The sequence below is a fragment of the Acetobacter sp. genome (assembly GCF_022483985.1).
Taxonomy (GTDB): Bacteria; Pseudomonadota; Alphaproteobacteria; order Acetobacterales; family Acetobacteraceae; genus Acetobacter.
In genome coordinates this window covers 1,093,457-1,208,799 of record NZ_JAKVME010000001.1, presented here as the reverse complement: position 1 = coordinate 1,208,799, position 115,343 = coordinate 1,093,457, and the positions used below count along the sequence as shown (strand labels likewise).

At 57.5% G+C, this 115,343-nt stretch carries 90 protein-coding genes and 3 tRNA genes (1 of these 93 cut by a window edge); 55 read left to right on the top strand and 38 right to left on the bottom strand.

Going from position 1 to position 115,343, the window contains the following annotated elements; translation table 11 throughout:
- Nucleotides 1-242: the final stretch of an SsrA-binding protein SmpB gene (gene smpB, locus LKE90_RS05335; RefSeq protein WP_173572774.1), read on the top strand. The gene continues 253 nt to the left of window position 1, outside the view; 242 of the gene's 495 nt are visible here — the last part of the coding sequence; the start codon falls outside the window, past its left edge; it ends in the stop codon at nucleotides 240-242.
- 116 nt (nucleotides 243-358) lie between these two features.
- On the opposite strand, the gene LKE90_RS05330 is transcribed toward smpB, so the two are convergent.
- On the bottom strand, nucleotides 359-1,081 hold the full coding sequence (locus tag LKE90_RS05330; RefSeq protein ID WP_291492843.1) for a cold-shock protein: 723 nt from the start codon (nucleotides 1,079-1,081) through the stop codon (nucleotides 359-361).
- A 429-nt stretch (nucleotides 1,082-1,510) separates the two neighbouring features.
- Between LKE90_RS05330 and LKE90_RS05325 the strand changes: the two genes are divergently transcribed.
- From LKE90_RS05325 to LKE90_RS05315, 3 genes are all read left to right on the top strand, one after another.
- Nucleotides 1,511-2,551, top strand: a complete 1,041-nt coding sequence (locus tag LKE90_RS05325; protein WP_291492841.1) for a lipid A deacylase LpxR family protein — start codon at nucleotides 1,511-1,513, stop codon at nucleotides 2,549-2,551.
- A gap of 212 nt (nucleotides 2,552-2,763) precedes the next feature.
- Nucleotides 2,764-2,853, top strand: a tRNA-Ser gene (locus tag LKE90_RS05320).
- A gap of 426 nt (nucleotides 2,854-3,279) precedes the next feature.
- Nucleotides 3,280-4,416 (top strand): glycosyltransferase family 2 protein, encoded by a 1,137-nt coding sequence (locus LKE90_RS05315; RefSeq protein ID WP_291492839.1) that lies wholly within the window; start codon nucleotides 3,280-3,282, stop codon nucleotides 4,414-4,416.
- A 180-nt stretch (nucleotides 4,417-4,596) separates the two neighbouring features.
- Here the strand turns inward: LKE90_RS05315 and LKE90_RS05310 are convergent.
- A tRNA-Ser gene (locus LKE90_RS05310) sits at nucleotides 4,597-4,684 on the bottom strand.
- Nucleotides 4,685-4,928: 244 nt separating this feature from the next.
- Between LKE90_RS05310 and rplU the strand changes: the two genes are divergently transcribed.
- The 4 genes from rplU (at nucleotide 4,929) to proB (ending at nucleotide 7,845) form a co-directional block, all read left to right on the top strand.
- Nucleotides 4,929-5,243 carry a 50S ribosomal protein L21 gene (rplU, locus tag LKE90_RS05305; protein ID WP_077814297.1) on the top strand — a complete coding sequence of 105 codons (315 nt, stop codon included), beginning with the start codon at nucleotides 4,929-4,931 and terminating at the stop codon, nucleotides 5,241-5,243.
- Nucleotides 5,244-5,294: 51 nt separating this feature from the next.
- Complete coding sequence (rpmA, locus tag LKE90_RS05300) at nucleotides 5,295-5,564, top strand: 50S ribosomal protein L27 (RefSeq protein ID WP_291492837.1); 270 nt, start codon at nucleotides 5,295-5,297, stop codon at nucleotides 5,562-5,564.
- 119 nt (nucleotides 5,565-5,683) lie between these two features.
- Nucleotides 5,684-6,721, top strand: a complete 1,038-nt coding sequence (gene obgE / locus LKE90_RS05295) for a GTPase ObgE (protein WP_291492835.1) — start codon at nucleotides 5,684-5,686, stop codon at nucleotides 6,719-6,721.
- Nucleotides 6,718-7,845, top strand: a complete 1,128-nt coding sequence (proB, locus tag LKE90_RS05290; protein WP_291492833.1) for a glutamate 5-kinase — start codon at nucleotides 6,718-6,720, stop codon at nucleotides 7,843-7,845. The genes obgE and proB overlap by 4 nt, the downstream gene beginning before the upstream one ends.
- A 113-nt stretch (nucleotides 7,846-7,958) precedes the next feature.
- Here the strand turns inward: proB and LKE90_RS05285 are convergent, their stop codons facing one another.
- Together LKE90_RS05285 and LKE90_RS05280 are read right to left on the bottom strand one after the other, a co-directional pair.
- Nucleotides 7,959-9,611 carry an ATP-dependent nuclease gene (locus tag LKE90_RS05285; RefSeq protein ID WP_291492831.1) on the bottom strand — a complete coding sequence of 551 codons (1,653 nt, stop codon included), beginning with the start codon at nucleotides 9,609-9,611 and terminating at the stop codon, nucleotides 7,959-7,961.
- Between the two features lie 133 nt (nucleotides 9,612-9,744).
- Complete coding sequence (locus LKE90_RS05280; protein ID WP_291492829.1) at nucleotides 9,745-11,967, bottom strand: ATP-dependent helicase; 2,223 nt, start codon at nucleotides 11,965-11,967, stop codon at nucleotides 9,745-9,747.
- 209 nt (nucleotides 11,968-12,176) lie between these two features.
- On the opposite strand from LKE90_RS05280, the gene lipA reads away from it, so the two are divergent.
- Both lipA and LKE90_RS05270 read left to right on the top strand, forming a co-directional pair.
- A complete protein-coding gene (gene lipA, locus LKE90_RS05275) occupies nucleotides 12,177-13,202 on the top strand; it encodes a lipoyl synthase (protein WP_291492827.1) in 1,026 nt (341 codons plus the stop codon).
- Complete coding sequence (locus tag LKE90_RS05270; protein ID WP_291492825.1) at nucleotides 13,202-13,675, top strand: type II toxin-antitoxin system RatA family toxin; 474 nt, start codon at nucleotides 13,202-13,204, stop codon at nucleotides 13,673-13,675. The genes lipA and LKE90_RS05270 overlap by 1 nt, the downstream gene beginning before the upstream one ends.
- A 51-nt stretch (nucleotides 13,676-13,726) precedes the next feature.
- Here the strand turns inward: LKE90_RS05270 and LKE90_RS05265 are convergent, their stop codons facing one another.
- Complete coding sequence (locus LKE90_RS05265) at nucleotides 13,727-15,736, bottom strand: TonB-dependent receptor (protein WP_291492822.1); 2,010 nt, start codon at nucleotides 15,734-15,736, stop codon at nucleotides 13,727-13,729.
- 280 nt (nucleotides 15,737-16,016) lie between these two features.
- Here LKE90_RS05265 and nikR point away from each other — a divergent pair, with 280 nt between their 5' ends.
- Nucleotides 16,017-16,424 carry a nickel-responsive transcriptional regulator NikR gene (nikR, locus tag LKE90_RS05260; RefSeq protein WP_291492820.1) on the top strand — a complete coding sequence of 136 codons (408 nt, stop codon included), beginning with the start codon at nucleotides 16,017-16,019 and terminating at the stop codon, nucleotides 16,422-16,424.
- A 74-nt stretch (nucleotides 16,425-16,498) separates the two neighbouring features.
- Here the strand turns inward: nikR and LKE90_RS05255 are convergent, their stop codons facing one another.
- The 4 genes from LKE90_RS05255 to LKE90_RS05240 all read right to left on the bottom strand — a co-directional run bounded on the left by LKE90_RS05255 (nucleotide 16,499) and on the right by LKE90_RS05240 (nucleotide 24,814).
- Nucleotides 16,499-19,456, bottom strand: a complete 2,958-nt coding sequence (locus LKE90_RS05255; RefSeq protein WP_291492818.1) for a [protein-PII] uridylyltransferase — start codon at nucleotides 19,454-19,456, stop codon at nucleotides 16,499-16,501.
- A 38-nt stretch (nucleotides 19,457-19,494) separates the two neighbouring features.
- A complete protein-coding gene (mutS, locus tag LKE90_RS05250) occupies nucleotides 19,495-22,131 on the bottom strand; it encodes a DNA mismatch repair protein MutS (RefSeq protein WP_291493029.1) in 2,637 nt (878 codons plus the stop codon).
- 128 nt (nucleotides 22,132-22,259) lie between these two features.
- On the bottom strand, nucleotides 22,260-24,227 hold the full coding sequence (locus LKE90_RS05245) for a lytic transglycosylase domain-containing protein (RefSeq protein WP_291492817.1): 1,968 nt from the start codon (nucleotides 24,225-24,227) through the stop codon (nucleotides 22,260-22,262).
- Nucleotides 24,224-24,814 carry a YjbE family putative metal transport protein gene (locus tag LKE90_RS05240; RefSeq protein ID WP_291493027.1) on the bottom strand — a complete coding sequence of 197 codons (591 nt, stop codon included), beginning with the start codon at nucleotides 24,812-24,814 and terminating at the stop codon, nucleotides 24,224-24,226. Before LKE90_RS05240 ends, LKE90_RS05245 begins: the two co-directional genes overlap by 4 nt.
- 197 nt (nucleotides 24,815-25,011) lie before the next feature.
- Here LKE90_RS05240 and LKE90_RS05235 point away from each other — a divergent pair, with 197 nt between their 5' ends.
- Nucleotides 25,012-25,716 carry a hypothetical protein gene (locus LKE90_RS05235; protein WP_291492815.1) on the top strand — a complete coding sequence of 235 codons (705 nt, stop codon included), beginning with the start codon at nucleotides 25,012-25,014 and terminating at the stop codon, nucleotides 25,714-25,716.
- A gap of 49 nt (nucleotides 25,717-25,765) precedes the next feature.
- Here the strand turns inward: LKE90_RS05235 and cysG are convergent, their stop codons facing one another.
- Nucleotides 25,766-27,184: a siroheme synthase CysG gene (gene cysG / locus LKE90_RS05230; protein ID WP_407066081.1), complete on the bottom strand. Its 1,419-nt coding sequence runs from the start codon at nucleotides 27,182-27,184 to the stop codon at nucleotides 25,766-25,768.
- Nucleotides 27,185-27,210: 26 nt separating this feature from the next.
- Nucleotides 27,211-27,768, bottom strand: a complete 558-nt coding sequence (locus LKE90_RS05225) for a UPF0262 family protein (protein ID WP_291492813.1) — start codon at nucleotides 27,766-27,768, stop codon at nucleotides 27,211-27,213.
- A 241-nt stretch (nucleotides 27,769-28,009) separates the two neighbouring features.
- Here LKE90_RS05225 and LKE90_RS05220 point away from each other — a divergent pair, with 241 nt between their 5' ends.
- The 6 genes from LKE90_RS05220 (at nucleotide 28,010) to trpC (ending at nucleotide 35,160) form a co-directional block, all read left to right on the top strand.
- A complete protein-coding gene (locus tag LKE90_RS05220) occupies nucleotides 28,010-29,089 on the top strand; it encodes an AlbA family DNA-binding domain-containing protein (protein WP_291492811.1) in 1,080 nt (359 codons plus the stop codon).
- 339 nt (nucleotides 29,090-29,428) lie between these two features.
- Nucleotides 29,429-30,907 (top strand): IMP dehydrogenase, encoded by a 1,479-nt coding sequence (guaB, locus tag LKE90_RS05215; protein ID WP_291492810.1) that lies wholly within the window; start codon nucleotides 29,429-29,431, stop codon nucleotides 30,905-30,907.
- 87 nt (nucleotides 30,908-30,994) lie between these two features.
- A complete protein-coding gene (locus LKE90_RS05210; RefSeq protein ID WP_291492809.1) occupies nucleotides 30,995-32,287 on the top strand; it encodes an RsmB/NOP family class I SAM-dependent RNA methyltransferase in 1,293 nt (430 codons plus the stop codon).
- Nucleotides 32,288-32,338: 51 nt separating this feature from the next.
- On the top strand, nucleotides 32,339-32,935 hold the full coding sequence (locus LKE90_RS05205) for an anthranilate synthase component II (RefSeq protein WP_291492807.1): 597 nt from the start codon (nucleotides 32,339-32,341) through the stop codon (nucleotides 32,933-32,935).
- 114 nt (nucleotides 32,936-33,049) lie between these two features.
- On the top strand, nucleotides 33,050-34,141 hold the full coding sequence (gene trpD, locus LKE90_RS05200; RefSeq protein ID WP_291493024.1) for an anthranilate phosphoribosyltransferase: 1,092 nt from the start codon (nucleotides 33,050-33,052) through the stop codon (nucleotides 34,139-34,141).
- 161 nt (nucleotides 34,142-34,302) lie between these two features.
- The gene (trpC, locus tag LKE90_RS05195; protein WP_291493023.1) at nucleotides 34,303-35,160 is read left to right on the top strand and encodes an indole-3-glycerol phosphate synthase TrpC; all 858 of its coding nucleotides are present in this window, start codon (nucleotides 34,303-34,305) and stop codon (nucleotides 35,158-35,160) included.
- Between the two features lie 87 nt (nucleotides 35,161-35,247).
- On the opposite strand, the gene LKE90_RS05190 is transcribed toward trpC, so the two are convergent.
- Together LKE90_RS05190 and LKE90_RS05185 are read right to left on the bottom strand one after the other, a co-directional pair.
- Nucleotides 35,248-35,952 (bottom strand): class I SAM-dependent methyltransferase, encoded by a 705-nt coding sequence (locus tag LKE90_RS05190; protein WP_291492805.1) that lies wholly within the window; start codon nucleotides 35,950-35,952, stop codon nucleotides 35,248-35,250.
- A gap of 216 nt (nucleotides 35,953-36,168) precedes the next feature.
- A complete protein-coding gene (locus tag LKE90_RS05185) occupies nucleotides 36,169-37,608 on the bottom strand; it encodes a helix-turn-helix domain-containing protein (protein WP_291492803.1) in 1,440 nt (479 codons plus the stop codon).
- Nucleotides 37,609-37,963: 355 nt separating this feature from the next.
- Between LKE90_RS05185 and pdhA the strand changes: the two genes are divergently transcribed.
- The 5 genes from pdhA to LKE90_RS05160 all read left to right on the top strand — a co-directional run bounded on the left by pdhA (nucleotide 37,964) and on the right by LKE90_RS05160 (nucleotide 43,969).
- Nucleotides 37,964-38,992: a pyruvate dehydrogenase (acetyl-transferring) E1 component subunit alpha gene (pdhA, locus tag LKE90_RS05180; RefSeq protein ID WP_291492802.1), complete on the top strand. Its 1,029-nt coding sequence runs from the start codon at nucleotides 37,964-37,966 to the stop codon at nucleotides 38,990-38,992.
- A 5-nt stretch (nucleotides 38,993-38,997) separates the two neighbouring features.
- Nucleotides 38,998-40,356 (top strand): pyruvate dehydrogenase complex E1 component subunit beta, encoded by a 1,359-nt coding sequence (locus tag LKE90_RS05175; protein ID WP_291492801.1) that lies wholly within the window; start codon nucleotides 38,998-39,000, stop codon nucleotides 40,354-40,356.
- Between the two features lie 12 nt (nucleotides 40,357-40,368).
- Nucleotides 40,369-41,610 (top strand): pyruvate dehydrogenase complex dihydrolipoamide acetyltransferase, encoded by a 1,242-nt coding sequence (locus LKE90_RS05170; protein WP_291492800.1) that lies wholly within the window; start codon nucleotides 40,369-40,371, stop codon nucleotides 41,608-41,610.
- A 66-nt stretch (nucleotides 41,611-41,676) separates the two neighbouring features.
- Entirely contained in the window at nucleotides 41,677-43,086 is a 1,410-nt protein-coding gene (gene lpdA, locus LKE90_RS05165; RefSeq protein WP_291492799.1) for a dihydrolipoyl dehydrogenase, read from the top strand.
- 172 nt (nucleotides 43,087-43,258) lie between these two features.
- Nucleotides 43,259-43,969, top strand: a complete 711-nt coding sequence (locus LKE90_RS05160; RefSeq protein ID WP_291492798.1) for an HAD family hydrolase — start codon at nucleotides 43,259-43,261, stop codon at nucleotides 43,967-43,969.
- Nucleotides 43,970-43,976: 7 nt separating this feature from the next.
- Here LKE90_RS05160 and LKE90_RS05155 read toward each other — a convergent pair whose 3' ends face one another.
- Nucleotides 43,977-45,455 (bottom strand): mannitol dehydrogenase family protein, encoded by a 1,479-nt coding sequence (locus tag LKE90_RS05155; protein ID WP_291492796.1) that lies wholly within the window; start codon nucleotides 45,453-45,455, stop codon nucleotides 43,977-43,979.
- Between the two features lie 385 nt (nucleotides 45,456-45,840).
- Between LKE90_RS05155 and LKE90_RS05150 the strand changes: the two genes are divergently transcribed.
- The 3 genes from LKE90_RS05150 to LKE90_RS05140 are packed head-to-tail and all read left to right on the top strand — an operon-like array spanning nucleotide 45,841 to nucleotide 47,735.
- Complete coding sequence (locus LKE90_RS05150) at nucleotides 45,841-46,383, top strand: RrF2 family transcriptional regulator (protein ID WP_291492794.1); 543 nt, start codon at nucleotides 45,841-45,843, stop codon at nucleotides 46,381-46,383.
- 35 nt (nucleotides 46,384-46,418) lie between these two features.
- Nucleotides 46,419-46,808 (top strand): cupin domain-containing protein, encoded by a 390-nt coding sequence (locus LKE90_RS05145; RefSeq protein ID WP_291492792.1) that lies wholly within the window; start codon nucleotides 46,419-46,421, stop codon nucleotides 46,806-46,808.
- Between the two features lie 21 nt (nucleotides 46,809-46,829).
- Nucleotides 46,830-47,735, top strand: coding sequence for an NAD-dependent epimerase/dehydratase family protein (locus LKE90_RS05140; protein WP_291492790.1), 906 nt, complete (start codon nucleotides 46,830-46,832; stop codon nucleotides 47,733-47,735).
- A gap of 136 nt (nucleotides 47,736-47,871) precedes the next feature.
- Here LKE90_RS05140 and purN read toward each other — a convergent pair whose 3' ends face one another.
- Complete coding sequence (purN, locus tag LKE90_RS05135) at nucleotides 47,872-48,498, bottom strand: phosphoribosylglycinamide formyltransferase (RefSeq protein WP_291492788.1); 627 nt, start codon at nucleotides 48,496-48,498, stop codon at nucleotides 47,872-47,874.
- 11 nt (nucleotides 48,499-48,509) lie between these two features.
- The gene (gene purM / locus LKE90_RS05130; protein ID WP_291492786.1) at nucleotides 48,510-49,607 is read right to left on the bottom strand and encodes a phosphoribosylformylglycinamidine cyclo-ligase; all 1,098 of its coding nucleotides are present in this window, start codon (nucleotides 49,605-49,607) and stop codon (nucleotides 48,510-48,512) included.
- A 119-nt stretch (nucleotides 49,608-49,726) separates the two neighbouring features.
- Between purM and LKE90_RS05125 the strand changes: the two genes are divergently transcribed.
- The 7 genes from LKE90_RS05125 to LKE90_RS05095 all read left to right on the top strand — a co-directional run bounded on the left by LKE90_RS05125 (nucleotide 49,727) and on the right by LKE90_RS05095 (nucleotide 58,254).
- Nucleotides 49,727-50,473, top strand: a complete 747-nt coding sequence (locus LKE90_RS05125; RefSeq protein WP_291492784.1) for a chromosomal replication initiator DnaA — start codon at nucleotides 49,727-49,729, stop codon at nucleotides 50,471-50,473.
- Nucleotides 50,474-50,668: 195 nt separating this feature from the next.
- Complete coding sequence (locus tag LKE90_RS05120; RefSeq protein WP_407066080.1) at nucleotides 50,669-52,948, top strand: RNA degradosome polyphosphate kinase; 2,280 nt, start codon at nucleotides 50,669-50,671, stop codon at nucleotides 52,946-52,948.
- Nucleotides 52,949-53,019: 71 nt separating this feature from the next.
- A complete protein-coding gene (locus tag LKE90_RS05115) occupies nucleotides 53,020-53,898 on the top strand; it encodes an aldose 1-epimerase family protein (RefSeq protein WP_291492782.1) in 879 nt (292 codons plus the stop codon).
- Nucleotides 53,899-53,901: 3 nt separating this feature from the next.
- Nucleotides 53,902-54,927, top strand: a complete 1,026-nt coding sequence (gene mltG / locus LKE90_RS05110) for an endolytic transglycosylase MltG (protein ID WP_291492780.1) — start codon at nucleotides 53,902-53,904, stop codon at nucleotides 54,925-54,927.
- 463 nt (nucleotides 54,928-55,390) lie between these two features.
- Nucleotides 55,391-55,762 carry a hypothetical protein gene (locus tag LKE90_RS05105; RefSeq protein WP_291492778.1) on the top strand — a complete coding sequence of 124 codons (372 nt, stop codon included), beginning with the start codon at nucleotides 55,391-55,393 and terminating at the stop codon, nucleotides 55,760-55,762.
- 67 nt (nucleotides 55,763-55,829) lie between these two features.
- Nucleotides 55,830-56,909: an IS5 family transposase gene (locus LKE90_RS05100; protein WP_011252003.1), complete on the top strand. Its 1,080-nt coding sequence runs from the start codon at nucleotides 55,830-55,832 to the stop codon at nucleotides 56,907-56,909.
- A 202-nt stretch (nucleotides 56,910-57,111) separates the two neighbouring features.
- Nucleotides 57,112-58,254, top strand: a complete 1,143-nt coding sequence (locus LKE90_RS05095; RefSeq protein WP_291491809.1) for a hypothetical protein — start codon at nucleotides 57,112-57,114, stop codon at nucleotides 58,252-58,254.
- A gap of 495 nt (nucleotides 58,255-58,749) precedes the next feature.
- On the opposite strand, the gene LKE90_RS05090 is transcribed toward LKE90_RS05095, so the two are convergent.
- Together LKE90_RS05090 and LKE90_RS05085 are read right to left on the bottom strand one after the other, a co-directional pair.
- Entirely contained in the window at nucleotides 58,750-59,637 is an 888-nt protein-coding gene (locus tag LKE90_RS05090; RefSeq protein ID WP_407066056.1) for a lipid-binding SYLF domain-containing protein, read from the bottom strand.
- Between the two features lie 116 nt (nucleotides 59,638-59,753).
- Entirely contained in the window at nucleotides 59,754-60,644 is an 891-nt protein-coding gene (locus tag LKE90_RS05085) for a hypothetical protein (protein ID WP_291491808.1), read from the bottom strand.
- A gap of 146 nt (nucleotides 60,645-60,790) precedes the next feature.
- Between LKE90_RS05085 and LKE90_RS05080 the strand changes: the two genes are divergently transcribed.
- Nucleotides 60,791-61,768, top strand: coding sequence for a bile acid:sodium symporter family protein (locus tag LKE90_RS05080; protein ID WP_291491807.1), 978 nt, complete (start codon nucleotides 60,791-60,793; stop codon nucleotides 61,766-61,768).
- Here the strand turns inward: LKE90_RS05080 and LKE90_RS05075 are convergent.
- The 6 genes from LKE90_RS05075 to LKE90_RS05050 form a co-directional block, all read right to left on the bottom strand.
- Nucleotides 61,756-62,472 carry a DsbA family oxidoreductase gene (locus tag LKE90_RS05075; RefSeq protein WP_291491806.1) on the bottom strand — a complete coding sequence of 239 codons (717 nt, stop codon included), beginning with the start codon at nucleotides 62,470-62,472 and terminating at the stop codon, nucleotides 61,756-61,758. The two genes, LKE90_RS05080 and LKE90_RS05075, sit on opposite strands and share 13 nt — an antisense overlap.
- A 279-nt stretch (nucleotides 62,473-62,751) precedes the next feature.
- Nucleotides 62,752-63,081 carry a hypothetical protein gene (locus tag LKE90_RS05070; protein ID WP_291491805.1) on the bottom strand — a complete coding sequence of 110 codons (330 nt, stop codon included), beginning with the start codon at nucleotides 63,079-63,081 and terminating at the stop codon, nucleotides 62,752-62,754.
- Nucleotides 63,082-63,566: 485 nt separating this feature from the next.
- The gene (locus tag LKE90_RS05065) at nucleotides 63,567-64,379 is read right to left on the bottom strand and encodes a type II secretion system protein GspK (protein WP_291491804.1); all 813 of its coding nucleotides are present in this window, start codon (nucleotides 64,377-64,379) and stop codon (nucleotides 63,567-63,569) included.
- 57 nt (nucleotides 64,380-64,436) lie between these two features.
- Nucleotides 64,437-65,090, bottom strand: coding sequence for a type II secretion system protein GspM (gspM, locus tag LKE90_RS05060; RefSeq protein WP_291491803.1), 654 nt, complete (start codon nucleotides 65,088-65,090; stop codon nucleotides 64,437-64,439).
- Between the two features lie 7 nt (nucleotides 65,091-65,097).
- Nucleotides 65,098-66,096: a PilN domain-containing protein gene (locus LKE90_RS05055; protein WP_291491802.1), complete on the bottom strand. Its 999-nt coding sequence runs from the start codon at nucleotides 66,094-66,096 to the stop codon at nucleotides 65,098-65,100.
- A gap of 221 nt (nucleotides 66,097-66,317) precedes the next feature.
- Nucleotides 66,318-67,112 (bottom strand): prepilin peptidase, encoded by a 795-nt coding sequence (locus LKE90_RS05050; protein WP_291491801.1) that lies wholly within the window; start codon nucleotides 67,110-67,112, stop codon nucleotides 66,318-66,320.
- 49 nt (nucleotides 67,113-67,161) lie between these two features.
- Between LKE90_RS05050 and LKE90_RS05045 the strand changes: the two genes are divergently transcribed.
- The 8 genes from LKE90_RS05045 to LKE90_RS05010 all read left to right on the top strand — a co-directional run bounded on the left by LKE90_RS05045 (nucleotide 67,162) and on the right by LKE90_RS05010 (nucleotide 75,742).
- On the top strand, nucleotides 67,162-68,886 hold the full coding sequence (locus LKE90_RS05045) for a GspE/PulE family protein (RefSeq protein ID WP_291491800.1): 1,725 nt from the start codon (nucleotides 67,162-67,164) through the stop codon (nucleotides 68,884-68,886).
- Complete coding sequence (locus LKE90_RS05040; protein WP_291491799.1) at nucleotides 68,883-70,139, top strand: type II secretion system F family protein; 1,257 nt, start codon at nucleotides 68,883-68,885, stop codon at nucleotides 70,137-70,139. Before LKE90_RS05045 ends, LKE90_RS05040 begins: the two co-directional genes overlap by 4 nt.
- Entirely contained in the window at nucleotides 70,123-70,593 is a 471-nt protein-coding gene (locus LKE90_RS05035) for a prepilin-type N-terminal cleavage/methylation domain-containing protein (protein ID WP_291491798.1), read from the top strand. Before LKE90_RS05040 ends, LKE90_RS05035 begins: the two co-directional genes overlap by 17 nt.
- A complete protein-coding gene (locus LKE90_RS05030; protein WP_291491797.1) occupies nucleotides 70,583-70,996 on the top strand; it encodes a type IV pilus modification PilV family protein in 414 nt (137 codons plus the stop codon). The genes LKE90_RS05035 and LKE90_RS05030 overlap by 11 nt, the downstream gene beginning before the upstream one ends.
- Nucleotides 70,993-71,580 (top strand): prepilin-type N-terminal cleavage/methylation domain-containing protein, encoded by a 588-nt coding sequence (locus LKE90_RS05025; protein WP_291491796.1) that lies wholly within the window; start codon nucleotides 70,993-70,995, stop codon nucleotides 71,578-71,580. Before LKE90_RS05030 ends, LKE90_RS05025 begins: the two co-directional genes overlap by 4 nt.
- A 512-nt stretch (nucleotides 71,581-72,092) precedes the next feature.
- On the top strand, nucleotides 72,093-72,368 hold the full coding sequence (locus tag LKE90_RS05020) for a hypothetical protein (protein WP_291500993.1): 276 nt from the start codon (nucleotides 72,093-72,095) through the stop codon (nucleotides 72,366-72,368).
- 196 nt (nucleotides 72,369-72,564) lie between these two features.
- Complete coding sequence (locus tag LKE90_RS05015) at nucleotides 72,565-74,412, top strand: phospholipase C (RefSeq protein WP_291491793.1); 1,848 nt, start codon at nucleotides 72,565-72,567, stop codon at nucleotides 74,410-74,412.
- Complete coding sequence (locus tag LKE90_RS05010) at nucleotides 74,405-75,742, top strand: cytochrome-c peroxidase (protein WP_407066055.1); 1,338 nt, start codon at nucleotides 74,405-74,407, stop codon at nucleotides 75,740-75,742. Before LKE90_RS05015 ends, LKE90_RS05010 begins: the two co-directional genes overlap by 8 nt.
- Before the next feature lie 506 nt (nucleotides 75,743-76,248).
- Here LKE90_RS05010 and LKE90_RS05005 read toward each other — a convergent pair.
- A tRNA-Gln gene (locus LKE90_RS05005) sits at nucleotides 76,249-76,322 on the bottom strand.
- A 191-nt stretch (nucleotides 76,323-76,513) separates the two neighbouring features.
- Here LKE90_RS05005 and LKE90_RS05000 point away from each other — a divergent pair.
- Together LKE90_RS05000 and LKE90_RS04995 are read left to right on the top strand one after the other, a co-directional pair.
- Nucleotides 76,514-77,782, top strand: coding sequence for a Ppx/GppA phosphatase family protein (locus LKE90_RS05000; RefSeq protein ID WP_291491792.1), 1,269 nt, complete (start codon nucleotides 76,514-76,516; stop codon nucleotides 77,780-77,782).
- A gap of 53 nt (nucleotides 77,783-77,835) precedes the next feature.
- Nucleotides 77,836-78,663 (top strand): RlmE family RNA methyltransferase, encoded by an 828-nt coding sequence (locus LKE90_RS04995; RefSeq protein WP_291491791.1) that lies wholly within the window; start codon nucleotides 77,836-77,838, stop codon nucleotides 78,661-78,663.
- 89 nt (nucleotides 78,664-78,752) lie between these two features.
- Here LKE90_RS04995 and LKE90_RS04990 read toward each other — a convergent pair whose 3' ends face one another.
- The 10 genes from LKE90_RS04990 to LKE90_RS04945 form a co-directional block, all read right to left on the bottom strand.
- The gene (locus LKE90_RS04990) at nucleotides 78,753-79,721 is read right to left on the bottom strand and encodes a D-2-hydroxyacid dehydrogenase (RefSeq protein ID WP_291491790.1); all 969 of its coding nucleotides are present in this window, start codon (nucleotides 79,719-79,721) and stop codon (nucleotides 78,753-78,755) included.
- Between the two features lie 75 nt (nucleotides 79,722-79,796).
- The gene (gene rsmA, locus LKE90_RS04985; RefSeq protein WP_291491789.1) at nucleotides 79,797-80,642 is read right to left on the bottom strand and encodes a 16S rRNA (adenine(1518)-N(6)/adenine(1519)-N(6))-dimethyltransferase RsmA; all 846 of its coding nucleotides are present in this window, start codon (nucleotides 80,640-80,642) and stop codon (nucleotides 79,797-79,799) included.
- 3 nt (nucleotides 80,643-80,645) lie between these two features.
- Nucleotides 80,646-82,061 (bottom strand): peptidylprolyl isomerase, encoded by a 1,416-nt coding sequence (locus LKE90_RS04980; protein WP_291491788.1) that lies wholly within the window; start codon nucleotides 82,059-82,061, stop codon nucleotides 80,646-80,648.
- Between the two features lie 99 nt (nucleotides 82,062-82,160).
- Complete coding sequence (locus LKE90_RS04975; protein WP_291491821.1) at nucleotides 82,161-84,437, bottom strand: LPS-assembly protein LptD; 2,277 nt, start codon at nucleotides 84,435-84,437, stop codon at nucleotides 82,161-82,163.
- 135 nt (nucleotides 84,438-84,572) lie between these two features.
- The gene (gene lptG / locus LKE90_RS04970; protein ID WP_291491786.1) at nucleotides 84,573-85,694 is read right to left on the bottom strand and encodes an LPS export ABC transporter permease LptG; all 1,122 of its coding nucleotides are present in this window, start codon (nucleotides 85,692-85,694) and stop codon (nucleotides 84,573-84,575) included.
- 11 nt (nucleotides 85,695-85,705) lie between these two features.
- Nucleotides 85,706-86,830: an LPS export ABC transporter permease LptF gene (gene lptF / locus LKE90_RS04965; RefSeq protein ID WP_291491785.1), complete on the bottom strand. Its 1,125-nt coding sequence runs from the start codon at nucleotides 86,828-86,830 to the stop codon at nucleotides 85,706-85,708.
- Between the two features lie 219 nt (nucleotides 86,831-87,049).
- On the bottom strand, nucleotides 87,050-88,681 hold the full coding sequence (locus LKE90_RS04960) for a TolC family protein (RefSeq protein WP_291491784.1): 1,632 nt from the start codon (nucleotides 88,679-88,681) through the stop codon (nucleotides 87,050-87,052).
- On the bottom strand, nucleotides 88,678-90,513 hold the full coding sequence (locus LKE90_RS04955; protein ID WP_291491783.1) for an FUSC family protein: 1,836 nt from the start codon (nucleotides 90,511-90,513) through the stop codon (nucleotides 88,678-88,680). Before LKE90_RS04955 ends, LKE90_RS04960 begins: the two co-directional genes overlap by 4 nt.
- Complete coding sequence (gene mdtN / locus LKE90_RS04950) at nucleotides 90,494-91,555, bottom strand: multidrug transporter subunit MdtN (RefSeq protein ID WP_291491782.1); 1,062 nt, start codon at nucleotides 91,553-91,555, stop codon at nucleotides 90,494-90,496. The genes LKE90_RS04955 and mdtN overlap by 20 nt, the downstream gene beginning before the upstream one ends.
- Before the next feature lie 3 nt (nucleotides 91,556-91,558).
- A complete protein-coding gene (locus tag LKE90_RS04945) occupies nucleotides 91,559-91,846 on the bottom strand; it encodes a YtcA family lipoprotein (protein ID WP_291491781.1) in 288 nt (95 codons plus the stop codon).
- A 165-nt stretch (nucleotides 91,847-92,011) separates the two neighbouring features.
- Between LKE90_RS04945 and LKE90_RS04940 the strand changes: the two genes are divergently transcribed.
- The 7 genes from LKE90_RS04940 to LKE90_RS04910 all read left to right on the top strand — a co-directional run bounded on the left by LKE90_RS04940 (nucleotide 92,012) and on the right by LKE90_RS04910 (nucleotide 106,327).
- Nucleotides 92,012-92,146, top strand: coding sequence for a hypothetical protein (locus LKE90_RS04940; protein ID WP_291491780.1), 135 nt, complete (start codon nucleotides 92,012-92,014; stop codon nucleotides 92,144-92,146).
- A 610-nt stretch (nucleotides 92,147-92,756) separates the two neighbouring features.
- Nucleotides 92,757-94,469, top strand: coding sequence for a 30S ribosomal protein S1 (rpsA, locus tag LKE90_RS04935; protein WP_291491778.1), 1,713 nt, complete (start codon nucleotides 92,757-92,759; stop codon nucleotides 94,467-94,469).
- Between the two features lie 194 nt (nucleotides 94,470-94,663).
- Nucleotides 94,664-98,017 carry a glycosyltransferase family protein gene (locus tag LKE90_RS04930; protein WP_291491777.1) on the top strand — a complete coding sequence of 1,118 codons (3,354 nt, stop codon included), beginning with the start codon at nucleotides 94,664-94,666 and terminating at the stop codon, nucleotides 98,015-98,017.
- Nucleotides 98,018-98,043: 26 nt separating this feature from the next.
- Nucleotides 98,044-101,043: a glycosyltransferase gene (locus LKE90_RS04925; protein ID WP_291491776.1), complete on the top strand. Its 3,000-nt coding sequence runs from the start codon at nucleotides 98,044-98,046 to the stop codon at nucleotides 101,041-101,043.
- Between the two features lie 57 nt (nucleotides 101,044-101,100).
- Nucleotides 101,101-102,090, top strand: a complete 990-nt coding sequence (locus LKE90_RS04920; RefSeq protein ID WP_291491775.1) for a CgeB family protein — start codon at nucleotides 101,101-101,103, stop codon at nucleotides 102,088-102,090.
- A 119-nt stretch (nucleotides 102,091-102,209) separates the two neighbouring features.
- On the top strand, nucleotides 102,210-103,553 hold the full coding sequence (gene lysA / locus LKE90_RS04915) for a diaminopimelate decarboxylase (protein ID WP_291491774.1): 1,344 nt from the start codon (nucleotides 102,210-102,212) through the stop codon (nucleotides 103,551-103,553).
- Nucleotides 103,550-106,327 carry a DUF4175 domain-containing protein gene (locus LKE90_RS04910; protein ID WP_291491773.1) on the top strand — a complete coding sequence of 926 codons (2,778 nt, stop codon included), beginning with the start codon at nucleotides 103,550-103,552 and terminating at the stop codon, nucleotides 106,325-106,327. Before lysA ends, LKE90_RS04910 begins: the two co-directional genes overlap by 4 nt.
- Nucleotides 106,328-106,859: 532 nt before the next feature.
- Here the strand turns inward: LKE90_RS04910 and LKE90_RS04905 are convergent.
- The 3 genes from LKE90_RS04905 to gluP form a co-directional block, all read right to left on the bottom strand.
- Nucleotides 106,860-109,475, bottom strand: a complete 2,616-nt coding sequence (locus LKE90_RS04905) for a Hint domain-containing protein (RefSeq protein WP_291491772.1) — start codon at nucleotides 109,473-109,475, stop codon at nucleotides 106,860-106,862.
- A gap of 245 nt (nucleotides 109,476-109,720) precedes the next feature.
- Nucleotides 109,721-110,404 (bottom strand): hypothetical protein, encoded by a 684-nt coding sequence (locus LKE90_RS04900; protein WP_291491770.1) that lies wholly within the window; start codon nucleotides 110,402-110,404, stop codon nucleotides 109,721-109,723.
- A gap of 46 nt (nucleotides 110,405-110,450) precedes the next feature.
- A complete protein-coding gene (gene gluP, locus LKE90_RS04895) occupies nucleotides 110,451-111,746 on the bottom strand; it encodes a glucose/galactose MFS transporter (protein WP_291491769.1) in 1,296 nt (431 codons plus the stop codon).
- A 256-nt stretch (nucleotides 111,747-112,002) separates the two neighbouring features.
- Between gluP and galE the strand changes: the two genes are divergently transcribed.
- From galE to LKE90_RS04875, 4 genes are all read left to right on the top strand, one after another.
- Complete coding sequence (gene galE, locus LKE90_RS04890) at nucleotides 112,003-112,992, top strand: UDP-glucose 4-epimerase GalE (RefSeq protein ID WP_291491768.1); 990 nt, start codon at nucleotides 112,003-112,005, stop codon at nucleotides 112,990-112,992.
- Nucleotides 112,982-113,428 (top strand): cytidine deaminase, encoded by a 447-nt coding sequence (locus LKE90_RS04885; protein WP_291501391.1) that lies wholly within the window; start codon nucleotides 112,982-112,984, stop codon nucleotides 113,426-113,428. Before galE ends, LKE90_RS04885 begins: the two co-directional genes overlap by 11 nt.
- Nucleotides 113,429-113,631: 203 nt before the next feature.
- The gene (locus LKE90_RS04880) at nucleotides 113,632-114,363 is read left to right on the top strand and encodes a trypsin-like serine peptidase (RefSeq protein ID WP_291491766.1); all 732 of its coding nucleotides are present in this window, start codon (nucleotides 113,632-113,634) and stop codon (nucleotides 114,361-114,363) included.
- 145 nt (nucleotides 114,364-114,508) lie between these two features.
- The gene (locus LKE90_RS04875) at nucleotides 114,509-115,120 is read left to right on the top strand and encodes an acetate uptake transporter (protein ID WP_291491765.1); all 612 of its coding nucleotides are present in this window, start codon (nucleotides 114,509-114,511) and stop codon (nucleotides 115,118-115,120) included.
- The last annotated feature ends 223 nt before the right edge of the window (nucleotides 115,121-115,343 follow it).

The following is a 115,343-nucleotide window of genomic DNA, read 5'->3' as shown; positions in this document are numbered from 1 at the left end:
CGCGTGCCCCACGTAAGCTTCTGTTGCACGCCAAACAGGTCGATCGTCTTCTGGGCGAAGTGGCCCGGGATGGTATCAGTCTGGTGCCGCTGGATATCCACTTCAACGCCCGGGGGCTGGCCAAGATCACGCTGGGGATCGGGCAGGGGCGGAAGAAAGAAGATAAACGTCACGCCATTGCGGAGCGTGACTGGCAGCGCGACAAGGCGCGGCTCATGCGGAACAAGGGACGCGACTACTGATTTTTGTGTCTTTGAGACAGTTTCTGTTCTGAATATAAAAATACCGCCGACCTCACTGAGGCGGCGGTATTTTTATGGAGAGACGCCTGTTTTCACAGGCGTCGTTCCGTTCGGGATCAGTCAAAAGAGACTTCAGCAGCCTCTGGACCTTTCTGGCCCTGAACGACCTTTACGTTGGTGCTCTGACCTTCGTTCAGCGTCTGGACGCCTGAGCGCTCCAGTGCGGAAGCGTGAACGAAAATGTCCTTGCCGCCGCTTTCCGGTGTGATGAAGCCGAAGCCCTTGGTGGCGTTGTACCACTTCACGATGCCGCGGATGTCCTCAGCGTTTGACAGGTCAGGAGCCGGACGCGGGGAGCGACCACCACCGAAGCCACCCGACTGACGCGGTGCGCCGAAACCACCGGCCTGACGCGGACGCTCCGGCTGAGCTGTGCTTTCGTCAACCGAAATCACTTCAGCAACCTGACGGCCTTTCGGACCCTGTCCGATGCGGACTTGGAGCGTGGCGCCGGGGCTGACACTGTCATGACCAGCCTGCGAAAGTGCGTTGGCGTGGAGGAATACGTCACCCGAGCCATCGGCGAGTTCGACAAAGCCGAAGCCTTTTTCGCCGTTGAACCACTTTACGGTGGCTTCAATTTCCGGTCCGGATGCGATTACCTGCGGCCCTGCTGCCCGACGGGGCGCCCCATAACCACCACTGTTGCCACCGCGGTCACCACCACCGAAAGGGGATGAGTTTCCACGATCATATGGCGACGGTGCAGCCATGAAATCATCGTCAAATCCGCCGCGGCGGGGGGAGCGGGAGCTGCGGTCGGTCCTGTTACTTCTCAACGGTCTTGATCCCGAGGTCTGACTGGCGAAATTTTTTGAATCGCCCTGTGAATAAAACCGGGTCGGGAGAAACAGCGCCCCAGATACGGTGCTCTGCTTTGATGTACGATGTCTCATCCTGGGTCCGGCGCCCATACCGTCGTGAGACGATCTGGACAGGAAGAAGAAAAGCATAAGGACAGAGGCGAACGCTACTGCCTTTTTGCGAATTTACCCTTCCTCGGGATGAATTTCTTGCAACGATGGCTTTTTCGGGGCTCTGAAGCCGGAAAAACGCTCCTGTTCCGCTCCCGGACAAACACGAAAACGTGAGTTTAGGGAGGCAAAATAGTCGAAAGGGCTTTTGTATTGACTTTTTTAACGGCACATACGGAGAAGAACACCCAACCATACCGTTTGCGATGAGCGGTCATGCGGAGAATCGGAAATATGCTCTCTTGTCCAGCTCGCCGTCTTTCTCTCCGGAAGCCTCTGGCGCTTCTGATAGGGACAGCTCTGGGTGTATCAGGTGTCTCCCGCGCCCATGCGGCGCCGCTTCAGGACAAGCAGGGTACATGGACGCTACAGGGCGAAAATGATGCCGTCACGACCCTGAAAGGGACGTCGGATCAGTATTACACCAGTGGGCTGCGGTTAAACTGGACATCCGGCACAGACAATCTGCCCGGTCCGTTCGCCACGATTAACAGGGCCATTCTGGGCGAGGGCATGCAGCGCATGAGTCTGGGCGTTCAGCAGCTCATTTTTACGCCGAGCAACACGCAGACCCCCAACCCGTCGCCACGTGACCGGCCCTATGCCGGACTGCTGCTGGGCACGATCAACATGATCAACGACACTGACCTTTCGCGCAGTGTGTTCGGCATCCAGTTCGGCATCATGGGGCCAGGCGGTCTGGGACGGCAGTTACAGAACGGGTTCCATAGCGCGATCGGTGACACCAAGAATCAGGGGTGGCATCACCAGCTCGCCAACCAGCCCATCTTTCAGGTTCAGATGGGGCGGATCTGGCGACTTCCTCTGGGGACGATCGGTGGTCCCAATGGACTGTCCTTCGACATGCTGCCGTCTGCCGCGGCTCGTATCGGTGACTATCGCATTGCAGGCACCATTGGTGACACGTTCCGCTTTGGTCAGGGACTCGACAGTGATTTTGGTGTTCCGACGATCGGCGCGGGGACTGACGGCACGGATGCCTACAAGCAGACCCGTCCCGTCGCGTGGTATTTCTTCGGTGGGGTGACGGGCAATGCCGTTGCCTATGACGCGACTCTGGAAGGCAACACGCTCCGGAAGAACTCGCCGCATGTGAACAAGAAGTGGGATGTTGGGGAAATTCACGCTGGCGTGGCCGTCATGTTCTACGGCCTGAGAGTTTCTTACAGTCAGGTCTGGCAGACGCAGGAATTCACGACGGCCCGCTCTGGCCTGTTCAACTATGGCTCGCTGAATGTTTCCGCCAAGTTCTGATCAAGGTAGGGACAGATACACAGCCCGTTGATACTCACACCTAATGATGTGGATATGGGGTGCGAGGCTATCGAGCTTTTCCTGTCGGCTAAGTGAAGTCTTTTCCGGCGAAAAAGATCAGGGCTCACGCGACATAATGAGCCTCTGATCAGGTTATTGCGTCTGACGGGTTTTTGTCGCATAAGCCCGTCACCGTATGGCGTTTCTTCCTTGGATGGGTGGCCGAGCGGTTGAAGGCACCGGTCTTGAAAACCGGCGAACGTGCAAGCGTTCCGTGGGTTCGAATCCCACCCCATCCGCCAAAATAATGCGAAACCCGCAGATAATTGCCAAACAAATCAGTACTTAGACAATCCAAAAACAGACTTAGATAACCAGCGCAATTTTTTCACGCTGGTTTCGGCCACCTTCTGTTGTGATGCGGCGCGCGTGTAATGACTCACTTCCGACAGTGTTTTGTGCCCCGTGATGGCTGGTATCTGTGTTGCGACCAGCCTGACAATGCCGAGGCCGATCAGTCCATATCCTACCCATGATGAGTAGGGTTTTCTGGTAACTGCGTCAGCACCGTGACGAGGGTGCCGCCAGCCTTGGTGATCTGGATGGCAGGGTGTGTGGGTGGTGTCGGGTCCATTGCCTGGCTCCAATAAAAAAGCCGCCCGGTGTAGGGCGGCTTGTGCAAAAAAGAGGCGACCATTAACCTTGCCTATAAATATAGAGATTAAGGTATGCCAAAAATAGATGTTCTTATGTCTGTCTTTAACTGCGAGAGCTACATCGCAGATACGCTAATAAGCATAAAAAAGCAGACGTTTTCGGACTATAATCTTATCATCGTTGATGATGGATCGTCTGACAAGACTGGCGAGATCGTAAAGCAGTTTGCTATAAATGATGCACGCATCCGGTATTGTCGGCAGGATAACGCAGGAATCGTTGCAGCTCTAAACTACGGCTTGAAATACTGTTCTGCACCATTCATCGCGCGACACGATGGCGACGATATCTCCTATCCTGAGAGATTTGAGAAGCAGCTAGCCTACCTGAAAGCGAATCCAGACTGCGTAGCTGTAAGTTCTGTTGCACGCCACATAGATGAAAATGACATACCAACAGGGTTTATAACTAAAGTGAAGGATATGGCTTTGGTGAATTGCTGGTCGTTACCGGCAATTGAGCCTTACATTATGCAGCCATTTATGATGATAAGAAAATCTGCATTTCTGGATGTTGGAGGCTACCGCAATTTGGCAGTCGCTGAAGATGCTGATCTAATGTGGCGGCTCAATAGCATTGGACTAATGCACATACTCCCTGAACCATTAGGCGATTATCGTGTTCATGCCGATAGTATATCCAGTCAATCCATCATTAAAGGACGCTGTCTCGCTATCTGGTCTCAGTTGGCTGCAATATCAGAACAACGTCGCGCTACCAAACGTCCCGACATCGATTTTTCAACCAGCCTGTTATGCCGCATTAACTCATCTGTTTCGTTGAACCAAATGGTTGAGGCGGCCAAGAAACATCTCACCGAAGCAGAACTCATTTGGCTACGATCTGCGGTTTCCGCCAAGCTTTTGGCGCTTTGTTACTACCGCCCATATGAAGCCGATCTTTCAGACATTAGATTTATTTTAGACGCCAAAGTTAAAGACCTTATCATTAAAGAACGACCGGGTTACGCTGCTTTCCAAGAGGCGATAATGTCCGCTGCTTTACGTATGGTTGCAGCGGGGCGCATCAAAACTGCTTTATATCTTTTGCCGTCTTCGCAATGGATCATTTTACTTGGGCGTATTATATTTCGGGTGTGTTTCCCTCCTGCAATAAAGGATAAGATTAAAAATCTTTTGAAAAGATGAAACCACTGAGCCATGCTTCACTAATTCCCACACACTGCCTTCAGTGCCGGTTAGTGAAGCTGCCCGGTGTGGGCGGCTGTCCGAACGGACGGGCCCACCTCTGGCTGGCACGTATGCTCTGCCTTTAACTGGTAGGGGCGGCAGCTATACTCGTGATTTATTGAGAAAATCTGGAATTTCTGGCGGAGAAGGTGGGATTCGAACCCACGGTACGTTGCCGCACAACGGTTTTCGAGACCGCCCCAATCGACCACTCTGGCACCTCTCCGTAACGCCTTGCAGCGTTCGCAGCGCGCTTTTAGGCAAAGTTTTTATCCGGCACAAGAGGGGAATTTCTTTCCTGTCTGATTTCGGTTGACGAAAAACCCGTCTCCCGCGTAAAAGCCCCTCTCCACCGCCATAAGGTGGGGCAGACTGCGCAAAAGTGGTCAACGAAAAAAAGCGACTGGACTGATCGCCTGCGTGAAAAGCGCCGCGAGATGTCGATTGATCGGAAAGAGACGAGTTTCATTATGTTCGCAGTTATCCGCACCGGCGGTAAGCAGTATCGCGTTACGCCAAACAGTGTGCTCAAGATCGAGAAGCTTGAGGCTGAAGCTGGTTCGACCATCACATTCTCCGACGTCCTCGCCGTCGGCGGTGAAGCAGGCACGACGATCGGCGCTCCGCTGGTTGCCGGCGCTACCGTGACAGCCACGGTCATCGCTCAGGACCGCCTCGCGAAGATCATCATCTTCAAGAAGCGTCGCCGTCAGAACAGCCGCCGCAAGAATGGTCACCGTCAGCCGGTCACCGTTGTTCGTATTGGCGAGATCAAGGCCGCCTGATCTCTCTTCGTGAGGTTGATCACAGGCAGGCATTAAGCAGGAGTAAGATTCATGGCACAAAAGAAAGCAGGCGGTTCATCGCGTAACGGACGCGACAGTGCAGGCCGTCGTCTCGGTGTGAAGAAGTTCGGCGGCGAAGCCGTCGTTGCCGGTAACATCATCGTCCGTCAGCGCGGCACGAAAATGCGCGCTGGTGCGAACGTCGGCGTTGGCCGCGACCACACGCTCTTCGCGCTGTCAGACGGCAATGTGCGCTTCCAGCGTCGTGGTGATGACCGCGTTCATGTTTCGGTCGAAGCTCTGCCGCTCGCGGCTGAGTAAAGGGCCCTGCGCGGGACACCCCGCGTCTAGACGCAAGACAGGGGCCGATCCGGTTTGGATCGGCCCTTTTTGTATCCCTGCCGAGACTTCCGCCTCCCGCAGGATACCAGGTGACAGTGATGAAGTTTCTCGATCAGGCCAAAATCTATGTACGCTCCGGTGACGGAGGTGACGGCGTCACCGCTTTCCGGCGCGAAAAATATATCGAGTTTGGCGGTCCCGATGGCGGCAAGGGTGGCCGGGGCGGGGATATCATCTTCGAGGCTGTCGATAATCTCAATACGCTGATCGACTTTCGTTACACCCAGCATTTCCGGGCGCGTAAAGGTGGCAATGGCGCTGGTTCCGACAAGACCGGCGCTGCCGCACAGGACGTTGTTATTCAGGTGCCGGTTGGCACCCAGATTATGGATGATGATCGGGAGACATTGCTCGCGGATCTCGACACGGCGGGCAAACGCATCCTGCTGTGCAAGGGTGGGGACGGCGGCTTCGGTAATGCGCACTACAAGACCAGCACCAACCGTGCGCCACGTCGTTCCGACAAAGGCTGGCCGGGTGAAGAGCGATGGGTGTGGCTGCGTCTGAAACTGATTGCCGATGTGGGGCTGGTAGGTCTGCCCAATGCCGGGAAATCGACTTTCCTCTCCGTCGTCTCGGCCGCGCGTCCCAAGATTGCGGATTATCCGTTCACAACCCTGCATCCGCAACTCGGCGTCGTCCGCCTGTCGATGACGGAAGAGTTCGTGCTGGCGGATATTCCCGGCCTGATTGAAGGCGCTCATGAAGGTCACGGTCTGGGCGACCGTTTCCTTGGCCATGTGGAGCGCTGCGCCGTTCTGCTGCACCTGATCGACGGCGCGGCGGGGGATGTGGTTGACGCATGGCGCACGATCCGGACCGAGCTTGATGAGTATGGCGGCGGGCTTGCCGACAAGCCGGAAATCATCGTTCTCAACAAAGCCGATGCGATGACGCCGCAGCAGCTTTCAGGCCGCAAGCGTGCGCTTGAAAAAGCATCTGGCGCAAAGGTCATGGTCATGTCCGGCGTGGCCCGTCAGGGTGTCGATGAGGTGCTGCGGGCGCTGTATGACGTGGTCGCAGAAGCCCGCGCCGAGCGTCTTGAGAACCCTGAATTGGATGACTCTTCGCTATGACGGACGCAGCCACACCCTCTCTGGCGCAGGCACGGCGTGTGGTCATCAAGATCGGCAGCGCCCTTCTTGTCGATCCGGAACTGGCGGCTCCCCGTGAGGCGTGGCTGGCCAGTGTTGCCGATGATATCGCGGCCCTGCGCGCTTCCGGCACCGAGGTCGTGCTGGTTTCCTCCGGGGCTATTGCTCTGGCGCGTCATGCGCTGGGGATGCCGCAACGCGCGCTTCGTCTGGAAGAAAAACAGGCGGCGGCGGCTGTTGGGCAGATCAGACTGGCTCAGGCATGGAGCAGTGTGCTGTCCGAGCGTGGCGTGACTGCGGCCCAGTTGCTGCTGACACCCGATGATACGGAAGATCGTCGTCGTTATCTGAATGCGCGAGCAACGCTCGACACGCTGCTCAGCCTTGGCTGCGTGCCGGTCATCAACGAGAATGACACGGTTGCGACGGCGGAAATCCGGTTTGGCGATAATGATCGTTTAGCAGCTCGTGTCGCGCAGATGATTGATGCGGATCAGTTGATCCTGTTGTCCGACATTGACGGACTCTACACCGCTGACCCCAGAAATGATCCGGACGCGCAGCATATTCCGGTGGTCGGCGCGATGACTGCCGAGATTGACGCCATGGGGGGAGCGCCGCCGCCGGGCTATTCTTCCGGCGGTATGCGGACAAAGCTCGTCGCGGCGCATATTGCTACGGACTCGGGCTGTGCGATGGCCATTGCGCTCGGCAAGCGGCCGCATCCGCTGGCGGCTCTCCGTGATGGGGCACGGTGCACATGGTTCCTGCCGGGAACGGACAGTCGCTCGGCCCGCAAACGCTGGATTGCTGGTGGTCTGACGCCCATGGGTGACATCACCATCGATGACGGCGCGATACGGGCGCTGGTGCAGGGTGGTTCGCTTCTGCCTGCTGGCGTGACGTCCGTGGATGGAGAATTCAGTCGCGGTGATCTGGTTCGGGTGATCAGCAAAACCGGTGATGAACTGGCGCGGGGGCTGTGCGCCTATACCGCCGAGGATGCGCGGAGGATTGCGGGACGGCGCTCGGAGGAGTTTGAGAGCGTATTGGGGTGGCATGGGCATGATGAGTTGATTCATCGGGATAATCTGGTTCTGCTTTGAAGGGGAGGGGGTAGGTCTGCTTTCGCCCCTCATCTCGGTCGTTTAAAGGCTCAGGCGGGACGTCTGAAACCGGTCATCGAGAATTACCGCAAGCCTACATGAGGGTCGCACAGCTACTCCATACCTTTTCTGGCGGAGTTTTTGATCCACGCAACAATCTTCTCGAGGAATGCCCATACGTCATCCTCAGTTGGCCGGATATAACTCATGTCGTTAGTATCCGACCCAAGACGTTCCAGCATGGCTACAGTCCAGTCAGTCTTCTTTCCTGGTACGTTCAGGTGAGGAAGCCAGTTCTCGACTTCTCCTCGACGAACAGGAAACACTCCGAAGGATTCAAGGCTGTCAAAAAACATGTCGGCCGCCAGCCGATCATCTTTATCTAACAATTCCAATCCACCATCGATCTTCATGTTTCTTCCCGTGCTTTGTAGCGCGTTGTTGACTGAGGATCGTTGTTGTCCGAAGCTCGTATATGAAGCTTTTGGAAGCTTTACGGCCTTTAGCCAATTTGTCCAAGTATTGCCACCGTCTTTCACGATATCAATATCTGTTATTGCCGCTGCAGGAACACCAAATTCTCTCAGTGGACCGATGATTTCCTGAATGGTCTGTTTATTCTGTGCATTTATGAAGAGAATGGATGGGTAATCCGGTTTGCCATCGGCCAAGCGATTGAATATCTCACTATAAAAAGCGCGGTCGTTGTCGGACTCCGTGACTATAACGCCGTCGTGAAAGAGCCCAGATATGACGTTGGCGCTCCTCATCAGCGGTCGATTAAGGAAGGTTTTCAAACTCTCTGGATCAATCGACTTTGCTCGTGATTTACCTTGGCTATATTCGAGCCTCACGACTTTTACTGACTGTGATGCCTGTAAGCACCCCATAAGAAAATCGGGACTGTGGGTAGAGGCCATTAGCGCTCCGTTACGCTCAGAGGCTATGGTCGCCAGGCTCTTGCCGAGCTTGCGCGCAAGCGGCGGGTGAAGAAAGGCTTCAGGTTCATCAATAAGAATCGTGTGGTATTCTCCCGACAGGATTGCCGCGACAATGCCCGTAAAGGCTTGCACACCATCGCTGGCATCTTTGATGTGCGTAGCACCACGGTAGAACTCCCTAGCGACGGCGTTCAAAGACTGCTCATCGGTTGGAATCTCTCCATCCGCCAGTTTTATTCTGAGTTGTCCCAGGTTGGTAGGATCAACGTACAAGTTGACGTTGAATGCATCTTTGACGAGTGCTCTGACACTCGCCCGGGCTACTTCATCTTGAAAAAGGTTAGCCAAAACGTTTTGTGGCGGTTTTTCGAGGTCTCCGCCCTGCTGATCGTTGGTAAGGTTAAACCTTGACCGACCATCAAGACGGATAACTCCCCATCTAATAAGGTATTTGGTTACCCAACCTTTCTGCGTTTTTTGGCTCACAAAGTTCTTCAGATGCTCGATGGGAGTATTTTCTGCGTCCCGCCTGCCATTAGGATTTAATCGCTTGAATTCGACGTGTCCTGATGGGACGCCAGAAGGCGTATTTGCTCTGGCCGCTTCAATCAGCTTATCTAAGGTTGTCGCATCCGGCCATTCGATATCGAAATTGGTAATAATCTTGAGATTATTGGGCGGTGTATCGGTACTCGCAATCGTTTCGATCTCACGTAGGAGTAGACTTTTCCCTGAATTATTTGGTCCGACAAAGAGCGTAATACCCTTCACTTCAAGATCAAAACTTCCAGTCTCGCTGAAGTTGACCGTCACTGATTGCAGCATGTAATCTTCCTTACAGCTAAAATTAGCTTCCTGCTTTAAGCCACCGTATTTGTTACCCTACTATATACACGGACGTCTGTTTATCCTGCTCGGTGTCTAAAAGCGGTCAGGCCGCAATCCCCCCAAACCAGACTCACTCCCCCGCCACCTGCAAATAAGACCCCATAACCCGCTTCGTCCCGCTCTTCTCGAACGCCACTTCGGCCGATCCACGGTCCGCGCCAATCACCACGCCGTAACCAAACTTCTGGTGAAAGACCCGTGCGCCGACTTCGATTTTCGGCAGGCTTTCCGCAAGCTCCTCATTAACCGAGCGGCGCTTTTTTGCGACCAGCGGCGACATTGAGCCGGTTACATCATCGGAAAACACGCTGGGGCGGAAAAAGCCGGAATAGTCCTGTCGAGCCTGCCTTGTGGCAGTCTCACCGTCGCGGTCAACATATTCGTTCGGGAGTTCGTCGAGAAAGCGGCTCGGCATGGACTCCTGCCAGTTGGCGTAAATCCGGCGATTGGCCGCGTGCAGGATCGTGGCGCGATGGCGGGCGCGGGTGATGCCGACATAGGCGAGACGGCGCTCTTCCTCGATGCCTTTTTCGCCGCCTTCATCCACCGTGCGTTGGGAAGGGAACACACCTTCTTCCCATCCGGGGAGAAAGACCGTATCGAACTCCAGTCCCTTCGCGCCGTGCAGGGTCATCACGGAGACGCGCTGCTCTTCAGCCGTGCCTTCAGCGTCCATGACAAGCGCGATATGTTCGAGAAATTCTCCGAGTGTGCCGAAATCGGCAAGGGCGCGGACCAGTTCCTTCAGGTTGTCGAGCCTGCCGGGGGCTTCGGGAGACTTGTCCTCGCGCCACATCTCCAGATAACCGCTTTCTTCCAGCAAAGCGCCGACGGCAACGACATGGCCTTCCTTTTCCAGAAGGGCGTGTTGCTGTGTAAAACAGTCCTGAAAGGCCGAGAGTTTTTCTCCTGCTTTTCCCTTGATCTCCTTGGTTGCAAGGAGTGTTTCCAGAGCAGCATAGAGCGATGCCTGCTGGCCACGCGCCTGCACATGCATTTTCTGGAGAGCGGCGGGGCCGACGCCTCTTTTGGGCACGTTGACGATGCGTTCGAAAGCCAGATCATCAGCCGGGTTGATCAGCAGCCGCATATACGCAATGGCGTCGCGGATTTCGGCGCGTTCGTAGAAGCGGAGACCGCCGACGATCCGGTAGGGGATGCCGGTCTGGACCAGACGTTCCTCGAAGGCGCGGGTCTGGAAGCCAGCGCGGACGAGGATAGCGAATTCGCCGAGAGGATGTCCGTTACGGCGGAGGTCTTCGATGCTGCTGCATACTTCCCGGGCTTCGGCGTCGGAATCCCAGACGCCGATGACATGCACCGGCTCGCCCTGCGCGTCGTCCCGACCGGGACGAAGGGTCTTGCCCAGACGCCCTTCATTGTGGGCGATCAGGCCTGCGGCGGCTCCCAGTATCTGGGCGGTGGAGCGGTAGTTCCGTTCCAGACGGACGATCTTCGCGCCGGGGAAATCCTGCTCGAAGCGCAGGATATTTTCCACTTCCGCGCCGCGCCATGAATAGATCGACTGGTCGTCGTCGCCGACGCAGCAGATGTTGGCCGGTTCGCCCTCACGGCGTGCGAGCAGGCGCAGCCAGAGATACTGGATCGTGTTGGTGTCCTGATACTCGTCGACCAGAATATAGCGGAACAGACGCTGATACTGTTCCAGCACATCCGGACGGGTGCGCAGGATTTCCACCACATGCAGCATCAGGTCGCCAAAATCGCAGGCGTTCAGTTCACGCAGGCGGGTCTGATAGGCGGCGTAGATGGCGCGGGCGTGTCCATCGGCGTATTCCGTGTTTTCGGCCGGAGTGACGCCGTCCGGGGTCAGGCCGCGATCCTTCCAGCGCTGGATGATCCCGAGCAGCCCGTTCAGGGGCCAGCGTTTGACGTCGATCCGCCATGGTTCGACGACCTGCTTGAGCAGGCGCATCTGGTCATCGGTGTCGAGGATCAGGAAGCCGCTGGTCAGGCCGACATATTCGGCGTGACGGCGCAGCATCCGGGCGCAGAGGGCGTGGAAGGTGCCCAGCCAGAGGCCTTCCGCCGGTTCACCGAGAATACGCCCGATACGCTCCCGCATCTCCCGTGCGGCCTTGTTGGTGAAGGTGACGGTCAGCACCTGCCACGGTTTCGCCCGGTGGGAGAGCAGGATATGGGCGAAGCGGGTGGTGAGAACCCTTGTCTTGCCTGTGCCTGCGCCGGCGAGAACCAGCAGCGGTCCCTCGGTCGTCTCGATGGCGGCGAGCTGTTCGGGATTGAGGCGATCAAGGTGGGAAGCTATGGTCACGCAGAAGGTCTTTGTGTCTCTGTTTCATCACGGGGGCAGGGGATGAAAGAAGCAGTATCCGCTGGTCCCGTGCCTGCGGAAAAGGGTTACACCTGTTCCGGTGTTTTGTCTTGCTCGCGAAAGCTTGCCCGTGATCTGCTGACAGAGCGCTTGACGTGGGCGTCATGTCGTCTCACTTCTGAGGCTGGACGAGACCAGGACAGGAACCAATGAGCGTTCGCGTTTTGATTGATCACCGCAAGACGGGGCAGGAAAAGACCGCACAGGCGGCGCGCCATCCGGAAAAAGCGCATCGTCCGGACAACCCGATTGCGCGCAAGCCGGACTGGATACGGGTCAAGGCTCCCAATCATCCGGTGTATCACGAGACACGCAGGCTCATGCGTGACAACAAGCTGGTGACAGTCTGTGAGGAAGCGGCCTGTCCCAATATCGGCGAGTGCTGGTCGCAGCGTCATGCCACCATGATGATCATGGGCGAGATCTGCACCCGCGCCTGTTCGTTCTGCAACGTGACCACCGGCCTGCCGCATGCGCTGGATGCCGATGAGCCGAATCGCGTGGCGGATGCCGTGGCGCGGCTTGGTCTGCGGCATGTGGTGATCACGTCCGTTGACCGTGACGATCTGTCTGATGGTGGAGCCCGGCATTTCGCTGAGGTTATCGGTGCTGTCCGCAAGGCGTCCCCCGAGACGACCATCGAGGTGCTGACACCTGACTTTCTGCGCAAGCCCGGCGCTCTGGAAGTGGTGGTGGAAGCCCGTCCGGACGTGTTCAACCACAATATCGAAACGGTGCCCCGCCTCTACACCACCATCCGCCCCGGCGCCCGCTACTATCAGTCGGTGCGCCTGCTGGATCGGGTCAAGCAGCTTGATCCGTCGATCTTCACGAAATCCGGCCTGATGCTTGGTCTGGGGGAGGACAAGGCGGAACTGGCGCAGGTGATGGACGATTTCCGCATTGCGGATATCGACTTCATCACGATGGGCCAATATCTCCAGCCTACGGTAAAACACGCTGCGGTTGCCCGATTTGTGACGCCCGAGGAATTTGCCGACTATGCCACGATGGCGCGTGTGAAAGGCTTTCTACAGGTCAGTGCAACGCCTCTGACGCGTTCGTCCTATCATGCGGACGCTGATTTTGCTGCTCTGCGTGAAGCCCGCGAGACGCAGCTTCGCAATCGTGGCGCGGTTGGGCATGGACAGAGTGACAAGGTGAAGACTTCCTGATGCCAACCCATTCAGAACGCCGGGTCCTGAATTATACGCCTGAGCAGATTTTTGACCTTGTCGCGGATGTTGGCAGCTATCCGAAGTTTCTGCCCTGGTGCGCGAATGTCCGGGTCGTGTCGTCAACGTCCAGTGAACTGCTGGCCGATCTGACAGTGGGGTTCGGTCCTTTTCGGGAAACCTTTCGCTCCCGCGTGACGCTTGACCGACCGAAAACCATTCGTGTCACCTATGAAAAAGGTCCGTTCAAGTATCTGAACAATGTCTGGACCTTCACGCCGGACGCCAATGGCTGTCTGGTCGATTTCTTTGTCGATTTCGAGTTCCGCTCACGGCTTCTTCAGGCGGCGATCGGGGTCGTGTTCAACGAGGCCGTTCGTCTGATGGTTTCGGCCTTTATCAAGCGTGCGCGGGAGATTTATGGTCCGCCTGCTTTCGGAAGGGCGACGCCCGCGGCGGGCTCGGGTGCGTGACTGACTGGCGTATCCAGTTTGAATGGCCTCATTTAAACTGGTGAAAAGACACTAAAGCGTCAGGCTGAGAGCAAATCGTGCGGAGACTGGCTCCAGCGGATGGATGCTTGCGCCAGTCGTGGGTTTTGCGGTCGGTGTTATGCGGTAGTTGTAGCCATATTCGATTGCATTGTCATGAGAATTTGTAAGGTTGAAGACTGATACGGTCAGTTTCAGGTTTTTGCTAAAACGGTAGCCGATATCCAGATTGACCTCACGATAGCCTTTTGAGCGCAGACTGTTATTTTCAAGTAACGGATAACCTCCCAGCCATCTGACCTGAAGCCCGCCAAACCAGGGGCCTCTGTTGTCGAGAAGAATCCCAAAAGACCAGATCATATTGGGAGCATTGGCAATATGGGTGCCGTCTATTCCATAGTAGGCAGGGTCATGTGTACGATAACGGGCATGGGAATAGGCCACGTCCGTATTGAGTTCCAGCCAGGGTAGGGGATTATACTGAGCTGAAAACTCCATGCCCTGTCTGCGGCTTGCAGGACCGGCTTCATTGACGCCTTCGTCAGGCGCGTAAGTCAGCTCTGAGTTGAAATCAATGCGCCAGAAGGAAAGCTGTGTCTCAAGATGGTTTATCGGATTTGACCGGATTCCGATTTCTTCCGAAATCGCCTTTGTCATCAATGGTGTCTTGACGGTCCCTGCGCTGAAACGGTCTCCGGCGAAAGTTCCGACAACGCCACGAAGATCGTTGGAATGAAACCCGCGTCCCACACTCAGGTAGAGTTCCGTTTTCCTCCATGGTCCGAAGATCAGGCTGCCTTTGGGCTGGAACAGTGTCTGTCCGATACGGCCTGAAATTCCTGTGACGAGACTGTGATCATTTCCATGATAATATTCTTGGCGCAGGCCGAATACAGTCCGCATCCAGGGCAACCAGTGCGTTGTGTTCTGAAGATAGCCAGCTATGCGTCCTTCCTGCACCGTATCGGCATTGCACACATAGAGGCCGCCGCCGTAAGGACTGTCGGGACAACTGGAGAGGACAGTGCGCTGATGTGTGTGCCGACGATCGATAAAAACGGTGTCATAGCGGCCATCAATTCCAAAAATAGACTCGCTGGACAATCGTCCGAAGAGCATATCGGTGCGTGTATAGGAAAGCGTACCACCGACTTTGGTGCGGGTTTCGTCCTGCTCGAACTGGTCTCCCTCAACCGGGTCGGTAAGATAGTGGGTGAAATTGTTCCAGAGCGAGAGGCGGCTGTGATCAGCGTAAAAGCTCGCGACCCATTTCTGGTGCCCCGAACCCAATCGGTAATGACCCGAAAGACTATATCTCTCTGTAAAGCCTCCATCGGTGGGATCGAGTGATCCATAACGACCGATCAGATGCTGCTGTATTGCCTCTAGTGGCTGGTCATTGGTTGCGCGCCACTGACCGCGATAATACATCCCTGTCAGATCAAATCCATTCGAGGAGGTTCCATGCAGATAACGGGCCATGGATTTGATAGCGCGGAAGTTGTCAGGATATTTCCATGGACCATCGGCGTGATCGGTCTCGAAAACGCCGAGGAGCCTGTCGTTATTATGAAAATGAGCCGTGCCGCCAGTGACAAGCCGTTCATTCTCCAGTGTATCGACGCTGCCACTGATCATGGTGGGCAGATTCCTGACAAGATGAATGCGGTCTGACCCCGCAACCCCGAAATCACCTGTTGCGGCATTGAAGGGGCCTTTAGTGTAGTCAATGGTTCCCATCATTTCGGGTATGAGAAAGTTAAGGTCTGTATAGCCCTGTCCATGTGCGTGCGTTACTTCATTGATCGGTATGCCATCGACAAAAGTGGCAAGATCGGTGCCGTGGTCGAGATTGAAACCCCGCATCAGAAACTGATTGGCTTTTCCTTCGCCAGAATGAACTGTAGCGACCAGTCCGGGTACCGCTTCGAGCAGTTCTCCGACACGATAGGCTGGTCTCAGTCGTAGTTCCTGCTCCGTGATGGAGCCCTGTGAGGCTGTTGTGGCGTGTCCAAGAAGGTTAAGATGAGACGCGGTTACCACGATGTTTTCATCAGAAGCTTGTGTTGCCGCTTTTATGATCTGTGGGCCTGAGAGCGAGGATTTTGCTGTCTTTGATGTGCTCTGCCCAGCCAGGGCGGCAGGCGCTGAAAGAATCTGGAAAAAGCAGAGGATAGAAAGGGGCCGTGATAATTGCATGAAGATATGCCTGTGAGACCTGTGAGTTCCAGAAGTTCGGCCGAACCGGACGCGTAGCGCCCTGCGTCACAGGAATCATACCTTTTTGTAAATAGGTCATACTGCGTAGTCTGAAGGAAAAGATATGGAACGGATCACGATCACCATCGGTGCGGATTTGCTGAAAATTGTGGATACCGTGATGGAGCGCCGGGGCTACACCAGCCGTTCCGAGGCCGTTCGCGACATGATTCGTGACGTTGCCTCGCGAGAGGAAGCCCTGTCAGAAGACGGAGCCTGTGTCGCGGTTCTGGATTATGTCTATGACCACAAGACACGGGAACTGGCGCAGCGTCTGACCGAACAACTGCATGATCACCACGACCTCTCGGTGGCCAGCATGCATGTTCATCTTGATCGGGAGCATTGCCTTGAAACGACGGTCTTGCGGGGACCGACGAGTGCGCTGCGCCAGTTATCAGATACGATCACCACCCAGCGCGGCGTCCATAACGCGCATCTGCATGTCATTCAGCTACCGGTAAAGAAGTGACAGACCGACTTCCGCCTCTGTGTCGCATCGTTAAGCTGGCACAGAGGCACGCTCAGGGCTGGTAAAACCGGGAGCTATTCGGGTTGGTCAGCCGTCAGTTCGGGTTCATGAAAGCCTGAATTCAGGGTGGCTTCGACTTTTTTCAGGCCCGCCATCAGTCGGTCGCGGATTTTTTTCAGACGGTTTTCGTCAGTCACCTTCATGCCGGACAGATCCTTGACATAAAAGACGTCAACAGCGCGGACGCCATATGTGGTGATGTGCGCGGAATAGATTTGCAGACGCATCTCGTTCAGAGCACTGGCGACGTCGTGCAGCAGACCTGAACGGTCACGTCCGTTGATTTCGATCACCGTGTGCGAGTTGGAGGCGCGATTGTCGATGACAACGCGCGGTGGCACATGGATGGCCCGCGTCCGTGAGAGCAGTTGCCCGGACGCATTCGTTTTCGCAATCTCGGCAGCGATATCCAGCCGACCGCTCAGGGCGCGTTCCGTGATGGAAAAAAGCTTCGTCAGACGATGCGGCTCGTCAAAGGCTTCTCCGGTTGCGTCCTGAATCCAGAGTGTGTCCAGCGCCATGCCATTGCTGAGCGTGTGGATGCGGGCATCCACGATGGACGCGCCAGCCAGCGCCATGGCTCCGGCGATCTGGGCGAACAGGCCGGGATGATCCTGTGTGTGGATGGTGACTTCCGTGACGCCACGGGCGGGCAGGGGCTGGGTTTCGATCACAAATGGCGCTGACCGGGACTCAGCTTCCCGGATCAGGCGGGCATGACGCAGCAGTGTGTCCTGATCAAAACAGAGCCAGTAACCGGCGTAACCCAACTCAAGGAAGTGGTTGATGTCGGCCTGATTGAAACCTTCTTCTTCCAGACTTTCGGCGATGATCGCCTTGCTGTGAGCCACGCGCATGTCGCGTTCAGGCGTCGCCAGACCGCCCTCCAGCACTTCGGCGACACGGGTATAAAGCTCGCGCAGCAGCGTCGCTTTCCACGCGTTCCACACCCGGGGACTGACCGCCCGCATGTCAACGATGGTCAGCAGCAGCAGCAGGCGGAGCCGTTCCGGCGACTGCACGACGTCAGCCACGTCCAGAATGGTCTTGGGGTCGTCAATATCACGCTGGAACGCTGTATGGCTGAGCAGCAGATGCTGGAGCACCAGCCATGAGACCGTCTCGGTCTCTTCGCCGGACAGCCCCAGCTTCGGGCAGAGTTCAAGAGCCAGATCCGAGCCAAGCTCCGAGTGATCGCCGCCGCGTCCCTTGGCGATGTCATGCATCATGACGGCCATATAGAGCGCCCGACGTGACTGGATGTCCCGTGCGAGATCGTAGGCCACGGGGATTTCATCCGCCATCGTGCCGGTTTCGACGCAACGAAGGATGCGCAGGGCCTCGATCGTATGCTCATCGACCGTGAAGATATGGTACGTGTCGAACTGCATCTGCCCGACGATGCGGGACCAGTCGGGGATCAGCGCGCCCCAGAGACCGGTTTCGTTGAGAATACGAAGCCAGTGCACATACTCAAGACGCCGGTTGATGTCGGTTTCGACAGGATGGGGGCCTTGGGCGTCCGTGCGGCTCGCGACTGGTCGGCGAGGCTTTGTCGCGGGCCGTTCGTCACAGAGCAACTCAAGGAAAATCTCGGCGGCGCGCGGGTCTGAACGCAGTGTGGCGACCCGACGCTCCCAGCGGATCAGTTGCTGACGGGCGAGAGGATGGATCGGGATGTGACGGCTGCGCGACAGTTCGAGAAGCTCGAACATCTTGATCGGTTCGTCGTTGAACGAGATGCCCTTCGCGGGGAGAATCTGGCCGTCGAGCAGGGTGAACCCTGCCTCACGTATGGCGTCGTCGGCCTTGAGGACATGCGCCGCCGCTCCCAGGGCGATACGCATGATGGTCGGCTCAAGAATGTGGGTCAGGCGCATGACTTCCCGGACGGTCAGGAAGTAGTGACGCATGAACCTCTCGACGCCGTTCTGCTGCCCGTGACGGGTATAGCCCATGCGACCGCCGAGGACGGGCTGCATGTCGAAGGTCAGGCGGTCTTCACCGCGACCGGCGACGTAGTGGAGATGAAAACGGACAGTCCACAGGAAATCCCATGACCGGCGGGCGCGGGCCGCTTCCTGTTCGGTGATGAAGCCGAGGCGGGTAAATTCCGGAGCAAGCAGGTCTGAAACATGGCGCGTGCCGAAGGCGTAGCGACACATCCAGTAGAGGGTCTGCATGTCGCGCAGACCGCCCCGGCCTTCCTTGATGTTGGGTTCGACCAGATACGGGCTTTCACCAAAACGCCGGTGACGCTCTGCACGCTCGGCGCGCTTGTCGGTGATGAAGCGGGCTGATCCGGCTTCCACGCAGGCGACGATGAAGCGAGCCTCGAACATGGCGAACAGGCTGAAGCTGCCGACCAGCAGGCGGGCGTCGAGCAGGGCGGTGCGTACTGTCGTGTCCGCTTCCGCCTGCGCAATGCAGTCATTGATGGAACGGGTCGCGTGGCCGACCTTGAGGCCGAGATCCCACAGAAAATACAGCACGTACTCTACAAGGGAGAGCACATCCTGTGAGGGTTCTTCCGGGGTCAGAAAAAGCAGATCGATATCACTGAAAGGAGCGAGCAGCCTCTTGCCGTAGCCGCCGGTGGCCGCAATGCTGATCTGGTTGAGAAGCGCCTCTCCACCGCCGATGGCCTGTGATGCGAACACGACAAGCGAGCGGACCAGTTCGTCCGTAAAGGCAGCGAGCGCTTTGCCCGCCTGAACGCCTCTCAGCGTGCGTTTTTCAAACCGCTGCCGCACATCGGTCTGATACCGTCCAAGATGTCGTCGGAAGATCGCCAGAGCGACATCACGTTCAGCAATGCGGCCGTTTCCGTCTGCATATCCGGCCAGAGCGTCCCTGATCTGCAATCCCAGATTCTCGGGAGAAAAGGCGCTTTCCGTCAGGTCGTGGGGTGTCGTATCAGGAATGTCTGACAGCACTGGATTGATGATACCTTCGACCTTGAGACTGGGCATGATAACGGGGGCTGCTCGACAAAAAAGCTAAAGGGAAATCATTCTGTTACAGAAAGGTCCTGTGTTTCAAGCGTCAATTTACGCAGATCATACAAAGCTGCGAGAGCTTCCCGTGGCGACAGGGCGTCAGGATCACACTTTCTGATCGTATTAAGGATTTCTTCATACCGTGATAGATCAGGCGCGTGTTCTGCCTCGGGCACATGGGGCGCGGAAGGGGAAGGCAGGTCGTCAAACAGGGGCAGGGGAGCAGGCCCCGCTGCATGATCCTTTTCAAGTTCCCTGAGAAGTCGGGAAGCGCGTTCAACAACGGGCGCGGGAACTCCCGCCAGTTTCGCGACATGTACGCCCCAGCTTTTACGGGCCGAGCCGGGGATGACTTCGTGCAGGAAAACCACCTGTCCCTTCCAGTCCCGCACGGCCATCGTGTGCGGTGAAAGGCGGGGAAGGCTGCCGGACAACTCGGCAAGTTCGTGGAAGTGTGTTGCAAAAATGGTACGGCATCGCAGAGTGGAATGCATGGCTTCCAGAACGGCCCACGCGATGGAAAGGCCGTCCAGAGTCGAAGTGCCGCGTCCGATTTCATCGACGACAACGAGCGAGCGTGGACCGGCCTGATTGAGGATGGCCGCCGTTTCTGTCATCTCGACCATGAAGGTGGATCGACCCCGGGCGAGATCATCCGCGGCTCCGACACGGGAGAACAGCTTGTCCACGATGCCGATATGGGCGGATTTCGCAGGAACCGGCAGACCGGCCTGCGCGAGAATGACCGCCAGCGCATTCTGACGCAGGAAGGTCGATTTGCCGGCCATGTTGGGGCCGGTGAGCAGCATCACGCGATGGTCCGGGGCGAGCGAGCAGCCATTCGCCGTGAAGCGCACGCCCGATCCGAGAGCGGCTTCCACGACAGGATGACGGCAGGCGGTCAGGGTGAACGCCTCGCTGTCGTCCACGGTGACCCGGCACCATGTTTCTCCGACGGCGAGGGAGGCGCAGGACTGCATCACGTCGATAAACGCGAGGGCCCGGGCCAGAGGGGGCAGATGTTCGTCTTCCAGCGCCCGGTTGACGAGCAGGTTGAAAATCTGTCGCTCGCGGATCGAGGCGCGTTCGGCTGCTTCCGCAATGCGGGAGTCGAGTTCCGAGAGTTCTTCCGTCGAGAAACGGGCGGCGGTTGTCGTGCCCTGTCGGAAGCTGAGATCCTCGTTGGTGCGGAGCTTGGCCCCGGACGCTGTCGGCACTTCAATCACGTAGCCAAGCTGGGCGTGGTGACGGATTTTCAGGCTCGCGACACCAAAGCGCTGGGCATAGTCGTTCTGGAGCGTGGCGATGACGCGGCGGGAATCATCGCGGAGCGTGCGATAGGCGTCCAGTTCGCCGTCATAGCCCGTGGCAATGACGCCGCCGTCATCGAAGCGTGCGGGAAGCTCATCCGCCAGCGCGCGTTCGAGTTCCTCATGAAGGCCGCCGCATTCACCAAGATGCTTCAGGAGTGTGGCGATCACCTCCGGCCTTGTGTCCGGTGCGATGATGGCCAGTTCTTCCGTGATTCTGTGAGCCGCAGCGACGCCATCGCGCAGAGCGGCGAGATCACGTGGCTGACCGCGTCCCAGCGAAAGCCGTCCGAGCGCCCGGTCGATATCCGGCACGCTCCGCAGGGTCTGGCGCAGCAGATCGACACGGGGTGTGTCGCTTTTCAGCCAGTCCCAGCAGGCCTGCCGGGCGCTGATCTTCTCCGGGATGGTTAGCGGGGCTGCGATCCATGACGCCAGAAGTCTTGCGCCGGGTGCGGTGGCGGTGCGGTTCACGGCAGAGAAAAGCGTGTGCTCGCTGCTGCCGTCGCGGGCCCGGAGAAGATCAAGGCTGGCGCGTGTCGCCGGATCAAGGCCGAGGGTGTGGCTGTCTTCCTGCGGGACCGGATGCGCCAGCCGGGGCAGGGAGCCTGCCTGTGATTTCCGGACGTAATCCAGCGCCATGAGACCGGCGGCGGCCTCGGCGTCACTGAAGGTACCGAACGCATCCAGACTGGCGACACCGAAGGCTTCCGCCAGACGGGCGCGGGCCGTATGCGCTGATGGCGGCAGTTCGCCGGGAGCGCGACGCAGATCGAAATCACCGAGGTCACGATCAGGTGGCGCGAGGATTTCGGCGGGGTCGAGACGGGCCAGAAGGTGGCCGAGTTCGGCGTCCGCGCAACGGGCCGTTTCAAACAGGCCAGTGGAAATGTCGATCCACGCGGCGCCCCATTCAACGGCGCCACGCCGGGCGGGATGGGCGGCGAGCGCCATCAGAAGATTGGAGCGACCGGGTTCGAGAAGTTCGTCCTCGGTCAGCGTGCCGGGGGTGACCAGCCGCACGACCGCGCGGGACAGCGGGCCTTTCTGGACGGTTTTCTTACCCGGCAGTTTTGAAGGGGGTGTTGATGTCTGTTCAGCGATGGCGACACGGAAGCCACGTCGGATGAGGCGGGACAGATAGGCCTGCGCGGCACTGACCGGCACGCCGCACATGGAGACCGGCTCGCCCGCGTGTGAGCCACGGGCCGTCAGGGCGATGTCGAGGGCGGCTGCGGCTGTGATCGCATCGTCGAAGAACAGCTCGTAGAAATCACCCATCCTGAAGAACAGCAGAAAGTCCGGATTTTCTGCTTTCAGTGCGAACCACTGCGCCATGGCGGGCGATGCGCCTTCAGGTGAGAGACGCTGTTTGGTGGAGCGTGCTGTTGCGCCGGTCTGCTGATCGGTCGTGTCCAAAACTGTCTCCGGAACTGTTTCTGTCAGAGGTATTGAGGCGTGTCGGCTCAGTGCTTTCGCTGCGTTGCATACACGGCTATGCTTTCCCAGACGCGCTGCACGTAATTGCGCGGCTCTTCCAGCGGAATCTGCTCGATCCAGTCGATGAAAGCGTCCTGATCTGCGCCGGTGCGGGCCGGATCGCCGCGTGTTTCCAGCCACTGGCTGACGCGGTGCGGCCCCGCATTATACCCGGCGGCGGCATATTCGACCACGTTGCCGAGCCGGTTATAGACCCTGCTCAGGTAGGCCGTGCCAAGCTTCATGTTCAGTTCAGGCTGGTGCAGGGCAGGGATGGTGACGGAGCCTGCGCCGACCTGCTGCGCTGTTTCTCGTGCTGTGGCGGGCAGCAGCTGCATCAGGCCGATGGCGTTTGACGAGCTGACGGCATCCGGGTTGAAGTTGCTTTCCTGCCGCATCAGGGCCAGCGCAAAGCCGTAAGGCAGGTCCAGAGAAGGCGGCTGGAAGGGCTCCGGCCAGCCGTAACCGGGCAGGCTGACGCCGTCTTTGCTGGCCTTACGCGATGCCGCCACACCGATGTCGGGAAGACCGAGGCGTGTCGCCAGCGCGGCGATGGCTTCGCGGTCCTGTGGATCGTTATCCTGAGCCAGAAGCAGGGTCAGAAAATCCCGCGCGTGGGTGGCGTCATTCCACGAGACGAGAATTTGTGCGGCGCGGGCGAGTTCGCTGCCGTCCAGACGGGTGACGATGGCTGTCGCCGCATGTTCGTTGCCAGCGCTCGCTGCCCGCCACTGGCGCAGGGCCGTGACAAGGGCTTCGGGGACTTCCGTTGGAGCGAGAAGCGTGTTGCCCGCACCGGAAAGCTTCGCAATCGCCATCTGGCCGTAGAAGGTTTCCGGCGCTTCCGCCGCCTGTCGCCAGTTGGCTTTTGCGGAGGTCATGTCACCCGCCTGAGCCCGTGCCTGACCGAGCCAGTAGAACCCGCGTGCGCGGCTCAGTATGGAGGGTGTCTCGGCGAGTTTCCGGAAATACGGTTCGGCGGTGGCAGGATCATGCAGGGCGCGAAGAGCGATCCAGCCGCTCAGGAAGAGCGCATCTGCCCGGTTACGGTCGCTGGTTTGTCGCGTGTCATCGGCCAGAATGAGGGCGTCCGCCGGACGGTTCTGGTCGATCAGGTCACGGGCCAGTCTGTCGCGCTCTGTCCAGAACCGTCCGCGTGCGTCCGGTGCGACAGTCTCTTCGGCCCGGAAGCCGTTTGTTCGCCACAGAGCCAGAGCCTCATCGGTGCGGCTGCTCTTTTCCAGCCAGTGTGCGTGGTCGAGAACGAGTGTGGCGTCGTTCGCGAGCGCAGGCGGAACCTGCGCCAGAAGCGTTTCGGCGGAGGCGTCATTTCGCCGCAGGGCGAGGCGGGCGGAAGCCAGTGCGGCGTGCTCACTATCCAGATACGGAATTGTCTGGGCGGCGGCCTGAAGTTGTCCACGGCGTTCTTCACGCTCGAAACGCGCCCAACTGTCGGCGGGTGTAAGAGCTGACCCGAACAGTGACTGAAGTGTGGACGCATCCTGCTGCGTGTCGTTGCCGTCACGCCATGCCGCGATACCGGCTGTAAGGAGGGAGCCAGCCCCGCCCATTGCCTGCGCGCAACGACTGAGTGCGGACGCGGTGCGGGGTGTCTGTGTGCGGCACAGGTCGGCGACGGTTCTGCTGTCCGGTTCCGCCGTCAGGGCGCGTTCATAGTGAGCCTGAATGACGGACCAGCGTGGCCAGACAGGGCGGGTTGCGAGAAAATCGGCGTAGGTGCGGGCAGGGATGGCGGCGTCGTAGGACGCGACCAGTTGAAGCCATGTTGTCAGCCGCCCCGCGACAGCATCGACCTGACCTGTACCCGCCGCCTGCTGTTCGCTCGGCCAGGGACTGGGTACGCCAGACGTTTGGGACAATGCGTGAGGGGATGTCGAGCAGGCGGACAGGAAGACTGCCATGCTGACCGGGAGAAGCTGGCGGACTCTGTTCATGAGAACTGCCCCAGCACTTCGCCGCCACCCTTGTAAATCAGTTCCACGGCGACGCCGAAGACGACCAGCAGCCCGATCCACGCGATCCAGCGGAAGCGTTCGAGCAGCTTTGCAATCATTGTCGCGGCGAAGGCCATGAGCAGGATCGAAATGGCCAGCCCGCTTACCAGCACCCACACATGCTCGCCCGCGGCGCCCGCCACAGCGAGCACGTTGTCGAGGCTCATCGACAGGTCAGCGATGATGATCCGGGTGATGGCCGAACGCAGTCCACCGGGTGTGGGGGCGCTGTCTTCTTCATGATCTTCGGGGGTCTGCAACTCCCGATACATTTTCCAGCAGACCCAGAGCAGCAGCAGCCCGCCCGCGAGACGCAGGCCGATGATTCCGAGAAGCTGTGTGGCGATGAGCGCCAGACCCAGACGGATCAGGGCGGCGGCGGCGACGCCGATAAGAACGGCGATTCTGCGCTGTTTTGCCTCAAGTTTCCTGACTGCCAGTCCGACAACAATGGCGTTGTCACCTGCCAGAGTAATGTCGATCAGGACGACCTGTAGCAGAGCCGTCAGGGAAGAGAGCGAAAGCATGGACCCGCTATAGCGCGGGAAAGGGGAAAGAGGCCAGTGTAAGCAGAGGTATTTTTCCATGAAAACTCGAGATGGTATGGGATACCTGAACGGGCTTTATGCCTGATTGAGAGGCTTGATGATTCCAGATTTTTTAATGGGAGCATTGTTTGATTGTGGTATTTTTTGCTAAATAATCTTGCAATATAATTTTCATTGTGAGTCGATCTGGTCTTGAGTTAGCTCCCTTAAAAAAGGAAAATGAATATATTTATATAAGTGATGGTGGTTGCGTATTTGATTTATCAAAAGTATCTGATAAAAACTTAAAATTAAGAATTGTACAAATTATTGATTTAGGTTTTTCTGTAAGAAAAAAATCTTCAGAGCTTGGTATGGCGTGCGGTGTTCTGGAAAAAAATATTGATCCAAGATTAAGAATATTTGATGATCTTAATAAATTTTATGCACCATTTTCTCCGCCATTTTTAGGTAATGCAACTAATGGTGCAAGTGTTTGGGTTGCACCTGATTGCGATTATATTCTAAAGAGAAAAAATACAGATAAAAATAAAATAATAAGTGATCATGAAAAATGTCGTTTAACCTCCTCTCCGCTTAACAGGCTTGAACGTAAATTGTGGATAAATCTTTATGGAGGAAGGCTCTTTATATCAGACGATGTTTTTGCGTATGGTGCTCTTGTTAATATTGTGTGGCATGAAATACATCATTTAACTACAAGAGAGCATCATTTGACAGAGTCTGCCCCTTATTTGATGCCGGGTGATCCTTGGCCTGTTGCCATAAAAAATATCGCAGAAGCTTTTCCTGAAAAAGTCAGAGATCCTGTTACAGGTGAAGAGGTGTCAACAGGAAAATCATCATGGTCTTTTCTTGATCAAGAAAAACATCTTCTGTGATCTTCTCAACGCCACATAATGTATTTTTATTTCTTATGTCGCTCTGATTTTAAGCCGTGGGCGACACAACGCGGTGTTTCACCACCTCACCAACAATGATCAGTGCCGGACTACGGAAATCCTGTTCAATGGTCAGGCGGGGCAGGGATGTCAGATCGGCGGTGATCACGCGCTGATCGGGCTGTGTGCCTTTTTCAATGACGGCGGCTGGCCATGTGGGGGGCAGCCCGTGCGTAATCAGTTGTTCACACAGGGAGGCGATGCCGCCCAGCCCCATATAGATCACGACTGTCTGGCCGCGCAGGGCGATAGTGTGCCACGGCAGATTCAGCGTGCCGTCCGCGCGGGCATGACCGGTCAGGAACAGACATGACTGGGCGCAGTCCCGATGTGTGAGCGGTATTCCTGATGAGGCGGCGCACCCGTTGGCGGCGGAAATGCCCGGCACGACACGGAATGGGACGCCCGCTTCCATAAGCGCCTCTATCTCCTCGCCGCCACGCCCGAAGATAAAGGGGTCGCCGCCTTTCAGGCGCAGCACGCGTTCGCCCGCTTTTGCGCGGCGGATGAGTTCGTCATTGATGGAAGGCTGCGGGAGGGCATGGTTGCTCTTCTGCTTGCCGACGAAAATCCGTTCGGCGTCGCGGCGGACCCGATCCAGAATATCCGGCGGCAGCAGATGGTCGTACAGCACGCTGTCCGCGTTCTGCATCAGTCGAAGCGCTTTCAGCGTCAGTAGGTCAGCGTCGCCCGGGCCTGCACCGACGAGCCAGACTTCGCCGCCGCCCTTTTCGTCCGAGGCGAGACGATCAAGTGTCGCGGAGGCGGCAGTTTCGTCTCCCGCCAGAGCCTGTTCCGCGCCCTTGCCGTCGAGAAAATTCTCCCAGACCCGGCGGCGTGTATCCGGCGTGGGGTGTATCTGCGCCATTTTTCCGCGTGCGCCCTGCATGAAGCGGGAGAGACGACTGAGTCCCGCGGGCAGCAGCGCCTCTATTTTCTCACGGATGCGTCGGGCGAGCACTGGCGCCGCGCCGGAGGTGGAAATGGCCACCATGACCGGGCCGCGTCGTACGATGGCGGGCGTGATGAAGGAGGAGGGATCGGGATCGTCCACGGCGCAGACCGGAATGTTCATCTTCTGCGCGAGTTCCGCCGCCAGATGGTTGACCGCTCTGTCATTGGTGGCGGCGTAAACAAGTCTTGCGCCCGGCAGGTGTGCTTCCAGCACAGCGCGGGTGGCCTCCGTGGCGATATGTTCCACGCGCCCTGCGTGCAGTTCTCTCTGAAGCTCACCGCAGAGAGTCGGGGAAATCACCACGATCCATGTGTCTGTCGCCAGCAGCAGCGAAACCTTGTTCGCGGCGACCTCGCCCCCCCCGATGACCAGTGCTCTTGTCGTATTGTCGAGGCGAAGCACGACCGGAAACCAGATATTTCCTGATTCTGCCAGAAAGTCGTTCGCGCTCATGAGGCTCCGGTCGGGAAGGTTAAAGTTCAGCCTCGCTGGCTCAGGAGGCACATCAGAGTGAACAGACGGCGGGCTGTCGGCAGGTCCATGGCGATCTTGCCGGTGAGCCGTTCGACCAGCAGGTCTGCCGCCTCATCATGAACACCGCGTCGCCCCATGTCGATAGCCTGCACCTTGGTACGGTTTCCTTCCTCCATCGCGGCCTCGAAACTGTCGATCATCAGGGCGTAGTCCTTGATGAGACGACGGAAGGGCGAGAGGGAGATTACGTGGGCGTAGAGAGGCATGTCCTCCTCGTTGCGCACGTCGAACACCAGCCCTGACAGCCCCTGCACGGCGATGTGCAGGATGAAGGGGCCGGTAAGGCCTTCAGGGCGGAAATGCGCCGTCTGGCAGAGGTCGAGAATGGCCTGTTCGCGATCCTTGCGGCGCTCGGGGTGGGCATCGGTGGCTGGGTCGAGCGCGCTGTCCAGCACAACGGCCATCAGGGCGTCCGGGCGGTCCGAAGGAAGGGTGGGTTCGTCCCGCTGGCCGCGGGTGTGAAGAAGTTTTGTCACGCCTGATGGCGTTTCGGAATCTGTCATGGTTGCTTTCCGATTCGTGGGTTGCTCCCACGTTGCTTTTGTTGCGATGCTGATCGTCCGGAGGCGAAGGCAGGGCGGTCGATGGTATAGCCGAGCAGGGTGACACGAAAAAACCGGCAAATCTTGCGAATATTTGCGAATCTCTTTCCGGCTTTTGCGAAGGCCCCTGTCTGCGTCCCAATTGGGTAGCCAAGGCTAAAAATGGAAAGTCCGTTTTTTATCTCAATCCCGTGGAGAGATCATGTCCCGCGCACTCGATCTGTTTAGAGAATTTGAAGAAAAAAAAGAGGCTTTCATTAAAGAACTTCTGGAAAATAAAATATCGGAAGAGCTTTTCCTTGATTACAAAAATGTGTCTACGTCCAATGGCGCGGGGAAACTCAGTGACGATGACAAAAAGAATTTTGCAAAGGCTGTGTCCGGTTTCGGGAATTCTGACGGAGGCATCATAATCTGGGGAATAGACTGTCGGCGTGATGAGGATGGCAGCGATACTCCTCAAGGCTATCAGTCTGAACATCCTCGCCTTTCGGCTTTTTCTCCCGAATGGTTTAAATCTCTTCTCGAAGGGATGACTTCAGGTGTGACAGTGCCCCCGCATGCGGGGGTGAGGCATGACTTCTGTCTGCGTGAAAACAAGACAGAGGAAGGCGTCGTCGTGACGTATATTCCTGCGGGAATGAGCGTCCCTTTTCGGGCGATCGTGGATCAAAAAGAGATATTCTATATTCGGTCCGGTTCCAGTTTTACGCCAGCGCCGCACGCTGTTGTCGCGGCGCTTTATGGCCAGCGACCGCAGCCGGTGATCGAGATTGTTGACTACAGATTTGAGAAGAGTAACGGTAGCAGCATTCAATTGACTCTTTTCCTGAAAAATGTCGGGCGAGGGATGGCGGAGGATGTGTTTCTTCTGTGCGATATCGAAAATAGCCCTTTTGAATGCGACTGGTCTTCGTTGCAGCACGATCTATGGCAAATAAGCCTTGACGAATTACACGATACGCACTGGCCGGTTATGGCCGTCACGAAACCGCAAGCCCGTCGTCTGCCGCCCGGGGGGCGCTTGGTACTCCGCTTTATTGTAAGCTTTCGCCCACCCTATATATTGTCTCATCTGTCAGACTATTTTCTACAAATCACCGCCGGGAGTCCGGGAGGGCCGGGCTGCTCGATGCGTTATTGCCTGAGCAAAGCCCGTATGGATGAGATTAATGCCGTTTATGAAAGCGGAGAGAGACCCTCGTTTACCAAACGCAACGCCGTTCTGCGGCTGCTGAATGCCGAAGCGGGTCATGATGAGGCGGACGCTCCCACGGCATGACCCGCCGGGAAAAGCCGCTCGTACAATCCTCAATAAAATCAAAAATTTTTTGGTGAAGCTTTTTTAAAAAGCTTCAAAATTCGTTGCTATTTTGAAAAAAGGAGCTTCCCGTCCAACGAGAGCCGACAGGTTCTCCTTGTCAGCGTCCGGCAGAGTGCTTATGAGGAGCCGCCAACGGTGGGGAACCCGCGGCAGAATGTGACGACGGCCCTTCAACTGACCAACAACGCGGCTGACGCGGTGTGGTGTCGAGTCCCGGCATCCGGTTTGGGGAAGCGGTCTGGTCAGAAAGTCAGGACGCCGGGAAGCCCGCAACACAGATGAGGGGTTCTGCGCGCCATGGCCATTTCACTTTACGATCGTATTACAGACGCCCTCGCATTCGATGACGTGCTGATGGTGCCCGCGGCGTCCGACGTGCTGCCCGCGCACGCCGACACCCGCACCCGGCTGACCCGCACCATCGACCTGAACATCCCGCTCGTTTCCGCTGCGATGGACACCGTGACCGAATATGCCATGGCGATCGCCATGGCGCAGCACGGCGGCATGGGCGTCATTCACAAGAATCTGGAAGCCGAGGAGCAGGCCGAGCAGGTCCGTCGCGTCAAGCGCTTCGAATCCGGCATGGTCGTGAACCCGGTGACCGTCGGGCCGGATCAGACTCTGGCCGAAGTCCGCGCGATCATGGCCCATCACGGAATCAGCGGTCTTCCAGTTGTGCAGCCCGCTACGCAGGAACTGATCGGCATCCTGACCAACCGTGACGTCCGTTTCGCGACCGACCCGGCCAAGAAGGTCAGTGAACTGATGACGCGGGACAATCTTGTCACCGTCCGTCATGGCGCTGACGCCAACGTAGCCCGTCAGCTTCTGCATACGCACCGGATCGAGAAGCTGCTGGTCGTTGATGACGCGAACCGCTGTGTCGGCATCATCACCGTCAAGGACATGGACAAGGCTGTTGCGCACCCACTGGCCATCAAGGACGGTCTGGGTCGTCTGCGTTGCGCTGCCGCGACAGGTGTGGGTGATGACGGGTTCAAACGGGCGCAACTGCTGATCGAAGCCGGTGTGGACGTTCTGGTCGTTGATACGGCGCACGGCCATTCCTCCGGCGTGCTGCGGGCTGTCGAGCGCATCAAGGCGGCCAATGGTGAAGTGCAGGTCATCGCCGGTAACGTGGCGACGCCGGAAGCCGCCCGCGCCCTGATCGAAGTCGGCGCGGACGGCGTGAAGGTGGGAATTGGTCCGGGCTCGATCTGCACCACGCGCGTTGTCGCGGGCGTCGGAGTGCCGCAGTTCTCGGCCATTCTGGAAACCTCGGCCGCATGCCACGAGTACAATGTCCCGGCCATCGCTGATGGTGGCGTGAGGACATCGGGCGATCTGGTGAAGGCGCTTGCCGCTGGTGGCGATGTCGTGATGGTCGGCTCGCTGCTGGCTGGCACGGAAGAAGCGCCGGGCGAGGTCTTCCTGTATGACGGCCGTTCCTACAAGTCCTATCGCGGCATGGGCAGCCTCGGCGCGATGGCGCGGGGGTCGGCGGACCGCTACTTCCAGCAGGAAGTGAAGGACACGCAGAAGATGGTGCCGGAAGGCATTGAAGGCCGCGTGCCTTACAAGGGCGCGATGGGCGCTGTGGTGCATCAGTTGGTCGGTGGTCTGAAGGCTGGCATGGGCTATACCGGTTCGGCCAATATTCAGGCGTTGCAGACCAACACACGCTTCCGCCGCATCACCAACGCCGGTCTGCGTGAGAGCCACGTCCATGACGTGTCCATCACCCGGGAAGCACCGAACTACCGCCGCGACTAAGGCGACGTTTTATGGTGGAGAGGCTGCGGTCTCTCCATTTTTTGACTCCATTATTTCCGGACTTCGGATCAGGACGCAGGATACCCGATGACGCCTTCCGCCCGGCTTGCGGCCGCGATCGACCTTCTGACCGCAATGGATGCCGCGCCGCGCCGTCCTGCTGATGCGACAGCCAACAGTTTTTTCCGTGAGCGACGCTTTATCGGTGGTGGTGACCGTCGCGCGATTTCCGCCATTGTCTGGGATGTGCTGCGTCAGTGGCGTCAGGCCGAGTGGCTGATCGCACAGGTTGGCGGCGAGGCGACGCCGCGTCTGCGTGTTGCGGTCAGGCAGCTTCTGGCCGGCGACAGTTTTGGCGACATCGCCCAGTCTTTTGTCGAGGGAAAGTTTGCTCCCGGCGCGCTGGCTCGGGATGAACGTCGTTTTCTGGAGACACTCGCCGCCAACAGACCCGATGAGGCGACCATGCCGCGCGCCGTGCGTCTGGAGGTGCCGGACTGGCTGCTGCCGCATCTGGAGGCGACATTCGGTGAGACGCTGGAGGCTGAACTGGCTGCGATGGCCGGGGAAGCGACTCTCGATCTGCGTGTGAATACCCTGCGTGGCGATCGGGAAGCGGCCCGGAAAGCCCTGTTACGGGATGGTTTCCGTGCCGAATTGACCGAGCTTTCTCCGTGGGGGCTGCGTCTGTCAGGGCGTCAGCCGATAACGGCGAGTGCGGCGTTCAAGGAAGGACTGGTCGAGATTCAGGATGAGGGCAGCCAGTTGGTTGTCGCCATGCTGGGTGCGCGCCCCGAGATGCGGATTCTGGATTACTGCGCGGGAGCAGGCGGCAAGACGCTCGCCATCGCGATGATGATGCAGAATCGCGGGCATATCGTGGCCTGCGATGTGTCGGTGCCGCGCCTTGAGGGGGCAGTGAAGCGTCTGCGTCGTGCGGGCATTCATAATGCGGAGCGGCATCTGCTGGTGCCGGGCGACAAGTGGACCAAGCGCCGTGCGAAGTCGTTCGATCGCGTGCTGGTGGACGCGCCCTGCACGGGGACCGGGACATGGCGGCGTAATCCGGATGCGCGGGTCAGGCTGGAAGAAAACGATCTGAAGGAGTTGACCGTCAAGCAGGCGGAGATACTGGATCGTTCGGCAGCGCTTGTCCGACCCGGCGGACGGCTGGTCTATGCGACCTGCTCGATCCTGAACGCCGAAAATAGCGACCAGATCACGGCGTTCCTTGCCCGTCATCCTGACTTTGTCTCGGTTGTGCCGGATGCGCCGGAAGTGCCGGCGTCTCTGGCTGGTTCATCCATGCTCTCACTGACACCGGGTAGAAATGGCACGGACGGCTTCTTCGCGGCCGTGCTGGAACGGAAGGAGGGGTGACGCTGCGCTGTTCCGTTTGACCGGAACGGCTGGTGACGTCATCATGACGACATGATCCTGCTGATCGACAATTATGACAGCTTCACCTTCAACCTCGTCCATTATCTCGGCGAGTTGGGGGAGGAGTGTGAGGTCCATCGTAACGACGCCCTGAGCGTCGAAGAGGTGGCTGCCCGCAAGCCGGAAGCCATCGTGCTTTCGCCCGGTCCCTGCACGCCGAACGAGGCGGGCATCTGCTGTGACGTGATCCGTGCGCTTGCGCCAACGACCCCCATTCTGGGTGTCTGTCTTGGGCATCAGGCCATCGGTCAGGTGTTTGGCGGCAGGGTGATCCGTGCGCCGGAGCCCGTGCATGGCAAGGTCTGGCCGGTCTATCACGAGAATACGGACGTGTTCGCGGGATTGCCGAACCCGGTGAACGTCACCCGCTATCACAGTCTGATTGTGGAAGCGTCCACGCTTCCGGATGTGCTGGAACGCACGGCGTGGACAGATGATGGAATCATCATGGGGCTGCGTCATCGTCAGTATCCCGTGCATGGCGTGCAGTTTCATCCCGAAAGTATTGCCTCCGAGGGCGGTCATGACATGCTGCGGAACTTTCTGAGCATGGCGCGCACGTGGAATAATACGCGACGGGCGGCGTAGGACTGTTCCGATGACTACAGGATATGGAAAATGAACAGTCCTTCAGTCGCTTCTTCTGAACGGACAGAATTGCTGGCCGAGGCTAAAAGGCAGACTGCCCAGATTATCAGGACCATGCAGGGCGATGATCCTGCCACAAGGCAGGAGCGTCTCCGGTCGATCCTGCGTCATGTTGCGACAGGGGCGGCCCTGTCCGAGCCGGAAGCGGAAGAAGCCTTTGGCCTCATCATGGATGGCGTGGCTGACGATGTGCAGATTGCCGGTCTTCTGATGGGTATGAAGGCGCGGGGAGAAACACAGGACGAGCTGCTGGGTGCGGTGAAAGCCGTCCGGTCCCGGATGAAAGCCCTGCACGAACCTCCACCGGACGCCATCGACGTCTGTGGCACGGGGGGAGACGGTCATGGCACGCTCAACGTGTCCACATCCGTTGCTTTCGTGCTGGCGGGGCTTGGCGTGCCGGTGGCCAAGCACGGCAACCGGGCGCTGTCGTCCAAGGCTGGAGCCTCTGATGTGCTCACGGCGCTGGGCGTGCCGCTGAAAGACGATGTCGTCACGCTGGGAGCAGATCTGCGTGAGAGAAATCTGACGTTCATGGCTGCCCCGCACCATCATCCCGCCATGCGGCACGCTGCGGGCGTGCGGCGTGCGCTCGGTGTACGGACCCTGTTCAATTTCGTGGGGCCATTGGCCAATCCTGCCTGCGTGACCCGTCAACTGGTCGGTGTGTCCGATGCGGCATGGCTGGCGCCGATCGTCGATACGCTGGCGAAGCTCGGCTCGACGCGGGTGTGGGCGGTCTGTGGTGAAATCGCCGGGTCTTCGCTGCGCTGGATTGATGAAATCACGCTGGCTGGACCGACGCATGTCGAGGCGCTTCAGGACGGCGTGCGTCATCGGTTCATTCTGGAGCCTGAGATGGCAGGACTGTCACCGGCGCCTGTCTCGGCGATTGCCGGAGGCGGACCGGAAGAGAACGCGCAGGCGCTTGAGGCCTTGCTACGGGGATCTCATGGCCCATATCGTGATACGGTGCTGTTCAATGCCGCCTGCGGACTTCATGTCGCGGGCAGGGGGCAGGTTCTGGATGCTGCCGGTCAGGTGGACGGGACTGTTCTGCGTGAACTGGTGAAACTGGCGGCATCTTCCATTGATAGCGGTGCGGCCTTCGCCTCGCTGGAAGCCGCGCGCGGAGTTACTGGATAAAACCGCGAGATCACTTTATAGGGATATCCTATCCCGCAGCGGTACCATTCCGCTGCACAGGGCGCGTCATTATAGCGGCGCGTGAAGTGGCTCTGACTATCGCATGAACACGCGCAGCCTGCGATGAAGTTATCCATTTTCATTTACGAGACGGAGACATGATGAACGAGACATCGGATCAGATGCCAGTTGCGACCAGTGCCGAGGCATGCTCCGGGCCATCGGATGTTCTCGCCCGGATTGTGGCGCGTACGAAAGTGGAAGTGGCTCATCGCTCGACGCTGGTGAGTCTGAAAGACATTACGGCGAAGGCGCTGGAGACGGGATTTTCTCCGCGTGGCTTTGGGCGCGCCCTGAAGGATAAAACCGCTGAGATGCTTCCCGGTTTCATCGCGGAAATCAAGAAGGCGTCGCCATCGGCTGGTCTGTTGCGTGATCCGTATGATCCGGCGGGAATTGCGAAATCCTATGAAGCGGCCGGAGCGGCCTGTCTGTCCATCCTGACAGAAAGCTCCTGCTTTCACGGGAGCAATGATGATCTTGTGACCGCGAGAGCAGCCTGCGGGCTTCCCGTGCTTCGCAAGGACTTCATAATCGACCCGTGGCAGGTCTATGAGAGCCGTGTGATCGGTGCGGACTGCATTCTCCTGATCATGGCCATCCTGACGGATGAGGAAGCCGCGGCGCTGGTCGATCATGCCAAGGGGCTCGATATGGATGTGCTGGTCGAGGTCCACTCGGAAGAGGAGCTGAACCGGGCGCTCGCGCTTGATACGTCGTTGATCGGGATCAACAACCGCAATCTCAAGACTCTTGTCACTGACCTCGACATGACCATCCAGCTTGCGCCTCTCGTGCCGCCGGACAAGATCATTGTGTCGGAAAGTGGCATCAAGACGGCAGAGGATGTGAAGCGTCTGTCAGCCGTGGGGGCCAGTGGTTTCCTCGTTGGTGAATCGCTCCTGCGCGCAGTTGATCCGGGTGAAGCGCTGAAAGCCTTGTTGACACCAGTTTCCTGACTGACAGTAGATCAGTCAGGAACGTGAACGGATTGTCCTTGAAGAAAGGTCAGTCCGTTTTTTTGTTTGCGGCAGTATGCCAGAGTTTTATTTATGGGTGGCCGCGGTTGTTTTCGATCGTATCGATATCCAGCTTTTATTCAGTCCGCAGAACCGTTCCCCAATTATTTTTGAATCCGGGAAAAGAGAGTTCATTTCCTTGTATGTCAGGCTATGGGCGTCTTTTATGATCGACATCGCTTCTGCAACAGTATTGGCGCGTGGATAGTATCCATTCGCACGCTTCATCAATATTTTTATACGGCATGATTTCGGCAACCAATGAAAGCCAATCAGTCTTGTGTGGAACTCATAAGGAAACCAAAAATTTGGAGTTTGAATATAGTATGAAGGCGCGAGGCGGCGCGTTTCAGAAGCAAAATCTTTCATTTTCTTCCAGGAACCGAGATGCTCTACTGTGCTGTTTGAATGCACTAAATCAAATGAATTATCAGAGAATTCTTTCAGATTGGTTGCGTCTTTCTGAATACAGGAAATCCATTTTTCTTCCGACGTAAATTTTTTTAAATTCACAATCGTAACATTGATTTTCTTTTCTTTTATAAGAAACGCAAGACTGCTCCAGTATTCTGGAGTTCCGCCTAGATCAATGATACTGCATTTTCCATTTTCTTCAATTGACCTGTTTATTAACAGAGAAATATATTTAAATCGGGCGATACGAAAGCGGCTTAAAGGCAAAGGTGTATTTTCTTTATTTGAATTTTTAAAGAACCTTGTGATCAAACCCATAGACGAGTCTCCCAAAGGAGTGGAGGCTACTTTTTGTCACTATCTGTAAGGGTGGTGCGATGTCTATAAAATAATTATTCCTATGATTGATTTGGTTTTAGCGTGTATTTTACTTGTCATTTTGTCGATGTGAAATTTTTTATAGCACTGCTCAAGAGCGGTCCCTGATACAGTCTATTTCGATATTCCCGTATTGTTTCGCTTTCTGGTCATGTGTCACACAAGAACCCGATAAGGCACGGTGCCTCGTTCATCACTGCGCGGGTCAAGCCGGAAACCGCTGGCGGGGACGGCTCGGTGACGGCAGTCGATGCGGCTGCAAGCCCGGCATCCGGGGCCGATCGGGACAAAATTTCGGTCATCTTCAATATTCAGAGCAGTAGAATAAACGATTTCAGATGCATGAGTGACGGAGCAGCCCAGCACGATGGCCACACGACGTGTCCGTTCGAAAAAGGAAGTCGGTGGACGCCCGACGGTTCTGGCCACGCTGATGAACACGCTGCCGTCTGTATCCTGTGAAAGCTGGGTCGCCAGCCTGCCGGGAACGGCGAAGCTTTCGAACACGTTCCACAGCGCGCACAGGCCGCCGAAACGGGCGCGACTGAAGCGCGTGGCGCTGTAGCTTTTCAGGATGTTTCCCGCGACATCGGTCTTGATGAAATAGAACGGAATGCCTTCAGACCCGGGTCTCTGGAGCGTGGAGAGGCGGTGACAGACCTGCTCGAAACTGACTTTGAAACGTCTCTGCAGGAGATCAAGGTCGTGTCGGGTTTCTCTGGCCGCCTGTCGGAATCGTCCGTAGGGCAGGATCAGCGCTCCGGCAAAGTAATTGCTGATACTGACGCGAACGAGCGCCTGTGCATCACCCGCAGGCAGGCCGGAGCGACGTATGGTCTTGTCGATGATGTGTCCGAACTCAATGTCGCCGATCAGTCTGGCAAGGCAGAAGGAGCGGCTTTCGGGTGCCATGTCGGCTGATAGATGGAGTGTTTTTTCCCGGCGATCGAACCGCCACAGGGTGTCCTGCAACGCGAAGTCGGTATTGGTGATCACGCGGATGGCGTGGTGATCCAGAAGATAGCGTTCGAACACAACGGAAGGAGAGGCCCGGTCAAAGTTCTCGGCTTCGTACAGATCCTCCGCCGCTGTATCAATGTCATGAAAATAGTTCTTTTCGCTCTGCACCCATTCACCGGCTGCTTCATAATGAGGCGAGCCGAGCGTGTCGGGAATATGCGGGAGGTCCTGACTTGTTGTGTCGGCAGAGAAATGGGTGCGCCTCTCGGTGAGGGTCCGGTACGAGCGATACAGGTCAATAAAGTGCCGGGCCAGTCCGGGGAGTTCCTGTGCGGCCTTTCGGAACTCGTCGACCTGTAGGTCGGACTTGAACATAGGGTCAGCAAAAACCTCTCGCAGCATCTGGATGATGCGGACTTCCTCGTTGTCTCCAAACCATGACGCATCCACGGCGAAAGTTCTGCAAATAGTTAGCAGTAATTGTGCTGGAATGGGCCTCAGATCGTTTTCAAGCTGGTTGAGATAACTCGACGATATATTCACCCGTCGTGCCATCTCACGCTGTGTATGGCCGAATTGACGGCGAAGTTTGCGGATTCTGCTTCCTGCGAAGAGTTTTTTGTGGCCTGCGCTCATGTTCACATTGTACACATTTTGGGAGGAGTCTTACTGCAACTTTACACCTTTCCGACGCTTTGCAGAATGCCGTGCCCGCGTTACCAGTCTGGCAGGTGCAGCGCACTTGTCACGACAACCCGAAGAGGGATGAGACGTTGAAAGCGAGACTGGGAAAATTGCTTGCACCGGGGTCTCTCCGTTCATCGGCGACCGGTTTTTGATGAAGACCGGCGCCGGAAAGCGGGTTGGAAGGACTTTCGAGACCAGTCAAAGTGATTTTCTTAATCAAGTTATTGAAAATTAACAATAATATTTACAATTAACGGCTGAGATCATATGCCCGTCCTGAAAACCGAGAGGTAAAGGTAACTCCATGACCGAACAGAATACTGTGGGGCAATCAGGCTCCGCCGACGTGACGGCTGGCCGGAATCACCCCGGACTGACGACGGAACAGTTGAAGCAGGCCTATTACGACATGCTGCTGATCCGTCGTTTTGAGGAGAAAGCCGGTCAACTTTACGGCATGGGCCTCATCGGCGGCTTCTGCCACCTTTATATCGGTCAGGAAGCGGTGGTCGTCGGCCTTCAGATGGCCCAGAAGGAGGGTGACAAGGTCATCACCTCCTATCGTGACCACGGCCAGATGCTCGCTGCGGGTCTGGACCCGCGCGGCGTGATGGCGGAACTGACGGGACGTGCAACCGGCCTTTCGCACGGCAAGGGCGGTTCCATGCACATGTTCTCGCGTGAGAAGAACTTCTACGGCGGCCACGGCATCGTCGGCGCTCAGGTGTCACTTGGCATTGGTCTGGCCTTCGCCAACAAATATCGTGGCACGGACGAGGTTTCCATCACCTATTTCGGTGAAGGCGCTTCCAATCAGGGACAGGTTTTCGAGAGCTTCAACCTTGCCGCCCTGCACAAACTGCCCTGCGTGTTTGTGATCGAAAACAACCGTTACGGCATGGGCACCAGCGTTGAGCGCGCCTCGGCATCCAAGGCGTTGTGGAAGAACGGCGAGCCGTGGGGTATTCCGGGCAAGCAGGTTGATGGCATGGACGTGGAAGCCGTGAACGCGGCGGCTAGGGAAGCCATCGCGCATTGCCGTGCGGGCAACGGGCCGTATCTGCTGGAAATGTCCACCTACCGTTATCGCGGCCATTCGATGTCCGATCCTGCGAAATATCGCCAGCGCGCGGAAGTGGATGAAATCCGCCAGAATCATGACCCGATCGATCATGTCCGCAACCTGCTCAAGTCGGCAGGCGTGGACGACGCCGACTTCAAGGAAATGGAAAACAAGGTGAAGGAAATCGTCGCGGATGCGACCGAGTTCGCCAAGACGAGCCCGGAGCCTGATCCTTCGGAACTGTTTACCGACGTGCTGGTGGGAGAATAAAACGGATGGCTACTGATATCCTGATGCCAGCCCTGTCGCCGACGATGACCGAAGGCAAGCTGGCGAAGTGGAACAAGAAAGAAGGCGACACGGTCTCTTCTGGTGAAGTGATTGCCGAGATCGAGACGGACAAGGCGACGATGGAAGTCGAAGCCGTGGACGAAGGTATTCTCGGCAAGATCCTTGTGCCGGCGGGCACCGAAGGAGTGAGCGTCAACACGCCCATCGCCATTCTGGTCGAGGATGGCGAGGCTGTGCCGGACGCACCGGCGGCAGGCGGGGGCTCCGCTCATCCTGCGACGGAAGAAGCGCCCAAAGCGGCTGCTCCGACGGCTGTCTCCGCTCCTGTCGCCATGGTGACCAGCGAGCCGGAAAAAGACTGGGGTGAGACGAGCGAGATCACCGTGCGTGAGGCGCTGCGTGACGCCATGGCCGCCGAGATGCGCCGTGACGAAGACGTTTTCCTGCTTGGTGAGGAAGTCGCCCAGTATCAGGGCGCTTACAAGGTGTCACAGGGTCTGCTGGACGAGTTTGGCGAGAAGCGCGTGATCGACATGCCGATCACCGAGCATGGCTTTGCGGGCATGGCCACGGGTGCTGCGATGACCGGCCTCAAGCCGATCGTCGAGTTCATGACAATGAACTTCTCGTTGCAGGCGATCGATCACATCATCAACTCGGCCGCCAAGACGCACTACATGTCCGGCGGTCAGATTTCCTGTCCGATCGTGTTCCGTGGGCCGAATGGTGCTGCGGCTCGTGTCGGTGCGCAGCATTCGCAGTGCTTTGCGAGTTGGTATGCCCATGTTCCGGGTCTGAAGGTTGTGGCCCCCTGGTCGGCAGCCGATGCGAAGGGTCTGCTTCGTGCGGCCATTCGCGATCCGAACCCGGTCATCGTGCTTGAGAACGAGATTCTCTATGGGCACAAATTCCCGTGCCCGGTGGATGAGGACTTCATCCTGCCGATCGGCAAGGCGAAGATCGAGCGTCCGGGCAAGGATGTGACCATCGTGGCGTTCTCGATCAGCGTTGGCACGGCCCTCGCCGCTGCCGAACTGCTGGCCGAGAAGGGTATCGACGCCGAGGTCATCAACCTGCGCACGATCCGTCCGCTTGATACGGCGACCATCGTCGAGAGCGTGAAGAAGACAAGCCGTCTGGTCACGGTCGAGGAAGGCTGGCCCTATGCCGGTATCGGCGCGGAAGTCGCCATGCAGGTTATCGAGCATGCCTTCGACTGGCTCGATGCGCCGCCAGTGCGCGTGGCTGGTCTCGATGTGCCGATGCCGTTTGCCGCCAACCTTGAGAAGCTCGCCCTGCCGCAGCCCGACTGGGTTGTGGACGCCGTTTCCAAAATCGTCTGAGGGAAAGACATCATGGCTATTGATATCCTGATGCCCGCTCTCTCGCCGACCATGACGGAAGGCAAGCTGGCGAAGTGGAACAAGAAAGAGGGCGACACGGTCTCTTCTGGTGAAGTGATCGCCGAGATCGAGACGGACAAGGCGACGATGGAAGTCGAAGCCGTGGACGAGGGTATTCTCGGCAAGATTCTTGTGCCGGAGGGAACGGAAGGTGTGGCGGTGAACACGCCCATCGCCATTCTGGTTGAGGAAGGTGAGGCGGTGCCGGACGGTCCGTCCGCAGCCGCGCCGAAGGCCGAGCCCGTGAAGACCGATGCGCCCGCACCCAAGGCCGCCGCTTCTGCGCCGCAGGTGAAGGCATCCGAAGAGAAGGGAAGCCGCGTGTTTGCGTCTCCTCTGGCAAAGCGGATTGCCAAGGATGCGGGCATCGACCTCTCCACCCTGAAAGGCAGCGGTCCGAATGGCCGTATCGTCAAGAAGGACGTGGAGACGGCAAAGGCTGGCGGCAATGCTTCGGCAGCGAAGTCCGCTCCTGTGGCGGCCTACACGCCGGGTGGTTCCACTAGCACGCCGCATTCCACGATGCGCAAGGTCATCGCCCGTCGCCTGACGGAATCGAAGACGACCGTTCCGCATTTCTACGTCTCGGTTGATGTGAAACTTGACGCGCTGATGGCGCTCCGCAGCCAGCTCAACGCGGCGTCACCCGCCGAGGGGCCGGATGCGTTCAAGCTGTCGGTCAACGATCTGCTGATCAAGGCCGCTGCCGTCACGCTGCGCCGGGTGAAGGGCGTCAATGTCTCCTACACGGACGAGGCGCTGATCGAGTATAACGACGTGGACATCTCGGTGGCCGTGTCCATCCCGGATGGTCTCATCACGCCGATCATCCGTCAGGCTGATCGTAAGTCTCTGCGTGAGATCAGCAATGAGATGAAAGATCTTGCGTCCCGTGCGCGTGCGGGCAAGCTGAAGCCGGAAGAGTTCCAGGGTGGATCGTTCTCGATCTCCAACATGGGCATGTTCGGCGTCAGTTCGTTCTCGGCGATCATCAATCCGCCGCAGGCCGGTATTCTGGCCATTGCCGCCGGTGAGAAGCGTGCGGTCGTGAAGCCGGACGGGTCGCTGGGTGTGGCCACGGTGATGACCGTGACGCTTTCGGTCGATCATCGCGCCATCGACGGCGCTCTGGCCGCCAAGTGGACGTCCGCGTTCCGCGAAGTGGTGGAAAACCCGTTCACGCTGGTCGTCTGACAGGCCGTATCGTCGGGCGGCAGGGAGCAGTTCCTGTCCGCCCGACGCTCAATCAGGAAATATCATATGAGCACCACCGATTTTGATCTGATTGTTGTGGGTGGCGGTCCCGGCGGCTATGTGGCGGCTCTCCGTGCGGCACAGCTGAAACTCTCGGTCGCGGTTGTCGAAGCCAATCATCTTGGCGGTATCTGCCTCAACTGGGGCTGCATCCCGACCAAGGCGCTGCTGCGTGCTTCCGAAATCAATCATCTGCTGCATGATCTGGGGCAGTTCGGCTTCGCCGTGGATAATCCGCGCTTCGATTTCCAGAAGGTTGTGGGTCGTTCGCGGGCTGTGTCGAAGCAGCTTTCTGGCGGCGTCGGACATCTGCTTAAAAAGGCGAAGGTTCCGGTCTTCGACGGCTTTGCGAAACTGGCTGGAACGGACGGCAAGAAGCGCAAGCTCGCCGTGGCGCTGAAGGACGGCAAGTCGGTCACTCTGACGGCGAAGAACGTCATTCTGGCGACTGGTGCCCGCGCCCGCACGCTGCCGGGACTGGAGCCCGACGGCAAGTTCGTCTGGTCTTACCGTGAGGCTCTTGTGCCGGATGAACTGCCGAAGCGCCTGCTGGTGATCGGCTCCGGTGCGATTGGCACGGAGTTTGCCTCCTTCTATCGCAACATGGGCTCCGAAGTGACGCTGGTAGAAGTCGCGGATCGCGTGCTGCCGGTCGAGGACGAGGAAATCAGCGGTCTGGCTCTCAAGGCGTTCGAGAAGCAGGGCATGAAGGTGCTGACCAGCGCGAAGCTCGGTACGCTGAAGAAATCCGACAAGGATGTTTCGGTCGAGATTGAAGCGGCTGGAAAGAAGGAAACCTATACGTTCGATCGTGTGATTTCCGCAGTGGGTATTGTCGGCAATGTCGAGAATATCGGGCTGGAAGGCACGAAGATTGTCGTGGATCGCACGCATATCGTGACGGACGATCTCTGCCGCACCGGTGAGCCGGGCGTGTTCGCCATCGGTGACGTGGCTGGCGCTCCGTGGCTGGCGCACAAGGCGAGCCACGAGGCTGTCATGTGTGTTGAAGCGATTGCCGGCAAGCATGTGCATCCGATCGACGTGACGAAGATTCCGGGCTGCACCTACTGCCGTCCGCAGGTGGCTTCTGTCGGCTACACGGAAGCTAAAGCCAAGGCGGCGGGTTATCAGGTCCGTGTCGGTCGTTTTCCGTTCATCGGCAACGGTAAGGCGATTGCCATGGGTGAGCCGGACGGTCTGGTGAAGGTCGTGTTCGACGCGAAGACTGGTGAGTTGCTGGGCGCGCACATGATTGGCGCGGAAGTGACGGAGATGATTCAGGGTTACGTCATCGCCCGCAGTGGTGAGCTGACGGAAGCGGAACTGAAAGAAACTGTTTTCCCGCATCCGACAATCTCTGAATCGATGCATGAAGCCGTGCTGGCGGCTTATGATGGTGCGCTGCATTTCTAGTTGACTCAGCTTGTCGCTTTTTGACGCCTCTTTTGGGTCTTGTGCCTGAAAGGGGCATTTTTGTTTGCATTCGGTTGCGTGATGTTAGTGAATATCTTTTAATCTTCTGGATTTTTCATTTTCGGACCTACTGCTGTAAATTCGCTTCAAGATAAAAAATACAGGAAGCAAAATGACAGAGCAGATCATCCCAGCCCACCTTCGCAACGTATCATCCGCCCCTGTCCGTGGCGTGGTGTTCGATATGGACGGGTTGCTGCTCGACAGTGAGACACTGGCCATGGATGCTCTGGTCGATGCGGGCAAAGACCTTGGCTACGACATTCCGATGAGTTTTTGTCGCTCCATGATTGGTGTTCCTGCGGATGGATGCCGCAGGCTGGTGCATGAAGCCTATGGTGTGGACTTTCCCATGGAGGATTTCTTCGCCCGTCAGGAGGTTGTGCTCAGGGAGTATGTCGACAATGGCAGGCTGGTTCTGAAAACCGGTGTGTTGCCCCTGCTGGATCTTCTGGACGAGTTTCGTATCCCGAGAGCGATTGCCACCTCTTCAAGTCGTTACCGCACGGATCATCATCTGGAACTTGTCGGGCTTGACAAGCGTTTTGACGCGACGGTCACGCGGGACGATGTCAGCGCCGGTAAGCCCGATCCTGAGCCTTATCTGAAGGCTGCTGAAAAGATTGGTATCGAGCCGGAATACTGTCTTGCGCTTGAGGACTCCCATTCCGGCGCGCGGGCTGCTCATGCGGCGGGCATACGGGTTATTGTTGTGCCGGACCTTCTCCAGCCAGCTGATGACATCCACGAAAAGGCGCTGGCGATCGTGGATGATCTGACTGTTGTAACGGCCTATTTGCAGACTGTGCTGAAAACAGCCTGAGGCTTTTTCAGGCTGCCAGTTCACGGAGGACGGTGGGCACATCCTCCTCCGTCAGTCGGCGCAGCATATCTGCAATGTCTGCGACGATGCGGTCATGATCCGGCAGAGGCGGGCCAAAGACCTCCTCCATGGCGAGGAAGGCTTCCGCCTGTGCCCTGTGATCATCGCGGGCTTCAGCACAGATGCGTTGCAATATTTTCGCTTTCGGGTCGGTCAGGGACAGTTCCAGCGCCTCCTGATCGTTCAGCGCGAACCAGCGTATCCAGCTGGCGATTAGCAGTGAAGCGCCGGACACGGAGCGGTCTGCGATGAGATTCTCCCGCATGGCGCGCATTACCCGGTCCGCCATCTTGGCCGAACCGTTGCGCCCCACACGCTCTGCATCATGAACGATGCCGGGATTCTGGAAGCGGGCCATCAGCGCCTGCGTGTAATCGTCTAGTTCTTCGGCGGAGAGGGCAATGCCTGCTGTCTGTTCGTCCCGCATGAAACGGGCGGTGATGCGTCCGAGGGAGGGATCGCTGGCGGCTTCTGCGATCGTGTTCAGCCCGGCCAGTGCGCCCGTATAGGCGAGCAGCATATGGCTGCCATTCAGCATCTGGAGTTTGGCGGCTTCAAAGACGGCGACGTCACGGACGGATTTTGTTCCGGGATGCGCCTCCCAGTAGGGGCGGGGGCCATCGAACGGGCCGATGATCCACTGAAACCATGGTTCGGCAGAAACGGGCGCAGCGTCGATAATTCCGCCGAGAGCGTGCCTGGCATCGGCGAGGTCATCGACGTGACTTGAAGGCGCAATCCGGTCGACCATCGTATCGGGGAACTGCACCGTCTCTCCGATCCATGTCGCCAGCGGGTCATCGCCACGCAGGGAGGCGTAATCCATGACGGCCTGCCTGAGGGTTGCGCCGTTATGGCTGACATTGTCGCAGCACAGGATTACAGGCGGAACAGCGCTGCGCTGCCTCACCAGAGCAAGACCGTTCGCCAGAATGCCGATGGCCGTGCGGGGGTGTCGTGCTGACAGATCCTGCCTGATGGTCTGCGCCTCCGGATCGAGACGTCCATCGGCAGTCAGATAATAGCCGCTGGCCGTTACGGTCAGGGAGACGATACGTATGCTGGGATCGGCGACACGTTTCGCAAGATCGACGGCTTCGTCACCGGAAAACACCATCTCATGGATGGAACCGATGACGGAGGCGACGGTCCTGTCTTCGACACGGGTCAGCAGGGTGTAGAGATTATCCTGTGGCCGAAGCTGGTTCACGAGGTCGGGGCGTCGCATGGTGGCGCTGACAATGCCCCATTTGAGACCGTCCGGGCCTTCCCGGTTGATGGCCGCCTGTGTGGCGACGGCCTGATGAGCACGATGGAAATTGCCGCAACCCAGATGGAGAATGCCGGGTGTGAGTTGGGAGAGATCAAACTTGGGGCGGTAGACGTTCTGGGGAAGATGGGAGAGAACTTTTTGGCTGAGATACAATAAATCGCTCCTTTATTGGTGTTGAATGTAGTTATTAATTTATAATGCTTTAAACGTAAGGTATAATGAATTATTATTAACATATAATTTTGTTATTTACATGATTTTTGTTGTATTAAAATCATGTTTTGTTATTTGTATTATACAAATAACAGTTTTATATTTATTTTTACCGTTCAAAGAAAAGGAAAATCTTTAAAAAATTAACAGATATCCATGTTTGCATTTATGAATCTGAAAACGGTGTGTGTTGCCTGTCAGTCTGCTGATTTGTGAGAAGGATAAGACGATCCGCCTGAAAGGGTATTCCGGTTTCAGCATCCAAGAGCGTTGTAGAAGTGCAGAGTGTCTTGCGAATCAAAACACGGACTAATAAAGTCTGCGTATGGCACTTTATGGCGCAAGCACTGAATATGTCCTGCACAGCCTGCTCTGGCTGGTGGACAACCCCGAACCCGTCAGCAGTCTGGATCTGGCGGAATTGCAGGAGATTCCGGCAGCATTTGTGGCCAAACTGTTTCCCAGACTGGAAAAGGCGGGTCTGCTCATTGCCTCTGAAGGACTAAAGGGAGGGTACAGGCTCGCCAAAACGGCCGATGAAATCAGTGTTCTCGCCGTGGTGGACGCAGTTGAAGGCAGAAAGAGTCTATTCAACTGTCAGGAAATCCGTGGTCGTTGTGTTCTTTTCAATCAAAAACCTCCCGAATGGGCGACACAGGGCGTCTGTGGCATTCACGGTGTCATGCTGCGGGCAGAGCAGGTCATGCGACACGAGCTGGCGCAGACATCATTGTCCGACCTCGCGCGATCCGTCCGAAATAAAGCGCCATCGCCCTTTCTTGGCGAGGCGCAGGCATGGCTTGGCGAACGTGTTCAGACCCGTCGCGTCAGTAAAGTCAGGCAACGGAAACGATCAGGCGTTTCCTGACTGTGACGGATCACTTACCAACAGGAATACTGAAAATGCGTAAATTCGTTACCCTGCTCGCTATTGTTGCGAGTTTATGGACCCACTCTCTTCACGCCGAGACCAGAGTTACGCCTTTGCTGACGCATGATTTGCAAGATGTTCCCGGCAAGGAGGGCTCGTTGCTGACAGTCGATTATGCACCGGGTGGCTCGGACCCCATTCATAGGCACAATGCGTCCGTTTTTGTTTATGTTCTGAAGGGAAGCGTCATTATGCAGGTCAGAGGACATCCGCCTGTCATCCTTAAAGAAGGACAGAGCTTCTTTGAAGGGCCGGACGATGTGCATCTGATCGGTCGGAATGCCAGCAGCACCGAACCTGCGCGTTTTCTTGCGTTTTTTGTCAAGGACAAAGCGGCTCCTTTCGTTTTTTCTGCGAACTGATTCAGCGAATACGGATTTACAATGAAAGTTTTTTTGGCAGGAGCCAGCGGCGCATTGGGATGTCCGCTGATCAGGCGTCTGCATGATGCCGGGCACGAGGTCTGGGGACTGGCCCATCGTCCCGAGAGTCTGGAAATCATCGAAAGGCTTGGTGCTCATTCCGTGAAAGGCGATGCACTCAATCAGGTCGATATTTTCGAACTCATCGAGCGCATCCGACCGGAAGTGGTGATCGATCAACTGACGTCTCTTCCGACCAGTCCTGTCGATCTGGCTCAGCGCCTGCCTGCTGATTGCAGACTGCGTCTGGAAGGCGGCGGTCATCTTTTCGAGGCTGCGCGGATGTTTCAGGTAAGGCGTTATATCCAGCAATTATCTGGTTTCTATCTGGATGGCGGTACTGGGCTTGCAAATGAAGCTTCGCCTCTGAGGATAAACGCACCGGGAACGATTGGCGACAGCGCCAGAATGTATGCAAGTCTGGAAAAGCGCATTTCAAGTGTGCAGAGCATGGTCTGCATCGGGCTGCGTTATGGGTTCTTCTACGGCCCCGGAACATGGTACTGGCCCGATGGGGCATTCAGCCGACATCTTCATCAGGGTGAGATTGCCCTGATCGGTAAGGGCAGCAGTTCGTTTTCTTTCATTCATGTAGATGATGCTGCGCAAGCGGCGGTAGCGGCCCTTACAGTTCCATCGGGCATCTACAATATTGTGGACGATCAACCGTCGAAAATGTCCGATTGGCTACCTGCCTATGCAAAATGGATCGGCGCGGACGCACCTCCCTGTCTCGATGAGAGAGAAGGGCTTCGTCTGTCAGGTGAGGAAAGTGTTTATTATCAGAACAGTCTCAGTGGCGCGTGTAACCACAAGGCTCGTGCGATGCTGGGTTTCAGCCCCAGAAGACTCCCTTGGTTTAACTAATGAAGCCGCTTTGCTTCTCTACAGACAGGAAATACGGCGTCTATTTACGGGGTAAATCTGGTTCTTTTATGATGACTGGAACAAACGCGAGAGCAGCTATCTGATCAAATGGTGTCTGAAATCGTCACATTATATCTCACACCACCAGCAGCCCATCCTCGCTCGAAACACTGTCGCCGTTCCCAACCAGCACGGCCTTCAAAGCCGCTGGGTACAGCACATGTTCCTGCACCAGCACGCGGGCGGCCAGATCGTCTGCGCTATCCTTTTTCGGAAAGACCGGGACGGCCGCCTGAGCGATGATCGGTCCTTCATCCATGCCTGCCGTTACATGATGCACCGTGCAGCCATGGATGCGCACGCCAGCTTCCAGTGCGCGTTCATGGGTATGCGTGCCGGGAAAGAGCGGTAGCAGGCTGGGATGGATGTTGATCATCCGTCCGGCCCATGCGTCCGTCAGAAACGGCGTGAGCAGGCGCATGTAGCCCGCGAGGCAGACAAACTTCACGTCCGCTTCCCGTAATCGAGCGTCGATGGCGCGTTCGTGCGCCTCCCGATCCTTGCCGAAAGCCTTGTGTGGCACCGCTTCGGCCCGCAGGCCAAGAGAACGGGCGTAATCCAGCCCGACCGCATCCTCCCTGTTGCTCAGAACAAGCGCGACCTCGGCCGGAAAATCCGGCTCGGCGCAGGCGGCGATCAGCGAGCGCATGTTGCTGCCACGTCCGCTGATGAGGATGGCGATTGGGGTCTTGCGAATGCTCACGTCAGACTGCCTCAGGACCAGGAGAAGTCCGGAGAGACCGCCATCTCCAGCGTGGGGGCGGCATCTGCTTCAGCGGCGGCTTCGATCTGGCCGAGGACGACGGGCGTTTCACCCATCTTGCTCAGACGTTCCATGACGATATCCGGCTTGGACGTGATCAGCACCATGCCGATGCCGCAGTTGAACACGCGCAGCATTTCTTCGGTGGCGACATTGCCAGCTTTCGCCAGCCAGCCGAAGACCGGGGCAGGGGCCCACGGACCGTCGATCACGGCTTTCACGCCGTTGGGCAGCACGCGCGGCAGATTGCCCGGCAGGCCGCCGCCGGTGATGTGGGCGGCCCCGCTCAGCAGGCCTTCGCGATGGAGGTCCAGAACCTGCGACACATAGAGTTTCGTCGGGGTCATCAGCGCCTGCGCGAGCGTCTGGCCCGGTGCGAACGGGGCTGCGTCGTCGAGCTTGAGACCGACGGCTGACAGGATGCGACGCACCAGCGAGAAGCCATTGGAATGCACGCCACTGGAGACGAGGCCGATCAGCGCGTCACCAACGCGGATTTCGCCCGGCAGCAGTTTGCCGCGCTCGGCGGCACCGACGGAGAAGCCTGCAAGGTCATAATGACCCGCTGCATACATGCCGGGCATTTCCGCCGTTTCGCCGCCGACAAGAGCGCAGCCGGACAGGCGGCAGCCTTCGGCGATGCCTTTCACAACCTTGGCGGCGTCTTCGACGGCCAGCTTGCCGGTGGCGAAATAGTCGAGAAAGAACAGCGGCTCCGCGCCCTGCACGACGAGGTCGTTGACGCACATGGCGACCAGATCGATGCCGACCGTGTCATGTAGGCCGCTGTCGATGGCGAGATTCAGCTTGGTGCCGACGCCGTCGGTGCAGGAGACGAGGACCGGATCGGTGAAGCCTGCGGCCTTGAGGTCGAACAGCGCGCCGAAACCGCCCAGTCCGCCCATGACGCCTGTGCGGGTCGTGGCCTTGGCGGCAGGCTTGATCGCCTCGACGAGGGCGTCGCCTGCTTCGATGTCCACTCCGGCCTCGCGATAGGTGAGGCCCTTGGAAGAAGCGCTCTGTGAGGTTTCCGGGGTAGATGCGTTCATGGCGTCGGCTCGTTCTGGGCTGTGGGATGGTCTCGACAGGTGAGGGTCGAACATCCGGGACGTTTACGGTATCAGGTTTCTGAGCACTCTTTAAGGCAGGCGGGGCGGCGCGCATAGCGGTGACGGAACAGGTTTATGATCCAGAACGCCATGGTCAGCCCGGTTCGGGCGAAAAAAGACCGGAGTTGATGCGTCAGTTGCCGTTGCCGTTCGGGCATAAACGTCGCTTTGACGAGGCGGGATTCGTGTCCGGACGTTCGAATGCTGCGGCCCGGACATGGCTGTTCGCAACGGATGCGGAAAAAAGCTGGTCTGACAGTCGGCTGGCTCTCTGGGGTGGTCAGGGGCGCGGCAAGACGCATCTGCTACAGGTGTGGGGGCTGCGTAACGACGCGATGATCGTGGATGCAGCGCAGGGTCTGCCCGATATCGCGACGTTGCTTGAACGCGCCCCCCGCGCTCTGGCGCTTGATGCGCTGCCTGAGCAGGGGCTGGATGAACTGGCGCTACTCCAGATCATCAATACCTCACGCGAGCGCCGGATGCCGCTGCTTATGGTGGCGCGCACGCCGCCGAGCCAGTGGATGGTGACGCTGCCGGATCTGTGCAGCCGTTTGCGGGCGACGATGACCGTGGAGGTGGGGCCTGCGGAGGATGTGCTGCTTCATCGCCTGATGCTGCGTCTGCTGGCCGAGCGCCAACTGGTCGTGCCCAGACAGATCACGGACTGGCTGCTGCAACGCCTGCCGCGCGAGGCCTCGGTGATCGAGGATGCGGTCAGCCGGATTGACGCGGTGACCCTTGCCTCGGGCCAGCCGTTTGATCTGCGGGCCGCCGCACGGCTGCTGGCTGATCTGAACGAGTAAGCGGGGATAATGGTGGCCTGAAACCAGAGAGACTTCTTCCTGTGTTCTTAAATTGTCATATGACAAAAGGATGAAGGGGCCATACGATTTAGCCCTCATAAGATGATACGCAGACAGTGACCGCTGGTCACAGCCTCACAGGAGAATACTTTGTCGGAGCATGAGGGAAACAGAACGCGAGGAGTGGGTCGTCGCGTGAAGGGAACCCGTGCGCCTGCGTCGACCAGAGCGCAGGGCACTCGTCGGAAAACGGCACCAACCGCCGCGAAGGCCCAGACGGGCACAGCCGTCACGCGAACACGGACGCGCAAGGCCGCGCCTGCGCCGGTTGAAATCACCGCCACGTCTCCGGATCGCTTCATCAACCGTGAGCTGTCATGGCTCGCTTTCAACCAGCGCGTGGTCGAGGAAGCTGACAACCAGCGGAATCCGCTGCTCGAACGTCTCCGGTTCCTGTCCATCAGCGCCAGCAATCTCGACGAGTTTTATTCCGTGCGTGTCGCCGGTCTGGTGGGGCAGGTGCGGGAAGGGCTGGTTTCCCTTTCTCCCGATGGCCTGACGCCGTCCCTCCAACTGGTCGCGGTGCGTGAGCGCTGTGTACAGCTTTTCCGTGAACAGCAGCGCATCTGGGTCCATCTGCGTGGTCTTCTGGCCGAAGCGGATGTGACGCTCTGCGGACTGGAACAGCTTGACGACGATGACCGTCTCTGGCTCTCCGATTTTTTCATGGATCGTGTCTTCCCGGTTCTCACGCCTCTGGCCGTCGATCCGGCGCACCCGCTGCCCTTCATCCCGAATATGGGCCTTGCACTGGGCATGCGTCTTGTCTCCGAGGATACCGGGGCGTTCGTGATGAACGGTTTGATTCTGCTGCCCGCACAGGTGGACCGTTTCATCCGCTTGCCATCCGTTGCCGGTAAACCGCCATCCGTGCGGTTCGTGCTGCTGGAAGACCTGATCAAACTGTGCATTGACCGGCTCTATCCGGGGCTGGCGGTCGTGGAGAGCGGCACGGTGCGCGTGATCCGCGACACGGACGTCGAGTTCGAGGATGAGGCGGAAGACCTTGTGCGCTCCTACGAAACGGCGCTGAAACAGCGTCGTCGCGGTGTGGTGATCCACGTCGATATGGAAGAAAGCGTGCCGCGCGGTCTGGTGGACGCCATTGTCGATGAACTCGATCTGCCGCCTGAGGAGGTCTCGGTTCATTCCGGCATGATCGGTGTGGTCGATCTGAAGCAGATGATCGTGGATGACCGACCCGATCTCCTGTTTCCTCCCTACACGCCGCGTTTCCCCGAACGGATCGTGGATTATGGCGGTGACTGTTTCGCCGCCATTCGCGCCAAGGATCTGATCGTCCACCATCCGTTCGAGAGTTTCGACGTGGTGGTGCAGTTCCTGCGTCAGGCGGCGCTCGACCCGAATGTGATCGCCATCAAGCAGACTCTCTACCGCACGTCGCGAGATAGCCCCATCGTCAAGGCGCTGATCGAGGCGGCCGAGTCCGGCAAGTCCGTGACCGCGATGGTCGAGCTACGCGCGCGGTTCGATGAGGAAGCCAATATCAGGCTTTCCCGTGCGCTTGAGGCGGCGGGCGTTCAGGTGGTGTTCGGATTTTCGGACCTCAAGACTCACGCCAAACTGAGTCTGGTCGTGCGTCGGGAAGGTGGCTCGGTTCGGTCCTACGCGCATTTCGGCACGGGCAATTACCACCCGATCACGGCGAAGATTTACACGGACCTTTCCTTCTTCACGTGCAATCCAGAACTGGTGCGTGATTCGGCGCGTCTGTTCAACTATGTCACCGGCTATGCCATGCCCGCGAAAATGGAGGCGATCGCTTTCTCTCCGCTGACATGCCGCAAGACCCTGAAACAGTTGATCGACGATGAGATCGAGCATGTCCGTCAGGGACGTCCGGGCCAGATATGGCTCAAGATGAATGCGCTCGTTGATCCGAAGCTGATCGACAAGCTGTATGAAGCCTCGTGCGCGGGAGTGAAGATTACCGGTGTGGTGCGCGGCATGTGCTGCCTGCGTCCGGGTGTGCCGGGTCTGTCGGAGAATATCCGCATCAAGTCGATTGTCGGGCGTTTTCTTGAACATGCGCGCATCTATGCGTTTGGTAATGGCCACCGCCTGCCGTCGCGCTCGGCCAAGGTCTTCATCTCCTCGGCGGACTGGATGACGCGCAACATGGACTGGCGGGTCGAAAGTCTGGTGCCGGTCACCAATGAGACGGTCCATGCTCAGGTGCTCGACCAGATCATGGTGACGGATCTCAAGGACAACCTCAACTCGTGGATTCTGGAAAAGACAGGCGTCTGGCGGCATCTTGATCCGGGCAGCAAGCCGTTTTCGGCCCATGAATGGTTCATGACCCATCCGTCTCTTTCCGGCAGAGGGTCGGCGGCGACCCAGATCACGGGACGCTCCGCCCAGCCACCACGGGACCGGCTGGCTGACGACTGAGGCTGTTGTCGTTCTTTGCGAAGCTCCGGAAATCCTTCTATAAAAAGGGAAAGATTTTCGGAGACACCCTGATGGACGCTGACCGGTTTGTGTTCGGTGATGGAAAGCTCACAGCGACCGTATCCGCGCAGGGTGCCGAACTGGTTTCCCTGAAGCTGCCGGACGGCGTGGATGTGCTCTGGGACGCTGGCCCCGCATGGCGTCGCCACTCGCCTGTGCTGTTCCCGATTGTCGGACGTCTTCCCGATGACCGGGCGACCATTGACGGCAAGCCTTACCGCATGACGCAGCATGGCTTTGCTCGTGACTGTGCTTTTCAGTGGGTTGAGCGGAATCCGGACAGTTGCACGCTGTCGCTGGAAGCGGACGATCAGACGCTTGCTGTCTTTCCTTTCCGGTTTCGTCTGTGGCTGACCTATCAGATCAGTGATGGAAAACTGACGGTTCTCTATACGGTCCGTAATATGGAAGAGGGCAGGGAACTTCCCTTTTCACTGGGAGCGCATCCCGCTTTCCGCTGGCCTTTGGAAAAAGACGGAAAGCGCGAAGAGTATCGTCTGACCTTTGAAGAGCCCGAGCCTGAGCCCATCCGTCGTCTTGAAGATGGTCTGCTCGATTCCGCATCGCGTCCGACACCTGTGGACGGCGCTACTCTGCTGCTTCGGGATGATCTGTTTGTTGATGATGCGATCATCTTCGACCGTATCAGAAGCCGTGCCGTTACATTCGGTCGTCCGGGCGGCTTGGCTCTGCGTGTGTCGTGGCATGGTTTCCCCGAACTGGGTGTCTGGACCAAGCCGGGCGCTCCGTTCCTTTGCATCGAGCCGTGGCAGGGTTACGCCACGCCCCATGGTTTCAAGGGGGAGTTCAGGGACAAGCCGGGTGTTGTGAGCGTTCAGCCGGGGCAGGAATGGTCGGCAAACTGGTGCGTGAGCGTCGTTCAGGGCTGAGCAATGGCGGATCAGAAGAAAAAGAGGGATGCGTCTGCCGGAAAGCATCGCTTCTGGTTGCGGGCTTTGGCCGGGTCGTTGACGGCTGTAGTACTGGCGGGTGGTGTCGTCGCCGGAGTGGGGTGGTGGCGCTATACCGCTGCCGGTCCGCTGACTGAGCCGACTGCACTGGACATCCCTCATGGTGGATATGCCAGCACCATTGCGGCTCTCCGGCAGGGACAGGCGCTTTCCGACAATGGGCTTGACGATTATGTCTTTCGTACAGCCATTGCGCTGACCCGGCGTGAGGGGCAGTTGCACGCGGCGGAACTGATGTTTCCGGCCCATGCGTCCATGCGGGATGTGTTGTCCGTGTTACGTCATGGACGACCGGTTGTGCATCAGTTGACCATACCGGAAGGTCTGACTGCCAGTCAGATTATGGTGCTTCTTCAGGCCGCGCCTTTTCTCAGGGGTACTGTCACGGTTTTGGCGGAAGGAGAGACGCTTCCGGAAACATACAGCTATCTGCGTGATTCCGAACGTGGCGCGCTTGTTCTCAGAATGAAGCAGGCCATGCGGCGGCAGGTTGAGACTGTCTGGAAAGGCCGCGATCCGTCAATCGCTCTCTCTGATCCAGCGCAACTGGTGACGCTTGCTTCCATGGTGGAGAAAGAGACTGGTCTGCCGGAAGAGAGACCTCGCATCGCAAGGGTTTTTCTCAATCGTCTTGCCAGAGGTATGAAGCTCCAGTCTGATCCGACGACCGTTTATGCGCTGAACAGAGGTGCGGGTCCGCTGGGGCGCTCTCTGACCCGTTCTGATCTGACGATCCAGAGTCCTTATAATACGTATGCGACTATCGGCTTGCCGCCGGGACCGATCTGTTCGCCGGGGTTTGCTGCCTTGCAGGCTGTCGCGCATCCGGCTCCGGGTGATGATCTCTATTTCGTTGCGACTGGCTCAGGAGGTAGTCACTTTTCTTCATCGCTTGATGAGCATAATCGCAATGTATCAGCGTATCGTAGTCGTGTGCTGGATAAATAAAATACCTTTTTATTTTCTAATTTATGCTTGAATAAAATTGTTGGTTCCATGTTGATGTATTTCGAAAATTCTAAAGTATTTAGTATAAATATTTATGATCAGGCAGCGGAGATTTTTCTTTAACATACTGGTTGGAATGCTGCTTTATGTTTTTCAAGCATAATAGGTGAGGCGGTGCTGTGACGGAATGCTTGTGCAGTCTGTCGCAGCAAAAGGCGCTGTTCCATTTATTCTGATTATGCGTTTTACAGACTATGTGCCTTAATAAATGGTCTCAGAATTTAAGAAAATCCCTTGTGTGAATGGCGGAAGGTTAAAGCCAGCCGCTACAGGCTGAGTGTTGAGTTGTATGAGGTTTAATAATTTAGGAGAATCTTAATTTTTATAAAGGTCCGAAATTATAGAGTTATTTACTATATGTTTTTATGAAATATTTTTTATATTTTTGATGTGGATTGAGGGAATGAATTTTTCAAACCGTTGCTTTTCTTTTTACAGGGCGACAGGAGAATTAATATCGTCTGCGGTATATTTGAGGGATGATAACTATATCGATGGTGTCTATAGCCAGAATGAAAAAAAATGGAAATTTGAAAATTCGCATCTTCAGTTTACGGATATAGATGGTAATGTCACAACCGAGTTTCGTACAAAAATAGATAACAATAAGCAGCTTATTTTCTTAGGAAAATTTTTTGAGCATGATCAGGATGTCTGGCACATTCTGGCTGAAAATCCATGGGAATATCGGCAGGATAATACCCATATCACCAATGTAATAGATACTACATATGCTCTGTTAAGGCAGATGAACGATACACTTGGAGGGTTCTAAAAACCTCTTGGTATTGAGGCCTACGCTGTGATTCCATTTTTCTGGTTCTGGTTGGAGGAATGGCGCTATGAAACAGGCGGGATTTTTTGACGTTGAAGAGCGGCTTGCTCGGTTAAGCGGTCTTGGCGACCAGCTTGAAGCGTTTTCCCGGACTGTGGATTTTGAGGTGTTCCGCCCGGAACTGGACAAGGCACTGGCCTATTCAGACGGGAGCAAAGGCGGGCGTCCACCGTTTGATCCGGTGCTGATGTTCAAGATCCTGGTGATCCAGACACTCAACAATCTGTCCGATGAACGGACGGAATACCTGATCAACGACCGTCTCTCCTTCATGCGCTTTTTAGGTCTGGGGCTGTCGGACCGTGTACCTGATGCCAGAACGGTATGGCTGTTTCGAGAGCGTCTGACCCAGGCTGGTGCGATTGGTGGTCTGTTCAATCGCTTTGACGCAACCCTGCGTAACGCTGGTTATCTGCCGATGTCAGGCCAGATCCTGGATGCCACGCTGGTAGCGGCTCCGAAGCAGCGCAATACCAATGCGGAGAAGGCGGATCTGCGTGAAGGACGGATCCCTCAGGACTGGCAGGACAAGCCGTCAAAGCTGTCCCACAAGGACAGGCATGCGCGCTGGACCCTGAAGTTCACGAAAGCGAAGCGACAGGAGGACGGGAGTATCCCTGCAACAGATCTGGCCATCCCGTTCTTTGGCTATAAATCGCACATCTCCATCGACCGGAAATTTCGGCTGATCCGCAAATGGAAGACGACAGATGCCGCCGCCAGTGATGGCGCGCGATTGAGGGAGGGCCTGCTTGATAAAAGCAATACAGCTTCAACGGTCTGGGCAGACACAGCCTACCGCTCAAAAGCCAATGAGGACTTCATGGAAAAGCAGGGCTTTGTCTCGAAGGTTCACAGGAAAAAGCCGCATCTCAAGCCTATGCCACGCCATATCCAGAGATCCAACGCAGGAAAGTCCGTTATCCGGTCGCGTGTCGAGCATGTCTTTGCCGATCAGAAATCACAGACGGGGCTGTTCGTCCGAACCGTAGGCATAACGCGGGCCACCATGAGGGTCGGGCTGGCCAATATCGTCTATAATATGCGCCGCTTTCTCCTCTTGGAGCGGATTAACGCCGCCGCGTAGCAATCCAGAGCAGGAAACCATCGCTCTGCTCAAAACCCAGAGTAAAAGTTAGACCAGGGAAGCAGCAGTCAACACGCTAAAAACCTGAAATCAGGCACAAGAGAAGTCAATCAAAGGTTTTTCGAACCCTCCACTTGGAGTGGGAGTGCGTCGAACGAAACGTATTGGCTCTGCAAGAAAAATATTGTTTCTGGTACATAACATGGCGACATGGGACAGTCTCGCCGATGTTTATAATCATCTTATATTTTCGGAAGATTTTGAGGTTGTTGTAGCCAGTATTCGACACAGGTTCCCGGGTGAGGCAGGATTTTCTCATGAAACGGAAACACATGAAGAGCTTTCCAGAAAAGGCGTAGATCATATAAGATTTAGCGGTGATAATTGTGATGAGAATATAAAATTATTAAAATGCATTGCTCCTGATGGTGTTTTCAGGCAGTCGCCTTGGGATTGTGATATACCGCCTGAATTTTCAGTAGAAAATATGGTTTTTACAAATTTGTTTTATGTTCCGTATTTTGGTTTCAATATAGTGGAAAGTTTTACTAAAAACCCCGATGAGCGTGATTATCAGGCAGATCAGGATTTCCATCGGGCATGTAGTCTTGTTTTTTGTGAGTCTGAGATTACCCGTAATTTGATGGCTCAGAAAAGTCGTCGTGGAGGTGATCATTTCGTCGCAACAGGTCATCCAAAATTGGAAAGATTGCTGGGCTATAAGCAGAATCCTGAATGGCCAATAGCAGAAAGAAATATATACTCTAAAAAGCTGCGTATCATATGGGCTCCTCATCATAGTGTTGATGGCGGCTGGTTATCCTTTGGTGTTTTTCCTGAAATCTATAAGGGGATGCTGGAGTGGGTAAAAAATGATCAAAATGTGGAAATGGTTCTTAAGCCACATCCAGCCTTGTTTTCAAAACTGGTGGCAGGAAGCCAGTTAACCCTTAAAGAGGTGAATGATTTCCGTGAGGAATGGGAAGGCCAGCCCAATGCGACCATTGTGGAGCATGGCGAGTATGGTCCTCTGTTGGCTGCTTCGGATATCATGCTGACAGATGGGATAAGCTTTTTGGCAGAATATATGCTGTTTTTTGAAAAACCTCTTGTTTTTATGGAAAACCCTCAACATTCACCTTTTAATGAGGTCGGCAGGATAATTGAAAAAGCCTGTTACGTTACACATGGCGTAGAGGAAACCCGTAAGTGTGTAGCTGAGGTCATGAGAGGAGATGGAGACTATAAATTCAATCAACGGAAAGCTACAAAAGACGTGTTGCTACCCTTTGAGTTTGGTGCTGCAGAACGGATTGTCACGAATTTAAGAAAATTTTTTGCGTAACAAGGACATTGGTTTGTCTTGTAGGCTTTCTACTCTCCCTTCTCAATCAGCCGATGAGGGAGAGTGATTTCTGTTAAATTAAAACTTTCCACAAGAAATGGTATTGCGCCTGAGTGTCTTTTTGGGCCTCTTCTGGTCGTCCTGCAAAATAGGACATTCATAATCCGAAAGATATTTGAAAACGTTTTTACATCGACGAAATGAGTTTTTGTCTACGGTAATTTGTCGATTGCCATATTATTGTATCTGAATGGAATATAGTTATTGAGCGATAGTATTGTATATATAAATACGTTGATTTCAGTTTTTAGTGCAGTTTCCATATCTATGCGAAAGATACCATTTCTGACTGAAGGTTTTCGAACAAAAATACCTCGGGAAATAGCCAGACATGGCTTTTCCTCTTCCAAATATTCAGGTTTTGTATGGTTCTGCCGCCCATCAGCAATAACAGGCAGCAGTTGAGGAGAAGCGTTCTGCTTCTCCTCTCTTTCTTTAATATCCCTTCGATTTACTCAGGGATTGCGATCTGATCGGGGCAAGAGACTGGCTTTGTATTCCGCTTCCACTGCTGACCACCGGCGCGCTGTTATAAGGTGTGAGTTGCGCATCACCCGTGGAAGTCGCGCCGTCGCTGGAACTGCCGCCGATAACGGGGTTGGCTGTGGCCGCGGCAGTAGCCGACGCGCTGTAACGGGTCAGGATGGCCCGCAGAGGATCAGCCCCGGCATTGTTCACCCGCATTGAGATCACAATCTCGGTCGGGCCGACGATCTGGTTGTAATAGGCGCGGTTGGCATCGCTATCGACAGTCAGCTTGGCGCCGCTGAGAGCAACGCCTGCAAACAGTCCTTCCGATTTCTGAAGCGCCATGATGTCGGTATTGGAACGCCCTGCGGTCCCGCTTTCGATGCCGCTGCCCATCGTCGCAAAAGACGCGGCGGCATTGGCGCCAAACTGGAACTGGCTGTCGAGCAGCGCCTGAAGCCCGCGATCACTCATCACGAAGAACATCATGGATGAGGACTGCACGCCAAGCTGAAGACCGATCGAGCCTGAGCCAAACCGGTAAAAAGCCGGATCGGACCATGAACCCCGGGCATCCCGTGAGAGAAGGAGGCAGCCGCCACCGGAACCACCGATGCCGATCGACATGCGGAAGATGGATGGGCAAACCATGACGGCGCGGGATTTGTTCAGATAGCGATAGACACGATCGGTCGTTTTTTCGCCTGTGAAAATGTCCTGAACCGCCAGAGTGGCCTTGTCCACCAGCGTCTGTTCAGTGCCGTTGTCGGCGGCATGGCCAACGGTGGAAAGGCCAATGATCCCCACCATCACGGAGGAAGAAAGAAAAAGCCGGGTCAGGCGGCGAGCCCGCATAGGAGATCTCCTGTCACGAGGACGTTGGCGACCAGAGTCGCCGGACTATATGGCGCAAGCATGGCGTCAGACACGCCCTGATGCAATTTGTTGGGCGCGGGGAGCTTCTCTTCAGCCTATCTGAGCGGAAGAGGCACACCATTCACGGTCAGAATTCCGCCTTCCCAGTTTGTGTCCCATGTATTGCTGTCACCATTCTTGTGGCTGACAATTCGGGCCAGCACCAGTGCAGCCGCAATCTTTGTCTGGGAATCCTGCTGCGCTTTCTGGATGAGCGTGCCGATATCCCTGATCTCCAGATGGCCGCTGGCCGAAGCGCTCCCGTGCTCACCGGTCAGGGTGGCCCGCCCGTTGCCGGAAAGCTCGACCGTGTCACGTTTGGCGGACAGCGACTGGATGGTCACATGCACGGCTGGAAGCTGAGTGGATTTGCCTGCCGTGGCCGCCATCAGGCTGGCCATTTCATTCGTGGGCATGGAGAAAGATGCCTGAGCGGAGGACGGGAGCAGGGATGTTGCGGCAGTGCCGCTGGTGGTGACGCCGCTGAAAGTCAGGCTGGCCTTGGCGTCGCTCCCCGAGCCGTTGATGGTCAGGGCCGCATTGGCGATCGACACGTGCAGCGTGGCGCGTTTCACGGCAATGGAAGTCCAGACCAGATGCAATGCATGGCCGGCGGCAAGACTGGCTTGAGCCACCTGCCCCTGAGTCTCCAGCCATTGCGAGCAGGCCGCGTTGTGGTGACCGGTCAGGGCTGCGAGCAACAGCACGGAAGAAGCATCCGCGACATCCCCCGCAGAGCCGGTCGTGCCCGTCAGAGTCTGGCCGGTGGCGCTTAATGTGCCGCTATCGCCCGGGAACGTCACTGTAACGTGACTGAAGGCGGCATGATCTCCACCGCTTCCCGCGTCTTGATGATGGATCGTGGCGCATCCGGCCGGAACGCTGGCGGCCAGCGTCGGTGCCGCTGTCCAGAGGGCAGCGCCAAACCCGAGTGCGGAGGCCGTCATCTGCCAGAGAGCGTGGCGGCGGAGAAGGGAGCGAGTGGATAAGTATTTCATGAGAGCATAAAAGTGGCGCAACTGATCCTTGTGTGCAATCTGCGCATACGCTGTAACATCTGAATCTTTCTATCTTTTCACATTGGAACCCTCCGATGCCGTTCAAGCTGGACCCCTTTCTTCTCAGCCTGCTGGCGACGCTCGGCATTGCGACCGTTGCTCCCTGTCAGGGAGCCGCTGTTCCCGTCTTCAAAAATCTGGCGATCATGCTGATTGCTCTGATGTTCTTCCTGCAGGGGGCAAGGTTCTCCCGTAGCGCGGTCCTCAGCGGCCTGACGGCCTGGAAGCTGCATCTCACGATTCTTGCCTGTACGTTTGTGCTGTTTCCGATACTGGGTCTCATGCTTCACGCCATCGCACCGGGCCTGCTGCATCCCGATGTGTGGACCGGTGTGCTGTTTCTGTGCTGCCTGCCGTCAACCGTGCAGTCCTCGATCGCCTTCACCTCCATCGGTAGGGGCAATGTTCCCGCCGCGGTCTGTTCGGCTACGGCTTCCAACATCCTCGGCATCTTCATAACGCCGCTTCTGGTGGGAATGATCCTTGCCAAGGAAGGCTCGAAGTCAGGTGGAGCGCTGGATATCGTGTTTCAGTTGCTGCTGCCGTTCATACTCGGACAACTGCTTCAGCCGTGGATCGGCGACTGGGCGCGTCGGCACAAGAAGCTTCTCTCCTTTTCGGATCGAGGGTCAATTCTCGTGGTTGTCTACTCGGCATTCAGCGAGGCCATCGTGCAGGGGCTCTGGCACAGTCTGCCGCTTTCACAGCTTGGCATGGTCGCGCTTGTGGACAGCGCCCTGCTGGCTTTCGTGCTTATCATCACGATGGTCGGCAGCCACCTGCTCGGTTATTCCCGTGCGGATGAGGTCGCCATTGTGTTCTGTGGCTCCAAGAAAACGTTGGCATCCGGCGTGCCGATGGCGAACGTCTTATTCCCGGCTTCCAGCGTCGGCCTCGTGGTGCTGCCTCTGATGCTGTACCACCAGATTCAGCTTTTCGTGTGTGCTCTGCTGGCCCAGCGCTTTGCGCGGGAAGCAAGGCACGAGGAGGAAGCCGGTCTTCAGACCCGCTGAGGCAACAGGGACATGCGGGCGGAGTCGAATCGGAAATCCTCTTTCGGATCACTGATCTGGAGCGCCGTGTCCATGAGCTTGTCGAGAACCGGGGCGTCATGCACACCGGTCAGCGCCAGTCCTTCGACGATGAAGGACGGTACGCCGTTGATACCGGCTTTCTGGGCCTGAATCTGTCCGGCAGTCACTGTCCCCATGAGCGTCTGGCCACTGAGAAAATGAAGCGCCAGATCATGGTCGAACCCCTGCTGCGCCGCGATATCCGCCAGCACGCCCGGATTGCCGATATCGTCACCATTCTGGAAAAAAGCTTCGAAAATGGAAAGGACGAGGGCGGTGCAGTCGCCTCGCGCGGAGGCCCATTCGACAAGGCGATGCGCATTCATCGTGCTTGGCACGTTTCGGATACGGTCGAAGTGAATGACACAGTCGAATTCGTGTGCCTGAATTTCGATCAGGCGCAGTAACCGATCGGCCCGTTCCCGCGTGCCGTGTCGCGCTTCGAGATAATCGTTAAACGCCATTCCTTTGTTCTGCGGGGTCGGATTGAGCAGAAAAGGCCGCCATGTGTAGAATATTTCGATATCCTGACGCTGCCCGAAAACACGGATTAATCGCTGGATGCCCATGCAGCACCAGGGGCAGACGAAATCGAAAACGATTTCGACGCTCATCCGTTGCCGTGATGGAGCCAGCATGTTCATCCATTCGATCCTATGGAAAGAACGGCAGATATGCACCTGAATTCATGGGGTGATGATATTTTTGCGAGATAGAGGCTGCCAGCGCAACTGGCCGCCATTCAAAGGTAGCTGTAAGGTAAAACCAGCGCTGGTTTCTGTTTCAGAAGAACTACAGGAACGGAATCAGTGAAAACCGGTCGAGAAGATTTTGTCAGTTTTCAGAAACAGTCCAGACACGTTTTTCTCATTGATGAGGGCGGGTTCTGGACTGTATAATTCGAATTCCTGTGACTGTTCTTGTTATTCGTCGCTTTGAGCTTCCGTCTGGCTCTTTTTGAGGGCGTTCTTGTAGGCTTTATTGTAAATTTCACGCTTGCGCTGTTTCGCGGCATCCCGATAAGCCTGCTGACGAATGGATTCTTCGTCATCATCGTCTGATGCACTGTTCAGTGTACGGTCTGCGGAACTGTCAACTCTATTGCTGATCTTGTCCGAAGTATTGTCGAGCATACGCTCGCCCGAACTTTCCAGACGGTCGAGTAAACGTCCGCCGAAGTCAAAGGCATAGCTTTCTGTCGAAGTCATGACAAAACAGGCAATAAGAAGACTGGTCAGCAGCAAATGTTTCACTAAGGCTCTCCAACTGTGATGTGATGGCAGGCGCGTGACGACTTTTAAGCAGAAAAAGTATCAGAACCAGACAAACTGTAATCTCTTGTAAGGCATCTTAATTATGAAACGCAAGAAGATCGTTGCTTGCTGGTTATAAATAATTTTATCCTTATTAATCATGTGGTTATTTATTTCATCGCCGGGAGAGATAAATATAACATGCGATATAAATACATTAATTCGCACTGGGTAATTATTCTCCAGCGGCACTGTGTCCTAAGGAAAAATCCACAACTGATGTTTTTTACTCAGATAAGGAAAGCGATTTTCTGATGTCGTATGGAATGAGTTGAGAGCCACGGCGGCTTATGCTGCTGGTCTGAATTGAAAACGGTAGAACGACCTGTAAATCCTCTTCCGACCTTGTGCATGAAGAACCTTCGCGTCCCTTTGGCTCCAGCTAAAGAGAGATTCATCCTTCCGGTCAGATTTCCAAAAGCGATTTACCGCGTAACGGTCTCCCATCGCACGACTTTCCACGGAACGGGTCTCGCTTCAGGCATCAGGATCACTTCCGCATGGCGACTCATGCGCGCCACTCTGTTTGACGCCACAGCTTCCACTACAATCAGCGTTTCTTCTTCGAGGCTGTTGTCATCCGGTTTCTGATCGGCTCCCATGGAAACCCCGGAGTGGAGCATCGCCTTCCTGACAGCGGGGTCATGGCTGGTCTGATCAGGAAGATGCAACTGCGCAAAAGAAAGATGCGGTGCAATCCGGGCAAGGATAGCCGGTGTCATGCCCGGCACGGCCAGAAGATCCTCAAAAGTATGAAAAGGTTGCCCGGAAGACGTGCAGGCAGCCTGACCCGGCATGTTTGCGTCACCTTTATAACCGGGCATGCGCCAGGCCATGATGCTGGCCGCCAGAAAACCGGCCTGATCGGTCGGAACGCCAGAAGCGGTCAGCAGCGAGGACATCAGGATCTGGCCGGCGACGTTCGGATTGATGTGGTCATTATCGGCATGGCTGCTGACATTGACCGTGATCTCGCCATCGTCCGGGCCGGAGCGCCATTCCGGACGGGGCGGAGATTGTCCCGTGCTGATCGAAAACAGCTCTGTCGTGATCGCCGCGTCCGCCGTGGTCTCTAGCTGTGTTTTCTGGAGAGTTGTGACTTCAAGACGGAGGCCGGATTTTCCGAGAACGAGCGCCTGAGCCCCGATCAGCGAGAGAAAGCCGAGCGTCCACAGCACCATGAGTAACGCGAACCCGTCCTCGTTATTACGGTCTGTGGCGGCGCGGGTTATCTTCACGTCAGTTGTCCATCCCGGTCGTGAGGCAGCAACCGAGCAGTTGAAGCTGCAAAAGCTTCACTGCTGGCCCGTGGTATCTGCCGTATTGGAGCGACCGGCGGCATTCTTTGCATCGGATCGGGAATCACGCAGGGCCAGAATGGTCATGGATGCATCGATCGTCCGCCCCTGCGTGGCTTCGTCGGCTGCCGATGTGCCTGCCGCCTGAACCTGAATATCATCGACCAGCAGATGAGGCGTCGTGCTGGCTGACAGCGTGTCGAGAAGCTTGACCAGCGCGTTCCAGTTGGTGGTGAAAGAAATACGCACGCCCAGATGTTCGAAAGGCCCGCTATGGGCGATGGGCAGCGGTTCCATGCTGGCTGGTTCCACCTGCACGCCGCGTGCGGCGTCATGCACAATTTCCTGAAGCCGTGCGAGCGCCGTTTCACGGGAACTTTCGGCAAGTAGCGGAGAGTCCCCTCTGGCGTTGTGCGCGGCGTCTTCGTAGCGTTCCTTCAGCGCTGGGATTGTGTCCACCAATGCCTGCGTGTGGGCAAGGATGTCTTTCTGGTCCGCAATGCTCGTCTCTTCCCGGGCGTGGAAGCCCAGTAGTCCGGAGACAAGAAACCATGCGATCAGGACAAGCAGGACTGTAATGGCGAGCGCCAGAATCCGTCCGGGGCGTCCTTCAGGGAGATGGGCGGGCAGGTGAGAGAGGTTTGCTGACACTGGCGTCTCAACCCGGCGCTTTGGCGTTGATGGTGAAGACGTCCATCTGCTTGTTCTCCGAGCGTGTCACCGGTCCGGAGAAGGCTGCGTCCGAGAACGCCGCGTCGTGCTCAAGAACACCGATCAGTCTGGTTGCCTGAGCGGACTCTCCTTCCATGGTGACATGACGTTCATGGATATGCATGGCGGTCAGGAATGTGTCGTCCGGGAGGGCGTCTGTCAGTGTGCCGATGATGTGCAGGGGAGAGCCGATGCGATGCTCCTCGCGCGCCAGAGCCGCAGGTGCTGCGGTGAACGCTGCGATGCGCCGACGGATATCCTCGGCCTGTGTCCGTCCGTCACTCAGGGCGGCAATGGCGTGGTGCAGGCGAAACAGGGTGATCTGCTGGGAGACAAACGGCGCCGCGACAAGAACTGCGGCGCATAGGGCCAGCACACGTCCGACCGGGTGACTTTTCCGGGCTGTTTTTCCCAGTGGGATGGTGAGCGGTGTGTCAGCAGCCGTGTCCATGCTGATACAGGTTGGGCTGATGCCAGCCCGATCGAGCGTGTCCAGTGCGGCGGAGACAAGAAAACGGGGGACGACCAGCAGCCTGAAAATGATCTGCTCACCGCGTTCGACGCCCGGTTTGCGCTGGACGCTCCACAGAACATCGTCCTGCCGGAATGGGGTCAGTCGGTCGAGATCGTAACCGATGGTGCGGGCGGCGTTGCTGGCTGCGACACGCGGGAGAGTCACGTCACGCGAGAGGATGCCGCCCTGTGGGAGGACCAGCGCAATGTCCGGATTGCGCGGCTGCGGCAGCCAGCCGGAACGGGGGGCTGGAAGTTCTTCACGACAGGCGGCGACGTCGTCCGGGTCAAGCATTCCGTCCGGACCGATCTCAAGCCGGATGGTTTTTCGGGGCTTGAGTGAGAGCGCGGCGGGAAGGATTTCCGTCATACGATCGCGCCACCATCGGACGCACTCGTGCAACAGCCGCGAGGACGAAGTCTGTCCCGTCATGAACGGCTCGGAGAAACTGTGGTGTGGGGCGAAAGCACCTGACGCAAAGATCCTGTTCGGGCGGCCGACGGAGAATGCGTGATGCCATACCATTGTCTTCCGAAAGGGGGACAGGGGTGGAGTGTTATAGATTTATGACACGTTAACAGGCGGTCTGGTTTTCATACTCCTGTCTCATGTAATCAGATTTCCTGACGCAGCCTGTTTGCGGGGTGCGTCGTTTATTGCGCTGTCAATGTCAGCCGCGCCAACCATATGGCGGCTGCCAGACAGGGGCCGAAGGGAATCATGACCGTCATGCTGAAGCGTCGTGCTCGAAGAGTGGTTGCGAGCGCAAGCACGATGCCGAACGCGGACGCCATCACCACCACGATTGGCAGGGCGGCCAGACCAACCCACGCACCACCCGCCGCCAGCAGTTTCACGTCACCGCCGCCCAGTCCTGAGCGCCCGCGGAGAGCCCGGTACCCGTACGCCACCAGCGCGAACAGGCTCCAGCCACAGGCAGCGGCCAGCGTGCGGTCCAGCAGCGCCTCAGTGCCGCCGTTCATAAACCCTTCCGCCAGACCGGCCAGCAGGAGTGGCAGGGTGAGGACATCCGGCAGTCTCAGGCAGATGCGATCAATCCACGCGAGCGCGAGCAGTACCCAGCCGAGAAAACAGTCGGCCAGCAGAAGCGGTAATGAGAAATCGGCGTCTGCCAGCGGAAATCCCTGCTCATGAACTGTCAGCAGGCGCGTGGCGATCACGCAGGCGGGGACGGCAAGAGCCGTAAGTTCGATCCGGAGATGCAGCGGGTCGATCCGACTGCCGCAGTTCCGGCATTTCCCTTTCTGCAACAGGTAAGACAGGACCGGGATCATCTCATGCGGCTTCAGGATCGTCTGGCAGTCCTCGCAATGCGAACGCTCCATCGCAAAGGATTCGCCGCGTGGGATGCGCCGCACGAGCACGCCCAGAAAGCTGCCGATAAAAGGCGCGATAACAAAGGGGACAACCAGGGCGAGGGACATCATGACGGCGTGACAGTGGCGAATTGCCTCCAGTTGAGCAAGCCGATGGTGAATGTCCCTGTCTCAGGAAAATCGGGGCGTCGTCATGCTGGCTGAAGCGATGGATCTGGAAACTGCCCTTCTCGATCGGGGTGTCTGCGACGCCCGCGCCCTTGAACGCTCGCGTATGGTGTCAGAGGAAACCGGGCAGTCGCTGGCGCAGGTGCTGCTCCAGCTCGGTCTGGTCAGCGAAACCGATCTATCCCGCACTTATGCGACCATGCTTGACACGGACGTTCTGGATGCGGCGCGTATGGGCGCCATTGCCGAGCCCGTGATGCCGGAGCAACTGGGTGGACGGTTTTTGCGGCAGGCGCGGGCCGTTCCGCTCTCCTGCGAGGGAAGAGTCCTGCATCTGGTCATGGCGGACCCGCTCGACACCTTCACTGCCGGGGCGGCGTCTCTGGCGACAGGGTGTCAGGTCGTGCGGGAGGTGGCGCGGTCAGCGGATATCGAGGCGACTCTCACCCGTCTCTATCCGGAGGGCGAGGAGGACGGGGCGAGCGACGGCGAGCCGCTGGCTGATGAGGGTGAGGCTGCCGAGGACGATACAGATCGCCTGAAAGACCTCGCCAGTGAAGCGCCGATCATCAGGCTGGTGAACCAGATCATCTTCCGTGCCGTGGAAACCAGAGCGTCCGATATCCATATCGAGCCGTTCGAGGACCGTCTGCTGGTCCGCTACCGCTATGACGGCGTGCTGCATGAGGTGGACAGCCAGAGCCCGCGTCTGACGGCGGCGCTTATTTCCCGTATCAAGATCATGGCGAGGCTCGACATCGCGGAACGTCGTCTGCCGCAGGACGGTCGTATCAAGCTGGCGGTGCGCGGGCATGAAGTGGATTTCCGTGTCTCGACGGTGCCGTCGTTGCATGGCGAAATAGCGGTGTTGCGTGTGCTCGATCGCACAACCGTCAGCTTCGATTACAGCCGTCTCGGTCTTGCCCCCGAGATTATCTCGTCCTTTCGCGAGGCGCTGGAAACGCCCAACGGCATCGTTCTCGTGACAGGGCCGACCGGTTCAGGAAAGACCACGACGCTTTATACGGGTCTCGCTGGTCTCAATTCCTCCGAACGCAATGTGATGACGGTGGAAGACCCGATCGAATATCAGCTCGCAGGCATCAACCAGCTTCAGATCCGACCATCCATCGGGCTGACCTTCGCCAGCTTCCTGCGCGCCATTCTGCGACAGGACCCAGATGTCATCATGGTTGGTGAAATCCGTGACATCGAGACCGCGCAGATTGCGGTGCAGGCGGCTCTGACGGGCCATCTTGTGCTTTCGACGCTGCATACAAACTCCGCCGCCGCCGCCGTGACCCGACTGCGTGACATGGGGCTGGAGGACTATCTTCTGACCGCCGTTCTGCGCGGGATTCTCGCCCAGCGTCTTGTGCGGCGGCTCTGTCAGGAGTGTCGCCGTCCGGAAGACGTGTCTCCGGAACTGGCGGCGCGACTGGGGCTGGATCAGCAGACGCGGCATACGTTGTGGCATCCAGTCGGCTGCGCGCATTGCCGTCAGACCGGTTACAAGGGACGAAGCGCTGTCGCTGAGTTCCTACAGCCATCGCGAGAGGTGACACGCCTGATTCTCTCGGGAGCAGATCATTCTGAAATCGAGCGCGCGGCTGTGGCGGAGGGCATGAAGACCATGTTCCATGCCGGGTTGCAGGCGGCCCTGAAGGGTGAGACGTCGCTTGAGGAAGTCAGCCGTATCGTCGGGCAAGACGAATGACGTCCACACTGGCTGACACAGGTGCGGAAGTCTGGCGTTATCAGGCGGTCAACGCGGAAGGTCACGTCGTCCACGGGGAGATGACGGCCAGTTCGGAGACGCAGGTCACCAGCCGCCTGCGTCGCCAGAATCTGATGGTCATGAAGATCGCTCCGGCGACACGCGGCGGAGCGCTTGCGGGCGAGATTCTCTCGCTTCTTGGTCGCAAGAAAGATTTGCGCCTCAAGTCGGGCGAAGTCGCGGATTTCACCCGCAAGCTGGCGACGATGCTGACGGCCGGACTGGATCTTGACCGGGCCCTGCGTTTTCTGGGTGACACGGCGGTCGGGCCACGGAATGGCCGGGTTATCGGGGCATTGCGTGACCGTGTGCGCGACGGTGAATCGTTTGCTGACGCGCTGGAAACGATGCCTTCGATTTTCTCGAAGCTCTATGTCGGCCTGGTGAGGGCAGGTGAGGCGGGCGGTGCGTTGGGAGATGCGCTGCTGCGTCTGTCGGATCTGCTGGAGCGCGAACGCAAGCTGAAAGCGACCGTGCAGTCAGCGATGATCTATCCGGTTGTGCTGATTGTCGCATCGGTTTTTTCCATTGCCCTGCTGCTGACCCATGTATTGCCGCAGTTCGTGCCACTGTTTGAGGAAAATGGCGCTTCCCTGCCTCTGGCGACAAAGATTGTCATTGCAGCGGGAGATTTCCTGACGGCGTGGGGCATGTTGCTGCTTGTGGCGGGCGTGGTGCTGGTGGCGTGTGTGCGGATTGCCCTGCGGAAACCATCTGTCAGACTGGCGACAGACAGATTTCTGTTGCGCGTTCCGGTGATCGGGACGCTGCTGAGTGAGATCATGGCGGCGCAGTTTACCCGCACGCTTGGCACATTGATGCGCAATGGCGTGCCGCTGGTCGGTGCGCTTCGTATAACGGAAGGTGTCATCAGCAACTCTGCTGGTGCGACCTGCCTGTCGGAAGCAACGCGGGATGTGCGGGAAGGGCGTAGTCTCGCTTTCTCGCTTGAGCGCAGCAAAATTTTTCCTGAAACGATGACGCACTTTCTCAAGGTTGGCGAAGAGACGGCCCAACTGGCGCCTATCGCCTTGCGATCGGCTGACATTCACGAGGAAGCCAGTCGTGTCACCATCCAGCGTCTTCTCGCCATTCTTGTTCCTGCGATCACCATCATCATGGGTGTTCTGGTGGCGGGTATTGTGTCGGCGCTTCTCCTTGCCATGCTGAGCCTCAATGACCTCGCGCACTGATGAATCGTCCCGATCATCAGACGCAGGTTTCACATTGCTTGAAATCATGGTGGTGCTGGTGATCGCGGGGCTTCTGATGGGCATGGCGCTGGAACGGGGGCCGATGAAGAGCGATGCGCTCACTTTCGCCGCCACCCGGTCACGCGTGCTGGACAGCCTGTATGAAGCCCAGAGACTTTCTGAAGCCACCGGCGATACGGTCATGCTGGAAGTGAATACGCAGACCTCCCAGATTGTTACCGTGCATGACCATGTCCCTCAGGTGGGTCGGATTTCAGGACCGGCAAGGATGCTGCTGCCCAGACCCGGCGGTGGCTTTTTTCCCAGTGGCGATTACCGTTTCACGGCGGATGGGGGTGCTTCCGGGCCGCCTCTCGTCGTCACGTTAGGGAAACATTTCTGTTTGATCAGGGTCAGTCCCGTCACGGGGCGGATTGAAGCCGATGAGGGCTGATTTCATGATGATGTCGAGCCAGAGACAAGAGGGTTTCACACTGCTGGAGGTCATCATTGCGCTGATGATTTCCGGCTTTGCGCTGGCGGCAATGCTTGGATCGCTGGAAGCGGGGCTTGCGGGCGGCAGTCGTGCCCAGCGGGATCTTTACGCCATTTCACTGGCCAGATCACAGCTTGCGGGGGTGTTGTCGACACTTTCCCTGCGTCCGGGATCACAGAGTTACGATCTGGAAGGGCATTATCATTCGGATGTGGAAATTCGCCAGATTGCTGATGCCGCCACCAAGGATGGTGGTGACAGGATCGGATTGTTTTCCGTTTCCGTGCAGATTCATCAGGATGGAACCGGACGGTCTGTCACCCTGACGGGCAGGGCCGTTCGCCCCTCGGTGCAGGAATGAGAGACGACGGCTTCACGCTTCTTGAAATTCTTGTTGTGACGGTGGTTTTCGGCCTGCTGTCGGTTGCCCTGTGGGAAGGGATCGGCGTCGGCACGCATGGATGGGCCATGGCCGAGCATCGTCATTATGACGAAGTGACCGGGCAGGGCATTGAGGACGCGTTGCGCCGACTGATTGAACGGGCCGACGTTCCGGACAATGGAGGGGTAGGCAAATTTTCCGGTCAGGGGGACCGGCTGCGCGTTATAGCGTGGCTTCCGGAGAAAAACGGTTATGAAAAGGAAGTCGAGGCTGCGTTCGGGGTAGATGCGCAGCACGAGCTCATCGTCCGGTGGCAGCCTTATCGGCGGGCGACCTGCCCTGAGCAGCCAGAAGCTCTGCATGAAGAGATTCTGGCTCGCGGCATAAGCGCGATCGATTTTTCATATTATGGTCTGCAGGGTGGCCGTCATGTATGGCAACCGACGTGGAACAGCTCGTATCTGCCTCTTCTGGTGAGGGTTCAGGTGCGCTTCCTTGCTCCGGGAAGAAGTTGGCCAACGATGATGATTCGCCCACTGCTCAGTGGCGCGGAGGCGAGATGAAACAAGAAATAAGGAGAAAACATTCTTTGTGTGTAATGTCTTTATCATCATTTATTCATTGTTTTTTCTTCTGGCGGGTTGTTAGGCTATTTAGGTTTTTCTTTGGAAATTGCTTCTGTTTGATAAAAAAAGCTTTCTCTGTCTGTGTGGCTGCTTCATTCCAACCTGATGCTTGGGCGCATATAGGGGACGGCGAGATCGGTTCCGGCGTCCGCTCTGCTCATGGCGGTTTGCAGAATTGAGTGTAATTTCCTTTTCTCTTTGAAAAAGGTTTTGTTGTGACGGTCAGATCAGGTCTGTTTCTGAAGATGGCTGGAAGTGTTTCTCTGGTCTGGTTGATGTGCTGGCCTGCTTGTGCACAACAGGCTGTGGGGCCTGATACATCTGGAACGGTATCCGCAGATTCCGGTGACAGCAGTGAAGACGTCACTAAAATTCTGGATCGTCCACTTTTTGAGCCTGATCGACGGCGGAAAGGCGTTGCCCATGAGGAAAACGGTGAATTCCATCTTGTGGGCATTTCAGGCCATGCGGGTCTATGGAAAGCGATTTTCAAACCGGACAGAGGCGAGGGAAAAAGCATTGTCCTGACGGGAAGTGAGAAGGTGAATGACTGGACGATTGTCTCCATCGACCCCGGCGGGGTCAATCTTGCCCGAGGCGAAAAAACAAAGAGAATTTCAATCATGTTTTCAAAGAATACCGCTTCTCTTGTGCCTGAAAAGGTTAAAGAGGGAGAGGCGAGCATGACGAGTGCCAGCGGTCCTGATTCGCATCTGGCCTGGTGATGTCTGCTTTGAAATACTGCAATTTGTTTCAGATGAGCGTCTTTCACAAAATGATAACACTACATGAAAAATCTTTCATTTACTTAACGCCCTGTTTCCACCACCCCAGCCGGGGCTGACTGATCGGAGTGGTATTCAGGTGATCCAGTTTCCTTCGACAGCCGGTCATGCCGTGCGAAAAGAAAGGTTCCGTGACGTGTCTGTAAAGCGCACGCGGCTTGCACTCTCCACTTTGCTGTCCCTGTCCGTCTTTTCTCCAGTGTCCGGCCATGCAAGTGCCTGGAACATCTGGTCTGGCGGTCAGCAGCAGCAGTCCAGTTCTTTCGGGAATACGTCCCAGACAAGAACCCCCATCAAGCATCTTGTTGTGATCTATCAGGAGAACGTCTCCTTCGATCATTATTTCGCGACATACCCCAAGGCGACCAACCCGACCGGCGAGCCGAGCTTCCGGGCGCAGCGCGGTACGCCGACGGTGAATAATCTGCAGAACAGCAACCTGCTTCAGCAGAATCCCAACACCAACACCGCCAACGGCACGGGTGCGGCGCTTCCTTTCCGTCTGGATCGCACGCAGGCCAGCACCGCCGACCAGAACCATGCTTATACCGCCGAGCAGATGGCCTATAACAACGGCGCCATGGATCTGTTCCCGCTCTATACCGGTTCCGGTTCGTCCGGCGGCGTAGGCGCCTTCGGCACCAAAGGTCAGGTTCTGGGCTATTACGATGGCAACACCGTAACCGCTTACTGGCGTTATGCTCAGCGCTTCTCCATGAGCGACAATGCTTTCACCGACACCTACGGTCCGTCCACACCGGGTGCGCTGGAAGTCGTGTCTGGCCAGACCAACGGTCTGAAGCTGATCGCAACGACACAGAGCCCGTCCACAAAAGAGAAATCTTCCGCCTATATCTCTGACGGTCAGGGCGGCTGGACGATGATCAATGACATCGACCCCGGTTATGATGTCTGCTCATCCACGACCAATCAGGGCATGATGACGGGTCGCAACATTGGTGATCTGCTCAATGAGCGCGGCATCACCTGGGGCGGCTTTATGGGCGGCTTCGATCTTGGTCTGAGCAACACAGACGGATCGACCGGCTGCAAGCGGGCGACCTATTCCACCATCGTCTCCCAGAACGTGACGGATTATATTCCGCATCACAACTGGTTCCAGTATTACGAGAGCACGGCGAACCCGACGCATGCCCGTCCGCATTCCGTCAAGTCGATCGGCTACACCTATATTCCGGGAACTTCCAAAAAAGATCCCGCCAATCACGAATATGACCTGAAAGACTTCTACAAGACGGCGAAAGAGGGCAATCTTCCTGCTGTTTCTTTCGTAAAGCTGCCAGCCTATCAGGACGGTCACGCCGGTTATTCCGATCCGCTTGATGAGCAGGTTGGCGTGGTCGATGTGGTCAACCTTCTCCAGAAGCTACCTGAATGGAAAGATACAGCCATTCTGATCGCTTATGACGACTCAGACGGCTGGTATGACCACGCTTACGTTGCTCCGACGCATGGTTCGTTTGATTCCTCTGCCGATCAGTTGAACGGCGCGGGCATCTGCGGTTCGGGCACTGCTCCGAAGGGTGTTGAAGGCAAAGCTGTCAATGGCCGTTGCGGACCGGGCACACGCATTCCCCTGATCGCGATCTCTCCCTGGGCCAAAACCAACCATGTCAGCCATACTCTGGTGACACAGGCTTCCATCGTTCGCTTCATTGAAGACAACTGGCTGGGCGGCAAGCGCCTCGGTCAGGGATCGTTTGATGCGACGGCTGGTAAAATCGACGATCTGTTTGACTTCAATGGTCGTTCGGATACCGGCAAGCTGATCCTTGATCCTGATACCGGCGATATCCGTTCGGGACAGATCACGGGTGATGATCATCATGGTTCTTCCCCACACGGTGATGATTCTCCGTTTGGCGGAAATGGCCATCATTCGTCTTCTGATCAAAGCTCTTCAGGCAGCGGTCTCGCTGGTCTGCTGGCTGCAATCTGGTCGTTCCTGTCCCAGTATGTCTGATCTTTATCGTTCGATGCAGCCCGTTCTGGGCTGCATCAGTTTGTTTGCGCTTCTGTGGGCAACACCTGTTTCGGCTCAGGCCGGAACAGGTTCCTGCCTGCCTGCGTCTGATGGCAGCAATCCATGTCCTGTGGAGATGCTGAAGCCAAAAGAACAGCCACTTTCTCAAATGGCCTTGATCGGCAGGCAGATATTTAATGATCCGCTTCTGTCCGGTTCAGGAAAACTGTCATGCGCTTCGTGCCATGAACCGACCAATCATTATGCTCCATCGGGAGATTCCCCTGTTTTTTCAGGCGGGATACAACTGAACAAACAGGGCAGACGAGCGATTCCAACGTTGACTTACGCGGAACGCCGTCCGAATTTCAGTATCGGTCTTGATGATCCTACAAGCGAAGCCGCGCCAGCTATAGTCGCGAATGTGGGAGGGGCTGACCGTGGCGGCAAAAGCGCCACCAATAATGCGGCGTCCGCCGGAAATCTTGTGCCACAGGGTGGTCTTTTCTGGGATGGGCGTGCCGATACGCTGCAACAGCAGGCGTTGGGCCCTCTTTATGATCCGGCCGAGATGGCGTCGTCACCAGACAAGGTGATCGAACGGATCAGCAACGCGCCGTATACGGCTGATCTCAAGCAGTTGGCTGGTATTGCAGGCCAAGCGTCTCCTGCGTTTCTTCTGTCTGAAGCCATGTTTGCTCTGGCCCGTTACCAGATCGAGGACCCCGCGTTTCATCGCTATAACAGCAAGTTTGATGGCTGGCTTGAAGGCAAGGAGAACTTTACGCCCATTGAACGGGCTGGTTATCTCGCATTCAATGATCCTCAAAAGGGAAATTGCGCGGCCTGCCACGTCGATACGGTGTCAGGGAACCGTCTGCCGCCTGTCTTCACTGACCACCAGTACGAAGCGCTTGGTGCTCCGAGAAACATGCAGATCACGATGAATCATGATCCTGCCTATTTTGATCTCGGTGTATGCGATCGCCAGCCGGATGGCCGGACAACTCTCAGTCTGTATTGCGGTATGTTCGCGACGCCAACCTTAAGAAATTCAGCGACACGTCATGTGTTTTTTCATAATGGTGTCTTTCGTTCCCTTGAGGGTGTTCTGGATTTCTATGCCTTGCGTGATCTGAAACCTTCCAAGTTTTATCCAGTCGGGAAAAATAAAAAAGTCGAGAAATATAATGATATTCCGCAGAAATATCGTCAGAATATCGATGTGCTGGACGCGCCGTTCGACCGTAAGGTCGGTGAAAAGCCAGCTATGACTGAGGATGAGCGGGCAGCGATTATTGCGTTTCTGAAGACATTAACAGACAGATAGTTTGTTGTTATTATATATAGATATTTTATAAAAATCATTTAGGGCATATTGATTTCGGTCCGACCGTCGTAGGTGTAACCTGTGGCGGTCGGACTACTATTTTCTGATTTCGTTGCCTATTGTACATATGTGCTGGCTGAAATTTCCGGAACTGTTTCCTGAAACAGGTTGTCCATACCAGAGATAATCCTATCCGATGTCGTGAGAGCATTTTCACAGAGTGCGGATGTGTTCCTCACTTCCGATAATCCTGAAAAATCTGCTCCGCCACTTCATAGACCATGCCAGCCCGAGCGGTGGTCATAACCCGACTGGTGGTCTCATCGAAAACCAGATTTTCTGTTTTTAGGTGATGTGCGGACCATGAGAGGAACGGCACGACGAAAATGCCACGCTCCCTGAATCCCTGTGAGCATCAAACTTCAACTTGATTGGAGAAGTTTTCTAATCGACTCTCAATGAGAGAAAGATTTAAGGTAACAATTTTAATTGGTTCTGGAGAGAAATGGCTGGGGGACCTGGATTCGAACCAGGGCTGACCGGGTCAGAGCCGGTAGTTCTACCGCTAAACTATCCCCCAGCAGGGACCAGAACTCAGTCTTAGGGCCGTGTTCCGTCGGTGTGAGCGGGCTAATAGCATCGCATTTTTGGCGGCACAACCCCTTTTGTCCATTTTATATGGTCCGAAAAATTTTTGCTTGCCCGAGCGGTTTGTTTCCTGAAATAGTGTCTTAAATTTGCCTCAACCTTTGTCACAAAAGGAACCAGACGATGGACCTCACAGGCGCCTGGCTCCAAGGCCAGAAGGCGCTCGATACTCATTCTCCAGCGCCAATTTTTCCAGCCCTGCCCAAAATTGACAGAGCCGTAGGTGTTCCTGCTGCCGGTCTCTCCGCTGACGGATTGCCCAGCCAGCTTGGTGGAACAGCGCCATTAGCCGGTGTTGCGTCGGAAAGCCGTCAGGGAAGATGGGAGCAGGCCGGGTTCTGCGCCGCGCTGGATCTGGGAACCAACAACTGCCGTCTCATGGTCGCCTCCCGTACGGAAGGAGGCTTTCGCGTGCTTGACAGTTACAGCCGTATCGTTCGTCTTGGCGAGGGCTTGCAACTGACAGGCGAGCTGAATGCCGATGCAATGAATCGCACCCTTGAGGCGTTGCATACATGTGTGGACAGACTCGGACGTCATCGTCCCATCCGCCTGCGGGCCGTGGCGACAGAAGCCTGTCGTCGCGCCCGTAACGGGCAGGCCTTTGTCGAGCGCATCCGAAAGGAAACCGGTTTCGAATTTGAGATCATCTCCGGCAAGGAAGAAGCGGAGCTGGCCGTAGAGAGCTGTTCGGCTCTGCTTTTTGATCCTGTGTGGAAACGCTCTTCCGATCTCGCGAAAGACGCCCAGCCTGAACAGGACTGGGGGCTTCTGCTCGATGTAGGGGGTGGGTCGACGGAAATCGCGTGGATGCAGTTGGATCAGGCCTCGCGGAAATATACGCTCGTCGGCTATGTCAGCCTGCCTATTGGTGTCATCACGCTCGCTGAGCAGTTCCCCCATCGTCGTCCCGGCACCTACCGGGCGATGCTCGATGTGGTGAGTGAGAGTCTGGCTGCGTTCGAACAGACGCATCAGATTCGTCGTTACATCGCGGAAGACAGGGTGCGCGTTGTGGGAACAAGCGGCACTGTCACAACACTCGCCAGTCTGGATCTGGATCTGCCGCGTTACATCCGACAGGCCGTTGATGGTTATCGGCTTCAGCCGGATAATGCCAGACGCGCTATCGGTCGCCTCCACCGGATGGGGATGGAGGGGATGAGGGTTCATCCGTGCATCGGTTCCGAACGGGCAACCTATGTCATGCCCGGCTGTGCTATCTTTGAGGCCTTTCTCTCACTCTGGCCCGCCAGCGTCGTAGTAGCGGACCGGGGGCTGCGTGACGGACTGCTTCTGCGTATGATGCGCGAGGAAAGCGGCGGTCTGCATTCTGGCCAGCCCTGGCCGCATGTGAGGCGCGCCGGTGAGCGTCCGGTTGCACCTGACTGACGTTTCAGTCGGCTCGATCCAGTTAAAGTCCAACAAGTAAAGTACAGTCAGACGTGACATCGAAAACTCCACCATCAGGCCCTACCAAACGCGCCTCGGCGCAGGCATCCCGTGTGCCGGGTCGCCGCGCCGTCAGAGTGACAGCCACTCCGGGAGGCAAGGACAGCGAGTCCGACAGTCTTGCCGCGCGTTCGGTTCGTTCAAAAACGGTGACTCTGAAAAAAACCCGTGGAAAAACGACAGCGCAGCAACGCTGGTTGGCGCGTCAGCTCAACGATCCCTATGTGGCGGCTGCGCATAAGCAGGGATGGCGTTCCCGCGCTGCATTCAAGCTCATTGAAATTGACGACCGCTTCCATCTTATCAAACCCGGCCAGCGTGTGGTTGATCTCGGTGCGGCACCGGGCGGCTGGACGCAGGTTGCGGTCAAGCGTGGTGCTTCGCATGTGATCGGTGTCGATCTGCTGCCGGTCGATCCTGTTGCCGGTGCGGAAATCATTGAGGGGGATTTTACCGATCCGGCGCTTCCCGATCGTCTGATCGGGATGCTTGGCGGAAAGGCTGACCTCGTTCTTTCCGATATGGCTCCCAATACGACAGGTCATGCCCCGACAGATCACATGAGAATCATCGGTCTGGCGGAAGGGGCGCTGGATTTTGCGTTCGATGTTCTGGCGGAAGGCGGCGGTTTTATCGCAAAGGTCTTTCAGGGCGGTTCAGAGAAGCAGATGCTTGAGCCGATGAAAAAACTCTTCGCGTCCGTCCGTCACGTCAAGCCACCGGCAAGCCGCAAGGATTCCAGTGAGCTGTACGTTGTGGCGACAGGGTTTCGCTCTGAACGGCTGGCGGAAGTCAGGGCCGAGCAGAACGAACGGCGCTGACGTAATTTGAAATTGTTTTCCTTCTGTCCTGCCTGAACAGAAGGAAAGGCAAATCTCAGTAGTTCCAAAGCACTATGTTCTTCAAGAACTCAGACAATCTGGTTGAGAAGCGTTTTGCCTCCTTCCAGACGTCTGACGTTTTCATGCAGAATATCCGCAACACGGCTTTCGTAAGCGACAGTGTCACCGGCGGCATGAGGCGTGATCAGCACGTTCGGCATCGACCAGAGCGGGGATGTTTCTGGGAGTGGCTCCTGTTCGAAAGTGTCCAGAGCCGCCATGCCAATCTGTCCCCGCTGCAGGGCTGCGATCAGGTCAGTTTCCACAATCACTGAACCTCGTGCGACGTTGATCAGGCAGGCTGTGGGTTTCATCCTGCTCAGTACACTGGCGTCAACCAAACCGCGGGTTTCAGGTGTCGCCGGGCAGGCGAGGATCAGGTAATCCGCACTGCCTGCCGCCTCCGGGAACTGGTCATCCGCGATAGCCGTGATGGGGAGATCGCTCCCGGCGGTCACATTCTTCCGGACGACAGTGACGGTCTGGCCAAGGGCAAGGCATACTGTTGCCAACCTCTCACCTATGGCGCCAAATCCGACAATCACGACATGGGTTCCGGAGACCTCATGGCGTCGTTCAACGGGATTGCGGGTGAGTTTGCGCCAGAAAGACTGTCTCTGGTCGTCTCTGGCTTCCCACAATCTCCGGGCATGGCTGAACATCAGGGCAACAGCGTGTTCAGCGACTGCATTGGCGTTGACGCCTCGGGCACTCGCAAGATGCACGCCACGTTGTCTAAACGCCTCCGTGTCGTACTGTTCTACGCCCGATGTCATGGTCTGGAGCAGTTTCAACTGAGGAGCAAGCGCCAGATAGCGAGGTTCCCAGAGCGTCATCGTGACCAGAATATCTGCATCACTCAATGCGGGGACGAGATCCGCCTTGTTTTTTGCCCAGATACAGTCGGCTGGCTCATCCCACGCATCCACCAGTGACTTGATATCGAACGACGAATGGGCGATGACGATTTTCGGTTTTTTATTGAACCAGAAAGACACGGACATTCTCCCGCCATGACGCTGGAGATGAGCATCGCTCCGCTATCCGGAAAAATGCAACCGACGTTGTTGCGATCAGCGTTTTCCGGACGGTGTGGTCTCCAGAAAGCATCGCGCCAGACGATCGAATTCCGCGATATCCAGTGTTTCCGCCCGACGGGAACCATCAATTCCGGCGGCCTGAAGGAGACGCTCCCCGCCGATCCCTTTGAGCGAGCCACGCAGCATCTTGCGACGCTGACCAAAAGCCGCCGCCGTCACGCTTTCCATGGCGCGAAACAGCTCGGGAGCGGGCTGCTCCGCGTGAGGCGTGATTTCCACGACGGAAGACCAGACTTTAGGGGGAGGTGAAAAAGCGCCCGGTGGCAGACGCATGACCTGTGAACAGGTTGCGGACCACTGGGAAATCACTCCCAGTCGGCCGTAATGCTCGCTTCCCGGTTCCGCGCAAATCCGTTCGGCGACCTCAAGCTGGAACATCAGCGTCAGCCGCTCCCATTGCGCCGCCTGTCGAAGCCAGCCGATCAGAAGGGGCGTTGCGACATTGTAGGGAAGATTGGCCACAATCCGACGGGGAGCCGGGCAGAGTGTCGAAAGGTCGAGCGTCGTCGCGTCGGCTTCAACGATTTTCAGTCGGTGTGGAGCCTCTGCAACTAGTTCTTCCAGAATACCGATTGCGCGCGCATCGACCTCAACCGCCGCGATGGAGGCGGCAGGGCTGTCGAGCAGGGCTCTTGTAAGGCCACCGGGTCCGGGTCCGACTTCCACAACATGCCGGCCATCGAGAGGGCCTGACAGTTCCACAATCCGCCCGGTGATGCCGGGATCGAGCAGGAAGTGCTGACCCAGTGAATGGCGAGCCGCAAGGTTATGACGGTTGATGACGGAAGCCAGCGGCTCCCGGAAAGAAGGGCTTGTCACTGATCAGGGAGCCATCGTCGTCCGCATGTCGATGACGGCGCGGCGATGCAGGTCACGGTCAAGCTGGCGGGCAGTCTGCTCGACACGTTCATTGAGCAATTGATCCGCGATTTCGCTGGGGGAACGGTCCGCGAAGTTCTTGGTCTTCTTGCCGCAGACCATCAGGATGTCGATACCCTCCTGAGAGACCAGAGGCCTTGTGGCTTTGCCGACTGGCAATCCGGCGAGAATCTGCTGCATCTGGGGGTTAAGCCGCTCAAGCTGCAACTCGCCGGGGTTGGAAGGACGGACCTCGCCAAACTGCTTGTTGGCGGCGGCGAGATCCTCGCAGGAATGCGCTGTCTGGCTGAGCTTTACGGCCTTTTCGAGCGTCTGACGCTGCTGTTCGGTGGGAGCCTGCGGGTTCAGGGGCGTGCCGAACGGCAGGAAAGCCTGTCGCGTATCGAGCAGTGTTCCGGGCTGCTGGCCGATGATCCGCTTTCCCAGAACAGTGGCAATCACATAGCCGCCTGCAACCTTGATGGGATTTGAAATCGCCTCTTCGGGCATCTGTCGCACCATCGCCACGACTTCGGGGTCAAGACTGTCTTCCTGAACCCAGCCCATTGATCCGCCGTCAAGCGCGCTCTGCGCCTGCGAGAACTGCGCCGCGACAATCGGGAAGGGCGCGCCGCGACGAAGCTGCTGGATGATGGTCTCGGTAAATTTCAGCTCGTTTTCGCTGTGACGCGGATCGGCGACCGGAACGAAAATCTCGCTGATGAGATATTCCGGTCGGCCCTGCTGCTTGCCCAGCGCTTCCTGCCGCTGGGCGATTTCAAGCGAGGTCATGCGGGATCTTGACCCGAGTTCCTGCCGAAGAACCTGCATCCAGCCGATCTGCACACGGATCTGGTCGATCAATGTTGTCAGGGAAACCCCATCCTTCGCCAGATGGTTGCGCAGCATGTTGGGCTCCATGCCGTTGCGCTTCTCGATATTGGTGATGGCGTCCGCAATCTGTTCCGGCGAGACATTGATATGGCGTGAGAGGATTTCCTGCGTGCGCAGGCGCTCGTCGATAAGCTGGCGCACGATCTGCGGCCGTAGCCGCTGCATGATGTCTTCGCTCAGCGGCAGGCCGGTGGACAGCACGAACAGACGTCCACGGTTGTCAACGTCGCGCTGGGTCAGCGGCTGGCCGTTGATCACGGCGATGATGGTGTCCTGCTTGCCGCCCAGAGGCTCCAGCCGTGGCGCCTCGGATGTTTCGGTGGAACCGGCCTCTTCCTGCTCGGAGGCTGGCGCGGAGGAATCATCCTGAGGCGCCTGCTGGTGATGATGGCGCAGATTCGCTGCCTGAGCAGGCAGACTGGTGAAAGAACCCAGCGCGACTACAAGGGCCAGGGCGGAACCTGTCACGGAAAGGCTCAGTCGCATACAGCTTGGTCTCTCGCCTGATCGATTGGAAATCGCATTGTTATCCAATCGCATGAATTTTTGAAGTGGACCTGAACGATCCCGCGGAAGGTTCATGATTTATTTGATACCGAAAGCGCCGATTGTCTTGAGCGTCAGTGTGAACAGCACGGTCGAATAGCGCTGCTGACCGCCAATCTTTGTGTACTGCTTCATATACATCAGATCGAGCCCGAAGCAGTCATTCATGTAGCCGATAGTGCCGCCAACCGTTGAGAATTTGTGCCGCGATAGAGCGCGGCGGACAAAAAACGAGCCATGCCAGTTCCGCCAGTTGGCGGAGGCGCCGCCGCTCAGCTCGTTTGTGGGGGCGTAATAGAGCGAGGGCGGAGAGCCACCGTTCCGGAAGTCGTTGACGTAATAATAGAACGGGGTGACAGGCTCGCGGACATATCCACCGAAAATGCCGACGTGAGGCAGATTCACGTTGAACAGTGCGTCTGCGAAATTCACGCGACCCGTGTAGGGATCAATGCGTGTGCGCCCGGTAACGCCAAAGTAGCTGACCGGGTCAATGCGCGCACGGGCCACGACATCCGAAAGGTGGTGGTCAAGGCCGGAATAGGGCAGGCGGTCATGTTGGACGTGCTGCTGGAAGCTTTCACCGACCAGCACGTCCACCACGTGGCCGTTCCATGTCCAGTTGCCATGGACGCCGACATTGGCGCGCAGACCGCCGTCGATCCGGTCCGTTCCCTGATAGCGGTTCAGGGCGAAAAGCGTAGAGTCGGTAAATTCGTAGTTCAGACTGTCTTCGTTGGGCAGACGACGGTCGACGCCACCTCCCTGATTGGGAGCGTAGATCGCCTGCACGATCGGTTCCAGAATCTGGCTACCGTGTCCCTTCATGAACTGGCGGACGAACGGCCAGTTCATCTTGGCCGCCAGTGTAGGCACGACCTGACCCGCGGTCGTGCTCTTCATGTAATTATAGTAGTTCGGCTGCTGATAGAGCTGGGAGGCATGATACAGCATACCATCCAGCCGCGCCGTGACGAGGAACTTCTGGCCCCAACTGCTGCGGAATGGCCGGTCCCAGTTCAACTGGACCTCGCCGCGCTGGTCCCGCGTGCCCTGATTACGGTAAACGTAAAAATCATTGGTGTTGACGGACAGCCGTCCACCAAGAATATCCGGCTGATTGACAAGGCTGTATTCATAATGCGGCAGCACGAACGGGAGTTCGTTGTTGCGGATGACGCCCCGGTTCAGGCCCTGATAGAACTGGGCGTCGAGCTTCGAATAGGCCCCGGTGCCGAAGCCTTCGATATAGGCATTGGAGTTGAGCGTGTCGCCGCCATAGCCCGGCACACGATAGTCACGCATATAGTTGGCTCCCGTGGCGATGCGCCCATCGAAACCGGCGCGCCATGTGGGAGTGAGGGTGAACATGCCGCGTGCAAAGAGGTAACCCTGTATACCGTGGTCATTCTGAGCACCAACAGATTCGCCGAAGCCGTTGGTATAAGCACCGGATTTGTGGGTGTCGTAAGCGAGGCCGCCCATGACCCGCAGCGAGCCGAAATTGAAAGCCTTGCGATACAGGGCGCTAATCTGCGGACCTGTCTTGGTCGAGAACAGGCCCTTCACCGTCATATCTGATGAGTCGTCAATCACCCAGTAATAGGGGACGGTGAAATAGGTCCCGAGATAACGGTCATGAGGCGTGATGCCGGGAATCAGGAATCCACTGTGACGTTTGGCCGATGGATCGGTCATGGAGAAAAAGGGCATATAGAAGACCGGCACCCCTAAGATATCCATGTAGGTGTCGCGGAAATCGATCTGCTGGTGTTCCGTGTCCTGAGTGGCTGAGTAGGCGCGCAATTGCCAGAACGGCGCGCGGGTGGGGTCTTTGGCGCAGATCTCGCAAGCCGTGTAGACAGCTCTGGTGAGGTCATTGACCTTACCGCCCGTGCGTCTCATGCCGTTGGCCGCCAGCTTGGCGTTGTCCACCATGGTCGCATTCACATGCGTCATGATGCCGTCGCGCATGTCACCGCTCAGCTCCGCATAGTGGGAATACAGCACGGAACCGTCCGGCTGGCTGGAGGCGACGCTTCCGCTTGCGGCGATGATGCCCGTATTGCGGTCATAGGTAATCTTGTCGGCGCGCAGGATATGGTCTGCCTGCCAGACCTGCACGTTGCCCGTCCATGTCACGACGCCCGCATGATCGTCGTAGCTGACATGATCCGCCTGAAAGGTGGCGGGCTCATTTTTCGAGGCGGCATTGCTGCTGCCCGGATTGAAATGCATGGGAGTGGGCCGGAACTGGGCATGGGCCTTGTGCCCGACCAGTCCGCAGGCCGCAACGGACCCGAGGCTGAGGCTCATCCACAGGAAACGGTGGCCGATATGAACCGTGTCACAGCGCTGACTGGCACTTCCCGACCGCCGCGTAAGGGCAGCCCTCAGGCGTCGCAAACGACGCGAAAGCTGTCTCTCGGAACGAAGTGCGGGAAAGGGCAATCAGCCGTCCTCCAGATGCAGTAAGAGCGAGACAGCCAGACAGAGGCCTGCGCCTGTCGGTGCCCAAGCCGCGAGCAGAGGCGGCAAGGCACCCGAGTTACCAAATTGTTCAGCAACTTTCGAGACCGTGAAGAGCAGAAACCCTGCGCCGACCCCGGAACCGATCATTTTGGCAACACCTCCGCGTCTCGTTGGCCTCATCGAGAAGCCAGCGGCCACGAGAGACATGGTTCCCGCGAGGATGGGAAGAGCCAGCAGAGACTCAAAATGCAGCCGGTGACGAATCGAGGAAAAGCCGGACCGGTCGAGCATGGCTATGAAATTCGGCAGCGCCCAGACGGACAGCGTTTCGGGAGACGCGAAGCTTTCCTGCACGCGATTGAGCGTGAGGTCGGTCGGCAGGGTGATGGTCCGGCTTGCTTCCGGCAATTCGTATGGATGCAACTCGCTGGCATTATCGAGTTCCCAATGTCCCTGAGCCAGATGACCTGCGGGCGCCTCGATACGGAGCAGCAGATTCCCGTCATGATCCAGGCGGAAGACGCTGATATCGTGAATTGTCAGAAGCGCGCCGTCGAGATGGGTGTCGCGTGAATGCAGGATGGCCACGCCGCGCGGATCAAGCTGCGTGTCGAGCTGGCGCAGCCACAGCGATGCTCCAGCCATGGTGAGGGGGCCGCCGCCAGAGCGCAGATACTGCTCGTCCAGCGCCTCTGCCCGGGCATACATGATCGAGGACAACGGGGAGACGGCGGCGGTGGTCAGGGCGCCCATGGCCAGCGCACAGGCGAGGGGAGCCGCCAGAAACTGCCACGCGGAAATACCGGCTGCGCGGGCGACGATCAGCTCGGAAGAACGGGTCAGACGCCAGAAGCAGATGATTCCACCCAGCAGAACGCCGAACGGCATGATCTCCATGAAGAAATACGGAATATGCAGCCCTGCGATTTTCGTAACAAGGCTGGTCGGTACGTCGGTCTTGGTGGCGACACGGCGCAGCAGGTCGATGAAGTCGAACAGGCAGACGATGCCGGTCAGGAAAGCCGTCATCGACAGCACGGAAAACATGAACTGCCGGGCAATATAGGTGGAGAGCGTCACCGGGACGGTCGTGAAGAACATGAACAGCCTTCCTACGCCTGCCGGATCGCGGCAGTTTCGCGACCGGCACGGATTTCCGGACCGAACAGGAGGACCGCGCAGATAAAGGCCGGAGCCGCTGATTCGATCAGGATAAGGGGAATCAGCGCCATATTCCGCCCCGCCAGATTTTGCAGCATCAGGTTGAGAGCCAGAAGCCCGACAACGCTCATAATGGCGCCCAGAGGACGGGTGATGTTGCCGTGCCGGGAGAACGCGCCCCGCAGAATGGCGACGAGAGCGATCATGGCGAAGGAAAACGCGGTGAACGGCGTGGTGATGCGTCGCCAGCCCTCCACCGCCAGCTTGCCCCGGTCACGGATGTTGATCTGCGTCAGATCGGGATGCAGCAGCTCGGACAGGGACATCTCGGAGGCGTCCCGCGACCGGTTTTCCTGATTCTTGCTGGATGTCAGATCAATGGTGTTGCGGTCAAACAGCAGCATCGTCAGCCGCCCGGTGCGGTGATCGATTTCCTGACGGGAGCCGTCGTAAAGCACCACACGCGGCTGGTCATTGACCACCAGCATCGTGCCGCTTTCTGCAAAGATCGTCGCGCGGCTGTTCGCCACCCGGTCGTCCTCGATCATGATGCCCTTCAGCGAGCCGTCATGACCTCGCTCCCGCACATAGACCGTCAGGGCGTCCGAGACCTTGGTGAATACGCCGTCCTGCAACATGAAGGCGGCCATCTTGTTGCGGATCTGGAACTCGTACTGTTTGAACTCGTGATAGGACGCCGGAACGATCCACAGATTGAGAATGAAGGTTACGATCATCGCGACGGTGGCGCAGATCAGCCCCGGTCTGGCGAGAGCGAATGGAGACTGGCCCGCAGCCTGCATCACGGTCAGCTCACGATCACCGGACAGGCGGTGATAGACGAACAGGGTGACGACAAAGGTCGTGATCGGCAGAACAACGGCGACGAAGGACGGCACCATCAGGCTGGTCAGTTCAAGAAAGACCCGCAGCGACAAGCCGCGCCCGACCACCAGCGACACGAAGCGCAGCGACTGGGTCAGCCAGATCAGCGCCGACAGCCCGCCCGTGGTGGCGATGAGCGCCAGAAAAAGCTGGCGCATCGTATAACGATCAAGGGTGGTGAATCTCAGCACTGGTCAGACGGTTCCCCACACTCCGGACACCATGCGGGTAAGGAGGTAAAAAAGAGGCCTGACGGATGGTTATCCAATCCATCGGATTGGAACACAGGACTGTCCGGAAAAGAAGCACGGTTGACCATGCGGTCTGTTTACTCCTTCGGCTAGGGATACGGAAAGCCCTTCGGGAATGAGCCTATAGGATCAATTGTAACGGATTGTCATCTCCTGTGATCAATCCGGGCTTCCGGCCTCCGGTGCGCCGCCCAGCGAACCCGTCGAAAAAGCCAGACTCGTCGCGGCGATCAGAGAGGCGAAATAGGCGTCTGACTGACTGATTGTGGCGTCCAACAGACCATTCTGGGCGATGGTCGCCTGCGTGATGGACCCGACGCCGCTCCGGTAGGCTGTGAAGGCTGCGTTGAAGCTTGTCTGCGCGGCGGTTTTCAGCCGGGTGGAGGCCGTATAGGCGCTCAGACTGGTATGGACCGCGTTTTCAGCGACCACAATCTGACGGGCGGCCTCGTTGACGGTCTGTTGCAGGGTGGCGTTGGCGCTGTCGGACTGGTTCCGGGCCTGCTTGAGAAATGCCGCCCGCATCCCGCCATCGAAGACCGGCACCGAGATTCCGCCAAGGATCAGGCTGCTGAACCGGTTGCTGGACAGGTTCAGTGTGGGATTCGAATCATTGCCGACACCCGGCACGGAGGACAGGGCGAGCCGTCCGGTTGTGTAGGCGACGTTGCCGGAAAGGAACACTTTCGGAAGGAACTCGCTTTTCGCCGCTGAAACCCGGCTGTCGGCTGCCCGCGCCGCCGCATAGGCCGCGAGGACATCCGGACGGCGCGACACGGCGGTTCTGACCATTTCATCCGTCAGACGTCCGTCATCCAGTGAAAGGGTGCGACCGGACACATCCATGGTCTCGACCTGAGACTGGCTCGACACGCCCATGGCCGTCATCAGAGCCAGACGGGTGTTCTCGGCTTCACCTTCAGCCTGCACGACCCGCAATTCGTTCTGCGAGGTGACCTGCTGCGCCTGTGTGACATCGACGATCGTGCCCTGTCCCTGTTTCAGGCGGGCTTCCGCTGCCGCCTGCACATGACGGGCGTTGACGAGTGCTTCCTTCAGGAGCCGCAGACGAGTCTCCGCAGCTGCGTGGGTGTAGAAAGCGGTCGCCACGCCATAGATGATCTTCTGGTGTGCCGCAGTGAACAGGATGTTCGAAGCGATCTGCACCTGTCTGGCGGCTTCGATTGAGGCTTCCCGCTTTCCGAAGTCGAACAGCAGCCACTGCATGCCGAGCGTCTGCACTTCGCCAGATCCGGAACTGCCGCCGCCGTTGTTGCGGGTGTAACGGTCGAGATTATTCAGTCCGTCATTGATGAGGCCACTGATCGGTCCCGCGCCACTGATAGAAGCGTTCGAATCGGAAGAGCGGCTGTGGCTGTAACCGCCGACGACTGTTGCCGTCAGTTGCGGGAGATAGATGCTTTTGGTGATTCCGACGGCCAGCGCCGCATCGCGTGCGCTGTTCCACGCACGCCGTGTTTCAGGATTTCGGGACTGCGCGACGTCAATCAGCTCCGCCAGCGAATAGGGGTGATCCTGCCGTGCAAGCAACTCGGGCGACTGCGCCTGTTGCAGAGCCTCCCTGTTGGATGGAAGCGTAAAGCCTTCCGGAAGAACCAGACCGTGACGGAGGCGCGTATCGCCCTGATCGGGAGAGATGATGGCTCCCGATGCGGACGTTGTCGGCACCCACGGTCTGTCCGGGCTCTGAGGCGCGGTCGCCAGTTCGGAGGTCGCGCATCCGGTCAGCAAAACGGCGCAGGACAGGGTGAGCACGATGCGACTGTTCATGAAACAACGCTTTCCAGATGGGCCAGACGGGTTTCCGCACAGGATCGGGTGGCGGGGTCGAGCAGGCCCGCACTGATGGCTTCAGCTTCGTGGAACAGGGTATCCAGCCGTTCGAGATGATGCATGTCGGCCCGCATGTGGTCGGGTTCCGCAAAGGCATATTCACCCTGACGCTCGGCAAGTGACACCGCCTCCTGCACACTGGCAGCGCAGGCGAGACTGTCTGAAGCGGTTATCGCGTCCCGTTGCTGCCGCAGCCTTTGCACAATGGTCTTCATGCGGGCGTCGATCCCGTTAAAGGCGCTGCTGGCCCAGAAACTTGTGAACATCGCGTAGGTCACGAAATTACCCAGCATGATGCCAAGAATACGGTCACGCGCCGTGACCATGTCGGTGGTCGGCCCATAACCCTTCAGATTGGTGAGATAAAAGGCGAGGCCGATCTGGAATCCGGCATAGGCGATGCGTTCATCACCCGTCTTGATCCATGCCGCCAGCAGGGAGACCACGAAAACCAGACACAGGAACGATGTGATGTCATTCAGGTGCGGAAGCATGAAGACGATGGAGGCAATCCCGACAGCCCCGCCTATCAGCGCGCCGACGATGCGGAGCGTGAGCTTGGAGACCATCTCGCCCATTGTCGGCTGGGCGACGATGAAACAGGTGATGATGCAGGTATGGATGCCCGGCCAGTCCAGAATGCTGAAAATGAAATAGCTCAGCATGACAGCCGCCGTGCCCTTGACGGCGAAGCGGGTGTGATCCGGATTGGTGAAAGCGTCGGCTGCGAAAAATCCGCTCTTCGGGGCTTTCTCGCCAGCCTGTCCACGGCCTGCCTCGGGCGGTGGAACGGTCAGTATTCCAAGAATATCCACCATTGCCCGGTATTCCGGCTGTTCATCATCCGGCGACGGATGTGCGGTGTCTTCCGGGCAGATGCCTCTTTCGAACCGGGTGGCGGAAGTGTTCAGCGCGTCGATCAGGAGAAGGGGTGGTTCATGGCTCACGGCTCTTGCCGGATGGTCATCCGCCAGAGTCAAAGTCTGAGTCAGAGCCAGAGAAAGAAGTCCCGCGCCTGCACTGGCCGCCTGTTCCAGACGGGCAAGTTCGTCCGGCGACCATATCTTTTCCAGTCGCGCCATTTTCAGGGACTTGATGAGACCGGCGGTTCCTTCACGCAGCAGATCGGTGGCGCGCTCACGTGTGGCTTCATCGGTCCCTGAAAGCAGGGTCGCGCTCATCCGCAGACGGGCGGCGATCCCCTGCATGGCGATTGTGCGTGGCGACGGGCAGATCAGCAGGCCGACCACCAGCATCACCACGCCGGGCACGGCGAGGAAGAGATCGACATAGAGAATGGCGCGGGTGATGACTTCTCCCACCGGCACCTGATCAATCGCAATCAGGCCGTACACCACGGACAGTCCGAGCATGTAGGCGACCGGTTTCAGCTTGCTGGCCGAGCCGAGAAAGAAAAAACAGAACGACAGACCGGCGATGGCGGCTGTCAGGGCCATCGGGTTGTCCAGCGTGAGTCTGATCCAGAGATAGACAAAAGCCAGCAGCAGAATGATGAGGATATTGACCGCAACGCCCGCCAGCGCATTGGTCACGCGGTCCTTCTGCCACAGCGCCATGGTGACAAGGGCAGGGACGGCGAGGTCGGGCACCTGCCATATCTCACCGACCAGAACGGTCGCCGTACATCCGGCCGCCATACGCAGTGCGTAGCCCTGACGCCCCGGCGACGGGTTGCACACCATCCGCCACAGACGCGTAAAACCGGGCTTCCTCAGGGAGAACCCGGGCTTAGTGGCAGGACGCGCCATGCCGTATCTCAAAAGTCGCTGTCGCGCCGACACGGAGCAATGCAGGGTCGGCGTGGTCCAGCCTGACACGGACCGGGAATCTCTGCGCGACGTGGACCCAGTCCATCTGACGCGGCACGAGCGGCAGTCCACGTGCCAGTCCTGCGGAATCCAGCGACATGACGCCGAAGCCGATACTGTCCACCACGCCGTGAATGGCCTGCGTGCGGTCGATCATGGAATAGACTGTGGCGCAGTCACCGGGATGGACGGTGGCCAGATCGGTCTCGCGCAGATTACCGACAGCATGCCATTCGTCGTCAGCGATCAGGGTGAACAGAGCTTGCGCCGGGGCAAGAACTTCGCCCGTTTTGACATGCAGGCTTGTGACATATCCGTCCGCAGGTGCTCTTACGTCTGTCTGGGTCAGTTCATAGCGCACACGGGCAAGGGCGGCGTTGCTGGCGTCACGGGCGGCAATGGAACTCTTGAGATCACCGATGGCTGTCGTGGCTGCGACAGATTGCTGCGTCGCCTGCGCCAGTGAAATCTCCGCGTTGCGGGCGGCGACCTGAGCCTGATCATATTCCTGCAAGGGGATATAGGCATTCTGCGCGAGGGGTGCGAGGCGCCGGACCGTGCGGACCGTCAGGTCGCGGTTGGTGGTCGCGCGATGGACCTGATCCTGCGCGGAGGTCGCCTCGACGGTCTTGATGGCCACCAGACGTTCCTGATGCTCGACTTCCGCCTGAGCCAGAGCCGCGCTGGCTTCAGCCTGTCTGAGTGTCAGGCGGTAGGGTTCTGGATCGATCCGGTAGAGCAGATCGCCCTTATGAACGTGCTGATTCTCCTGCACATGCAGTTCGACCAGACGGCCCCCGACGACGGAAGCCACATGCACAAGCTCGGCATCAATGGAGGCGCTGTCGGTGGAAGGGAACGCTGTGTCCTGATGCGCGATGTGGAGTCCGAACAGGATCGTGGCTGTCACACAGACAGCGGCGATCACGATGCCCGGCCTGTTTCGGTTTTTCTGCGTTTTGGATGGCGGATTGGTTTGCATGGGTCAGGGTCCGAATACCAGCGCCCACACAAGCAGGGCCATGAGTACGCCCAGAGAGACGTAGGTAAAAAGCCGGAATCTCAGGATGGCATCAATCCCGAGCGCGAGAAAAGCCACGCGAAAGCCGATGGCGGTGAGAATGCCGATGAGGGCGCACATCATCCATGCGGGGAAATAGGCTCCGACAAGAGGGAAGGAGGGCGCTCCCTGTAAAGAACAGCCCGTGAGCGTCAGAAGGCCGGATGCCGTGGCGACGGATTTCAGGTCGATAAGGGAAGGTGGACGCGCCACGATAACGCTCTTTCCTGCATGGAGGGGCTGCACCAAGGATCACAACCCTTTCTTACAGGGGCACATAAGCAGTGCGTTGTGAAGGACGTCTGTAGGCCGGATAAGTTTCGCGATGCAGAAAAGGTCTTTGCTCGGCAGTAACGGAAGGCCGAACCGCCAGACGGGTTGTCGTCCGGTCCGGAGACTGTCTCGCTGTTCCTGCATGGCCTACGTCAGGCAAGCAATGCAGCGAAGTCGGTGACCAACGATCAGTATTGGGAAGATGATCTGATCGTGGGTCTTGTAGAGGACCTGTTCTGAGTAAGAGCGATGTTGAACAGGAACGGACCGAATGAGGGAGTGCAGACTGCTTCGCACTACTTTCAAGGGGCAGGTAGGTCGTGCTGCCAGAGGTAACGCTGGTTGAGGACTATCGGGCATGATCGTCTCATCTTCGGGAGCAATGCCGCAAGGGATGGCGTGCCGGATACTGTCGGCGATGTTGTCGTGGAGGCGTGCTGTTAAGCCGGGGTAAGGTGTAAGCCTCCACAATAACACTGGCTGGGCTGATAAACGTGACGTTCAGCGACAGATGGTGGGGCCTCCCCGTTTGCTGCTCTCGCCAGCACGGCATTCATGGTCTTATTCGCTGATTCTGCTGCATGAAGTGGGCATGCAGATTGTCGAAAAGCGGCGCTCACGCTTCTGTAATCACCCTGATGGGGGTCTGCTCGCCTGGAAAAGCGTTATTTTCTTGACAAGACGGGAGGGGGGGTGTCTTTCATCCGCAGTCGTACGCGGTGGTCGCGCGCGACGGGTAATGAAAGCAGGCTCGCGGGCGCCACAGGCGCGGCGGGCAGGTCGTCTCGCATCCAGTATGCGGGGCGCAGGCATGTCGGGATTTCGATCCTGACAGGGAAACAGTTTCTACATGGCTTCAGCCACACAGACAGCCACCGATCATTTTCGCGGTGAGGATTTTGCGACACTGCTCGACGAGACGCTCGGGCAGGATAGCGGTTTTGAAGGATCGGTGGTCAAGGGCTGCGTTGTCCGCCTGACCGATGATTTCGCGATTGTTGACGTTGGCCTGAAAAGCGAGGGCCGCGTCGCCCTGCGCGAGTTCGGCCCGCCGGGCGCTGCTCCGGAAGTCAAGCCGGGCGATGTCATCGAGCTCTATATCGAGCGTTACGAAGACCGTGACGGTTCCATCGTCCTGTCGCGCGAGAAGGCTCGCCGCGAGGAAGCATGGACCAATCTGGAGAAGGCTTTCGAGGCCAACCAGCGCGTCAACGGCACGATCTATGGTCGCGTCAAGGGCGGCTTCACGGTTGATCTCGGCGGCGCGATGGCGTTCCTGCCGGGCAGCCAGGTCGATATCCGTCCGGTTCGTGATGTGGCTCCGCTCATGGGCGTTCCGCAGCCTTTCCAGATTCTGAAGATGGACCGCGCTCGCGGCAACATCGTCGTTTCGCGTCGTGCGGTTCTTGAAGAGACCCGTGCAGAGCAGCGCAGCGAGCTGATTCAGGGCCTGAAGGAAGGCATGATCCTCGACGGCGTGGTCAAGAACATCACCGACTACGGTGCGTTCGTGGACCTCGGCGGCGTCGATGGCCTCCTGCATGTCACCGACATCGCCTGGAAGCGCATCAACCACCCGTCCGAAGCCCTGCAGATCGGTCAGCCGGTTCGCGTGCAGGTCATCCGCTTCAACCCGGATACGCAGCGCATTTCTCTCGGCATGAAGCAGCTTGAGGCTGATCCGTGGGAGAACGTGGCGCTCAAGTATCCGTCTGGCGCACGTTTCACCGGTCGCGTCACGAACATCACCGATTACGGTGCGTTCGTCGAACTGGAGCCGGGCGTCGAGGGTCTGGTGCACGTTTCCGAGATGTCCTGGACGAAGAAGAACGTCCATCCGGGCAAGATCGTCGCTACTTCGCAGGAAGTCGACGTCATGGTTCTGGATGTGGACAGCACGAAGCGCCGCATCTCGCTCGGCCTGAAGCAGGTTCAGCGCAACCCATGGGAGCAGTTCGCGGAAGAGCACAAGGTTGGCTCGATCGTGGAAGGCGAGATCCGCAACATCACCGAGTTCGGTCTGTTCATCGGCCTGTCCGCCGACATCGACGGTATGGTTCACATGTCCGACCTGTCATGGGACGAAGCTGGCGAAGAAGCCATGAAGAACTACGAAAAGGGTCAGGTCGTTCAGGCCAAGGTCCTCGACGTGGATGTGGAGAAAGAGCGTATCTCCCTCGGCATCAAGCAGCTTCAGGAAGATCCTGCCGCTGACGTCCTGACGGGCGTTCAGAAGGGTGCGATCGTGACCTGCGTGGTGACGGCGGTTCAGGCCAACGGCATCGAAGTCAAGGTTGACGACGTTCTGTCCGGCTTCATCCGTCGCACGGAGCTGGCTCGTGACAAGGCTGAGCAGCGTCCGGAGCGTTTCGCCGTTGGTGAGCGCGTCGATGCGAAAGTTGTCTCGGTTGACCGTGCTGCCCGCAAGCTTGCCCTGACCATCCGTGGTCGTGAGCAGGACGAGGACAAGCAGGCCATCAACGAGTATGGCTCTTCTGACAGCGGCGCTTCGTTGGGTGACATCCTCAGCGCAGCGATCCGTCGTCGGAGCGCGGACGCCTGATTAAGGCGATCTTAGTCTGATTGTGAAAAATGGCATCTCCATCGAGATGCCATTTTTTTTGTTCATCAGAGGTAAGTGACTGAAGCGGAGGTCTTTTGCCGGGTCGGTCTTTGCGGTAAAGTCTCAAAAAGAATTGATGTTCGATCTGTGTAGTTATTCAGGGAAGGCGAAGACGGAAACGTCGGCGTAGGTCAATGGCAGTCATATACAATACGAACTACACGCATAATCCGAACTACTACCTTACCCTTGCCTTTGAACGAGCCGCCAAAACGGTCCTTGGTGACGGCAATGTTGTCGTCGCCGACAACATGTCTCTTGCTGATCTGGCCGCGCAGGGCGAACATGATGTCCTGATCTGCATCGACGGTCAGCGGATCAACATGGAGCTGATGCGTCGCGTCAGACCAGCCTTCAAGACGATGATTTTCTGGGCGTTCGAAGACCCGTTCATGGTATCTTTCAACGTCGATAACATCGGTTTCTTCGATTACGTCTTCACCAATGATCCGTCTTGCGTGGAGTTCTATCAGGGCAAGGGGCATTATCTGCCTCTCGGGGCCAGTCTGTCCCTGCATGAACGCAAGGTGAAGACAGCCGCTGAACTCGATTACGATATCTTCTTTGCCGGCACGATGTGGCCGAATCGCGTCGAGACCCTGCGTCGCGTCATCACGGCCTTCCCGGACGCCAGAATTAAGCTGGTCTGTCCCGGCAATGAATATCTGCCGCCTCTGCCCGCCGATCTGGCCGATCTCGCCATCCAGCGCCCGATCAGCCATGAGGCGTTCATCGATTTCGCCAACGCCAGCGCCGTCACGCTGACCATGTTCCGTGACTATGCCAGCCACGGCGATGTCGGGCAGGCGACCGCGCCGGGGCCTCGTTTTTATGAGCTTGGTCTTGCCGGCACGGCGCAGGTCGTCGAGGCAGGTGAACAGCTTGACGAGCAGTATATCCATGAAGTCGCGGGCGCGAGCATGGCGCGTTCTGTCGAGGGCGTGATCGAGCATATCGCCGCGCTGCTGGCCAACAAGTCCCTGCGCCGCAAGCAGGCGACTGCCGCACAGAAAGCCGTTCTGGACGCCCATCTGTATGAGCATCGTCTGAAGAAGATGATGGACGTGACCGGTGCGGATTTCGGCCGCCATGTCGTGTCGAAAGAGGAGTCCGTGCCTGCGCGCCGTGGTCGTCTGCGTGTGCTGATGTGCACGCATTCCACCATTCATGAGCAGGCATGGGGCGGCGTTGAGGTCTATCAGCAGACCATCGCCTCCATGCTGCTGCGTGAAGTGGAGTTCTTCTACTGGCTGCATCGTGACGGCATGTGCCGTCTGACGGATGCCAGCGGCCGCGAGATCGAGAGCTTCGACGTGCCGGATACCGGCTGGCTCGACACGATGTGCGACGGCCCGGAAGAAATGGCGTTTTCAGCCGCGATCAGTCAGTACAATTTCGATATCGTGCATTTCCAGCATCTGGGCCATCATTGCCTCTCACTGCCGATCATCGCCAAGGCGAATGGTGTCGGCGTGGTGTTTTCGGCGCATGATTTCTTCCTGCTGTCGTCCCGCTACAATCTGCTGAACCATGAACTCCGCTATTGCGAGGAGGAAGTGAAGTGGGTTCTGGCTGCCGATATTTCCATGAAACGCTCGGATAATGTCGAGTTCGGCGGTGAGCAGACACGCCGTGCGTTTGTGTCGAAAATGCTTGAATCTGTGGACGTGATCCTGTTCGGGACCAAACATTCACATGACCTGACCCATGAGATTTATCCGCACCTTGAGAAGAAAGTCAGCCTGACGCTCGGTATTCCTTCTCCGGAACCGACGTCTCCTATCGTGGCGAAAACCTATGCGTCGCTGGATGGTCGTCGTCTGGGGGTCGCCGTGATCGGTAACTTCCTGCGTACCAAGGGTGCGGATGCGGTTCTCAGCATTATCGAGATGGCCAATTCCGATCTCTTCGAGTTCCATATCTTTGGATATGTTCATCCGGAATATGAAGGTATCCTCAACAACATGCACAAAAACAACGTGCATGTTTACGGGCGCTATTCCGCAGGCGATGTCGAGGCCCTGAAGGTCGCGGACGTGGCCCTTAATCTGTCGATCTGGCCCGAAACCTACTGCATTTCACTCTCCGAAGCTTGGCAGAGCGGCCTTATTCCGGTCGTGACGGATGTCGGCGCGCTGGGTGATCGTGTGGAAGATGGTGTCAACGGCTTCAAGGTGCCGATTGGCAGTCCTGCAGATGTGCTGCAACGTCTTGAGCTGATCCGTTGCAGTGAGAGCGTACGCAGGCAGCTTATGGCCAATATCGGGCCGCATCTCTGGACCGACGCCCGGACATACGGCGATGAGCTGCTCCAGATTTATCGTGATGTCGCCCCTCGTCGCGATATGGGAAGCAGTAACGTGCAGTTCGATGTCGGACAGGTGCATCTGCTGCCACACGCCTCATGGAAAAATCAGGCTCCCCCGCGCCACATCTTCGATCCTCCGACGACGCGGGATCTGGCCATTGAGCTGCCTGAAACAGTCACTGACTGGTATTCGATTCAGGGAGCGGAATATTATATCGACGATGTCTGCCGCCATGTTTTCGCGGAATATGAAGACGAAGATTTTGTCGTGGCCGACGCCTTCCACATCCGCGGCTGGTATGTGGTTCCGGGCGTTTCCGGTTCCGGGCATCTCTATGCCGTCCTGATGGGCGAGGAAGACATTCCCCCCATCTTCATTCCGACAGCCCGTGAAGTGCGTTCGGACGTCACGGGCCTGTTCCCCGGCGCGCCGCGTCGTTCGGGTTTTTCCGCTCAGGTCGCGCTGCGTGGGAAGTGGTGTGAGGGTGTTTTCCGCATCGGCCTCGTCAACATCGTTCACGGCAAGGGCGCATTCCAGTTGACGTCCGTCCAGATCGAGGTTGAAGGCGGTCGTATTGTCAGCATTGCGCGTCTGCCTCCTTCCAATGGTCAGATCCTGCGTGATTTCGAGCGCGTCTCCGAGAGTGACGGTGTGCTGAGAGGCATCAAGCTGTCTGCGCTCGGCAGCAGGATCGGGCAGCAGTACAAGGGCGAGCTGCAATATTACATCGATCACTTCAGCGGTCTCGTTGAAGACGGTGGTCATCATGAACGTGATCTGCCGGAAAGCGATCTGATCGTTCGTGGCTGGGCCTTCCTCCGCGGTCTCTCGCGGGCGGGTCAGGTCTATGTCGTGCTGGTCAACGAGGAAACTGGCGCGCCGATCTTCATGGCGACTTCGCGGCTCATCCGTCAGGACGTGCAGACCATTTTCCATGATGCTCCGCTCTGCGTGGGCTTTGTCGGCAATCTGAGTCTGAGCAAGGGTTTCAACGAAACGCTGAGCGGCTGGTATCGTGTCGGGCTGCTGAACGTGGTCGGTGATGAAGTCGGCTTCCAGACCACGGGCATCCGCATCCTATGTGAAGACAGTCAGGTCCGGACCGTAGAGGAAGCGGCCGCCGTCAAAACCGTTATCGATTACTGTGCTGAAACCGTGCGCGACCTTGTCGAACACTGAGCGGCAGTCAGGGTAAGCGCCAGCGCATGCAGCGCGATGACGAGACATTCAGTGGACCTGCCGTTTTTGAATGGGAGGGAGGTGAGGCGGTACGGATACCCGTATGGCTTCGCTTCGACGAAAACTGGTATGTCGAGACTTATCCGGATGTGAAGCGTGATCTGGGTGCGGGTATAGGCGCCAATGCACTCGGTCACTATCGGGCTGTTGGTCAGGGGCGGGGCTATGCGCCCAACCGATGGTTCGACGAGGGCTGGTATCGTTCCGTGCATCAGGATGTTGCGGCATCCATCGTGGAAGGAAAGGTTCGTTCAGGCTTTCAGCATTATGTGGAGCAGGGCTACCGCAGCCATTCTCCACACTGGCTGTTCTCGGAGACGTTCTATCGCGCCCACGAACCCGATCTGACAGGAGCCGCACTCAGGACGGCAGGACTCGCCAACGGGTATGACCACTATCTCTCCGAAGGAGATGGTGGCTTTCGGACTGGCAGCCTGTTCTTCGATCCAGCCGTCTTCAGCCAGCATGTCACCCGACAGGTCGAAGCGGATTTTTCCGGTTTCAGATGGTTCATCGAGAACCGGAACGGTGATGCCGATCGCGTTCGGGCATCGTGGTACTTTGATCCGGTCTGGTACCTTGAACAGTATCCTGAAGTCAGGACGCTGATCGAGGAGGGATCATTTTCCTGCGCTCTGCATCACTATCTGATCGTGGGCGAGGCAGTCGGCTACTCGCCGCAGGCCGCTTTTTCAGAAACGTTCTACCGGGAGCGTTATCCGGATGTCGGCGCGTGTGTCGCCGCCGGTCAGTTTCGCTCCGGGTATGATCATTTTCTGGCTGCCGGTGCTTTTGAAGGACGCCAGCCTTCTCCCGAAATCGCGTTGGTGGAGTACGCCGCAAGACCGATGGTGCGCGCCGACGTGGGGAGCGGCATCTTCCGTGACCCGTTCGCACACTGGGTGGCGGCTCAGGAGCGTCATGAGGTCGGGAGCGACGATGGTGTTCTGGATGAAGCCCATTCAAAAATGATGTTCTGCCGGGAGGCCGCCGGTCTTCTGGTGGAGGCCGGGCGTCGCACGCTGGATTTTTCCTACAGCGGCGTCCCGACTGTCAGTGTCATCATGGTGCTGTATAACCAGTTTCCGCTGACCCTGATGGCGCTGGCTTCCCTGCGTGACTGTTTCCCCGGCGCGCTGGAACTCATCCTCATCGATTCTGGTTCCCGCGATGAAACGCGACGGCTGGAAGATTACGTCTCAGGCGCCACGATCAGGCATCTTGATCACAATGCGAGCTTCCTGCTGTCCTGCAACATGGCGCTCGACATGGTTTCGGCTGACGTCGTGCTGTATCTGAACAACGATGTGAAGCTGGCGCCCGGAGTGATTCAGAACGCGCTCGATCGTCTGACGTCTGATCCGAAGATCGGCGCGGTTGGCGGCAAGATCATTCGGACCAATGGTCGTCTGCAGGAAGCAGGGTCGATCATCTGGCGGGATGGCAGCGCCTACGGCTACCTGCGCGACGCCGATCCCAACTGTCCGGAAGCGAATTTCGTCCGGGACGTGGATTACTGCTCCGGAGCGTTCCTGATGGTCTCCGCAGCCATCGCGAAGAAGCTGGGCGGCTTCGATGAAGCCTATGCGCCAGCCTACTTCGAGGAGTCCGACTTCTGTGCACGGATCATCCAGAGTGGATATCGGGTGGTCTACGACCCGTTCGTCGTGATCGAGCACCTCGAATTCGGCTCATCCTGCTCAAACAGCTCGCAGGCGCTGATGCAGCGGAACCGGCGTATCTTCGTCTCCAGACAGGCCGAGTTCCTGCGCGGGCAGTATCCGGCGCACGCAGGGAACGCCATTCTTGCCCGCTCACGCCCGACAAACGGGCTGCGCATCCTGTTTATTGAAGATCGTATTCCCTTGCGGAGCCTTGGCTCCGGGTATGTGCGGTCAAACGACATCGTGCGCAGCATGGCGCGTCAGGGCTGTGCAGTGACCGTTTTCCCGGTCGATGCGCACTACCATTCGCTCAGCCGTGTCTATGGCGATTTCCCGGATACGGTCGAAGTTCTCTTTGACCGTTCGGCCGAGGATCTGGACAGGTTTCTGGAAGAGCGGGCCGGGGCGTTTGATCTGGTGTGGATCGGCCGCACCCACAATCTGGCGAGACTGCTGCCGGTTCTGCACAAGAACAGTCGCTATCTGCCGGGAACCGAGTTCATTCTCGATACGGAAGCCGTCATCAGTCCCCGCCTTGTGCTCAGGGATCAGGTGCTGGGGCTTACGGAAAAGGCGACGTCGAAAAATCTCGATGCAGCCCTGCGGGAAGAGTTCGAGTGCGCGTATTTCTGCCAGAAGGTCGTCGCGGTCACCGAGAGGGAAGCTGAATTCATCCGACGCGCCGGGCATCAGAATGTGGTGGTGCTTGGCCATTCGCTACAGACACGTGCGACCGGAAAGAGCTTCTTAGAGAGAAAAGACCTGCTTTTCGTGGGGGCGATTGTGGATGCTGAGTCTCCCAATCTTGACTCGCTGATCTGGTTCGGCCGGGAAGTCATGCCGGCGGTGAGGGCTGAACTTGGGAGTGAGGTCAGGTTGACCGTGGTTGGTTCACGCTCGCGCAAGGTCGATCTGTCATGCCTGAACGAGTTCGAAGGACTGGATATCATCGGCGAAGTCGAGGATCTGGGGCCGTTTTATGACGCGCACCGGGTGTTCATCGCCCCGACCCGCTTTGCCGGGGGCATTCCTTACAAAATTCACGAGAGCGCTTCCTTCGGCCTGCCTGTCGTGGCCAGCGACCTGCTGATCGCGCAACTGGGCTGGACGGATGGAGAGGATATCGTGTCCGGTGGGACTCCCGATGCGGGAGTATTCGCTGATGCGGTCATCCGGCTTTATCGTGACGAAGCATTCTGGAGCCACATCCGCGAAGGTGCGCTGAAGCGCCTCGCGGAAGACTGTGCTCCGGAGCGGTTTGACGCTGCGGTGGCGGGCGTGCTGGAAGATGCACGCCAATGAGGACGCGACGTTGCGAACGAGATCAACCAAGACCCCGATAAGGACTGGAGAGACGTGATGGCGAAGACAGGCGAATATTCAGGACGGGTTCTGATCTGCAGCGGCGGACGCTTTGAATCGCAGGCCAATGCCCAGATTCGTGAATCGATCATGGCGGGCTGGGCGGAGTGCTTTGGTGAGGAAAACGTCACGGCGGCCAACATCAGTGGCGCGGCGGCGGCGATTCGTTTCCTGAAGCCGACCGTGGTGTTCGGTATCGGCTCGTATCTGCCGGAAAGCACCTATTTCGGTGAAATCAATCGCGAAGCCAAGAAGATCGGCGCCGCGACCGTTTTCTGGGCGACCGAAGACCCCTACGAGCAGGACGCGAACTATCGCATCGGGCAGGACTTTGACGCGGTGTTCTCCTGTGAACGCTGGGGCTCGAATTTCTACACCCGCGACAATGTCTGGCACCTGCCGCTCGCAGCCTGCCCGAAGCTGCATTATCGCCCGATTGATGAGACGGTAGAGCGGAATATCGACGTGCTGTTCTGCGGCGTGGCTTTCACAAACCGCAAGGACATTGTGCGCGGTCTGCTGCCGACCCTGCGCAATCTGAACATCAAGATCATTGGTCCGGGTTGGGGTGAACTTGGCATCGGGTTCTCGGATGCGCGTCTGGAAAAAGAGCAGCTTGTGCAGTTCTATCAGCGCTCCAAACTGGTTCTTAACCTTGGCCGCAGCCTGAGCTTCGAGAACAAGCGCTTCCTGATTTCCCCATCGACACCGGGTCCGCGCACCTATGAAGCCGCTGCGGCTGGAGCGTTGCAGGTGTTCCATGAGGATACCTACGAAATCCGCCGCTATTATACGAAAGAGGAAATTCCGTCCTTCTCGAACCGCAAGCAGTTCGAGGAACTGGTCGATACCTATATCGACAACGGCGATCTCCGTATTGAGACGGCGAAGAAAGCGCAGGCCCGGACGATGGCGGACCACACTTATGGCCACCGCATCCGTCAGGCGCTGGGAATTCTGAAGGAAAACGGCATCCTCAAGAGCTGATGCCATCGAGTGAGGCAGGGGGCCTGTTGCATGACAGGCTCCTGCCATTTTTGCAGCGTAGGGAACCTTTGCAAATTCAGCCGATTGGCAAGTTCCGACTGAGCCGGTAACGTGATCCCATGGCTGACCCGACCGTTTTTACCACCCCCGATCCCACTGTTCGCGAACTGCTGGCGACGCACCCGAACCTGTCGCTCGATGTGCGTAGTGGACTGATGCTGGATGGAGTGCCCCTGCAGGCGATTGCCGACGAGGTTGGCACGCCATGCTGGGTCATGAGTGCTGACACGCTCAGAAAAAGAGCTGTGAAGTTACAGAATGCGATGAAAGCGGCGGGATTGTCGGTGTCGGCGCATTTCGCGGTGAAATCGAACGATCATCTCGCCGTGCTGGGAATTGTGTCACAGGCCGGGATGGGGGCTGACGTCGTCAGCGGCGGTGAACTCATCAAGGCCCGAAAGGCCGGTATCCCGGCGTCGCGGATCGTGTTCTCCGGAGTTGGCAAAACCGATGCCGAACTGAAGCTCGCGCTTCAGGAAGGTATTGCCCAGATCAATGTCGAAAGCGCTGAAGAGCTGGAGATCCTGTCGGGTGTGGCGTCGTCCATGGGACGTGAGATCGACGTGGCTCTTCGCGTAAATCCGGATGTCGACGCAAAGACACATGCAAAGATCACCACCGGGGTTGCTGGCAACAAGTTCGGGATTCCGTATGACGAAGCGCTTGGCCTGTATCATCAGGCTTCGGGGCTGCCCGGACTGAGACCTGTCGGCTACGCCGTGCATATCGGCAGCCAGATTCTGACGATGGAGCCTTATCGGGCGGCCTATGCCCGGATTGCGGAACTCGTGCGGATGACACGTCAGGCCGGATTGCCGGTGACGGTTGTGGACTGCGGCGGTGGTCTCGGCATCTGCTATCGCGATGAGGGCGAGGGCTCACCAGAGGCGCTAGCCGGGGTGATCCGTTCCGAACTGGGCGATCTCGATGTGCATCTGGCTATCGAGCCCGGGCGTTGGATTGCGGCGCCTGCTGGCGTTCTGCTGGCAAGCGTGATCCTGCGCAAGAAGGTCACGGATGGTTCTCCGTTCATCATTCTTGATGCGGCCATGAACGATCTGTTGAGGCCTTCGCTGTATGAGGCCTGGCATGGAATTCTGCCTCTCTCGGCCCATGACGCCGTTCTTGCTCCGGAAGAAGCCAATGTCGTCGGACCAGTCTGCGAGACTGGCGATACATTCGCCCAAGATCGTAGCCTGCCGCCGTTGCAGAGAGGGGCGCGGGTCGCGATCCTCGATACCGGCGCTTATGGCGCGGTGATGAGTTCCACCTACAACGCCCGTCCGCTGGCTGCCGAAGTTCTGGTCGATGGGGATCGCTGGTCAGTGATCCGGCCTCGTCAGAAGATCGAGGCTTTGTGGGAAAGTGAAGTCATGTCTGAAGGAATGCGTGTCGAGGCATGAGCATCGCCCCGCCGGAACAGATCAAACGCACAGACCTGCCTGATGAGACAAGGCGGGCAGCAGATCTCGCGGATGTGCGCAGAAAAGCGCGCTCTGTTCTGGTGGCGGAAAGAGTCGCGGTTCTCCTCTCGCCTGCGGCCTCTGTCGCCGGGCTTTATTGCGCTTCCGGATTCCTGCGTATTCCACAGACCATGCCGGACTGGCTGCATGCGGTTGTCGAGGCAGGCAGTTTTGGTGTGGTCGTCTGGCTCGGGCATCGCGGACTGAAGCAGTATACGCCGCCGTCCCGGATGGAAGTGGACCGGCGGATCGAGCGGGTGTCCGGCCTGCGTAACAGGCCTCTGGGCTCCACGACGGATCGTTCGTCCGGCGTGGGATCGGATATCCTCTGGCGTGCCTATCAGGAACGGCTGCTGGCGTCGCTCGGGCCGCTCCGGTCTGGCTGGCCCGAGTTCTCCCGTCTGGGGAAGAACCGTTTCCTGCCCGTCGTTCTGCTGGCCTGCCTCGGCACTGCCGTCTGGGCCGGAAGCCATGCGCCGGGACGGCTGGCCGCTGCCTTCATTCCCGGCATTGACGATCCCGATGTGCCGCTGCCGCATGTCGAAGCATGGATCACCCCGCCATCCTATGCCCCGTCAGCCCCGGTCTTCCTCGCCGATGGGACCGCGCATGTTCCCGCCGTGCCTGAAGGCTCCGTTCTGGTGTCCACGGTCACGGGCGCGCAGTCCGCGCCTCATCTGAAAGGCGGCTTCAGCCACGAAACCATGCAGGCGCTCGGACAGCATTCCTGGCGCATTCAGGCGGAACTGGATCGGTCGGGCTCCTTCATGGTGAGCAGCCGTGGCCGCACGCTGGCCTCATGGCAACTGACGGTCACGCCCGATGCCCTGCCGCAGGTGGCATGGGGGCAGAATCCCGGCGGTGAGAAAGGCGGACGTCGGACCCGGCTTCCCTACGATGCGCATCACGCCTACGGGCTTGGTTCGCTGGTCGTCGAAATCAGGCTGGCCCATCCGGGATTACTGACCAGAAGCCGTGTTCTGACAGTGCCTCTTCCTCTCAAGGGGCACCCGATCAGTGCAAAAGGCGTAGCTGGTCTGGATCTGTCGGACGATCCCTGGGCGGGTGAGGAAGTGTCCGCGACACTGGTTGCGACCAGCGTCAGCAGGAAAGTGGCCCGGAGTCAGATCGCCACGTTCAGGCTTGGCTCCCGGACGTTCAAATCGCCTGTGGCGAAGGCCGTTCTTGATTTGCGACGGCGTCTGGCGCTGGGAGACGAGAATCGTCACGCCGCCGCCGAAGATCTGGCTGCGATCGGGGAGACGCCCGGGCCGATCGACGAGAATACCGGCACGTTCCTCAATCTGACCAGTATCGTGGCGTTGCTCGATAACCGCGATGTGGACGACAATGACGCCCGCAATGAAGCCGTGGGACGGCTGTGGGATCTTGCTCTCGACATCGAGGACCAGTTGCATGGCGGCAAGGCGTCCGCGCAGGCGTCCATCGATGTCAGGGCGGCTCAGGAAGCAGTGTCCGGGCAGTTACGTCACATGCGGGAAGACAATGCTCACGGAACGGAAGAGCAGGCGGAGCTGAAGCGGCGTATGGACGCCCTGCGCGCCGCCATCGGTCGCAAGATGCAGGCGCTGGCGGAGCAGGCCATGCGTGACGGAACCGCCATCCCTGATCTGCCCGGTCTGACGAAATCCGGTGATCGCGCCTTTCAGAAGCTGATGGAGCGTCTGCAGGGAGACGCGGCGGAAGGTCACGAGGACGGGGCGATGGACAAGCTACAACAGCTTGAGGATTCCATCGAGAAGATGCGCAACGCCACACCGCAGGACATGGCGCAACTGGCCCAGCAGATGATGGCGCAGCAGAAGTTGCAGGAGCAGGCGGAAAGCCTCGGTGATCTGGTGAAGCAGCAGAGTTCGCTGCTGGATCACGCTCAGGCGCGGCTCGATCGGGATCAGCGGCGACGGGACCAGAGCGCCGCATCGCAGCCATCGTCAGAAGACAGTGACCTTGGGACCATGTCCACGTCGGAGCTTCTGCGGAGGCTTGGACTGGTGCCGCCGGACGGTATGGGTGGGCCGCCGCCACAGTCCGAAGAACAGGCTCCTGCGGCGCAGGAACAGGCCCAGTCCTCTCAGCAGCCAGACGCGGACAAAAATGGTCAGGCTGCGGCGGAAGCCGACCAGAAGAGGTCCGATGGGGCGGCGCAACACGCGCTGATGCGGGCGACCGAAGAACTCGGGAGTGAGTTCAAGGAGCTTTCAGGCAAGGAGGTTCCTGCGTTTGGCGAGGCAGGCAAGGCCATGAAGGATGCCCGTCATGCCCTGACGGCCGACGATGATCCTGATGCCGTGAAAGCGGAAACCGCCGCGCTCAAGGCCCTGCAGCAGGGGCGTAATCAGATGCGAAAGGCCCTTCAGGGCAAGGGAGGCGGCTCGGGCAGCGCGAGTTTCCTGCCGTCTTTTGGTGGAGGCGGCGGTCAGGGCAAGGAAGGTCAGCCCGGAAGCGGTGACGAGGAAAACGGTGATCAGGGCGACGGACAGTCCAGTGACGAGCAGAATGCCGACCGTGATCCGCTGGGGCGTTCCACGGGTGAGGGTTTGGACAAAAACCCGAACGCGGGGGGCAGTCTGCCTGAAAAAATGTCGCGTGAACGGGCGCAGGCTATCGAGGAAGAACTGCGACGCAGGGATTCCGATCGGACACGTCCGAAGGAAGAACTGGACTATCTGGACAGGTTGTTGAAATCGTTCTGAGTATCGTTCCACGACATTCCATTATGAGGAACGTCGTATGTCGGTGGAAAATACGATTGCCGCGTCAGTTTCACCTACGTTGTGTCGTCATTCGATGACGATTGAAGCAAACTCGACGACTGCGGGGCAGGTTGAGTTCAGCTTGTCACAGTGGGCGCCAATAGCGAGAACAGTCTGGGCAAGTCTGCATCCTGAGCCGATGTGAGATCGGGTTTCCACCGGGTCGCCGGGAGTCATCCGATACCTTTTGGGGTTTCCGGCGCTGCCCTCATGCGCCCGGACAATCGTGCCTCGACATGGCCCTCAAGGCCGGAGAAAAGAAGTCTTTCTCCGCTCCGGTTTGTAGTCGTGTAAATCGGAGCGCCGCATCTGGCTGTTTTCCCAAAACCGAGGAAGCGGCCAGATGGAAAGCACAACTCTCACGCGCCGGAATCAGGGCTTAACTGACGGCGTGCCGTCGTGGGCGGCAGCCCTGAAAGATGGAAGAGCCTGACTGGATGTATGCGGATACTGTGCGATGACTGCAAAGTATTCAGGCCGCATATTCCATGCGGGTTTCTGTAAACACGGGAACACAGCCTGTAATTTCGACCACAATATCAGACATCAGCCCTAACGGCAGGTCCGCTCTGGCTGTTGTCCAGCGTGCGTCACCCTCAGGGGCGTGCCAGCCTTTCAATGGGGAGGAAAGGTCCAGATATCTGTATGAACCTGCGGTGTTCCAACCGCCAATGGACGCGACCGAAAGCCCAAGCTCGCGGCGATCATCAATGAAGGGTCCGATAAAATCAGAAGGGCGGGCCGTGTGGGAGAGAAGGGCAATGCCCGTATCGCCTTCTGGAACACGGAACCAGTAGAAGTTATTGACACAGGAGGAATATTCTATGGTTTTCCCGGAAGCAAGCAATAGCCGGGGTTCAGCAGAGGCACGTTGGTACCCCTTTCCGGGTAGCATAGGCTTCAGGCCATTCGCCGTGGCGCGGGCGCTGAGCTGCTTCCAGACAGGTTCCACAGCATCCTGACTGCTGGTTACGGGCAGGCACGGGACTTTCTCCCGGTTTTCCAGAATTTCCGAAACTCTCAGCGGCGTGACCGCGGGATCCGTATGAAAAAGAGCTTCCCTGTCATGATCAAGCCAGGTCTCCACCGGGAGGCCTGCGGCGCTGATGATGGCGTGCTGCTCTGTTTCGATGTGGTAGATATCATATCCGTCAGGCAGAAGCTCGGTGCGGATGGAAGCGTCATTGCGCAACATGCGTATCGGCACGAGCATGGCGTCAATGGCGTCAATGGCGTCAATGGCGACACAATGTTCTCCTGTCAGAAGGATATCTTCCGAAGGGATGCTGGGAGCAAACGCTCCTGCGCGGATACGGAGTGGGGGCTCCCGGCTTGCCAGTGTAGCGCTGACATGACCTTTGACAATCTTCCTGACAGGCAGGGGATGGTGGCCACTGATGCTGTGAGCGGGGATGAGGGACGGCAGCGCGTCTCCTTTTTCCTGCATTTCCCATAGTCGGCGCACAGGAATATCACCCAATGTCGTGCTGATGGGAACATTTTCCAGAAAACAGGAAAAAACGATGATTGTATCAGGATCATCCGGATCGTCGTAATACGGATCGGGTTCAGCGCTGCTGGCAAGCTGGATGGCGACGGCGCCCGGAGCAAAGGTTTCACCGGTGTCGATATCAAGATAAAGGCTGATCCTGAAATCACTTGCGGTGAGGGCTGTCTGGCCGAAAATGGTCAGGTTGGCGAAGTTTCTGTCGCCGGAATAGAGCGAAAGCAGACCGTTTTCCGCAGTATACGTCCAACTGACACTGATCCGTGACATTGCACCGGCCTGCAGAGTAATCAGATCTCCAGTAGCAAAGCCATTAATGGGCATTTTCTGGAGATCAAACTCATCAGTAATGCTGTCGAAATTACGATCCGGTGCGAAGGCAAGCTCGCTTATTGATCCATAGTCATCGGAGAAGGGATAAGTATAGTAAAGAGGACCAATGTAACCAATGTCTCTGTCCGTGTAATTGGAACTCCATCGCCCGTATGCGTCGTTGTTGTCGGCGAAAGTGATGGAGCCTGAAACTCCGGTATAGGCGCTGATCACGGCTGCACTGTTTGTGAGACGTATGGAACCGGCGAACTGGCCAGTCGGGGTACCTGAGGCGGTGGAGACGCTGTCCTGCGTCATCCCTGTGTATTCAAAGATACTATAGGCTGTGGCGGTAATGTCTGCCTGCGTATTCTGCGACTGGAGTTGCAGATAGGCATTCTGGGAGAGGTCGAATGTCTTGACATTCAGGGTGTGCGTGGAGATGTAGACAGTGCCGCCATCATTGATGGCAAAAGTTCCGGTCCCGGAGACTGAGGCTGAACTGGCATTCTCACCAGCGTAGTTCCCCGCAGTAATCACACTGAGCGTGGTATTCCCCGTGACATGGATTGCACCGTCATTGATGAATGTTCCGTTTGAAGAGCTGATTTCAAAATCTGTTTGATCAGCCAGAGTGATTGTGGCGCCAGCAACGTTATCAACATCGCCATGGATGAGAGCGAGCGCTCCAGAGATAGTAAGGCTGCCATTATTCTGTATCGAGAAGGTACCAAAATAACCTTCATTAATAGTGATGTCTTCGTTATTTATCAGCGCGGAATCAATGGAGGTGTTTCCATCATTTCCGATGATGTCCCCGTTGTTGGTAAAAGTTTTGCCTACAAACAGGAACTGGCCGTTTTCTGACAGAATGGTGCCGTCGTTAACGAATGTACCTGTGTTCGTCGCCGTATCGGTGAAAGCGGACTTGTTGACTGTTATCGCGCCGCTATTGGTAAAGGTTGGAGCCAAGGTCGTCAGGTTGATATTGGAACCATCGAGCACGTTGATCTGTGAGTCACCTGTCCCAGTGATGAAGGACAGGGAGAGAGAGTAGTTACTGCCCGAAAAACTGTAGGTGCCATCTGTCAGCAGGACGAGTCCGGCAGCTTGCGCCCCGCTATCGTCAAGGCTTTGATTCCCCGAACCGAACAGCAATGTATCCCCGGCTATAAAAGTTGCTCCGTCGGAGTAACTTTTCGGGTCGTAAAGGTAATTACTACCCGAAGTGTTGGAAGAAGAGGGATATGTCCATTTGTGTGTCGTCATGCTGCTTGCTCTTTGTCAGCGCAGCGTCCGGGGTGACGATACGCGGAGTTTTCCAGAAAGATCGCAAATTGCGGGGATGGGTGTCTATAAGGGCGTCGTTAATATATGGGTAATAATTTTGATACAGGCAGAACTCATACTTGCTTTGCGTGCGAAACAGGCGAAAGACGGATTTTTTCGTAGGAAAAGCGGGCGCTTTGCAGGGAACGCAGATGTCTCAGTCTGGTTTCGGACCTTCAGGATTTTTAGTCAGGTAGCTGAAAAAATTTGTCTTCCGGAAATGTGTGTGGCTTGCCCAGCTTGGTGCTGATCTCCAGATAGTCTTCCGTAGCGAGGCCATGTTGCAGATCGTACTCTGATTTCGAGATCGCGCCACGTTTAAGGGCCTCTGCAAGGCTGAGCATCACGCGGTATTCGTCGGCATAAAGTTCGTCCACTGTCGCAGGCGGAGAAATACCCTGTTCCTTGAGACGTTGTTGCGCGCGAAGCGCGAGGGTAAGCCTTACATAAGGGGAAAGATCTTTTGTGAGCGTGTGAAACCGCGTCATCTGAGGTGATGCGACAATCGCCTCATAAGAGCGTTCGACCCGGTGTGTCTCTATCGTATCCTGTAACTCACTCCCGGCAAAATATCCGATTCCTCCCAAAATCATCAGGGAGGGTAAAAAGCTCACCCATAGGACGCTATTGATTGAGCGCTGATTTTTCAGCGCCACGGATGCCAGCACAAAATTGCCGCCAACGTAGAGTGGGGCTCCCATGAAAAGAAAGGTCAGGGGAACCCGCAAGACTCCAGCCCAACTGGCGATCTTCACAGTGGGGTCGTCCCATAGAAAGGCAGCTCCAGCCGGACCGAGAAAGGACGGAATGAACGCACAGACGTCTATGGCGAGCATGACGAACAGAAGGATTCTGGTCCAGCGGGCCACATTGGCCTCCCTATTCAAAAGAAAATCTTCCTGAATACTGCCTGTTTCAAATGGTTCGCTGCGTGACACTGTCAGATGAAAACCGCAAGCCATATCCCAGCAGCACCAGATAGGCTGGAACCGCAAGCACCAGAAAAGCAGCCTGAACGCCAATATAAGGTTTGATCAGAACGAAAACCTGGGGTGTGCAGGCTCCTCCTGAAAACATCATGACCAGCAGGGCTGACACCAGAGGAACGTGACGCCCTGCATCCCGTATAGCCATGGGAAACAGGGCGGGCATGATCATGGCATTGGCCAGACCGAGCAGGGCGACACACAGGACGGATACGTAGCCGGTTGTCAGATACGCGGCGACGGCGAAGAGAATACCGCCCATGCAGGACAGCACCATGCATCGTTCCTGTGAGAGAACACGTGGGACCAAGCAGAGGCCCGCCACGTATCCGGCCATCATCGCAAAAAGCGTGAAAGCGGTGAAAAAGCGCGTCTGGTCGAGCGGCATGCCGAATGCCTGCCCATACGTGCCAATGGCATCGCCCGCGAGGACTTCAATGCCGACATAGAGAAAGGTTGCGACCATTCCGAAACCCAGACGCGGTGTGATGTGAAAGTCGGGTGCTGAAAGGATAAGCGGCGTCGGGGCGTCCAGATCAGGGAGGTTCGACAGAAAAACCGCACAGGCGACTACACAGAGAAGAGCCGCCATGCCGAGATAGGGCCAGTAAACCGCGTTGGTGAAAGCGGAGAGTATGGCCTCACGTTCGGTCGGGCTGGCGGCGTGTTGCGCCTGTTCCGCCACGCCGCCGATATTGTGCATGACCACGGCGGCCAGAACGATGGGAGCGAGGATGCCCGCGAACTTGTTGCACAGCCCCATTATGGCGATGCGTTGAGCTGCCCGGTCATGGGGGCCGAGCAGGCTGACATAAGGGTTGACCGTCACCTGAAGCAGAGTGAGACCCGCACCGATGACCATCAGCCCGCCGAGAGCGCCGGGATAGGAGCGGAGAACGACGCATTGGCCGAACATGGCGCTCCCGGTTCCCATGATGGCCAGCGCCAGAGCGAGACCGCTTTTCAGGCCGGTGCGGCTGGCGATGCGTGCGGCGGGCAGGGCAAAAAGAAGGTAGGTGATATAGAACGCCAGTGGCACAAGGAACGCACCGACATCCGAGAGGGAGAACGCCACTCTGACGAAGGAGATCAGCGGGCCGTTCAGCCATGTGACGAAGCCGATCAGGAAGAACAGCCCGGCGGTGCTGGCCAGAGGCGTCCAGCCGAAAGGCCCTGCGGGGCAGCGGGATGGAGAAACGGTAGGTGCGTTGGTCAGACTGGTCACGATGGCAGGGTGTCCGCAGGATTTAAAAAATGGTGAATTGTATTATGAGATCAATAGATACTATTGATTTATTAGTATTATGGTAGGCTTGGTGCGATACAGGATGAGGTCAGTCATGCACTGCAATAGGGCAAGAGGGATGCAACGCACGGTTGTTAGCAGAATCTTTCAGTAATGAAATGATTCGACCCCATTCAGGAAAGATTTTCCGGCACAGGACAGTCCGGACAGCAGCGTCGTGGAAGAATAAATAAAGATGAAAAATCGATTTCTTGTGACAGGTGGAGCTGGTTACGTCGGTAGCCATATGGTCCTTGCTCTTCTTGATGCAGGTCACGACGTTACGGTTTTCGACAGTCTGAGAACAGGACATCGCGCTGCGGTCCCTGATGGAGCGCGCTTCATTGAAGGCGATCTCGCGGATCTGCCGCTGCTCGACAGGGTTCTGGCGGACGGCCCGTGGGACTGCGTCTTTCATTTCGCAGCGCTTTCTCTGGTGGGGGAAAGCATGCAGAAGCCTATGATGTATATGTCGGCCAATGGCGGGCTGGGTTTTGGGCTGATTGACGCCTGTGTGCGTCACGGCGTGAGAAAATTCGTGTTTTCTTCAACCGCCGCGCTGTTCGGTTCGGCAGGTGACAGGCTGATCGACGAGGATACGCCCGTTCACCCTGGTTCGGCCTATGGTGAAAGCAAGCGTGTTGTGGAGCAGGCGCTCTACTGGGCGGACAGGATTCACGGCCTTCGCAGCGCGTGCCTGCGCTATTTCAACGCGGCGGGATGTGATCCGCAGGGGCGGGCAGGCGAGGACCACCGGCCGGAAACCCATCTCATGCCTCTGGTGATCGATGCGGCGCTCGGACGCCGGGATGCGCTGACGCTGTTCGGGCAGGATTATCCGACGCCGGATGGAAGCTGTGTGCGTGACTACATTCATGTGACTGATCTGGCTCAGGCCCACCTTGCGGTTCTGCCGCTGCTTGATGAGAAGAGCGTGACGTTCAATGTGGGAACCGGCAAAGGGAACTCGAATCTGGAAGTGATCCGGGCTGTCGAGCATGTCAGCGGCAGGACCGTACCCTGGACAGCGGGGCCGCGTCGTGCCGGTGATCCGGCCATGCTTGTCGCCAGTCCCGCGCGTATCATGAAGGAAACCGGCTGGAAGCCCCGCTTTACGGACCTGAACGAAACGGTCCGGACTGCGCTGGACTGGCGTATAGCGCATCCGCGTGGCTATGCGGACTGACATTGTGACAGCCGCCAGCCACCATGCCGATGCAGAACTGGCCGACTCAAAACTGATAGAAGCGGCATGTGCGGTTCGGGAGCAGGCTTACGCTCCCTATTCAGGCTTTAAGGTGGGAGCGGCGTTACGCTGTGACGACGGCGCTATCCATGTCGGATGCAACGTCGAAAATGCCGCATACCCGGAAGGAATTTGTGCGGAGGGCGGGGCTATCGCGGCGATGGCGGCGGCTGGCGGTCGAAAGATTGTCGGGATTGTCGTGTGTGGTGGCGGAAGCGGTCCCTGCACCCCATGCGGTGGGTGCCGACAGAAACTGAGGGAGTTCGGCGCTCCCGATATGCCGGTTTATATGACTGATCCGACGGGGCAGGTGTTGCTGGTCAAGACGCTTGCCGAGTTGTTGCCTGACAGTTTTGGACCCGAAAATCTGGGCTGAGAATCCGCCACGAAATAGCCCGGACATCCCGCTTACCGCCAGATGCCCGGGCTCTCTGGTGTGCAATGCTGGAGGAATGGCTTCCCCCGGCTGAAATGCTCTCCTGCAATGAGGAGACTCTACCCGAAGAGATTTTAAAAATGGATGAATTTCAGAAGACAATTTTATGTTTCAAAGGGTTTCTAAAGTATTTTCCGTCTCTCATGATCGCTGCATCAAGTCTCGTGTTCCCAGCTTTGTGCCGCGATATTCATGCGGCCATTCCGCAACGTCCCGGCATAGGCCAGACGGACCATCGCCAGACGGTTGACACGACTTCCCTGCCGTGGAGCGCCATCGGCAGGGTCCAGACGGAGCTGGGCAGTCGCTGCACCGGGTTTCTGGTCGCGCCGACGGTCGTTGAAACCGCTGCACACTGCCTTTTCCTGCCCAAAACAGGCCGATATATTCAGCCGCGCGATGTGCATTTTCTGCGCGCCTACAGCAAGGGCCAGTACGCCGCTCATGCACGGGTGCTTCGACTGCTGGTGCCAGCGGAATACGATCCGCGCAACGAATCCCGGACGGCAGCTTTTGACCGTGCGACGCTGTTTCTGGAAGCGCCTGTCTCGACCACAAAAGACGTGCTTGCCGTGTCCGATCACCTGCCAGCCTCTGGAGCCGATGTGGTGCTTGGTGGCTATGAGCAGGATTTCAGTGAAATTGTCCGTTCGGACATGGAATGCCGAACCGGGGTGCTTATGGTGGATGGAGGGGGCAGACCCCTGATTACACATGATTGTTCCGCCACCAGAGGCAGCAGCGGCGCGCCATTGCTGAGTTTTCAGGAGGGCAGGTGGACAGTGCTGGGTGTGCAGGTTCTGGCCAATTATGGGCGAGGCGGGGTTGCGGCGCCTTTGTCACCTCTGATGGCGGAAGACAGCGGTCGCAGATGACCCACACTCTATCGTGATATACAGAGGATGCATCTTAGTTATTATTTTAATTGTTAAGTCGAGCAGAGCAGACAAGCATGTCTGAACTGGGACGCAAATGAATGGGCGTTTCAAATTCAACTCCATCTAGTCAGGAGTCTCTGTTATGGGTCGTTTAGCCAATCCTGGCCCACTTGGTCTTGCCGGTTTCGGAATGACCACCATCCTCTTGAATGTCTGTAATGCTGGTTTTCTGCCGCTGAATTCTTCAGTGCTGGCCATGGGGCTGGCTTTTGGCGGTTTCGCGCAGATGTGTGCCGGCATGTTGGAATATCCGAAAGGTAATACCTTCGGGCTGACAGCGTTCACGTCCTATGGGGCGTTCTGGATTTCTCTGGTGCTGCTGATTTTTATGCCGAAATTCGGTCTCGTCGCTCCTGCGACACCGGGCGCGATGGCGGTTTATCTGGGAGTCTGGGGAATTTTCACGGTCTTCATGTTTGTGGGCACGCTGAAAGCAAATCGCGTTCTCCAGTTTATCTTTGGCTCACTGACCGTGCTGTTCGCCCTGCTGGTGGCAGGAGAGGCTACAGGCAATACGGCCATCACGCATTTCGCAGGCTTTGAAGGGCTGGTTTGCGGTGCGGCTGCATTGTATCTCGCCATGGCTGAAGTTCTGGAAGAACAGTTCGGACGTCCGGTCCTGCCGACCGGAGCGCAACATCAGACGGTTGCCACAAGCAATCCGGTTCATTCGGTGCGTGTCGCCGCCGAGTAGAAACCCGTAACACCGACAAGCAGGCAGGAGCGGCTTATGCTGCTCCTGCTTTCTGTATTTGTCCGATAAAATCTTCATTCTGGCGCTACTGTTCCGCCTGTCCGGCCATGCCTGATATCTGTTTTCGGAGCGGAGAGCGGAAGTTGAAAGAATCAAGAAATTTTCTGTTCAGGTCGAAGAATTCTGCTGTCTCGCCTTGATCACAATCATGCCTGAATACTTC

Bases quoted from the DNA above. Each gene is read 5' to 3' on its own strand.
- LKE90_RS05325 (WP_291492841.1), top strand. From the start codon at position 1,511: ATGCTCTCTTGTCCAGCTCGCCGTCTTTCTCTCCGGAAGCCTCTGGCG.
- LKE90_RS05315 (WP_291492839.1), top strand. From the start codon at position 3,280: ATGCCAAAAATAGATGTTCTTATGTCTGTCTTTAACTGCGAGAGCTAC.
- rplU (WP_077814297.1), top strand. From the start codon at position 4,929: ATGTTCGCAGTTATCCGCACCGGCGGTAAGCAGTATCGCGTTACGCCA.
- rpmA (WP_291492837.1), top strand. From the start codon at position 5,295: ATGGCACAAAAGAAAGCAGGCGGTTCATCGCGTAACGGACGCGACAGT.
- obgE (WP_291492835.1), top strand. From the start codon at position 5,684: ATGAAGTTTCTCGATCAGGCCAAAATCTATGTACGCTCCGGTGACGGA.
- proB (WP_291492833.1), top strand. From the start codon at position 6,718: ATGACGGACGCAGCCACACCCTCTCTGGCGCAGGCACGGCGTGTGGTC.
- LKE90_RS05285 (WP_291492831.1), bottom strand. From the start codon at position 9,611: ATGCTGCAATCAGTGACGGTCAACTTCAGCGAGACTGGAAGTTTTGAT.
- lipA (WP_291492827.1), top strand. From the start codon at position 12,177: ATGAGCGTTCGCGTTTTGATTGATCACCGCAAGACGGGGCAGGAAAAG.
- LKE90_RS05270 (WP_291492825.1), top strand. From the start codon at position 13,202: ATGCCAACCCATTCAGAACGCCGGGTCCTGAATTATACGCCTGAGCAG.
- nikR (WP_291492820.1), top strand. From the start codon at position 16,017: ATGGAACGGATCACGATCACCATCGGTGCGGATTTGCTGAAAATTGTG.
- LKE90_RS05255 (WP_291492818.1), bottom strand. From the start codon at position 19,456: ATGCCCAGTCTCAAGGTCGAAGGTATCATCAATCCAGTGCTGTCAGAC.
- mutS (WP_291493029.1), bottom strand. From the start codon at position 22,131: ATGGCGCAGTGGTTCGCACTGAAAGCAGAAAATCCGGACTTTCTGCTG.
- LKE90_RS05245 (WP_291492817.1), bottom strand. From the start codon at position 24,227: ATGAACAGAGTCCGCCAGCTTCTCCCGGTCAGCATGGCAGTCTTCCTG.
- LKE90_RS05240 (WP_291493027.1), bottom strand. From the start codon at position 24,814: ATGCTTTCGCTCTCTTCCCTGACGGCTCTGCTACAGGTCGTCCTGATC.
- cysG (WP_407066081.1), bottom strand. From the start codon at position 27,184: ATGAGCGCGAACGACTTTCTGGCAGAATCAGGAAATATCTGGTTTCCG.
- LKE90_RS05225 (WP_291492813.1), bottom strand. From the start codon at position 27,768: ATGACAGATTCCGAAACGCCATCAGGCGTGACAAAACTTCTTCACACC.
- LKE90_RS05220 (WP_291492811.1), top strand. From the start codon at position 28,010: ATGTCCCGCGCACTCGATCTGTTTAGAGAATTTGAAGAAAAAAAAGAG.
- guaB (WP_291492810.1), top strand. From the start codon at position 29,429: ATGGCCATTTCACTTTACGATCGTATTACAGACGCCCTCGCATTCGAT.
- LKE90_RS05210 (WP_291492809.1), top strand. From the start codon at position 30,995: ATGACGCCTTCCGCCCGGCTTGCGGCCGCGATCGACCTTCTGACCGCA.
- LKE90_RS05205 (WP_291492807.1), top strand. From the start codon at position 32,339: ATGATCCTGCTGATCGACAATTATGACAGCTTCACCTTCAACCTCGTC.
- trpD (WP_291493024.1), top strand. From the start codon at position 33,050: ATGCAGGGCGATGATCCTGCCACAAGGCAGGAGCGTCTCCGGTCGATC.
- trpC (WP_291493023.1), top strand. From the start codon at position 34,303: ATGAACGAGACATCGGATCAGATGCCAGTTGCGACCAGTGCCGAGGCA.
- LKE90_RS05190 (WP_291492805.1), bottom strand. From the start codon at position 35,952: ATGGGTTTGATCACAAGGTTCTTTAAAAATTCAAATAAAGAAAATACA.
- LKE90_RS05185 (WP_291492803.1), bottom strand. From the start codon at position 37,608: ATGAGCGCAGGCCACAAAAAACTCTTCGCAGGAAGCAGAATCCGCAAA.
- pdhA (WP_291492802.1), top strand. From the start codon at position 37,964: ATGACCGAACAGAATACTGTGGGGCAATCAGGCTCCGCCGACGTGACG.
- LKE90_RS05175 (WP_291492801.1), top strand. From the start codon at position 38,998: ATGGCTACTGATATCCTGATGCCAGCCCTGTCGCCGACGATGACCGAA.
- LKE90_RS05170 (WP_291492800.1), top strand. From the start codon at position 40,369: ATGGCTATTGATATCCTGATGCCCGCTCTCTCGCCGACCATGACGGAA.
- lpdA (WP_291492799.1), top strand. From the start codon at position 41,677: ATGAGCACCACCGATTTTGATCTGATTGTTGTGGGTGGCGGTCCCGGC.
- LKE90_RS05160 (WP_291492798.1), top strand. From the start codon at position 43,259: ATGACAGAGCAGATCATCCCAGCCCACCTTCGCAACGTATCATCCGCC.
- LKE90_RS05150 (WP_291492794.1), top strand. From the start codon at position 45,841: ATGGCACTTTATGGCGCAAGCACTGAATATGTCCTGCACAGCCTGCTC.
- LKE90_RS05145 (WP_291492792.1), top strand. From the start codon at position 46,419: ATGCGTAAATTCGTTACCCTGCTCGCTATTGTTGCGAGTTTATGGACC.
- LKE90_RS05140 (WP_291492790.1), top strand. From the start codon at position 46,830: ATGAAAGTTTTTTTGGCAGGAGCCAGCGGCGCATTGGGATGTCCGCTG.
- purM (WP_291492786.1), bottom strand. From the start codon at position 49,607: ATGAACGCATCTACCCCGGAAACCTCACAGAGCGCTTCTTCCAAGGGC.
- LKE90_RS05115 (WP_291492782.1), top strand. From the start codon at position 53,020: ATGGACGCTGACCGGTTTGTGTTCGGTGATGGAAAGCTCACAGCGACC.
- mltG (WP_291492780.1), top strand. From the start codon at position 53,902: ATGGCGGATCAGAAGAAAAAGAGGGATGCGTCTGCCGGAAAGCATCGC.
- LKE90_RS05105 (WP_291492778.1), top strand. From the start codon at position 55,391: ATGAATTTTTCAAACCGTTGCTTTTCTTTTTACAGGGCGACAGGAGAA.
- LKE90_RS05100 (WP_011252003.1), top strand. From the start codon at position 55,830: ATGAAACAGGCGGGATTTTTTGACGTTGAAGAGCGGCTTGCTCGGTTA.
- LKE90_RS05095 (WP_291491809.1), top strand. From the start codon at position 57,112: ATGGCGACATGGGACAGTCTCGCCGATGTTTATAATCATCTTATATTT.
- LKE90_RS05090 (WP_407066056.1), bottom strand. From the start codon at position 59,637: ATGCGGGCTCGCCGCCTGACCCGGCTTTTTCTTTCTTCCTCCGTGATG.
- LKE90_RS05085 (WP_291491808.1), bottom strand. From the start codon at position 60,644: ATGACGGCCTCCGCACTCGGGTTTGGCGCTGCCCTCTGGACAGCGGCA.
- LKE90_RS05080 (WP_291491807.1), top strand. From the start codon at position 60,791: ATGCCGTTCAAGCTGGACCCCTTTCTTCTCAGCCTGCTGGCGACGCTC.
- LKE90_RS05075 (WP_291491806.1), bottom strand. From the start codon at position 62,472: ATGAACATGCTGGCTCCATCACGGCAACGGATGAGCGTCGAAATCGTT.
- LKE90_RS05055 (WP_291491802.1), bottom strand. From the start codon at position 66,096: ATGACGGGACAGACTTCGTCCTCGCGGCTGTTGCACGAGTGCGTCCGA.
- LKE90_RS05050 (WP_291491801.1), bottom strand. From the start codon at position 67,112: ATGATGTCCCTCGCCCTGGTTGTCCCCTTTGTTATCGCGCCTTTTATC.
- LKE90_RS05045 (WP_291491800.1), top strand. From the start codon at position 67,162: ATGTCCCTGTCTCAGGAAAATCGGGGCGTCGTCATGCTGGCTGAAGCG.
- LKE90_RS05040 (WP_291491799.1), top strand. From the start codon at position 68,883: ATGACGTCCACACTGGCTGACACAGGTGCGGAAGTCTGGCGTTATCAG.
- LKE90_RS05035 (WP_291491798.1), top strand. From the start codon at position 70,123: ATGACCTCGCGCACTGATGAATCGTCCCGATCATCAGACGCAGGTTTC.
- LKE90_RS05030 (WP_291491797.1), top strand. From the start codon at position 70,583: ATGAGGGCTGATTTCATGATGATGTCGAGCCAGAGACAAGAGGGTTTC.
- LKE90_RS05025 (WP_291491796.1), top strand. From the start codon at position 70,993: ATGAGAGACGACGGCTTCACGCTTCTTGAAATTCTTGTTGTGACGGTG.
- LKE90_RS05010 (WP_407066055.1), top strand. From the start codon at position 74,405: ATGTCTGATCTTTATCGTTCGATGCAGCCCGTTCTGGGCTGCATCAGT.
- LKE90_RS05000 (WP_291491792.1), top strand. From the start codon at position 76,514: ATGGACCTCACAGGCGCCTGGCTCCAAGGCCAGAAGGCGCTCGATACT.
- LKE90_RS04980 (WP_291491788.1), bottom strand. From the start codon at position 82,061: ATGCGACTGAGCCTTTCCGTGACAGGTTCCGCCCTGGCCCTTGTAGTC.
- LKE90_RS04975 (WP_291491821.1), bottom strand. From the start codon at position 84,437: ATGAGCCTCAGCCTCGGGTCCGTTGCGGCCTGCGGACTGGTCGGGCAC.
- lptG (WP_291491786.1), bottom strand. From the start codon at position 85,694: ATGTTCTTCACGACCGTCCCGGTGACGCTCTCCACCTATATTGCCCGG.
- LKE90_RS04960 (WP_291491784.1), bottom strand. From the start codon at position 88,681: ATGAACAGTCGCATCGTGCTCACCCTGTCCTGCGCCGTTTTGCTGACC.
- LKE90_RS04955 (WP_291491783.1), bottom strand. From the start codon at position 90,513: ATGGCGCGTCCTGCCACTAAGCCCGGGTTCTCCCTGAGGAAGCCCGGT.
- mdtN (WP_291491782.1), bottom strand. From the start codon at position 91,555: ATGCAAACCAATCCGCCATCCAAAACGCAGAAAAACCGAAACAGGCCG.
- rpsA (WP_291491778.1), top strand. From the start codon at position 92,757: ATGGCTTCAGCCACACAGACAGCCACCGATCATTTTCGCGGTGAGGAT.
- LKE90_RS04930 (WP_291491777.1), top strand. From the start codon at position 94,664: ATGGCAGTCATATACAATACGAACTACACGCATAATCCGAACTACTAC.
- LKE90_RS04925 (WP_291491776.1), top strand. From the start codon at position 98,044: ATGCAGCGCGATGACGAGACATTCAGTGGACCTGCCGTTTTTGAATGG.
- LKE90_RS04920 (WP_291491775.1), top strand. From the start codon at position 101,101: ATGGCGAAGACAGGCGAATATTCAGGACGGGTTCTGATCTGCAGCGGC.
- lysA (WP_291491774.1), top strand. From the start codon at position 102,210: ATGGCTGACCCGACCGTTTTTACCACCCCCGATCCCACTGTTCGCGAA.
- LKE90_RS04910 (WP_291491773.1), top strand. From the start codon at position 103,550: ATGAGCATCGCCCCGCCGGAACAGATCAAACGCACAGACCTGCCTGAT.
- LKE90_RS04905 (WP_291491772.1), bottom strand. From the start codon at position 109,475: ATGACGACACACAAATGGACATATCCCTCTTCTTCCAACACTTCGGGT.
- galE (WP_291491768.1), top strand. From the start codon at position 112,003: ATGAAAAATCGATTTCTTGTGACAGGTGGAGCTGGTTACGTCGGTAGC.
- LKE90_RS04885 (WP_291501391.1), top strand. From the start codon at position 112,982: ATGCGGACTGACATTGTGACAGCCGCCAGCCACCATGCCGATGCAGAA.
- LKE90_RS04880 (WP_291491766.1), top strand. From the start codon at position 113,632: ATGATCGCTGCATCAAGTCTCGTGTTCCCAGCTTTGTGCCGCGATATT.
- LKE90_RS04875 (WP_291491765.1), top strand. From the start codon at position 114,509: ATGGGTCGTTTAGCCAATCCTGGCCCACTTGGTCTTGCCGGTTTCGGA.